The sequence below is a fragment of the Pseudonocardia oroxyli genome, from assembly GCF_900102195.1.
Taxonomy (GTDB): Bacteria; Actinomycetota; Actinomycetes; order Mycobacteriales; family Pseudonocardiaceae; genus Pseudonocardia; species Pseudonocardia oroxyli.
Map to the genome: position 1 here is coordinate 1 of NZ_FNBE01000018.1, position 115,343 is coordinate 115,343.

Annotated in this window: 100 protein-coding genes and 2 tRNA genes (1 of these 102 running past the window's edge); 53 read left to right on the forward strand and 49 right to left on the reverse strand. The window is 70.9% G+C overall.

Going from position 1 to position 115,343, the window contains the following annotated elements; genetic code table 11:
* Positions 1–287, reverse strand: a 287-nt coding sequence (locus BLS43_RS23675) for a transposase (protein ID WP_143030187.1), incomplete at its 3' end; no start/stop codon positions are given.
* A 53-nt stretch (positions 288–340) separates the two neighbouring features.
* Positions 341–676, reverse strand: a complete 336-nt coding sequence (locus tag BLS43_RS23680; protein ID WP_093088913.1) for an ArsR/SmtB family transcription factor — start codon at positions 674–676, stop codon at positions 341–343.
* A 127-nt stretch (positions 677–803) separates the two neighbouring features.
* Between BLS43_RS23680 and BLS43_RS23685 the strand changes: the two genes are divergently transcribed.
* On the forward strand, positions 804–1,769 hold the full coding sequence (locus BLS43_RS23685; RefSeq protein WP_093088914.1) for a zinc-binding dehydrogenase: 966 nt from the start codon (positions 804–806) through the stop codon (positions 1,767–1,769).
* Positions 1,770–1,834: 65 nt separating this feature from the next.
* Here BLS43_RS23685 and BLS43_RS23690 read toward each other — a convergent pair whose 3' ends face one another.
* Positions 1,835–3,421: a YfjI family protein gene (locus tag BLS43_RS23690; protein WP_218129981.1), complete on the reverse strand. Its 1,587-nt coding sequence runs from the start codon at positions 3,419–3,421 to the stop codon at positions 1,835–1,837.
* Positions 3,418–4,311: a bifunctional DNA primase/polymerase gene (locus tag BLS43_RS23695; protein ID WP_245707745.1), complete on the reverse strand. Its 894-nt coding sequence runs from the start codon at positions 4,309–4,311 to the stop codon at positions 3,418–3,420. The genes BLS43_RS23690 and BLS43_RS23695 overlap by 4 nt, the downstream gene beginning before the upstream one ends.
* Positions 4,312–4,369: 58 nt before the next feature.
* Here BLS43_RS23695 and BLS43_RS23700 point away from each other — a divergent pair, with 58 nt between their 5' ends.
* On the forward strand, positions 4,370–4,786 hold the full coding sequence (locus tag BLS43_RS23700) for a hypothetical protein (protein ID WP_093088916.1): 417 nt from the start codon (positions 4,370–4,372) through the stop codon (positions 4,784–4,786).
* Positions 4,787–4,791: 5 nt separating this feature from the next.
* On the opposite strand, the gene mobF is transcribed toward BLS43_RS23700, so the two are convergent.
* The 8 genes from mobF to BLS43_RS23740 form a co-directional block, all read right to left on the reverse strand.
* Positions 4,792–9,039, reverse strand: coding sequence for a MobF family relaxase (mobF, locus tag BLS43_RS23705; RefSeq protein ID WP_245707747.1), 4,248 nt, complete (start codon positions 9,037–9,039; stop codon positions 4,792–4,794).
* Positions 9,040–9,136: 97 nt separating this feature from the next.
* Complete coding sequence (locus tag BLS43_RS23710; protein ID WP_093088918.1) at positions 9,137–9,814, reverse strand: helix-turn-helix domain-containing protein; 678 nt, start codon at positions 9,812–9,814, stop codon at positions 9,137–9,139.
* The gene (locus BLS43_RS23715) at positions 9,811–10,428 is read right to left on the reverse strand and encodes a hypothetical protein (RefSeq protein WP_093088919.1); all 618 of its coding nucleotides are present in this window, start codon (positions 10,426–10,428) and stop codon (positions 9,811–9,813) included. The genes BLS43_RS23710 and BLS43_RS23715 overlap by 4 nt, the downstream gene beginning before the upstream one ends.
* Positions 10,425–12,233, reverse strand: a complete 1,809-nt coding sequence (locus BLS43_RS23720) for a type IV secretory system conjugative DNA transfer family protein (protein ID WP_093088920.1) — start codon at positions 12,231–12,233, stop codon at positions 10,425–10,427. The genes BLS43_RS23715 and BLS43_RS23720 overlap by 4 nt, the downstream gene beginning before the upstream one ends.
* Positions 12,233–12,754: a hypothetical protein gene (locus BLS43_RS23725; RefSeq protein ID WP_093088921.1), complete on the reverse strand. Its 522-nt coding sequence runs from the start codon at positions 12,752–12,754 to the stop codon at positions 12,233–12,235. Before BLS43_RS23725 ends, BLS43_RS23720 begins: the two co-directional genes overlap by 1 nt.
* On the reverse strand, positions 12,751–13,146 hold the full coding sequence (locus BLS43_RS32140) for a WhiB family transcriptional regulator (RefSeq protein ID WP_093088922.1): 396 nt from the start codon (positions 13,144–13,146) through the stop codon (positions 12,751–12,753). The genes BLS43_RS23725 and BLS43_RS32140 overlap by 4 nt, the downstream gene beginning before the upstream one ends.
* Entirely contained in the window at positions 13,143–13,370 is a 228-nt protein-coding gene (locus BLS43_RS23735; RefSeq protein WP_093088923.1) for a hypothetical protein, read from the reverse strand. The genes BLS43_RS32140 and BLS43_RS23735 overlap by 4 nt, the downstream gene beginning before the upstream one ends.
* On the reverse strand, positions 13,370–13,609 hold the full coding sequence (locus tag BLS43_RS23740) for a helix-turn-helix domain-containing protein (protein WP_093088924.1): 240 nt from the start codon (positions 13,607–13,609) through the stop codon (positions 13,370–13,372). The genes BLS43_RS23735 and BLS43_RS23740 overlap by 1 nt, the downstream gene beginning before the upstream one ends.
* Positions 13,610–13,941: 332 nt before the next feature.
* Here BLS43_RS23740 and BLS43_RS23745 point away from each other — a divergent pair, with 332 nt between their 5' ends.
* The gene (locus tag BLS43_RS23745; protein ID WP_093088925.1) at positions 13,942–14,928 is read left to right on the forward strand and encodes an NsdA family TPR-like regulatory protein; all 987 of its coding nucleotides are present in this window, start codon (positions 13,942–13,944) and stop codon (positions 14,926–14,928) included.
* Here the strand turns inward: BLS43_RS23745 and BLS43_RS23750 are convergent.
* Positions 14,914–15,330, reverse strand: a complete 417-nt coding sequence (locus BLS43_RS23750; protein WP_245707749.1) for an NUDIX hydrolase — start codon at positions 15,328–15,330, stop codon at positions 14,914–14,916. The two genes, BLS43_RS23745 and BLS43_RS23750, sit on opposite strands and share 15 nt — an antisense overlap.
* A gap of 280 nt (positions 15,331–15,610) precedes the next feature.
* On the opposite strand from BLS43_RS23750, the gene BLS43_RS29600 reads away from it, so the two are divergent.
* Positions 15,611–16,252, forward strand: coding sequence for a hypothetical protein (locus BLS43_RS29600; protein WP_143030188.1), 642 nt, complete (start codon positions 15,611–15,613; stop codon positions 16,250–16,252).
* A gap of 20 nt (positions 16,253–16,272) precedes the next feature.
* On the opposite strand, the gene BLS43_RS30180 is transcribed toward BLS43_RS29600, so the two are convergent.
* On the reverse strand, positions 16,273–16,410 hold the full coding sequence (locus tag BLS43_RS30180) for a hypothetical protein (protein ID WP_176921502.1): 138 nt from the start codon (positions 16,408–16,410) through the stop codon (positions 16,273–16,275).
* A 731-nt stretch (positions 16,411–17,141) separates the two neighbouring features.
* Between BLS43_RS30180 and BLS43_RS29605 the strand changes: the two genes are divergently transcribed.
* Positions 17,142–19,172: a hypothetical protein gene (locus BLS43_RS29605; RefSeq protein ID WP_143030189.1), complete on the forward strand. Its 2,031-nt coding sequence runs from the start codon at positions 17,142–17,144 to the stop codon at positions 19,170–19,172.
* Positions 19,173–19,194: 22 nt separating this feature from the next.
* Here BLS43_RS29605 and BLS43_RS23760 read toward each other — a convergent pair whose 3' ends face one another.
* A complete protein-coding gene (locus BLS43_RS23760; protein ID WP_093088928.1) occupies positions 19,195–20,478 on the reverse strand; it encodes a tyrosine-type recombinase/integrase in 1,284 nt (427 codons plus the stop codon).
* An 89-nt stretch (positions 20,479–20,567) separates the two neighbouring features.
* Positions 20,568–20,641, reverse strand: a tRNA-Gly gene (locus BLS43_RS23765).
* Positions 20,642–20,738: 97 nt separating this feature from the next.
* Between BLS43_RS23765 and BLS43_RS23770 the strand changes: the two genes are divergently transcribed.
* Positions 20,739–20,815 (forward strand) — tRNA-Pro (locus tag BLS43_RS23770).
* 1 nt (position 20,816) lies between these two features.
* On the opposite strand, the gene BLS43_RS23775 is transcribed toward BLS43_RS23770, so the two are convergent.
* Positions 20,817–23,291 (reverse strand): phosphoenolpyruvate synthase, encoded by a 2,475-nt coding sequence (locus tag BLS43_RS23775; protein ID WP_093088929.1) that lies wholly within the window; start codon positions 23,289–23,291, stop codon positions 20,817–20,819.
* A gap of 122 nt (positions 23,292–23,413) precedes the next feature.
* Here BLS43_RS23775 and BLS43_RS23780 point away from each other — a divergent pair, with 122 nt between their 5' ends.
* The 4 genes from BLS43_RS23780 to BLS43_RS23795 are packed head-to-tail and all read left to right on the forward strand — an operon-like array spanning position 23,414 to position 26,997.
* Positions 23,414–23,782, forward strand: coding sequence for a DUF7793 family protein (locus BLS43_RS23780; RefSeq protein WP_218129982.1), 369 nt, complete (start codon positions 23,414–23,416; stop codon positions 23,780–23,782).
* Positions 23,779–25,305, forward strand: coding sequence for a putative bifunctional diguanylate cyclase/phosphodiesterase (locus BLS43_RS23785; RefSeq protein ID WP_093088930.1), 1,527 nt, complete (start codon positions 23,779–23,781; stop codon positions 25,303–25,305). Before BLS43_RS23780 ends, BLS43_RS23785 begins: the two co-directional genes overlap by 4 nt.
* The gene (locus BLS43_RS23790) at positions 25,302–26,078 is read left to right on the forward strand and encodes a class I SAM-dependent methyltransferase (RefSeq protein ID WP_093088931.1); all 777 of its coding nucleotides are present in this window, start codon (positions 25,302–25,304) and stop codon (positions 26,076–26,078) included. Before BLS43_RS23785 ends, BLS43_RS23790 begins: the two co-directional genes overlap by 4 nt.
* A gap of 10 nt (positions 26,079–26,088) precedes the next feature.
* Complete coding sequence (locus BLS43_RS23795) at positions 26,089–26,997, forward strand: intradiol ring-cleavage dioxygenase (RefSeq protein ID WP_245707750.1); 909 nt, start codon at positions 26,089–26,091, stop codon at positions 26,995–26,997.
* Positions 26,998–27,000: 3 nt separating this feature from the next.
* Here the strand turns inward: BLS43_RS23795 and BLS43_RS30185 are convergent, their stop codons facing one another.
* Both BLS43_RS30185 and BLS43_RS23800 read right to left on the reverse strand, forming a co-directional pair.
* Positions 27,001–27,150 carry a hypothetical protein gene (locus BLS43_RS30185; RefSeq protein ID WP_176921503.1) on the reverse strand — a complete coding sequence of 50 codons (150 nt, stop codon included), beginning with the start codon at positions 27,148–27,150 and terminating at the stop codon, positions 27,001–27,003.
* A gap of 236 nt (positions 27,151–27,386) precedes the next feature.
* The gene (locus BLS43_RS23800) at positions 27,387–28,127 is read right to left on the reverse strand and encodes an HAD-IIA family hydrolase (RefSeq protein WP_218129991.1); all 741 of its coding nucleotides are present in this window, start codon (positions 28,125–28,127) and stop codon (positions 27,387–27,389) included.
* Between the two features lie 121 nt (positions 28,128–28,248).
* On the opposite strand from BLS43_RS23800, the gene BLS43_RS23805 reads away from it, so the two are divergent.
* Entirely contained in the window at positions 28,249–29,034 is a 786-nt protein-coding gene (locus BLS43_RS23805; RefSeq protein WP_218129983.1) for a hypothetical protein, read from the forward strand.
* A 134-nt stretch (positions 29,035–29,168) separates the two neighbouring features.
* Here the strand turns inward: BLS43_RS23805 and BLS43_RS23810 are convergent, their stop codons facing one another.
* Genes BLS43_RS23810 through BLS43_RS23820 form a run of 3 tightly spaced genes read right to left on the reverse strand, consistent with a single transcriptional unit; the run spans position 29,169 to position 31,251 of the window.
* The gene (locus BLS43_RS23810) at positions 29,169–29,957 is read right to left on the reverse strand and encodes an Fpg/Nei family DNA glycosylase (protein WP_093088933.1); all 789 of its coding nucleotides are present in this window, start codon (positions 29,955–29,957) and stop codon (positions 29,169–29,171) included.
* Positions 29,958–30,005: 48 nt separating this feature from the next.
* On the reverse strand, positions 30,006–30,812 hold the full coding sequence (locus BLS43_RS23815; RefSeq protein ID WP_093088934.1) for an Fpg/Nei family DNA glycosylase: 807 nt from the start codon (positions 30,810–30,812) through the stop codon (positions 30,006–30,008).
* Positions 30,805–31,251, reverse strand: a complete 447-nt coding sequence (locus BLS43_RS23820; RefSeq protein ID WP_093088935.1) for a ribose-5-phosphate isomerase — start codon at positions 31,249–31,251, stop codon at positions 30,805–30,807. Before BLS43_RS23820 ends, BLS43_RS23815 begins: the two co-directional genes overlap by 8 nt.
* Positions 31,252–31,268: 17 nt before the next feature.
* On the opposite strand from BLS43_RS23820, the gene BLS43_RS23825 reads away from it, so the two are divergent.
* The 6 genes from BLS43_RS23825 (at position 31,269) to BLS43_RS23850 (ending at position 39,608) form a co-directional block, all read left to right on the forward strand.
* On the forward strand, positions 31,269–31,934 hold the full coding sequence (locus tag BLS43_RS23825; protein ID WP_093088936.1) for a DUF429 domain-containing protein: 666 nt from the start codon (positions 31,269–31,271) through the stop codon (positions 31,932–31,934).
* A gap of 91 nt (positions 31,935–32,025) precedes the next feature.
* A complete protein-coding gene (gene mobA, locus BLS43_RS23830; RefSeq protein ID WP_218129984.1) occupies positions 32,026–32,661 on the forward strand; it encodes a molybdenum cofactor guanylyltransferase in 636 nt (211 codons plus the stop codon).
* A 5-nt stretch (positions 32,662–32,666) separates the two neighbouring features.
* Positions 32,667–33,290, forward strand: coding sequence for a TenA family protein (locus tag BLS43_RS23835; protein ID WP_093088938.1), 624 nt, complete (start codon positions 32,667–32,669; stop codon positions 33,288–33,290).
* Positions 33,291–33,374: 84 nt separating this feature from the next.
* On the forward strand, positions 33,375–35,930 hold the full coding sequence (locus BLS43_RS23840; protein WP_093088939.1) for a carboxylate--amine ligase/circularly permuted type 2 ATP-grasp protein: 2,556 nt from the start codon (positions 33,375–33,377) through the stop codon (positions 35,928–35,930).
* 60 nt (positions 35,931–35,990) lie between these two features.
* Complete coding sequence (locus BLS43_RS23845) at positions 35,991–37,757, forward strand: N-acetylglutaminylglutamine amidotransferase (RefSeq protein ID WP_093089040.1); 1,767 nt, start codon at positions 35,991–35,993, stop codon at positions 37,755–37,757.
* A complete protein-coding gene (locus BLS43_RS23850; protein ID WP_093088940.1) occupies positions 37,758–39,608 on the forward strand; it encodes a S9 family peptidase in 1,851 nt (616 codons plus the stop codon).
* A gap of 13 nt (positions 39,609–39,621) precedes the next feature.
* Here BLS43_RS23850 and BLS43_RS23855 read toward each other — a convergent pair whose 3' ends face one another.
* Both BLS43_RS23855 and BLS43_RS23860 read right to left on the reverse strand, forming a co-directional pair.
* Positions 39,622–41,118: a serine/threonine-protein kinase gene (locus BLS43_RS23855; protein WP_093088941.1), complete on the reverse strand. Its 1,497-nt coding sequence runs from the start codon at positions 41,116–41,118 to the stop codon at positions 39,622–39,624.
* Between the two features lie 112 nt (positions 41,119–41,230).
* Positions 41,231–43,189, reverse strand: coding sequence for an apiosidase-like domain-containing protein (locus BLS43_RS23860; RefSeq protein ID WP_093088942.1), 1,959 nt, complete (start codon positions 43,187–43,189; stop codon positions 41,231–41,233).
* A gap of 193 nt (positions 43,190–43,382) precedes the next feature.
* Here BLS43_RS23860 and BLS43_RS23865 point away from each other — a divergent pair, with 193 nt between their 5' ends.
* Complete coding sequence (locus tag BLS43_RS23865) at positions 43,383–43,817, forward strand: CBS domain-containing protein (RefSeq protein WP_093088943.1); 435 nt, start codon at positions 43,383–43,385, stop codon at positions 43,815–43,817.
* A gap of 52 nt (positions 43,818–43,869) precedes the next feature.
* Here the strand turns inward: BLS43_RS23865 and BLS43_RS23870 are convergent, their stop codons facing one another.
* Positions 43,870–44,487, reverse strand: coding sequence for a mycothiol-dependent nitroreductase Rv2466c family protein (locus BLS43_RS23870; protein WP_093088944.1), 618 nt, complete (start codon positions 44,485–44,487; stop codon positions 43,870–43,872).
* Between the two features lie 125 nt (positions 44,488–44,612).
* Here BLS43_RS23870 and pepN point away from each other — a divergent pair, with 125 nt between their 5' ends.
* From pepN to BLS43_RS23885, 3 genes are all read left to right on the forward strand, one after another.
* Positions 44,613–47,150 carry an aminopeptidase N gene (gene pepN, locus BLS43_RS23875; RefSeq protein WP_093088945.1) on the forward strand — a complete coding sequence of 846 codons (2,538 nt, stop codon included), beginning with the start codon at positions 44,613–44,615 and terminating at the stop codon, positions 47,148–47,150.
* A gap of 153 nt (positions 47,151–47,303) precedes the next feature.
* Positions 47,304–47,966, forward strand: a complete 663-nt coding sequence (locus BLS43_RS23880) for a phosphatase PAP2 family protein (protein ID WP_176921504.1) — start codon at positions 47,304–47,306, stop codon at positions 47,964–47,966.
* Between the two features lie 47 nt (positions 47,967–48,013).
* Positions 48,014–48,718 carry a phosphatase PAP2 family protein gene (locus BLS43_RS23885; protein ID WP_143030191.1) on the forward strand — a complete coding sequence of 235 codons (705 nt, stop codon included), beginning with the start codon at positions 48,014–48,016 and terminating at the stop codon, positions 48,716–48,718.
* 15 nt (positions 48,719–48,733) lie between these two features.
* On the opposite strand, the gene BLS43_RS23890 is transcribed toward BLS43_RS23885, so the two are convergent.
* The 6 genes from BLS43_RS23890 to BLS43_RS23915 all read right to left on the reverse strand — a co-directional run bounded on the left by BLS43_RS23890 (position 48,734) and on the right by BLS43_RS23915 (position 53,939).
* Positions 48,734–49,078 (reverse strand): hypothetical protein, encoded by a 345-nt coding sequence (locus tag BLS43_RS23890; protein WP_093088948.1) that lies wholly within the window; start codon positions 49,076–49,078, stop codon positions 48,734–48,736.
* Between the two features lie 126 nt (positions 49,079–49,204).
* On the reverse strand, positions 49,205–50,716 hold the full coding sequence (locus tag BLS43_RS23895; RefSeq protein WP_143030192.1) for a sensor histidine kinase: 1,512 nt from the start codon (positions 50,714–50,716) through the stop codon (positions 49,205–49,207).
* Positions 50,717–50,856: 140 nt separating this feature from the next.
* Positions 50,857–51,564, reverse strand: a complete 708-nt coding sequence (locus BLS43_RS23900) for a response regulator transcription factor (RefSeq protein ID WP_093088950.1) — start codon at positions 51,562–51,564, stop codon at positions 50,857–50,859.
* Positions 51,565–51,769: 205 nt separating this feature from the next.
* Complete coding sequence (locus BLS43_RS23905) at positions 51,770–52,255, reverse strand: DUF5130 family protein (RefSeq protein WP_093088951.1); 486 nt, start codon at positions 52,253–52,255, stop codon at positions 51,770–51,772.
* Positions 52,242–52,484 carry an aa3-type cytochrome oxidase subunit CtaJ gene (gene ctaJ / locus BLS43_RS23910; protein ID WP_093088952.1) on the reverse strand — a complete coding sequence of 81 codons (243 nt, stop codon included), beginning with the start codon at positions 52,482–52,484 and terminating at the stop codon, positions 52,242–52,244. Before ctaJ ends, BLS43_RS23905 begins: the two co-directional genes overlap by 14 nt.
* A gap of 45 nt (positions 52,485–52,529) precedes the next feature.
* Positions 52,530–53,939, reverse strand: coding sequence for a DUF2252 domain-containing protein (locus BLS43_RS23915; RefSeq protein ID WP_093088953.1), 1,410 nt, complete (start codon positions 53,937–53,939; stop codon positions 52,530–52,532).
* An 80-nt stretch (positions 53,940–54,019) separates the two neighbouring features.
* On the opposite strand from BLS43_RS23915, the gene BLS43_RS23920 reads away from it, so the two are divergent.
* Positions 54,020–55,990, forward strand: a complete 1,971-nt coding sequence (locus tag BLS43_RS23920; protein WP_093088954.1) for a hypothetical protein — start codon at positions 54,020–54,022, stop codon at positions 55,988–55,990.
* Here the strand turns inward: BLS43_RS23920 and BLS43_RS23925 are convergent.
* Positions 55,984–56,547, reverse strand: coding sequence for a dTDP-4-dehydrorhamnose 3,5-epimerase family protein (locus BLS43_RS23925; RefSeq protein ID WP_093088955.1), 564 nt, complete (start codon positions 56,545–56,547; stop codon positions 55,984–55,986). The genes BLS43_RS23920 and BLS43_RS23925 overlap by 7 nt on opposite strands.
* On the reverse strand, positions 56,544–57,524 hold the full coding sequence (gene rfbB, locus BLS43_RS23930; protein ID WP_093088956.1) for a dTDP-glucose 4,6-dehydratase: 981 nt from the start codon (positions 57,522–57,524) through the stop codon (positions 56,544–56,546). The genes BLS43_RS23925 and rfbB overlap by 4 nt, the downstream gene beginning before the upstream one ends.
* A gap of 33 nt (positions 57,525–57,557) precedes the next feature.
* On the opposite strand from rfbB, the gene BLS43_RS23935 reads away from it, so the two are divergent.
* Together BLS43_RS23935 and rfbA are read left to right on the forward strand one after the other, a co-directional pair.
* Complete coding sequence (locus tag BLS43_RS23935; RefSeq protein WP_218129985.1) at positions 57,558–58,367, forward strand: SDR family oxidoreductase; 810 nt, start codon at positions 57,558–57,560, stop codon at positions 58,365–58,367.
* Complete coding sequence (gene rfbA / locus BLS43_RS23940; RefSeq protein ID WP_093088958.1) at positions 58,364–59,281, forward strand: glucose-1-phosphate thymidylyltransferase RfbA; 918 nt, start codon at positions 58,364–58,366, stop codon at positions 59,279–59,281. Before BLS43_RS23935 ends, rfbA begins: the two co-directional genes overlap by 4 nt.
* Positions 59,282–59,288: 7 nt before the next feature.
* Here the strand turns inward: rfbA and BLS43_RS23945 are convergent, their stop codons facing one another.
* Positions 59,289–59,960: a hypothetical protein gene (locus tag BLS43_RS23945; protein WP_218129986.1), complete on the reverse strand. Its 672-nt coding sequence runs from the start codon at positions 59,958–59,960 to the stop codon at positions 59,289–59,291.
* 242 nt (positions 59,961–60,202) lie between these two features.
* Here BLS43_RS23945 and BLS43_RS23950 point away from each other — a divergent pair, with 242 nt between their 5' ends.
* Positions 60,203–61,591 carry a glycosyltransferase family 2 protein gene (locus BLS43_RS23950; protein ID WP_093088960.1) on the forward strand — a complete coding sequence of 463 codons (1,389 nt, stop codon included), beginning with the start codon at positions 60,203–60,205 and terminating at the stop codon, positions 61,589–61,591.
* 35 nt (positions 61,592–61,626) lie between these two features.
* A complete protein-coding gene (locus BLS43_RS23955) occupies positions 61,627–63,048 on the forward strand; it encodes a polysaccharide deacetylase family protein (RefSeq protein WP_093088961.1) in 1,422 nt (473 codons plus the stop codon).
* 67 nt (positions 63,049–63,115) lie between these two features.
* Here BLS43_RS23955 and BLS43_RS23960 read toward each other — a convergent pair whose 3' ends face one another.
* Positions 63,116–64,777 carry a polysaccharide deacetylase family protein gene (locus BLS43_RS23960; RefSeq protein ID WP_093088962.1) on the reverse strand — a complete coding sequence of 554 codons (1,662 nt, stop codon included), beginning with the start codon at positions 64,775–64,777 and terminating at the stop codon, positions 63,116–63,118.
* Positions 64,778–64,834: 57 nt separating this feature from the next.
* Positions 64,835–66,235, reverse strand: a complete 1,401-nt coding sequence (locus tag BLS43_RS23965) for a nucleotide sugar dehydrogenase (RefSeq protein WP_093088963.1) — start codon at positions 66,233–66,235, stop codon at positions 64,835–64,837.
* A gap of 591 nt (positions 66,236–66,826) precedes the next feature.
* Between BLS43_RS23965 and BLS43_RS23970 the strand changes: the two genes are divergently transcribed.
* Together BLS43_RS23970 and BLS43_RS23975 are read left to right on the forward strand one after the other, a co-directional pair.
* Positions 66,827–67,801: a GDP-mannose 4,6-dehydratase gene (locus BLS43_RS23970; protein WP_093088964.1), complete on the forward strand. Its 975-nt coding sequence runs from the start codon at positions 66,827–66,829 to the stop codon at positions 67,799–67,801.
* A 122-nt stretch (positions 67,802–67,923) separates the two neighbouring features.
* On the forward strand, positions 67,924–68,946 hold the full coding sequence (locus BLS43_RS23975; protein ID WP_176921505.1) for a glycosyl hydrolase family 18 protein: 1,023 nt from the start codon (positions 67,924–67,926) through the stop codon (positions 68,944–68,946).
* A 52-nt stretch (positions 68,947–68,998) separates the two neighbouring features.
* Here the strand turns inward: BLS43_RS23975 and BLS43_RS31885 are convergent, their stop codons facing one another.
* Positions 68,999–70,102: an NlpC/P60 family protein gene (locus BLS43_RS31885; RefSeq protein ID WP_342741197.1), complete on the reverse strand. Its 1,104-nt coding sequence runs from the start codon at positions 70,100–70,102 to the stop codon at positions 68,999–69,001.
* Positions 70,103–70,476: 374 nt separating this feature from the next.
* Here BLS43_RS31885 and BLS43_RS23985 point away from each other — a divergent pair, with 374 nt between their 5' ends.
* Entirely contained in the window at positions 70,477–71,913 is a 1,437-nt protein-coding gene (locus BLS43_RS23985) for a tannase/feruloyl esterase family alpha/beta hydrolase (RefSeq protein ID WP_176921506.1), read from the forward strand.
* Positions 71,914–71,917: 4 nt separating this feature from the next.
* Here the strand turns inward: BLS43_RS23985 and BLS43_RS23990 are convergent, their stop codons facing one another.
* Complete coding sequence (locus tag BLS43_RS23990; RefSeq protein WP_245707751.1) at positions 71,918–72,925, reverse strand: LCP family protein; 1,008 nt, start codon at positions 72,923–72,925, stop codon at positions 71,918–71,920.
* Positions 72,926–73,349: 424 nt separating this feature from the next.
* Here BLS43_RS23990 and BLS43_RS23995 point away from each other — a divergent pair, with 424 nt between their 5' ends.
* Together BLS43_RS23995 and BLS43_RS24000 are read left to right on the forward strand one after the other, a co-directional pair.
* Positions 73,350–74,861 carry a sugar transferase gene (locus BLS43_RS23995; RefSeq protein ID WP_245707753.1) on the forward strand — a complete coding sequence of 504 codons (1,512 nt, stop codon included), beginning with the start codon at positions 73,350–73,352 and terminating at the stop codon, positions 74,859–74,861.
* Between the two features lie 77 nt (positions 74,862–74,938).
* The gene (locus BLS43_RS24000; RefSeq protein WP_093088966.1) at positions 74,939–75,199 is read left to right on the forward strand and encodes a hypothetical protein; all 261 of its coding nucleotides are present in this window, start codon (positions 74,939–74,941) and stop codon (positions 75,197–75,199) included.
* Between the two features lie 38 nt (positions 75,200–75,237).
* On the opposite strand, the gene BLS43_RS24005 is transcribed toward BLS43_RS24000, so the two are convergent.
* Complete coding sequence (locus BLS43_RS24005; RefSeq protein ID WP_093088967.1) at positions 75,238–75,939, reverse strand: arsenate reductase/protein-tyrosine-phosphatase family protein; 702 nt, start codon at positions 75,937–75,939, stop codon at positions 75,238–75,240.
* Between the two features lie 219 nt (positions 75,940–76,158).
* Here BLS43_RS24005 and BLS43_RS24010 point away from each other — a divergent pair, with 219 nt between their 5' ends.
* A complete protein-coding gene (locus BLS43_RS24010; RefSeq protein WP_245707755.1) occupies positions 76,159–77,655 on the forward strand; it encodes a sugar transferase in 1,497 nt (498 codons plus the stop codon).
* A gap of 26 nt (positions 77,656–77,681) precedes the next feature.
* Here the strand turns inward: BLS43_RS24010 and BLS43_RS24015 are convergent, their stop codons facing one another.
* The 3 genes from BLS43_RS24015 to BLS43_RS24025 form a co-directional block, all read right to left on the reverse strand.
* Complete coding sequence (locus BLS43_RS24015; RefSeq protein WP_093088969.1) at positions 77,682–78,608, reverse strand: hypothetical protein; 927 nt, start codon at positions 78,606–78,608, stop codon at positions 77,682–77,684.
* A complete protein-coding gene (locus BLS43_RS29610; protein ID WP_143030194.1) occupies positions 78,608–79,300 on the reverse strand; it encodes a hypothetical protein in 693 nt (230 codons plus the stop codon). The genes BLS43_RS24015 and BLS43_RS29610 overlap by 1 nt, the downstream gene beginning before the upstream one ends.
* Positions 79,301–79,422: 122 nt before the next feature.
* Positions 79,423–80,760, reverse strand: coding sequence for an HNH endonuclease signature motif containing protein (locus tag BLS43_RS24025; RefSeq protein ID WP_176921507.1), 1,338 nt, complete (start codon positions 80,758–80,760; stop codon positions 79,423–79,425).
* A gap of 294 nt (positions 80,761–81,054) precedes the next feature.
* On the opposite strand from BLS43_RS24025, the gene BLS43_RS24030 reads away from it, so the two are divergent.
* Positions 81,055–82,377: a WcaI family glycosyltransferase gene (locus BLS43_RS24030; RefSeq protein ID WP_176921508.1), complete on the forward strand. Its 1,323-nt coding sequence runs from the start codon at positions 81,055–81,057 to the stop codon at positions 82,375–82,377.
* A gap of 17 nt (positions 82,378–82,394) precedes the next feature.
* Here BLS43_RS24030 and BLS43_RS24035 read toward each other — a convergent pair whose 3' ends face one another.
* A complete protein-coding gene (locus BLS43_RS24035; protein WP_093088973.1) occupies positions 82,395–83,777 on the reverse strand; it encodes a phosphomannomutase/phosphoglucomutase in 1,383 nt (460 codons plus the stop codon).
* A gap of 80 nt (positions 83,778–83,857) precedes the next feature.
* Positions 83,858–85,174: a UDP-glucose dehydrogenase family protein gene (locus BLS43_RS24040; protein ID WP_093088974.1), complete on the reverse strand. Its 1,317-nt coding sequence runs from the start codon at positions 85,172–85,174 to the stop codon at positions 83,858–83,860.
* 219 nt (positions 85,175–85,393) lie between these two features.
* Between BLS43_RS24040 and BLS43_RS24045 the strand changes: the two genes are divergently transcribed.
* The 9 genes from BLS43_RS24045 to BLS43_RS29620 all read left to right on the forward strand — a co-directional run bounded on the left by BLS43_RS24045 (position 85,394) and on the right by BLS43_RS29620 (position 96,226).
* A complete protein-coding gene (locus BLS43_RS24045) occupies positions 85,394–85,951 on the forward strand; it encodes an LbetaH domain-containing protein (RefSeq protein ID WP_093088975.1) in 558 nt (185 codons plus the stop codon).
* A 117-nt stretch (positions 85,952–86,068) separates the two neighbouring features.
* Entirely contained in the window at positions 86,069–87,019 is a 951-nt protein-coding gene (locus BLS43_RS24050) for a GDP-L-fucose synthase family protein (protein ID WP_093088976.1), read from the forward strand.
* 31 nt (positions 87,020–87,050) lie between these two features.
* Positions 87,051–88,037: a GDP-mannose 4,6-dehydratase gene (gene gmd / locus BLS43_RS24055; RefSeq protein ID WP_093088977.1), complete on the forward strand. Its 987-nt coding sequence runs from the start codon at positions 87,051–87,053 to the stop codon at positions 88,035–88,037.
* 84 nt (positions 88,038–88,121) lie between these two features.
* The gene (locus tag BLS43_RS24060) at positions 88,122–89,522 is read left to right on the forward strand and encodes a tyrosine-protein kinase domain-containing protein (protein WP_176921509.1); all 1,401 of its coding nucleotides are present in this window, start codon (positions 88,122–88,124) and stop codon (positions 89,520–89,522) included.
* Positions 89,523–89,588: 66 nt separating this feature from the next.
* Positions 89,589–90,416, forward strand: coding sequence for a glycosyltransferase family 2 protein (locus BLS43_RS24065; RefSeq protein ID WP_218129987.1), 828 nt, complete (start codon positions 89,589–89,591; stop codon positions 90,414–90,416).
* The gene (locus BLS43_RS24070; RefSeq protein ID WP_093088980.1) at positions 90,413–91,579 is read left to right on the forward strand and encodes a glycosyltransferase; all 1,167 of its coding nucleotides are present in this window, start codon (positions 90,413–90,415) and stop codon (positions 91,577–91,579) included. Before BLS43_RS24065 ends, BLS43_RS24070 begins: the two co-directional genes overlap by 4 nt.
* Before the next feature lie 443 nt (positions 91,580–92,022).
* Entirely contained in the window at positions 92,023–92,700 is a 678-nt protein-coding gene (locus BLS43_RS30190; RefSeq protein ID WP_176921510.1) for a glycosyltransferase family 4 protein, read from the forward strand.
* 722 nt (positions 92,701–93,422) lie between these two features.
* A complete protein-coding gene (locus tag BLS43_RS24080) occupies positions 93,423–94,715 on the forward strand; it encodes an oligosaccharide flippase family protein (protein ID WP_093088982.1) in 1,293 nt (430 codons plus the stop codon).
* Between the two features lie 455 nt (positions 94,716–95,170).
* Positions 95,171–96,226, forward strand: coding sequence for a hypothetical protein (locus tag BLS43_RS29620; RefSeq protein ID WP_143030196.1), 1,056 nt, complete (start codon positions 95,171–95,173; stop codon positions 96,224–96,226).
* A gap of 671 nt (positions 96,227–96,897) precedes the next feature.
* Here BLS43_RS29620 and BLS43_RS24090 read toward each other — a convergent pair.
* The 3 genes from BLS43_RS24090 to BLS43_RS24100 all read right to left on the reverse strand — a co-directional run bounded on the left by BLS43_RS24090 (position 96,898) and on the right by BLS43_RS24100 (position 98,751).
* The gene (locus BLS43_RS24090; protein WP_093088984.1) at positions 96,898–97,482 is read right to left on the reverse strand and encodes a DUF5753 domain-containing protein; all 585 of its coding nucleotides are present in this window, start codon (positions 97,480–97,482) and stop codon (positions 96,898–96,900) included.
* 119 nt (positions 97,483–97,601) lie between these two features.
* Complete coding sequence (locus BLS43_RS24095; RefSeq protein ID WP_093088985.1) at positions 97,602–97,811, reverse strand: DUF397 domain-containing protein; 210 nt, start codon at positions 97,809–97,811, stop codon at positions 97,602–97,604.
* A gap of 79 nt (positions 97,812–97,890) precedes the next feature.
* The gene (locus tag BLS43_RS24100; RefSeq protein WP_176921512.1) at positions 97,891–98,751 is read right to left on the reverse strand and encodes a helix-turn-helix domain-containing protein; all 861 of its coding nucleotides are present in this window, start codon (positions 98,749–98,751) and stop codon (positions 97,891–97,893) included.
* A gap of 248 nt (positions 98,752–98,999) precedes the next feature.
* Between BLS43_RS24100 and BLS43_RS24105 the strand changes: the two genes are divergently transcribed.
* The 4 genes from BLS43_RS24105 to BLS43_RS24115 all read left to right on the forward strand — a co-directional run bounded on the left by BLS43_RS24105 (position 99,000) and on the right by BLS43_RS24115 (position 100,999).
* Positions 99,000–99,293 carry a hypothetical protein gene (locus BLS43_RS24105; protein WP_143030197.1) on the forward strand — a complete coding sequence of 98 codons (294 nt, stop codon included), beginning with the start codon at positions 99,000–99,002 and terminating at the stop codon, positions 99,291–99,293.
* 30 nt (positions 99,294–99,323) lie between these two features.
* Positions 99,324–99,836, forward strand: a complete 513-nt coding sequence (locus tag BLS43_RS24110) for a hypothetical protein (RefSeq protein WP_143030198.1) — start codon at positions 99,324–99,326, stop codon at positions 99,834–99,836.
* Between the two features lie 244 nt (positions 99,837–100,080).
* On the forward strand, positions 100,081–100,203 hold the full coding sequence (locus BLS43_RS31770; protein ID WP_281245868.1) for a hypothetical protein: 123 nt from the start codon (positions 100,081–100,083) through the stop codon (positions 100,201–100,203).
* 139 nt (positions 100,204–100,342) lie between these two features.
* Positions 100,343–100,999, forward strand: coding sequence for a sugar transferase (locus BLS43_RS24115; protein ID WP_425438565.1), 657 nt, complete (start codon positions 100,343–100,345; stop codon positions 100,997–100,999).
* A gap of 4 nt (positions 101,000–101,003) precedes the next feature.
* On the opposite strand, the gene BLS43_RS31775 is transcribed toward BLS43_RS24115, so the two are convergent.
* Positions 101,004–101,636 carry a serine O-acetyltransferase gene (locus BLS43_RS31775; protein WP_093089044.1) on the reverse strand — a complete coding sequence of 211 codons (633 nt, stop codon included), beginning with the start codon at positions 101,634–101,636 and terminating at the stop codon, positions 101,004–101,006.
* 192 nt (positions 101,637–101,828) lie between these two features.
* Here BLS43_RS31775 and BLS43_RS24125 point away from each other — a divergent pair, with 192 nt between their 5' ends.
* The 6 genes from BLS43_RS24125 to BLS43_RS24150 all read left to right on the forward strand — a co-directional run bounded on the left by BLS43_RS24125 (position 101,829) and on the right by BLS43_RS24150 (position 113,910).
* On the forward strand, positions 101,829–102,593 hold the full coding sequence (locus BLS43_RS24125) for a hypothetical protein (RefSeq protein WP_093088990.1): 765 nt from the start codon (positions 101,829–101,831) through the stop codon (positions 102,591–102,593).
* Between the two features lie 163 nt (positions 102,594–102,756).
* Positions 102,757–105,711, forward strand: a complete 2,955-nt coding sequence (locus tag BLS43_RS24130; RefSeq protein ID WP_218129988.1) for an acetoacetate--CoA ligase — start codon at positions 102,757–102,759, stop codon at positions 105,709–105,711.
* A gap of 148 nt (positions 105,712–105,859) precedes the next feature.
* Positions 105,860–108,520 (forward strand): lipopolysaccharide biosynthesis protein, encoded by a 2,661-nt coding sequence (locus BLS43_RS24135; RefSeq protein ID WP_093088991.1) that lies wholly within the window; start codon positions 105,860–105,862, stop codon positions 108,518–108,520.
* Positions 108,517–111,756: a glycosyltransferase gene (locus BLS43_RS24140; protein ID WP_093088992.1), complete on the forward strand. Its 3,240-nt coding sequence runs from the start codon at positions 108,517–108,519 to the stop codon at positions 111,754–111,756. Before BLS43_RS24135 ends, BLS43_RS24140 begins: the two co-directional genes overlap by 4 nt.
* Positions 111,753–112,727: a hypothetical protein gene (locus BLS43_RS24145; protein ID WP_218129989.1), complete on the forward strand. Its 975-nt coding sequence runs from the start codon at positions 111,753–111,755 to the stop codon at positions 112,725–112,727. Before BLS43_RS24140 ends, BLS43_RS24145 begins: the two co-directional genes overlap by 4 nt.
* Before the next feature lie 22 nt (positions 112,728–112,749).
* The gene (locus BLS43_RS24150; protein WP_093088993.1) at positions 112,750–113,910 is read left to right on the forward strand and encodes a glycosyltransferase family 4 protein; all 1,161 of its coding nucleotides are present in this window, start codon (positions 112,750–112,752) and stop codon (positions 113,908–113,910) included.
* Here the strand turns inward: BLS43_RS24150 and BLS43_RS24155 are convergent.
* Positions 113,862–115,154, reverse strand: coding sequence for a glycosyltransferase family 4 protein (locus tag BLS43_RS24155; RefSeq protein ID WP_093088994.1), 1,293 nt, complete (start codon positions 115,152–115,154; stop codon positions 113,862–113,864). The genes BLS43_RS24150 and BLS43_RS24155 overlap by 49 nt on opposite strands.
* A 78-nt stretch (positions 115,155–115,232) precedes the next feature.
* On the opposite strand from BLS43_RS24155, the gene BLS43_RS24160 reads away from it, so the two are divergent.
* Positions 115,233–115,343: the 5' portion of a hypothetical protein gene (locus BLS43_RS24160; RefSeq protein ID WP_093088995.1), read on the forward strand. It continues 141 nt past the right edge of the window; 111 of the gene's 252 nt are visible here — the first part of the coding sequence; its start codon is at positions 115,233–115,235; its stop codon lies off the right edge, out of view.

The following is a 115,343-nucleotide window of genomic DNA, read 5'->3' on the forward strand; positions in this document are numbered from 1 at the left end:
AAGGTCCACTCCACGTTCCCGACGGAGTCGTCCTTGACCACGACGTGGTCGAGGATGCGTTGCCAGGTGCCGTCCGCGGTCCAGACCCGCAGCCGTTCGTGTGCGGTCTTCCATGGCCCGTAGCGCTCGGGCAAGTCCCGCCACGGCGCCCCGGTCCGCAGCTTCCACAGGATCGCGTTGATCACCTGGCGGTGGTCACGCCACCGCCGACCCGCGGTCTCCACCGGAGGGAGCAGTGGCTCGATCCGTGCCCACGCCTTCTCGGTCAGCTCACCACGCCCTACCACCCGGCCATGATCACCGAAGCCAGGTCAGAACCCCTACAGGACACGCCCTAGTGTCAGGACTCGTTCCGCGTGCGTGCTGCCAGTAGGCGAGCGAGTAGCCCCGGAGCGAAGTAGTCGAGCACCTCGCGCTGCAGCTCGTAGTGGAAAAAGCGACCCTCCCGCCGGACCTTGACCAGTCCGGCCCGAGTCAGGACCTTGACGTGGTACGAGATGGTCGACTTGCTGACCGGCAGCTGCTGCTCCAGGGCGGTGCAGGGGTACTCCCCCGTCTCTCCGATGAGCACGAGCATGTCCAGTCGTGTCGGGTCGGCGATGGCCTTGCCGAACGCGACGTAGGAGTCGTGCAGCGAGGGCGCGACCGGCGGGCCGGGCTGAGAGTCCGTGCTCATCGACAACCATGCTCGCACGCCGCTCGCGCGCTGCCACCCGAGCCGGGCGTGGGCACGGTCACCACTGCGTTGCGGGCCAGGCTCGACATCTCTACGTTTTTAACTTCATCGAACTCTGGAGGTGCCCATGTTCGCCGTCTACGCCAGCGAGCCGAACCCTGCCGATCCCCTTGCCGCCCTCGTCGTGGGTGAACGCCCGGACCCCGAGGTGCCCGCGGGATGGGTGGCAGTGCGCACCACGGCCGCAAGCCTCAACATGCACGATCTGTGGACCCTTCGCGGCGTCGGCCTCAAGCCCGACCAGTACCCGATGATCCTCGGTGGTGACGCGGCCGGGACGCTGTCCGACGGCACCGACGTCGTCGTCTACCCGGTCATCGGCGACCCCACATGGTCCGGCGACGAGACCCTCGACCCTCGGCGCACCCTGCTCACCGAGAGGTACCAGGGCACGTTCGCCGACACCGTGATCGTGCCCGAGCGCAACGTCATCCCGCTGCCGCCAGGCGTCTCCCCACAGGCGGCATCCGTCCTCGGGACCGCCTGGCTCACCGCCTACCGCATGCTGTTCACCAAGTCCGGCCTGCGCCCCGGACAGACGATGCTCGTCCAGGGTGCCGCCGGTGGCGTCTCCACAGCCCTCATCCAGCTGGGGGCCGCAGCCGGCCTGCAGGTCTGGGTCACGGGGCGGACCGCGGAGAAGCGCGCCCTGGCCGAGCGGCTCGGCGCGCACGCGACCTTCGAGGCGGGCGCCAGGCTGCCCGGCAAGGTCGACGCGGTCTTCGAATCGGTCGGCGAGGCCACCTGGGCCCACACAATGCGCTCGGTCCGCCCGGGCGGAGCAGTGATCTGCTGCGGCGCCACCAGTGGGGCCGCCCCCTCCGCCGACCTCCAGCGGTTGTTCTTCCTACAGATCCGGGTCGAGGGCTCCACCATGGGCACCCGCCAGGAGCTGGTCGACCTCCTCGCCTTTGTCGATCGAGCGGGCATCTCCCCCGAGATCGGCCTCGAGCTCCCCATGGACAAGGCCCCCGAAGGCTTCCGCGCGATGAACGAGGGAGATGTCGCGGGAAAGATCGTCTTCACCCGCTGACGGCCCGATCGTCCCGGCCGCGGAATCCGCGGGATCCGCACAACCCCCGGTCCGGGCGTCCAGAGTCAGGGTTCCGCGGATTGTGCGGATTCTGCGGACGCGGGATGGACCTCCCACCGTGGCGACGCCGGGCGTCCAGCGCGGGTGCCGGGTGGTGGCTCGAGCTGGCGGAGGAAGCCGTGCTCGGCGAGGGTTTGGAGCGCGGGGTCGAGGTCGGCGACCTTGCGGAACCGCAGCCGAGAAAGCGCCGAGAACGCCTCGCGGCGGCTGAACTCCGTGCGGCCTGTGCGCAGGATCCAGTCCAGGACGTGGCGGGCATCGTCGGTCTCGGGGTCCGCGGCCATCTCGTCAAAGACGGCGAGGGCGTGGCCGAGGAAGTAGTGACCCAGCCTCGCCGCGGCATCGAGGTGCCTGGGCGGGATCGGCTCGCCCCAGCCGGTGGGGAGCACGTCCGCGAGGAACAGCAGGCCGGCGAGGCGGGCGATGGCGCCGTTGAGCTTCGACGCCCAGTCGGTCATGTGGGCCAGGTCAGCGTGCGGGGCCAGGCGGGGTTCGAGGCGGCGTTCGAGGTCGAGGACTTCGCGGTCGGCCTCCTTGCTCAGTCGCAGGCGCTGGGGCTCGTCGTGGTCTGCGAGGAGCATCACGAGTCTGGTCAGGCGGCTGGTGTAGGTCTTGTCGATCGGGGCGGGGACGGCCGGGGCGCCGACTTGGCGGCGGCCGACGGTGTTCTCCGGAAGGGAGTACAGGATCCGGGCGAGGAGGCCGCGGCCGCGGAAGCCGGGCATGCGGGCGATGTCCTGCAGGACCTCCGGTTGTAGGGCCAGGCCGAGAGTCAGCGCGGGCGACTCGACGTGCTCGGCAGGACGGCCCTTGCGGTCCACCCGGAGCAGGTCGCCCGCGTGGCCCTTCAGGAACACCTCGAGGTTCGGGACACCGCTGGAGTAGCGGCCGGCGAGGGTGGAGAAGATCCCGCCCTCCGCCGAGAGCACCGCCAGACGACCTCGCTGCTCGGCCAGCAGCGACGCGGCGGCTTCAGTGGTGATGTCGTCGGCGATCAGGCGAGGCAGCGCTGGGACGGGCTTCTCGGCTTCGAGGGTGTACTCGGCCGCGGCGTTGAGGGCTTCGGCGCGGGCGGCGGGGTCGCGGACGTTCGTGGCCTCGATCGTCCGACGCTCGGCCTCCTTGGCAGCCATCTTCCGGGCGAGCTCCGCCTCCACCATCCGCGGGCGAGCCCTGTCAATGAGCTGACGCTCGGCATCCAGCAGCGGGGCAGTCATGGCCGCGAACACCGCGCTCTTGCGAGAGCCCGGGGGCATCGCGACCACGGTGTAGAGGTTCAGCGGCTCCCGCCAGCCGGGCCGGATCTCGATCTCGGCTCGTCCGCCCGCGGCGGTGGAGAGCGCGGCGAGGGCGAGGCAGCCGGGAAGGTCGAGCGGGGCCTGGGTGAACTCGGCGACCGCCATGACCATGTCGGCCACCCACGTCGGCAGCGCGTCGACCGGGAACGGCGGGGCCAGGCGGCGCGGGGTGAGCGGGGTCGGATCGGCGTCCCAGCCCTGGGCGGTGGGCTGGTCGTCGTTGTGCAGGATGGCCAGGCGGCGGTCGGCGTCGAGGCCGTTGAGGATGTCGGTCGCGGTGCGGCGCCTGGTCACGGCCGTCCCTCCGAAGATGCCCGGCGCGGGCAGCGGGCGCCGGCGGTCAGGCCGGAGCGGATCGTGCGGTGCGCTTCCGCCGCCGGGAGACCGATCGCCGCGGACGCCTCGGCGAGAGCTGCGGTGGCCAAGCCCTCGGGCAGTAGGCCTCCGCCGACGAGCTGACCGAGTGCGAACGCCGCAGCGTTGAGGGTGTGGTTGCGGTGCCCCGGCGCAGCGGCCAGGACGCGGTCGAGCTCGCCGCGTAGCGCGGCGGCGGTGTAGGCGGAGCGGCGGCCGACCGCGTCGAGCAGCGGCGCGAACCCTGCCCGATCGGGGTGCGCGTCGTCGTTCTCCTCGGCGAGGAGCCTGGTCAGCCAGACGGGCAGCGGCGCGACTCGAGCCTCGGACGCCTGGTAGGTGCGGCCGCGGACCACCGACCCGGCCGCCACGACATAGCCTCCGGCAGCGCGAACATCGATGAGCCACCCGATCCGGCCGGCGGAGTTCCTGATCGCGACGTCCTGGGGTGCGGCGTAGTAGAGGTGCTCGCCGCCGCTGCCGGTGCGTACCGAGTACGTCTCCATCGGCGGTTCGACGTCGTGGTGTTCGGCGAGCGCGGCTAAGACGTCGGCGCCGTCGGTGATCCCGGGCCGGTTCCATTCCGGCGGCCGGACAGCGCTGGGCTTCGGGCGGTCCAGGTCGAGCACCACAAGGCCCGACGGCCCGCAGGCGATCCCGATCCCGAACGGTCCGCGCTCCCACGCCTTCCGGATCCGGACGACGTCGGTGGTCGCACGAGCCTCCCAGTCCCGGATCGCAGGACGCTTGTCGTTGGGGCGCAACGGGAACACGCGCCAACCGCGGGCAGCGTGGGACAGGGCGGCGCGCATCAGCTCAGTGGAGGCCACGACCGCTCCCCCGCATCGGCCGATCCGCGAGGTCGGGGCGGCGTGCGATTCTGCAGGTATGCGCGTCACCGAGCGCGACGTCGACCGGATCCCACCGGGCAACCTGCACGTGCCCCGGCGGGACTTCGGCGTGCTCTGGGCCGCCGCTGAGATTCGCTCCCAGGAGCAAGGCGCGAACGGCATCACCGACTACGCCGCGGGCGCGATCGCGATCACCTGCCGCTGGCTGGCGACGGCGACCGTCGACGGTCCCGGTGGGCGTCGTCGTCCGGCGTCGGCGCCGATCACGAGTACCTCGCGGACCGCGCAGGAGGAGCTGATCGAGGCCGAGTACCTCGCGGCGGAGACCCTGGCCGCGCGGCCCGCGCCGCCGGACTGGCTGGCGCGTCAGCCGGGCTACCTGGCCGCGGTGTGCGCGACGCTTCGCTGGGCATGGCGCGGCGTCGGCGCTCCCCCAGTGCTTGCCGATCACTGACCTGGTCATTCGCGCTCCAAGGCGTAGTCGTCGGTCGTGTCGAGCTCCGCCGTGCGGTCGGGCGGTGGGAACTCCTCGGCCGGGTACTGGGCCTCGTAGATCTCGCGGGCCTCGATCTCGGCCAGGGCCTCCTGCGCACGGGTCACCGCGGCCGCGGTCTCGTCCGCGGTCGGGACGCGCACGGCGTCCTCGGCGTGGTCGAGGTCCCGGTTCTGTTCGCGGATGTCCGGTGTCGGCTCGTGCTGTTCGTGCGACGGGTGATCGAGCTCGTACTCCTCGGTGATCTCGCGGTGGCGCTCGTCCTCGACCTGCTCCGCCCGGTGGGCCGCGAGCCATTCCTCGGCGGTGACGGTTGGTTCCGGGGCGGTGTCGGCGTGGCGGAGGGCGAGCTCGGCTCGCGCACGGTCGCCGGCCGCGCGGGTGGCAGCGGTGTGCGCGAGCCAGCGCGACCGGGCGTCGTCCACCGCCCGGAGCTCGGCGGCTCGCTTGTCGAGGACGTCGGCGAGCGCACCGGCCTCTCGGCTCTCCTGCAGGAGACGCTCCGGGTCGGTGGATGTCTCGGCTTCGGCTGCGCGCAGGGCTGCGCTGCGGCGCTGGGCGTCGGCGGCTTGGTGGGTGCCAGCCAGCTCGTTCGCGACGTAGCGGGGCGCCCACACCGCTTCCCGCTCGGCGGCGCGGATGCGGACGCGCAGCTGCCCGTCGGACATCTCGATCTCTTCGCGGTCGATCTCGGGCCGCCCGAGGGAGCGCCACGCTGCGCGGTAGGCGGCGAACGCCTCCACCTGCCCGGGAGCGGGGGCCGGGCCGAGGGCGTCGGCGTCGCCGGTGTGCCCGCGCATCTCCCGGTACGCCGCGACGGATCCGACCTCGGTCGCCCACTCCCGGCGGGCTGTCATCTCCTCGGGTGGAGCGCCGAAGGCATCGAGGGCCCACTGGGGTGGTTCGTCGGCGGCGTCCAAGCCCAGCTGTCGGGCCCGCGCGTCGGCGGCCTCGGCCAGGTCGTCGAGGTAGGCCTGCCACTCGACGTCGTCGACGCGAGGTGTCCACTCGGCCCACGTGTGGCCGACGGGGTCGAAGCGGTGGCGTTCGGTGATCCGGCTGTAGAGGACATTCGTAGCGTTGCGCGCGCCGTCGAGGGAGCGGCCCGCAGCGGCGTCGTGGAGGACCTGGGGGGCGTCGAGACCGGCGAGCTCCGCACTGCGCAGGACGCGGGTCAACGAGGCGGCGCCGTCCTCGGCGGCGATCCGGGCGCGATCGCGCAGGCTGATCGCGCCGTCCAGGGCGAGTGCGTCGAGCCAGCCGGCGGTGCGCTCGGTCGCGGCCAGCTGTGCGGCGTCGGCCAGCAGCTCGGCGGGGGTGCGGACGTTGTCGGTCTCCGCTGCCGAGCGGGTCGCCGTCGCGAGCGCGGAGTGCGCGCCGGTGCGGTCGTCGGGCTCGAGGATCAGCGCCACCGCGGCGACCGGATCCCGGCGGATGCTGTGGTCCTGGTGTCCATCGGCAGGGTCGAGCGGTGCGGTCTCGGTGACGACGTGGGCATGGTTGCTCTCGCGTCCGCGGGACATCCCGACGTAGAGCGCCTGCGGGTTGGTGCGCGGGGTGACGACGACGTGGCTGGTGTCGACCGTGCGGCCCTGCGCGGAGTGAACGGTGGAGGCGTAGGCCAACGCCACGTTGTCGGCGACGTAGTCGGCCGGCAGGACCATGCGCTCGTCCCCGGCGGCGACCTCGAGCCCACCGTCCTCGCGCACGGCGGTGACGGCGTAGGTCTCCCGGTTGATCGGGCCCCGCCGGTTGCCCTCCACCCCGGCGAGGTGCCAGCCGTTCGCGCGGGCCTCGACCAGGTCGCCGACCCCGGCGAAGGTGCCCTGCAGCCCGAGCGGAGCGCCGCGCTCGGCGACACGGCCGAGCCGCACCAGCTCCGCGCGCAGCGAGGCGGAGAGGGTGGCTGCCTGCTCGTTCGTGTCGACGACCAGGAGGGACTGCTTTCCGGCGAGGGTGTCGGCGAGCCATGCCTGCGCGGCGGCGGTCTCGGCGTGGCCGAGGGTGCCGGAGTCGAGTAGCCGTCCGTTCCGGTGGTAGTCGCGGAGCACGGTCTCGTCGCCGTTGCGCAGTCGCAGGGAGGCGCCGCGTTCCCAATCGTGGGTGAAGCGGCGGGCGTCCGCGAGCTCATAGCGGGTGCCGCCGGCCGAGATGAGGTCCATCCCTCCGCCCGCACCGACCGCGGCGAGCTGCTTGTGGTCCCCGACGAGCAGCAGCTTGGCGCCGGCAGCATCGACGTGGCGGTGGATCGCGGCCAGGGCGAGGGTGTCGGTCATCGCGGACTCGTCGACCACGACGAGGTCATCTGCCCGCAGCCGCCAGGCCCGGTCGTCGTCGCGCACCTCAGCCGCGAGTCGCTCCTGTGTGGCGAGCCATCGGGCGACGTTGCGCGTGGTCAGCCCTTCGGCGGCCAGGACGTCGGTCGCGACCTGCGAGGTGGCCAGCCCGAACACACGGCGCTCGGCTGGGTCGTCGTGCAGCTCGGGATCGGCCCAGGCGCGAGCCAGCGCGCCGACGACGAACGACTTGCCCGTCCCGGCAGGCCCGACCAGCGTCTCGACGCGAGCGCCGGAGGTCAGCACTCCACGCACCGCGGCCGCCTGGTCGAGGCCGAGGGAGATTCCGGACTCGCGCAGGCCGTCGAGGAACCGCTGGGCCTGGCGTGGGTGCAGGGCCGCGGCGTCCCGCTCGGTGGTCGAGGCGACGAGGATCCGCTCGATCTTGAGCTGGTCGGGCGTGGAGTAGAGCCGGCCACCTGGCGCTTGGTAGGCGGAGTCGCCGTTGGCGAGGCGGAGCTCAGCGGGCAGCGCAGCCTGTCCGGGCCGGTCGCTGTCGAGGGCGACCGCGTGCTGCAGGGCCTCGTCGGCGAGTCGGTCGAGCAGTTGCGCGATGTCGGTCCCGGTGGGGGTTCCGAGGTGGTCCGGGAGCGCAGCGTTGATCGCTCGTGTGAGGTCCGACCGGGTCCAGGTCGCCCGCTTCGCCTGGACGTCCGCCAGCGCCGTCTCGATCACCGCCTGCGGCGACCAGGACTCCGCGGTCCGCGAGGCGGGGCGGGCCGCGAGCGCCGCCCGCGCGACCCCGGCGAGGCCGTCGGCGACCTCCGAGCGCAGCTGGGCGTCGACCCGGTCGAGGAGCTGCGCACGAGCCTCGCCGTCGTAGGTCTTGGCCTGCCGGGTCGCGAACGTGGCCTGCCGGGACAGCCGGTCACGCTCCAGACCGTTCGGGGTACGGCCAAAACGGGCCTCGAAGTCGGCGATGAGCTCCTCGGCCTTCGCGGTGACCGCGTGGCGGCGTGAGGAGACCAGCGCCATCGCCTTCGGTGCGACGCCGACGATCTCCCGTGCCTTCCCGTCCGGCCGCATCGCCAGCGAGAGCCCGAGGCCGTGGCTCAGGCGCTCCTCCGTGGTCCGCTCGGCGACCGCCGCCGCGCCTGCGCGCCACTTGTGCATCCCCCGCGAGTCCAGCGTGCGCCACGTGCCGTCCGGGGACTCGACGCGGTTGAGGACCGCGTTGTGGATGTGCAGCTGCGGGTCGTGGTCGCGGGAGTCGTGCTGGAAAAAGGAGGCGACGACCCAGTCGTGGGCGTCGACGTAGCGCCCGGCCGCGCCGCCGTGGTGCCCGACGCGGGAGTACCCGGACTTGTCCGACAGGTACGCGAGGCCTGCGTTGTTGCCCGCCCAGATCGCGTCCTCGACCGCCTGCCGGTAGCGGTCCCACGCCGCGGCCGACTCCGTGTCACCCGCCGCGGCGGCCTTGACCTGTTCAGCCTCGAACGCGGTGTGCAGCAGTGTCACGGACTTCTGGACGCTGAACGTGACGTCGAGGAAGGCCACATTCCGCCGCGCAAGCTTGCCCGCCTCGACGCGGAGTTCAGCGCGCCGTTCAGCGTCGGCATGCGGCTCGCGCGTCAGGGCTGCCGCGTACAGCGTCTCCTCCGAGCTGTACTTCCGGCCGCTGTGTCCCAGCGTCGGGACCTCGTCCCAACGGCACTCGTCGGAGAACGCCTCGTGCCGCGGGTCGAGGAACCGCTCGTAGACGGCCTTCATGTCCCGAGCGTCGACGAGACCCTGCAGCCCGAGCTGCTCGGCTCCGCGGCCCCACCAGCGCCCGGGAGGCTCGCCCTCGGCGACGGCGCCGGTGTAGTAGTTCTCGCGACCCGTCGCGACCGCCTTCAAGAGGTAGTCGGGGCTGTAGCCGACGGCGATGCTCAGCACGGCGCCCACCGGCCGAAGGCCGCCCGTCGGATCGTGATGCCTTGGTGTGCTCGCGTTGATCTTGGTGGTTTCGTCTGGTTCGGAGCGTCGGTCTGGATCATGAATGGGCGCCTTGGTCGTCATGTCGTGCGGGGACGAGGTGGAGTGCTGCGGGCTGGTCGCGAAGGGCTTTGAGGGCCTTGGCTGCGGTGCCTCGGGAGACTCCGGCGAGGTCCTGGAGCTCGGAGACGGTCGGGAGTCGGCCGTGCTCGGCCGCGTGCGCGCGGGCCCGGGTGCGGGCAAGGTCGCGCTGCGGTGACTCGACCGGCCGAGCCGGCTCTGTCGGCGGTTCGAGCTCGGCGGCAGGTGGCTGTACAGGCGCGGCGTGTACAACGGGCTGTTCAGCGGGCCGCTGTACAGCCGTGCCATCGGTCAGCAGGTACAGCAGGTGTGCCACGACCGCCGCCGCGACGGCGGGCCAGGCGCCGATGCCGAACCGGACGACCGGGCTCGCTTCGAGCCCCTGTTCAGCGGCGAGGTACACCGCCTGTGCCAACCCGGACAGTCCGGCCGCCACCACCACGACGGCCCACGCGTATCGGGCCGCCGATCCGGTCAGCCGCGCCGTGGCCGCGTAGGCGACCAGGGCAAGGCCGTCGGTGATCAACGGGTACAGCCACGCGATCCCGGCCGGGACGCGGGAGGCGACCGCCACCTCGTAGAGCCCGTGTGCGGTGGCCGCGGCCGCTCCGGCGGCGACGGCGAGGCCGGGCAGCCAGATCGCCCGCGCGGTCACGATCGGCCGTTCAGCGTCCGCCGAATCGCCGACGGCTCTTTCGACGGCGCCGGCTCGGGCGCCTCGCCGTCGCGGTCGGTTCCCCACCAGCGGGCGATGCCTGCGACGGCGTCGGCGTTCGGGACCTCGGGTGGAGCGCTGTCCACCTGTGTCCAGCCCGGCCGCGCCCGGTGGTTGTCCCCCGAGCACAGACCCGCGTACTTGTGGATCCGCCGGACCACACCCGGCCGCAGCCGCTCGTGCCAGTCCCCCGCCAGCGCCACCGACGCTCCGTCGCCCTGGTAGGCCGCCGACCAGGCGTGCATCAGCCAGAGCAGCTCCTCGACGACGTCGGGGTGCCAGCACCAGCAGTCCGGGAACCCCTGGGTCGAGTCGCCGTAGCGCAGATACACCGCGCCGAGCCAGACCACGAGATCGTCGAGCAGCGTGCCGACCTCGGTCTGGTCCGCGGGCGCCAGCAGCCACGACGGCGCCGGGCTCGACGAGCGGCGAGCGACGCTGTCCGACAGCCGCGCCACCAGCTGGGCCAGGTCCTCGACCCGCCCATGCAGCGGCTGGACGACCCGGCGAAGGCCGTCGACCTCGCGGGCGAGTCCAGCGATCGCGTCGGTCACGGCTCCTCCTTCACGAGCTCGGGGTGGCGGCGGATCTCGCGCAGCTCGCGGAACATGCGGTTGGCATCGGTGACGCGGCGGGCCGGGTCCTCGAAGCGATCCGGCCACCGCCGGGCGAGGCGGACGAGGACACGCTCGACGACGTCGTCGCGCCACTCGGTCGCGACGTCGAGCCGTTCCCGCCAGCGGGCCGCGCTGTCGAGGCGCGCGCGGGCGCGCTGGTGTGCGCGGACGTCTCGTCGACGCCACGCCATCTGGGCCCTGCCGATGACCGGCGGGATCCCACGGCGGATGACGAGCACGCGTCCTGCGGGGAGGTTGGCGATCTGGGCGGGGGCGAGGACCGGGACCTTCCGCACGCTGCGGCTGGCTCCGCGGCCGTAGAGGTCGGTGGTTGTGACCGGTTCGTCGCGCTCGCCGGTCAGCGTCGACCAGAACTGCAGGTCGTCGCGATCCCGCGTGCCGCCGAAGACCATGACGGCGCCGGTGTTGTTCAGGATGGTGGCGGCGTCGTACTCGCCCCAGCGGGCGAGCAGCTGGGCGCGGGACTGGAAGGCGGCCAGGATCGTGACGCCGCGGCCGCCCATGTCCGCGGTCCAGGACTGCAGCGGCACCGGCGAGATCAGCGCGGCCTCGTCCAACGCGAGGGTGAGCGGCGGGTCCAGTCGACCGCTCGGTTCGCGGGCCGCGAGGCGGCGTGCCTCACGCGCGATGTGCCCGGTCAGCGCGCAGATCAGCGGCGCGGCATGGGATTCCTCGGCACCCAGCAGGTAGATCGAGGCTCGCGTTTCGAGCAGCTCCCGGACGTCGAACCCTCCCGGTTCGGCCGCGGCAGACGCAGCCGGGGACGTCAGCCAGCTCAGTGCAGGCATGATCGTCGAGGTAATCGACGTCCGGGTGCGGTCGTTGGTGGTGACGAACTGGTTCAGGTCCTGCTCGAACGCCGGGTCCTCGCTCTGGCGCAGGAGGCCGGAGACCTCGCGCTGCGCGCGCTCGGGGTCCGCGACCCACTCCAGGACGTCCCGCATCCGCCGGTCGCCGAGGGCGGCGGCGTGGAGCAGCCCGGCAAGGATCCGCCGCGCCTGGGCGTCCCAGAACTCGCGGTCGCCGCCGCCTCTCGGGGTCGCACCGAGCATGTCCGTGGCGCGCTCGGCGGCGGTCACGGCGTCGGTGCAGCCGGTGAGAGGGTCGAAGGTGATGGTCGAGGGGTGGTCGCCCAGGCCGACGGCGTTGAACACGTGCACCGGGCCCGTGGCGGCTCGGATCGGCGCGGTCAGGGTGTAGAGGTCGGTGCGGGTGCTGGTGACGAGCACGGCGCCCGCGGCGTCGAGGACCCGGCCTGCGAGCCAGCCCGACTTGCCGCTGCGCGGTCCACCGAAGACCATCACGACGTCCTCGATCGAGGCCCAGACCCGCAACCATCCGGTTCGGCAGAGCTGGACTGCCACGTCGGCAGCGCGGGACCGGCCGGTCAGCGTCGGGCGGACGGTCGAGGCCTTGCGCCGCATCGCACGTCCGGAGGCGACGCGGGCGATGTCCAGCGTCGATGCCACGCCGACCTTCCTGCGTGAGCGGGCTCCCCAGCGCGAGACCACGGCAGCGGACCGGGTCCAGCGGTGCGCGACGAGTGCCAGGACGGCCGCTCCAAAGAGAGCGACGGCCGGCCAGGCGAGCGTCTGCAGGAGGCCGGCGCCGGGGAGAACGGCGAGCAGCCCCAGCGCTGAGGCCATTCCTCGGCTGCCACGGCGCCACGCCAGCAGCGCGCCGCCGAGCAGACCGCAGACAAGCAGGCTGACGGTGAGCATCAGAACTCCTCGATCCGTGATGCGGCGACCTCGGCCGCGTGGCGGCGACAGGTCGCGGCGTGCCCGGACTCGTTGTGGGCGGGGTGGCCGTCGAACGGCCCGTGATCGCGGACCTGCTGGTCGCAGGACTCGCACCGCCACCAGGCATCGAGTCGGTGGAACGACTCGCGGAACGGCAGCGGGCGGTTCTCCACCACCAGGCAGAACGCCAAGATCGCGGGCAACTCGTCATGGTCGTCCGCACGGATCCCCAGGGCCTCCGCGATCTCGTCCCAGCTCCGTCCACTGCCGCGAGCCTGCTCGGCGTAGCGGCGGATCTCCGCGGAGGCGGTGTTGCGAGCCGCGACGGCGGCCCGGATTCCGGCGAGGGCGTCGTCGATCGTGGTCCTGGTCAGCAGCGTGAATCCTGCGACCGGCGTCTCGACGAGGGACGCACCGTGATTGTCGCAGGCGGCGCGGCGAATCTGGTCCTGCATCGCGAGGGTGGCCCGCGCGCCGGGTGTGAGGTCGTAGCGGGTCATGCCGAGATCGCCGCCTTCCACCGCTCGACGGTCCGACCCGTCACCCCGCAGCGGGCCGCCACGTCGTTGTTCGACTCGCCCTGCTCGAGCAATGCGAGTCCGGCCGCACGGATGTCCTCGCGGGGCGACGGCTTCCGAATGCGACCTGGTCGCGGCGCGATCGTCTCCGCCCGTGCCGCACGGCGCTCCTCGGCTGTGAGCCCGCCGGCGATGCCCACGTGGATGTAGGTCGTCGACCACTCCAGGCAGACGTCACGCACCGGACAGCGTCCGCACACGGCCTTCGCCGCAGCGACCTGGTCCTCGCAGAGCGGCCCCTCCTCCACGACCGGGAAGAACAGCTCCGGGTCCTCGCCGACGCACGCGGCCCGCGCCCTCCAGTCCCCGTTCATCCCTGACCCGCCTGGGGCGCGCCGGTGAGAACCGGGGTGGCGGCGTCGTTCAGCGTCGACATGAACGCGGCGACCGCGCCCGGCAGGCCGGAGCCCGCGGGAGTGGCTACGAACAGGACGAGTGCCACGAGCGAGAACACGATGGCGGCACCGGGGAAGCGGGCCTTGGCGCAGAGGAACGCGCCGACGATCGAGAAGAAGATGAGCACTCCGACGGCTTCCATCACGCCCCCTCGGCGGTGAATGCGGCGGCGTCGACGACGCCCTGAGCGGTGACGGCGGCCTCGGCCATGGCGTCCACCGCGGCCGCCGGGATGATCAGCCGGCCGCGGATCTTCACGGCCGGGAACTCCTTGTCCGCGATGGCGCGGTAGACCGTGACCCGCGACATCCCGAAGATGCGCGCGACCTCCGCCACGCTGTAGAAGCGGGGACGAGCCCCACCTGAATTGATCCCAGACATGTCCACCTCATCTGTGCAAGCTGACCAACTCAGTAAGGAGCCGGCCGCGATTTCGGTCCAGTGGCCTTGCCTCGTGCTGTGGACAGAGCGTCTCCCTGTGGACAGGGGTTGCGACAGATGACTCGGGGTGACACGGGATGACACGACCTCCGAATCAGGGTTGATTTCCGCAGCTCAGAGCGTCATCGTGTAGCGAGAGGGGATCAGGGGGCGTGATGAGCAACAGGCTTTCGGCAGCGCGGCGGGAGCGCGGCTGGACCCAGGAGCGACTCATTCACGCCCTCCGCGAGGCCGCCCGAATTCACAATCGTGAATTGCCCTCGTCGCAGAGCATGAAGCGGCGAATCGCCGCGTGGGAGAATCAGGACAAGGGCATCAGCGAGCAGTACGTCGAGCTGCTCTGCGAGGTGTACGAGAAGACCCCGTTCGAGCTCGGCCTCGCCGTCGCGGCGGTCGAGCCAGTCGTCGAGCTCGAGGCGGTTCCCCCGTTCACCCGGCTCGACGCCGGCCTCGTCGCCCTGCTCCACGACCAGACCCACAACATTCGACTCATGGACCGGCGGCTCGGCGGAGACGCGATCTTCCGCCAGACCCGCGCGCACGTCGACCAGATCGAGTCGCTCGTCCGCTACGCCATGCCGGGCGCCCAACGGGAGGCTGCGGCCGACGCCCTGAGCCAGGCCGCTGCCCTCGCAGGCTGGCAGGCCCTCGACAACGGCGGGCTCGACGAGGCCTGGCAGCTCCACGAGACCGCGGTCTCCGCGGCTCGGGAGTCCGGCGCAGCCGCCGAGCTGGGCTACGCCCGCGCACAGCAGGCCTACGTGCTCATCGACGCCGGCGAGCACGCCGCAGCGCACCAGCTCATCGGCGCCGCGCGGGCCGAGGCCGCGTCGTCAGTGCCGGCGGCTCTGGCCGCCTGGCTGCTCGCGGCTGAGGGCGAGGCCCTGGCCCACCTCGGCGACCGCGACGGCGCACTCCGCGTCCTCGACTCGGCAGCGGACGTCATGCCAGACGCTCCCGACGACGAACTCCCCTACGTCATGCTCGACGCGGGCCACCTCGCCCGCTGGCGCGGCAACTGCCTCGCCCGCCTCGGCGAGACCAGCGCGATCGACGACCTCACCTCAGCCCTGCTCGCCATGGGCGAAGGCCAGTACGGACGCGCCGAGGTCAGCCTCCGCGTCGACCTCGCCCTCGCCTTCCGTGCCCGCGGCGACCTCACCGAGGCCCGCCTTCACGCCCGCCGCGCCAACGAGCTCGCGGGCCGGACCGGTTCCCAGCGGCAGCGCCGCAGGATCAAGGACCTACTCGTCGCGTGACTTCGCCCCGCCCAGCGCGAGCAGGTGGAGCAGCCCAACCAGAGACCCCGAGTTCACGATCTTCCCAGTTCTGATCAGCTCGGGGACGTCGCCGAGCGGCAGCCACTGGAACTTGCCCTCGTTCAGCTCCGTGGGGTCCGCGACGAGCTCGGCCCCGCGAGCGAGGAAGACGTGGTGAGCGTTGCGCACCATGCCGATCATGGGCTCGAAGGTCACGAGGTGCTCGATGTTCCGTACGCGGTACCCGGTCTCCTCCAGCACCTCCCGTGCCGCGGTGTCGATCGGCTCCTCGTCCTCGTCGAGCAGGCCGCCGGGGAGCTCCCAGTTCCAGACGTCGGGCACGAAACGATGACGCCATGACATGAGCACATTCGTGGCCGTGTCATCGACGACGACGGTCATCGCCGCAGGCGGGAGCGACAACGCGTGGTGCTCAAACCGCTCACCCGTCGGGAGCTCGACATCCTTGAGGCGCAGGCTCACCCATGCGGACTCGTACAACGATCTCTCATCGTGGACGACCCACCTGCCGCTGCGGGGCTCAGACACCGAACGAACGTATCGCGGGAGGGCTGACGCATGCTGCCGAGGCGGCCAGCCTGCCTCCGCGCCCCCAGCAACCCTCTGGAAGAATCACTGAGAGTTCTCGAGAGACACATCTGAGCGACCGAGGGGGTGGTGGGTGGCCGAGAGCGGGGCAGACACCACCAAGCCGGTGCTGAGTGAAGCGGACATCGAACGTCTCATGCGCCTGCCTGAGCAGAGTCGCGTCCGAGCCCGGGCCGTCGTAACTCTGCTCGCTGCTGTTACCGGATCCCTCCTGGCGGGGCTCTCCCTTCAAGCAACTGCCCCGTTGCCAGATTTGGCCCGTTGGGGCGTACTTGTCGCCGCAGCGTTGATTGCTTGCGCGACTGGAATCTGCCTGACCGCAACCATCCTCGACTCTGAAGAAGAAGACTTCGACCCACAGGATGCCGAGACAGTATCCGGCACCTTAATTGAGCGCATCAACGACCGCATTGTCTGCAGCCTGAAGATTTCAGGCCTTGCAACGGCGCTCCTTCTAATCTCGCTGGGATTCGGACTGTTTAATCCAGGACGGCCCGCTCAAGTAACACTAACCGACCCAGGCATGGTCAAAGCTGTCACTAGCTGCCCTTCCATTACTAATCCTATTGGTGTCGACAACATCGACTCTCTACGCGGCAACGATCCTTTTGTCACTATTACCTTGGCGAAGTCGGACTGCGCCAACGGTCGCTCGCTGGACTCGATAACAATCCCGCGCTCCGACATCGCTCTCATAGCTGAAGTCGAGAGATAGTTGTGCTCGACTCTCCGCTATCAGTATTCGTCGACTGGCAGGACGCAATCGAGATACTTTCGGAGTACGAGCAGGCATACCTCGATGCGCTCGACAGCCTCGCCGAGGACAACATATTTCCCCGGACGCCCCCAGTCGACTCGGGTGAGCTTCCTCATGTGCTCTTCTTTGGCTATCGCGCTGCAACACTAGCTGACTCGCGTGTCGCAATCGAGCTGGCGTCAGCGTGCAAACGACACGGCCCTCGACCAGCAAGACTGATCCCGGTCTGCTGCGGGGTTGCAAACTCACCCCGGCCCGCCTGGACAGATCAGAGCGGCTGCACCCAGCACACGCAACAAATCGAGGTGCATAATCCTGCCGCACTGTACGATAAAGTAAGGGCCGAAGTGACAATAACGGCTCGCCGCCTTCGCTCGATGGGCCTAGAGGCTACGTTTAGAATTCCAGAAGAAACGAGTCTAACGCCGGAACCGGCTCAACCCGTGCGACGGCGAAAGCGCTGGGAGATGCAATGAGCGGCGTTCAGTGGATGGTCGCGACGGTCGCGCCATGGGCGGTGGCACCTCACCAGAATTTCTCGACTCAGGACGTGGCGGGCGATCAAGTCCTGGCCTTGGTCGCTGACTACCGCCTAGACGAGTTGGACCGGTACGCACCACTCCTCTCAGAGGGTCCGGTCTGGATCCAGCAGCTCATCCGAGACGCAGCGGATGCTGTGGACGTGAGCCTTCAGGCTGAAGCGACCCCTCGACTGGATCGATACGCTAGCGATACGAGTATCCCGGCCGGTGCCTGCGCAGCCGCTGCGCTCTTCGCCAGTGCGTGCTACGCAGAGCTCGATCGGCTGCCAGCCGCTCTGAGCGTTCTGCAAACAGGAATCATTCGAGTGGAGATGGAGCCCGAATCAGGGAGTCTGGCTCTTGTGCGTGCGGCTCTGGATCTAAATCGAGCTGTCCGACTTCTGGAGTTCGGCCAGCAAGCCGAAGCATCGATTGCTGCCTCGCGTGTAATCGGTAGCCTCCAGGATCTGGGGGAATTTGAGAGATTTCCCACCTCGGACGGCATCTCCTGGGACTCGGATACAGTTCAGCACGATCTAGTGGAAGCATTCACACTGCGGTCCAAGCGACTGCTGAGTTCACTTGCGGCACTTCAGGACAACTCGTGGGTTGAGTTAGTCCGCAGTCGACCGGCCTGGCTGGACGTGCGCAGCGAGCGGCGGGCAATTCCTGGCCTGTCGGCGGTTCTGACCAAGCAGTATGAGGACAAGTACAATGCGCACAGCCGTTCGATTACCATTGGCGGAGTCGACAAGGTAGCGGCACCCATCGAGGCGAGCCTATTCAACTCCGAACTGTCCGGCGACTTCGGCGACTTGACGGGTCGCCGAAGCCAACTCGGAATGGCTCGACTTCTATCCGCTTCGCCTGAGGACAGCGATCTCATTCGAGATGGGATTCGCCTTCTTCGGCAGGGCCGCGCCAAGAAGCAGCTAGAGTCCGCACTTAGCCACCTACTGTTAGTCGGGCCGGTCCAGCCACTTTTGGATCAAGCCGCAACGGTGCTCGCCGTCGGCGCTAGTCGTACAATCAATTCGCTTGAGCTGCTGGTATTGCGCAAGACGGCGGAGTTGCTTACGCAAGCCCAGGCTGCGACTGCAGTCGAGGCTGCTCTCCGCTACCTCAATGAGACTGGCCATGAAGCGGGCTCCACCAGCTCGATTGGTCAGTGGCCCCGTATAGAGGAAGCATGGAAGGCTATCGCAGAGCTGACGCCATTCAGCGCCTCAGACGAAGCTATTGCTAAAGCTGGAGCCAGCATGCTCCTGACGACAGAAGAGACACCATATCTGCTGTCTCGTCTTATCTCGTCGCTATTTGACAAGCTCTCGTGGCGGGACATCACCCCTTCTACACAGAGAGACTGGCTAGATTGGGCAGCTCGTAACCAAGACGGTGAGTTCAGCGACGTCTCAAGCGAGATTATTGATCAACTCCTACCGAAGCATTCCCTTACTTCGACCTGGCAGCAGCGTCCCAGCGGGATCCAACTTGCGGAGCGGCTGCTCATCGAACACGGCCAAGGGTCTACTCCGGATGAGGCGGAACTCACTGCTGCGGTCGATAGCTTGGCTACTGAACTTGAGCGCATACGACGCGACGCGGCCAACCACACATACAGCCTTGGTGGTCGACCAGCGGCAAGAATCGCTTCGTTCATGGTGACGCAACTCAAGGTTGGTGACCTGGTTGCGCCTCTCGCCAATTTCTTGGCGGACACGTCCGTCTCTGCTTCTGATAAGCAGGGCGCTATCGATCACTTATCTTATCATTCAGTACCGATCCCCTCGATTCTCCGGACTCCGCTTATCGAGAAGTGGGACAGCGTCAAGGAAGCTCCCGACCAGAGAATGCTCGTCCACGACTCCGTTGAGTTTCTCGGCGCATGCTTGAGGCTCGGGGTCAAGATCGGGACCATTCAGCCATGGGAGTTTGCGGCCTCAGTCACGGAACTCGCTGCAGGTTCACCCACCGAGCGGCTAGTCGCGCTTCGTTGCCTCGCCAACACTCGCCTGCCTGAGCAACAGGACATATGGGCGGTCACGGTCGCCATCCAGCAGGCGATCTCCGACGATTCCGTAGTCCGAGCGAACGCCGCCTTCGTTCTTGCACGACTGCGTACATCGGAAACGCCGCTTCGAGCAGTTGCAGACGAACGGGTGCGCACACTACTTCAGTCAGATGGTGTCCGTACCCCACTGTTTTGTCTTCGCGGTCTGACTAGCAGAGTTGGCGATGGTGGTGCGATCAGCGGCGAATTGTTGGCAGATGTGGAGCGGCTCGCGGATGAACACCCCGCAACGACGGTCCGCGAGGCGGCCATCGAACTAGCCAGTGCGGTAAGCGGCAAGCCGTAAGCTCGCCGCAGCTCCGCGTCGTTTAGAGTTCCTCTCTGCGGTTAGGCCGAACGGGCATTCCTGCTCCCAGCACACTGGCAGCACGCTGGTCGGCTTCCGACACCCAGGCTGTATACGTCCTTAGAGTCGTTGCTCCACCACCGCCGTGTCCAAGGCGACCAGCGACAGTTCGGGGATCAACGCCGGCAGCGATGAGCTCGGTCGCAGAGTAGTGGCGGAGTTTGTGGAGGGTGGTGTCGATGCCGAGGCGGGTGACCATGCGGTCGTAGCGCTGGGTCACGCTGTCCGGGGTCGTGAAGGTGGAGCCGTCGGCGGCGCCGGAGAAGAGGTAGGCGTTCGGCCGCAGCTCCACGCCCAGCTGCTCGCAGCGGGCCTGCAAGCGGGCCACCTGTTCCTTGAGGACCGCAACGGTCTCGTCATCGAGCGCGATGCGGCGTTGTTGGTGGGTCTTCAGGTCGCCCTCGCCCCAGCCCCAGCCGGGCTCGCGGCGGATCGCTCGCTCGAGCCAGAGGGTCTCGCGGCCCGGGGTGAAGTCCACGGACTCCACCTTCACCGCGCAGAGCTCGCCGCGGCGGACGCCGGTCGTCATGGCCGTCCAGATCATCGCGCCCCAGTCGGAGTCCTTCCATGACTCGGTGACGATCTGGGCCGCCTGAGCGGCGTTGGGCGGCTTGGGGTTCGGCTTCGGGGCCGGTGGCGGCTCGGCCCACGACGTCGGGCTCTCCTTGATCCAGCCCCAGCGGATCGCCTTCTTGAACGCGCCGGACAGGATGAAATGGATGTGCCGGATCGTCGTGGCTGCCAGAGGCTTGCAGCGGTGTGGGCGGCAGCGCTCGTCGCACTCGTGCTCGCGGGCCGTGCGATGGTCGATCAGGCCGCGCTTGCGGGGGCAGTGCGCCCGGCAGCGACGGAGCTCGGCGTAGAAGGAGTCCAGGACCTCGGCGTCGAGACGGCCGATCTTGACCGGGCCGAGGAGCGGCGTGATGTGGTTCTTCACGTGCGTCTGGTAGAGCTGCAGCGTGTTCGGGGAGCCCTGGAACTGCGAGAGGTAGCGCTCCAGCAGCTGGTCGAGAGTCGCGTTGGTCTTCGGGTTCCGGCGCTCGTTGATCTGGTGGACGAAGCGGACGCGGGCCGCCTCGGCCTCCTTCTCGGCCTGCGGGCCCGCCGGGACGATCTCGATCAACTCGTGGCGGCGCTTCGTCAGCGGGTCGAGCCCGGCGTACACGCGGACGCGTAGGGCGCCGCTCGGGAGCTTCTCGATGCTGCCCGTCGCGCGCTTGGTGCGGGTACCCGGCTTGCCTGCCATGGAACGGGAGTAAACCTCGTTCGTTCCATTTCTCGTTCCATGCTGTCGCTAGTTGCGATCATGAACGCAGCGTTTCCGCTGGTGAGAGGTGGAGCGGGCGACGGGAATCGAACCCGCGTAGCTAGTTTGGAAGACTAGGGCTCTACCATTGAGCTACGCCCGCGTGCCCCTGGATCGCTCCGAGGACCTCGCCAGGATAGCGGATCATCCGGCGGGCTCCGGCAGGCTCCCCGCCGTCTCCCGTCTAGACTTCGGCGGCACGGGGTGTGGCGCAGGTTGGTAGCGCGCTCGGTTTGGGGCCGAGAGGCCGTGGGTTCGAATCCCGCCACCCCGACCAGTCAGTCGGCACGGTCGCTCGGGCCGTGGTCGAGGATCTCGATGTAGCCCGCGGAGCCGTGCACGCGGATGCGGGCGCCGTCCGGGATGCGGGTGGTGGCACCCTCCACCCCGACGACGGCGGGGAGGCCGTACTCGCGGGCCACGACCGCGCCGTGGGTCATCAGGCCGCCGACCTCGGTGACGAGCCCGGCGACGGTGACGAAGGCCGGGGACCAGCTGGGGTCGGTGTAGGCGGTGACGAGGACGTCGCCCGCCTCGAGGTCCGCCGTGGCCAGGTCGAGGACCACCCGGGCGCGGCCCTCCGCGGTGCCCGCGGAGACCGGGAGGCCGACCAGGGCGCCGGGTGGGACGTCCCGGCCGCGGTAGCTGCCGGAGAGCGTCTCGCCCTCGGAGGTGAGCACGCGGGGCGGGGTGAGGGCCTGGTGTGCGCGCAACGCGGCCCGCCGCTCCTCGAGCAGCGCGGCCGAGAGCCGACCCGTGCGCACCACCTCGGCGAACTCGTCCAGCCGGAGCAGGAAGAGGTCCTCGCGGTCGACGAGGACCCCCGCGGCCACCTGTCGGTCCGCCTCGGCCAGCAGCGCCTCCTTGTAGAGCAGGTACCGGCTGACCATGCCGAACTTCGGGTACTCGCGGTACCCGATGAACGTCCGGAGCCGGGCGATGGCCGCCGCGGTCTGTGCGGCCCTCGCCTCGCCGTCGGGCAGCGCGCGCGGGCGCGTGAGCAGGTCCTCCTCCATCGCGCGCGCCTGCGCCAGGCCCTCCTCGACGCGTCGGCCGCGCTCCCCCGGCGCCATCGTGTCGACGTTGCCGACGATCAGGGGCAGCAACGCCGTGGGCTGCTCGCGCCACCGCGGCCGGGCGATGTCGATCTCGCCGACGCAGCGGGCGCCGTAGGCGTCGAGGTAGTCCTCGATCGCCCGCCGGGCCGTCGCGCCGCCCTCCAGCGCGGGCAGCCGGTCGAGGAAGTCCTCCGGAGCGGCCCGCAGGAACTCGACGACCCGGGGGAAGGGGCGGACGGCGTCGGCGACGTCGAGCAGGGCGAGGCCCATCTCGGAGGTGACGTTGTGCGGCGCCGACCGGGTGAGGACGTCCGCCGCCCCGGTCTCCCCGAGCCACTCCCGCATGTGCTCGTCCAGCCAGGTCGCGGCGTCCATGCCGGAGAGGAAGGCGCGGGCACTGCGCGGGTCGTGGAGCACGCGGCGGAGCTCGGCGAAGTCGGCCTCGACGAACTCGACGAGCGCGGTGCCGGTCAGCCCCGCCAGGCCCTTCGCGGTCGCCGCGAGCGAGGCCCGGGTGCCCGCGATGAGCTCCTGCACCAGCTCGGGGTCCGCGGCGATGGGCGGCGGGCCGCCGCCGAGCACCGCGGGCACCGCGGCGCCGTCCTGCTCGTCCAGCGGGATGAACCCCCTGTCCAGGACGGTCTCCAGGGCGTCTCGCATCAGCGGGTCCGAGGTACCCATCACGCTCAGGAAGGCGCGCCGCAGGGCGGGTGAGCGCAGCCGCGGGGTGGCGTCCGCGAACAGCCTGCTGCCCGCCTCCGCCATGGGCATCGGCGTGGTCCGCTGCCAGACGGACAGCCCGAGCGGCGTCATCGCGTCGGTCATCATCTGCTGGTGCCCGACGGAGAGGTACACGTGCGGGCCGCCGTCGTTCGGCGGGACGGGGAACAGGGTCGTGATCGGACGGCTCTGCACCACGGAGAACGCGCCGTCCCCCGCCAGGCACCACTCGATGTCCTGCGGGCTGCCGAAGTGCGCCTCGATCCGCCTGCCCAGCTCCTCCAGCTCCCGCACCTGCGCCTCGCTCAGGGTCTCCCCCGAACCGGACACCGCACCGGCCCGCACCGCGTAGACGTCCGGATCGACGCGGCCGGACACCAGGGCCTCACCGAGCCCGTGGACGGCCTCGATCCGGGTGACGGTGCGGTTGGACGTCAGCGGGTCGGCGGTGAACAGCACGCCGGAGACCTCGGCGGCGACCATCTCCTGCACGACCACCGCCATGGCGACCCGGCCCTCGTCGAGGCCGCGCTCGGCGCGGTAGGCCACGGCACGGTCGGTGAACAGCGAGGCCCAGCAGGTGCGGACGCGCTCCACGACCTCCCCGGGCGGGACGTCGAGGAAGGTGTCCTGCTGGCCCGCGAACGAGGCGTCCGGCAGGTCCTCGGCGGTGGCGCTGGACCGGACGGCGTACCGGCCCGTCCCGAGCGCCCCGGTGATCTCGGCGGCGAGGTCCGCGGGGACGGGTGTCCCCTCGATGGCCGCACGCAGCGCGGCGGCGGACGCGGGGAGCCCCTCGACCAGGGCGGTGAAGCCCGGGACCGCGTCGACGAAGCGGCGGTAGTCCCGCACGGGCACGACCACGCCCGGCGGGACGCGCACCCCGGTGATCCCGGCCAGCTCCCCCAGGTTCGCGCCCTTGCCCCCGGCGACGGCACCCGCCGACCGGTCCACCTCGTCGAATCCCAGCACCATGCGATCCCCCGATCCGCGCAGCTCACCGCTCCGGCGGGAGATCTTGCGCCCCCACCGGGGGCTTGCCGCAAGTCCCCCGCGGCGCTATACGTTGACAGTGGCCGGGACGCTAGGGTGTCGCGGTGGACGAGCATGACGACGCGCCGGACTCCATGGCGTTCGTCGTCGAGGCGGACGGGCTGGTCCGGCTGAGCTGGCGCCAGGGCGTCGCGATCTCCGGCGAGCTGGCCGAGCGGGCGATGCGCCGGGTGGACGAGCTCAACGGCGACACCGAGCACCCGCTGCTCGTGGTGATGCGCGGGACCGGGTCGCTCAGCCGGGAGGCCCGCATGGTGTTCGCCCGCCGCTGCACGGCCAGCCGGATCGCACTGCTCGGCAGCTCGGCCGTCGACCGGGTGCTGGCGAACTTCGCCCTGGGCGTGCGCAGCCAGCCCGTCCCCACCCGCTTCTTCACCGACGAGGACCTCGCCCTGGGGTGGTTGCGGGGATGACCGACCCGGCCGACGCCCGGCTCGACCAGCTCGTGGACCTGGTCGTCGAGCTGGCGTCCGGGCGCCTCGACCGGCGGATGCCGGTGTCCGACGCCGGGGACCGGATCGACGCCGTCGTCATGGGGCTCAACATGATGGCCGAGGAGCTCGCCGCCCTCAACGAGGATCTCGAGGCGCGGGTCGCGGAGCGCACCCAGCAGCTCCACACCGCGCGGCAGGAGCTCGAACGGGTCGCGCTCTACGACCCGCTGACCGGGCTGGCGAACCGCTCCCTGCTGGGCGACCGGATCGAGCGGGCCATGGCGCATGCCGAGCTCGGCGCCGCGCCGCCCGCCGTGCTGGTCCTCGACCTGGACGGCTTCAAGGCGGTCAACGACACGTTCGGCCACGCCGTCGGCGACCTGCTGCTGGTCGAGGTCGCCGAGCTGCTGCGGCAGGTCGTGCACGAGACGGACACCGTCGCGCGGCTGGGGGGCGACGAGTTCGCCGTGGTCGTGCTCGACGGCGAGGTCGAGCCGGTGATGGAGGTGGCGGACCGCATCCTCGCGGCGCTGGCCCACCCGGTGCACGCGGGCGGGCACGCCTGCTGGGTCGGGGCGAGCATCGGGGTCTGCTTCGCCACCCGCGGACAGCGCGCCGACACCCTGCTGCGGGACGCCGACACCGCGATGTACGCGGCCAAGGCCGAGGCGCCGGGGACCGTGCAGATCTACGAGCCCGCAATGCACGCCGCGGCGCTCGCCCGGCTCCGGCTGGCCGAGGACCTGCGCGGCGCGCTCGCCGGGAACCGGCTGGAGGTGCACTACCAGCCGATCGTCGAGCTGGCCGGGCGCGGGCTGGCCGGTGTGGAGGCGCTCGCCCGCTGGAACCACCCGGTCCGCGGGCCGCTGCCGCCCGAGGACTTCGTGGCGGTGGCGGAGGCGACCGGCCTGGTCGTCACGCTGGACACCTGGGTGCTCGACGCCGCCGTGGCCCAGCTGGCGCGGTGGCGGGCGACCGTGCTCGGGGACCGGCCGTTCGGGCTGCACGTGAACATCTCACCCGTCGGGTTCCGGTCGCCGCGCTTCGCCGACACGGTCGCGGCCTGCCTGGCCCGCCACGGGATGCCTGCGCGGGACGTGCTGCTCGAGGTCACCGAGACGCAGATGATGGGCGAGGACGCGCAGACGCTGCAGACCATGGAGTCGCTGCGCGCCGCGGGTGTCGGGGTGGCCATCGACGACTTCGGCACGGGGTGCTCGTCCCTGACCTACGTGCGCAGGCTCTTCGTGGACCTCATCAAGATCGACCGCTCGTTGATCACCGGCCTGGACTCCGACGCGGGCTCGCACCGGGTGGCGGCGGCGCTGCTCGCCGTCGTCGACGCGTTCGGGCTGGCCGCGGTGGCCGAGGGGGTCGAGACCGAGGCCCAGGCCACCGCCCTGGAGAAGCTCGGCTGCCGGTACGGGCAGGGCTGGCTGTGGGTAAGACCGCTCCCCGCGGCCGAAACGGAGCAGCTGCTACGGACGACCGTCCACCGGTGAACGTCCGTCGGGCCCGGCTCCTCCTCCACGTCATCCGGCTCAGCCTGCGCGCCCCCCGGGACCGCTCGACCCGCTGGGAGCGCTACTGGGCCGAGACGGACGAGGTCCTGTGGGACGCGCAGGACCCCGCGGAGGCCGCGCACTACACCGCGCTGCTGGCCCGGCACGCCGATCCCGCGCTGCCGATCGTCGACCTCGGCTGCGGCAGCGGCCTGGTGACCCGGGCGCTGGGCGACCGCGTGGTGGGGGTGGACATCGCGCCCGCCGCGGTGGCGCGGGCCGGGGCCGGGGACTTCCGGGTCGGCGACATCACCGACCCGGCGCTGGGCCGGGCGCTGCACGCCGAGCTGGGCGACTGCACCGTGTTCCTGCGCGGCGTGCTGCACATCCTCGACCCGGCCGCCCGACGCCGGGTGGCCGAGACCGCGGCCGCGCTCGTCGGGCGCCGGGGGTCGGTCCTGATCGCCGAGACGGACTTCCCGGGCCCGTTGCTCGGCTACCTCGAGAGCCTGGGTGCGGGCCCCCACGGCATCCCCCGGCCGCTGGCCAGGGCCCTGGAGACGGGGATCCCGCGGCCGCGGCCCTTCGGCGACGCCGAGCTCGCCGACGCGTTCCCGCCCACCCGCTGGGAGCGGGTCGTCGTGGACCACTCGGCCACCATCGCGGCGGTGCCGATGCGGGCGGCGGGCGTGCGGGAGCAGATCCCCGGGCACCTCGCGGTGCTCCGGCCGGTCACAGGCGCCGCACAGCAGACCCACAGCCCGACTCCCTAGCGTTCGTCCCATGCCGAACGAGATGTCGCACTCCCCGGACTACCAGGGCCGCCGCCTCCCCCGACCCGACGAGGAGGTCGTCGACCAGGGGCTCGCGTTCGACATGGGCACGCTGCTCGGACGCAGGCGGATGCTGCGCGTGCTGGGCGTCGGGGCGGCCACCCTGGGTCTGGCGGCCTGCGGGGCGGGCACCACGACGTCGAGCGCCGCGACGGCCACCACCGGCGAGGGCGAGATCCCCGACGAGACCGCGGGCCCCTATCCCGGGGACGGCTCCAACGGGCCGAACGCGCTGACCGAGAGCGGGATCGTCCGCAGCGACATCCGCTCCGGCGTCGGCACCGGGTCGGCGACGGCCGAGGGCGTTCCGATGACCCTGGAGCTGACGGTCGCCGACCTGGCGAACGGCGGCTCGGCCTTCGCGGGCGTGGCGGTGTACGTGTGGCACTGCGACCGAGAGGGCCGCTACTCGCTCTACTCCGAGGGCGTCGAGAACGAGAACTACCTGCGCGGTGTGCAGATCGCGGACGCCGACGGCACCGTGCGCTTCACGAGCGTCTTCCCGGCCTGCTACCCGGGCCGGTGGCCGCACGTGCACCTCGAGGTCTACCCGGACGGGGCGAGCATCACCGACTCCGCGAACGCCATCGCGACCTCGCAGGTCGCGCTGCCGCAGGACGTCTGCGAGGCGGTCTACGCACAGTCCGGCTACGCGTCCTCGGTGCCCAACCTCGCGGAGCTGAGCCTCGACACCGACGGTGTCTTCGGAGACGACGGCGGCGCGTCCCAGCTGGCCACCGTCACCGGCGAGCCGACGGGCGGCTACGCCGTCTCGTTGCCGGTCCGGATCGACACCCGGACCACCCCGTCGGCCGGCGCGGCGCCCGGCGGTGGGGCTCCGGGCGGGCCACGTCGCTGAGGATCAGGCGGCGTTCGGCTCGTCCCAGACCCACTGGGAGACCATCGGGTTCGGGCAGTCCGGGCACTCGACGGCGAAACCCGCCGTCTCCTCACCGGACATCTCGGCATAGGAACCGCATTCCGGGCAGCTCCACCACACGGTGTCACTCATGACGTCCGAGGGTAATCACATGTGTGTGATTCGCAAGTCCGGACCACGATGAAATGGTCCGAACGCGCCGTAACACGGCGTGAGAGCCCGGCGAGTCTCCCCCAGAGGCGCCGAGTACCCGAACGGGTGACCGGGCGGACACGGGGCGCCCCTCCCGCGGCCGGGAGACACCCCTCCCTCACCGGCCGCCGGTCCACGCCGGCGTGCCCGCCGGCGTGGACCACCTGGGCCGACCGCTACACGTCGTCGACCAGCTCGGCGATGGACGAGACCACCCGGTTCGGCCGGTACGGGTACCGGTCCACCCGGTCGGCCCGCATGATCCCGCTGAGCACCAGCACCGTGCGCATGCCCGCCTCCAGGCCCGCGACGACGTCGGTGTCCATCCGGTCCCCGATCATCACCGTGGTCTCGGAGTGGGCGCCGAGGCGGTTGAGCGCGGCGCGCATCATCAGCGGGTTCGGCTTGCCCACGAAGTAGGGGTCCACCCCGGTGGCCCGGGTGATCAGCGCGGCGACCGAGCCGGTCGCGGGCAGCGACCCCTCGTTCGACGGCCCGGTGGCGTCCGGGTTGGTGGCGACGAACCGGGCGCCCGCCTCGACCAGCCGGATCGCCGTCGTCACCGCCTCGAAGCTGTAGGTGCGGGTCTCCCCCAGCACCACGTAGTCCGGCGCGGAGTCGGTGAGCACGTACCCGATCTCGTGCAGGGCCGTGGTCAGGCCCGCCTCGCCCACCACGTAGGCCGAGCCGCCGGGGCGCTGCTGGTCGAGGAAGGTCGCGGTGGCCAGCGCGGAGGTCCAGATCGACTCCACCGGGACGTCGATGCCGGTGTTGCGCAGCCGGAACTGCAGGTCGCGCGGGGTGTAGATCGAGTTGTTGGTGAGGACCAGGAAGGGGGTCTCGGTCTCGCGCAGACGCTTCACGAACTCGTCGGCACCGGGGATGATGTTCCCCTCGTGGACGAGCACGCCGTCCATGTCGGTCATCCAGGCCTCGACGGGCTTGCTCTCGGACACCCTGGCAGGGTAGCCCCGGGAACGGACGCGGGCTTTCGTCCGTTATCTCCGTAGACGATTCGGAGTACAGGGAGAGAGACCCGTGGACCTCGTGACCATTCTGATCCTGCTCGCCGTGGTGGGTGGTGTCATCTGGCTGGTCCGCAACCGTGGCGCGGGCCAGGCCGCACAGCTGGAGGACGCCAAGTCCGACGCGCGCCGCTGGCTCGAGCGCCTCGGCGGCCAGGTGCTGAACCTGATCGGCACGAACGAGGCCGCGAAGCAGGCACTCGCCGACGCGTCCGAGCGCTACAACGCCGCGGGCTCGCAGATGGAGCAGGCGAAGACCCCGGCGCAGGCCCGCGGCGTGACCGAGACCGCCTACGAGGGCCTCTACTACGTCCGGGCCGCGCGGCTGGCCATGGACATGGACCCCGGCCCCGAGCTGCCGCCGCTGCCCGGTCAGCAGCGCGCGGGCGCGGTCACCGAGGAGCGGAACGTCGATGTCGAGGGCCAGAGCTTCAGTGCCTCGCCGAACCCCTCGGACCGCAACTCGCACTACTACCCGGGCGGGAACGTCGCGGGGCGGCCGGTCCCGGCGGGCTGGTACTCCGAGCCGTGGTGGAAGCCGGCGCTGGTGGCGGGCGCCTGGGGTGTCGGATCGGCGCTGCTGTTCAGCGCGATGTTCTCCGGCATGGCAGGCAGCGCCTACGCGGGCGGCTACGAGCAGGGCCTGGCGGACGCGCAGGCCGAGGACATGGGCGGCGGCGACATGGGGGCCGACGGCGGCGACATGGGCGGCGACGGTGGCGGCGACTTCGGTGGTGGGGACTTCGGCGGAGGCGACTTCGGCGGGGGCGGAGATTTCGGCGGAGGGTTCGACTTCTGATCATCGGGGGTTTGCGAATCCGATGATCGGGTAATCCATGCTCGGAGCAGACCTCGGCCGGCACGACCGGCCATGCGACACAGACCGGCCCGGAGCGCTCAGTCCCGGGCCGGTCAGTGCTTTCCGGGGTCGTCCTACGCCTGGCACCGGGGGCACCAGAAGAGGTTGCGGCCCTGGTGGGTCGTGCGGGCGATCGGGGTGCCGCACACCAGACAGGGGCGCCCGGCGCGGCGGTAGGTGTAGACCGCGCCGGCGCAGGCGCTGTTCCCGTCGTCGCCCCCGGCCACGCGGGTCGTCTCGATCCGGCCCGCCCGCTCCCCCGCCCGCAGCATGTCGGTCAGGTCGGCCCACAGGGCGTCGAACCGCTCGCGGCCGAGGTCACGGCCCGCCCGCTGCGGGTCGAGGCCGCACCGGAACAGGGTCTCGGCACGGAAGACGTTCCCCAGCCCGGCGATCACGCTCTGGTCCATCAACAGCGACGCCAGCGGCGCGCGGGAGCGCGAGATCCGGCGCCAGGCCTCCTCCGGGTCCGCGTCGGCGCGCAGCGGATCGGGGCCGAGGCGGGCGCGGATGGCCTTCACCTCGACGTCGGTGAGCACCGCGCAGGCCGAGGGTCCACGCAGGTCGGCGTAGTGGGTCTCGCCGACCATCCGCATCCGGACCTGGCCCCGCGGCTCCGGCAGGGGGAGCCGCCGGTTGGGGAACCGACCCCACAGACCCAGGTGGACGTGCACGACGAGATCCGGGCCGTAGTGCTGGAACAGGTGCTTGCCGTGCGCCTCGACGGCGGCGAGCACCCGGCCGTCGACCAGCTCGGCGTCCGTGGCGAAGCGGCCCTGGGGGCTGCTCACCGCGACCGGCGCCCCCGCGAACCGGCGGCGCTGCAGGCGGGCCATGCGGTGCACGGTGTGGCCTTCGGGCATCCCCCGAGCCTGCCCGCACCCCGCCGATCCCGCGCGTCGACCGCGAGATCAGGACTGGCAGGTGGGGCACCAGAACAGGTTGCGGGCCTGGTGGGTCACGGTCAGCACGGTGGTGCCGCAGACGTGGCAGGGCAGCCCGGCGCGGCGGTAGACGTACACCTCGCCGCCGTGGCGGTCCTTCCGCGGGGCGAGCCCCTTGCGCCGGGGGTCGTCCTCCGGTCGCACCGTGTCGATCCGGCCCTTGCGCACGCCGTCCTTCATCAGGGCGACGAGGTCTGCGGCCATCGCGTCCCACGTGCCCCGGTCCAGCGCCCGGCCGCTGGTCTGCGGGTCCAGGTGGTGGCGGAACAGCAGCTCGGCGCGGTAGACGTTCCCGACGCCGCTGATCACCTTCTGGTCCATCAGCAGCGTGGCGAGCGGGCTCGAGCTCTTCGCGAGCCGGGCGTACACCCGGTCCGGGTCGAAGTCCCGGCGCAGCGGATCGGGGCCGAGACGGTCCCGGATGGCCTTCACCTCGGCGCGGGTGAGCAGCTCGCACGCCGTGGGGCCGCGCAGGTCGGCGAAGTGGGTCTCCCCGACCAGCCGCATCCGCAGCTGTCCGCGAGGCTCCGGCGCGGGCAGCTCGCCCTCGTCGAACGTGCCGTAGAGACCCAGGTGGACGTGCACCACGAGGTCCGCGGCGAAGGTGTGGAACAGGTGCTTGCCGTGGGCCTCGGCGCGGGTGAGCACCTGGCCGTCGAGCAGGGCGGCGGAGTCGGCGAAGCGGCCCTGCGGACTGGTGACCCGCACGGGCCTGCGCGCGAAGAGCTTCTGGTGCCTGCGGGCGAGCCGGTGGAGGGTGTGGCCCTCAGGCACGTTCGTACGCGGACACCTGGTCGATGCGCCGCTGGTGGCGCTCGCCGTGGCTGAACGGGGTGGCGAGGAAGGCCTCGACGATCGCGAAGGCCTCCGCCTCGGTGTGCTGGCGGGCGCCGATCCCGACGACCTGCGCGTCGTTGTGCTCGCGGCTCAGCTTCGCGATGTCGATGTTCCACGCCAGGGCGGCGCGGATCCCCTTCACCTTGTTCGCGGCGATCTGCTCGCCGTTGCCCGACCCGCCGATGACGACGCCGAGGCTGCCCGGGTCGTTCACCACCTTCCGCGCGGTGTCGATGCAGAAGGCGGGGTAGTCGTCCTCCGGGTCGTAGGTGAGGGCGCCGACGTCCACGACGTCGTATCCCTTGCCGCCCAGGTGCTTCACCAGGGCCGCCTTGAGCTCGAAACCGGCGTGGTCACTGCCGAGGTAGACGCGCACGACGAGAATCCTGCCTCATGAGGGTCGCCGGTGTGGACGGGGTGCCCGGAGGGTGGGTCGTGGTCCGGCTCGCACCCGTCCGGTGGGACGTCGTGGTCTCGGCCGCCGAGGTGGTCGCGCTGACGGCGGGCTGCGACGCGGTGGCGGTCGACATCCCGCTCGCGGTGCCGGTGTCCGGGTGGCGACCGTGCGACGGGCTGGCCGCGGCCCGGCTGGGCCGGGCCCGGTCGTCGATCTTCCCGGCGCCCCCGCTGCCGGTGCTGCAGGCCGCCTCGCACGCCGAGGCCGTCGCGGTGGCGCGGCGGCTCACCGGCAAGGGGATCAGCATCCAGACCTGGAACATCCGGCGGCAGATCCTGGACTGGCTGTCCGTCGACCTGCCGCCGACGGTCGTGGAGGCCTCGCCCGAGCTGGCGTTCCGCGGGCTGCTCCCCGGTGACTTCGCGTCGAAGAAGACGGCCCGCGGGGTCGGCAGGCGGCTCGCCGCGCTGGGCACCTGGGTGTCGCCGTCGGTGTTCGCCGAGCTCCCCGCAGGCGCCCGGCTCGACGACTGCCTCGACGCCCTGGCCTGCGCCTGGACCGCCGAGCGGGTCGCGGCGGGCGAGGTGGAGATGCTGGGCGGGGAGCTGGGCGCGGACGGGCGGGTGATGCGGATCGCGGCTCCGGTGGTGGGTGGCGGCTGACGCTTGGGCGGCCCAAGCGTCGCTGAGCGGCGCTTGGGCGTCCCGAGCGTCAGGGCCGGGCCGGGCAGGCGCCTGCGGCATGCTGGCAGCCGTGCGGCGGGGCGACGACAGGGGGAATCGGGTGCGGGCGGCGGGGATCGTGCTGGCGGGTGGACGCTCGTCCCGGATGGGCCGGTCGAAGGCGTGGTTGGACTGGCGTGGCACGCCCCTGCTGGCGCACGTCGTCGCGACCGTCGGCGGCGTCGTCGAGCCGGTGGTCGTGGTGGGGGCGCCGGGGCAGGACCTGCCGGTGACCGGCGCCGAGACCGTCGCCGACCCCGTCGCGGGGCGCGGGCCGCTGCAGGGCATCGCGACCGGGCTCGCCGCGGTGGCGGGCCGGGCGGACGCCGCGTTCGTCGCCTCGGTGGACCTCCCGCTGCTGCACCCGGCCTACGTCCGGCGGGTACTGGACCTGCTCGGCGACCACGACGTGCTGCTCCCGGTGGTGCACGGCCACCACCAGCCCCTCGCCGCGGCGTACCGGGTGGGGCTCGCCGCGACCGTCGCCGACCTGCTCACCGCGGGCCGCAGCCGACCGCCCGACCTGTTCGCGACCGTCGACGTCCGCCGGGTGGAGGCCGCGGAGCTGCTGGCGGATCCCGCGCTGGCCGCGGCCGATCCCGCGCTGCGGTCGCTGGTCAACGTCAACACCCCCGACGAGTACGCGACGGTCGTCGGCGAGACTTGATCCCCGTGTCGTTCTCCGAAGAGCTCCGCAGGACCCACGCCGAGACCTGGGCCGCCGCCGTCGGGCACCGGTTCGTCGACGAGCTGTGGGCGGGCACGGTGGACCGGACGGTCCTCGCCCGCTACCTCGTGCAGGACTTCCAGTTCTGCGACGCGTTCCTCGCTCTGATGGGCGCGGCCGTCGCGACCTGCGACGATCCCGCCGCGCGGGTGGTCCACGCCCGCCAGGTCGGGCTGGTCGCGGGCGACGAGCACGAGTTCTTCCTCTCCTCGTTCCGCACGCTCGGCGTCTCGGCCGAGGCCGATCTCGCTGCCCCGACCCGCGGGTTCGTCGAGCTGATGGACACCGCACGCGCGGACGCGAGCTACGCCGAGATCCTCGCCGTGCTGCTGGTGGCCGAGTGGCTCTACCTCGACTGGGCGGCGCGGGACGCGCCGACGCCCGCCGACCCGATCGCCGCGGAGTGGATCGACCTGCACCGGGGCCCCGCGTTCGCGGCGTGGGTGGACTTCCTGCGGGCCGAGTTCGACCGGGCCGCCGCGCACTCGTCGCACGTCGTCCGGGTGAGCAGGCGGTTCGGCGAGGCGGTGGATCTGGAGCTGGCGTTCTTCGAGGCGGCCTACGGCTGAGGGGGCGCCGGGGTGGGTACAAGCGGGTGTGGCGGCCGTCTGGGGGCTATGCGCCCGTAACAATTCGCACCTAGCGTCACTCGCATGAGTGCCGCCGGGAGACCCCTTCTCGGGGTCGAGGAGGAGTTCCACGTCGTGGATCTCACGACCCGGCGCGCCGCGCCGGAGGTCGACGTCCTGCTCCCCGAGCTCGACGGGGCGGAGTTCGCGCGGGAGCTGCAGCGTTCGCTGGTCGAGACCAACACCCCGGTCTGCGAGACCCTCGACGAGCTGGGCGGACACCTCCGCAGGCTCCGCGCCAGGCTGGAGTCGGTGGCGAGCGCGCGCGGGCTCGGGATCGTCGCGGCGGGCACCGTCCCGCTCGTCGACCTGACCGGGGACGACATCTCCGCGGGCGCCCGCTACGAGAAGATGCAGCACGAGTACCAGATGCTGGTGCGCGAGCAGCACATCTGCGGGGCGCAGGTGCACGTCGACGTGCCGGACCGGGACACCGCGGTGCAGGTCGTGCGGCGGGTGGCGCCGTATCTGAGCATCCTGCTCGCGATCTCCGCGAGCTCCCCGTACTGGCGCGGGCACGACACGGGCTACGCCAGCTACCGCAGCATGGTGTGGTCCCGTTGGCCCACGGCGGGGCCGCCGGCGATGGTCGAGACGGGCGCCGAGTACGACGCGATGGTGGCCCAGCTGATCGCCAGCGGCACCATCTCCGACCCGGGGATGCTCTACTTCGACATCCGGCCCAGCGCGCACGTGCCGACCGTCGAGCTGCGGGTGTGCGACGCGTGCACCGAGGTGGACGACGTCGTGCTCATCGCCGGGCTGTTCCGTGCCCTGGTCTGCCGGGCGCGCGAGGAGATCGACGCGGGGCAGCCGCTGCCCGCGGTCAGCCAGGAGCTGCTGCGGGCCGCGGCCTGGCGGGCCGCCCGGTCCGGGCTGGAGGGCGACCTCGTCGACCTGGCGGGGCCCACGCTCGTCAGCCCGCCGCTGCTCGTCGGGCAGCTGGTGCAGAGCCTGCGCCCGCAGCTGGAGGAGCTCGGCGACTGGGAACAGATCGTGGAGCTGTCCCAGGGGACGCTGCTGCGCGGGTCCGGGGCGGCGCGGCAGCGGCGGATGTACGGGCGGCGCGGCGAGCTGGTGGACGTCGTCGACGCCCTGATCGAGAACACCCAGGGCAGGCTGCTGGCGATCGACCCGCCGGTCGAGGCGCCGCTGGCCCAGGCCCTGCTGCAGGACTACCACCCCGCCACCTTCGACGAGGCCGTCTCCGACGGCGGCACCGTGCTGCCCGCCTACGGCTGGATGTTCCGGGCGCTCGACCGGCTCGGGCCGCGCGGCCTGGTCGCGGCCGAGGCCGCGCTGGCGACCGAGCAGCGCGCCCGCGGCGTCACCTTCGGGGACGACGGCCGGCTGTTCCCGCTGGACCTGGTCCCGCGGATCATCACGGCGGACGACTGGCAGACGCTGGAACCCGGGCTCGGCCAGCGCGTCCAGGCCCTGGAGCACTTCCTGCGGGACGCCTACGGCGACCGCCGGATCGTCCGGGACGGGATCGTGCCGGCCGCCGTGCTCGACAACGCACCCGGCAGGCACCGCAACGGCGAGATCGTGCCCGCGGACGTCGTCCGGATCGCGGTGGCCGGGATCGACCTGGTCCGAGACGCCCCGGACCACTGGCTGGTCCTGGAGGACAACCTGCGGGTGCCCTCGGGCATCGGGTACTCGATCATGTCCCGGCGGCTCGTGCGGTCGGTGATGAGCGATCTCGAGCCGCCCACCGGCGTCGTCGGGTTGGAGGACGTGCCCGGGCGGCTGCGGGCCGCGCTGCTCTCCGCCACCGAGACCGGCACCCCGGGGCACGACGAGGTGGCGCTGCTGTCGTCCGGCCCGTCGGACTCCGCGTTCTTCGAACACGAGCTGCTCGCCACGCAGATGGGGGTCCCGGTGGTCACCCCGCGGGACCTGCAGGTCACCGACGAGGGCGTCTACCTGGTGTCGGTCGGCAGCAAGCGGCGACTGTCCGCGCTCTACCGTCGGATGGACGAGAAGGACCTCATGTCCTCGCGCGGCGCGGACATGCGCCCCATCGGACGGGCCCTGGCCGCCGCCGTCGCCAAGGGGCGGGTCGCGCTGCTCAACGCCCTGGGCAACGGGCTCGCGGACGACAAGCTGGTCTACGCCTACGTCCCGGACATGATCCGCTTCTACCTCGGCGAGGAGCCGCTGCTCGACTCGGTGCCGACCTACCCGTGCGTCGACGACGCGCGGCGCGCCGAGGTGCTCGACCGGCTGGACGAGCTCGTCCTCAAGCCGGTCGACGGCTACGGCGGCAGCGGGATCGTGATCGGCCCGCACGCCGAGCGCTCCGAGCTCACCGAGGTGGAGAAGCAGATCCGCGCCGAGCCCGCGCGGTGGGTGGCGCAGGACATGGTGCAGCTCTCCACGCACCCGACCTTCTCGGGGCGCCGGTTGGAGCCGCGCGCGGTCGACCTGCGCGCGTTCGTCCTCCAGAGCCAGTACGGCGGCAACGCGCACCTCGACGTCGTGCCCGCCACCCTGTCCCGGGTCGCGCCGGCAGGCTCACTGATCGTCAACTCGTCGCGGGGCGGCGGGGCGAAGGACACCTGGATCTTGCGCTGAGGTCGTGCGCGGCGAGTGGTGCTCTGGCACCACTCGCCGCGCACGGGTAGGGAGTGGCACATGTGCGGTATCGCGGGCGAGATGCGGTTCGACGGGGAGGCGGCGGATCCGGCGGTGGTCGCGCGGATCACCAAGGCCCTCGAACGGCGGGGGCCGGACGGGACCGGGGTGCACGCCGCGGGGCCGGTCGCGCTGGGGCACCGCAGGCTGAAGATCATCGACCTGTCGGAGCGCGGGGCGCAGCCGATGGTCGACTCGGCGCTCGGCCTGGCCGTGGTGTTCAACGGCTGCATCTACAACTACCGCGAGCTGCGCACCGAGCTGGAGGCCGCGGGGCACACGTTCTTCTCGAACTCGGACACCGAGACCGTGCTCAAGGCCTACGCGCACTGGGGCGCGGCCTGCGTGGAGCACTTCAAGGGGATGTTCGCGTTCGCGGTGTCCGAGCGGGACACCGGGCGGCTCGTCCTGGGCCGCGACCGGCTGGGGATCAAGCCGCTGTACTACTCCCCCGGCCCGCGTCGGATCCGGTTCGCCTCCTCGCTGCCGGCGCTGCTGGCGGCGGGCGAGGTCGACACGTCCATCGACCCGGTCGCGCTGCACCACTACATGACCTTCCACTCGGTGGTGCCCGCGCCGCGGACGATCCTGAACGGCGTCCGGAAGCTGCCGCCCGCCACCGTGCGGACCTACGAGGCGAACGGCACGTTCTCCGACCACGTCTACTGGACCCCCGTCCACGAGCGGCGACTGTCCGTGCCGGACTGGACCGAGGCCGTGCTCGAGGGGCTGCGCGCCGCCGTCCGGCGCCGGATGGTCGCGGACGTGCCGGTCGGCGTGCTGCTCAGCGGCGGCCTCGACTCGTCCCTGATCGTCGCGCTGCTGGCGCAGGAGGGGCAGCGGGACCTCAAGACCTTCTCCGTGGGCTTCCACGCCGCGGGCGGGGAGAAGGGCGACGAGTTCGAGTACAGCGACATCGTCGCCAAGGAGTTCGGGACCGACCACCAGCAGATCCTGGTCGACCCCGCCCGGATGCTCCCCGCCGTGGACGACACGATCACGGCGATGTCCGAGCCCATGGTCAGCCACGACTGTGTGGCGTTCTACCTGCTCAGCGAGGAGGTCGCCAAGTCGGTGACGGTCGTGCAGAGCGGGCAGGGCGCCGACGAGGTGTTCGCCGGGTACGACTGGTACCCGCCGCTGGCCGCCACACCGCGGGACCAGGCCGTGGAGGCCTACCAGGCCGTGTTCACCGACCGGCCGCACAGCGACCTGGCCTCCATCCTCGAACCCGAGTGGCTGCTCGACCACGATCCCAGCCGCGCGTTCATCACCTCACATTTCGCGCAGCCGGGGGCGGAGCGCACACTGGATGCGGCACTGAGGCTGGACAGCACGATCATGCTCGTGGACGATCCGGTCAAGCGCGTCGACAACATGACCATGGCCTGGGGGCTCGAGGCACGGGTCCCGTTCCTGGACCACGAGCTCGTGGAGCTGGCGGCGGCGTGCCCACCAGAACTGAAACTCAGCGAAGGCGGCAAGGGGGTCCTGAAGAAGGCGGCCCGCGGCGTCGTCCCGGACGCGGTCATCGACCGGCCGAAGGGATACTTCCCGGTACCGGCCATCCGGCACCTGGAGGGGCCGTTCCTCGAACGGGTGCGTGCCGCCGTCACCGATCCGGTGGCCAAGGCCCGGGGGCTGGTCCGCAGCGACTGGCTGGAGCGGATGCTGGCGGATCCGAACACGCAGCGCACCAACCTGGGTTCGAACGCGTTGTGGCAGGTAGCACTGCTGGAGATGTGGTTGCAGGAGAGGGGGATATGAGTGGAGGGCTTCACCGAACGGCGGCGCGCCCAACTGGCCGGTGACCTCGGCGATCAGCTGATCGTCCCCTCCTACCGGTCCCCGCTGCCGTCCCCGGACGGCACGCTGCTGGCCTGGATCTCCGACCGGGACGGGCGGCCGCGGGCGTGGGTGGCGCCGTTCGGTGAGGAGCCCGCCGCGCCGTTGGACACCGAGGTGGACCCGACCGTGGCCTGCGACGTCGTGGCCCTCTCGTGGTCGCCGGACGGCGCGTGGCTGGCCGTGCAGATCGCCCCCGGCGGCGGGGAGCGGACGCGGGTCCTGCTGCTGTCGCCGAACGGGGTGGAGCGCCGCGAGATCGCCGCCGGGTCGCTCGCGGTCACCCTCGGTGCGTGGTCGCCGAGCGGACGCCAGGTCGGCGTCACGATCTACGGCCCGGACGGGGACGGCACGGCCTGCCTCGTCGACGTCCGGGACGGCTCCTCGACGGTCTTGGCCTCCGGGCCCGCCGCCGTGGTGTGCGCGGTGAGCCGGGACGGACGGATCGTCGTGGTGCGGACCGGGCGGCGCGGCCGCCGCGGCCTGGAGCTGATCGACCTGTGGACCGGGCGTCGGGTGGAGCTGTTGCCCGGCCACGACGCCACCGTCGCGGACGCGCGGTTCGGCGTCACCGGGTCCGTCCTCTACCTGCACACCGACGCCGGTCGGGACCGCCCCGCACTGCTCGCCTGCACCGTGTCCGACGACGACGTCTCCCTGGCCTGGGAGGTCGCCGCCCGCGGCGGAGACGATCTGGACGCCTACGCGCTCGACCCCGCGGGCGCCCGCGCCGTGCTGTCCTGGAACGTCGACGGACGCAGCGAGCTGGAGCTCGTCGACCTGCGGGACGGGCTCTCCTCCCCGGTCTCCGACCAGCCCGGGGACGTCGTGACCGGGCTGGCGTTCACCCGGGACGGGCACACGCTGCTCGTCGCGTCGGAGGGCCCCACGATGCCGCCGGGCATCACGCGGATCGCGCTCGACGTGCCCCTGGCCGAGCCGGTCGCGGTGCTCCCCGGCGAGATCGAGGTGGTCGAGGACTTCGTCGAGCCCACGCTGCACGAGTTCCGCGGCGAGGACGGGCTCGGGCTGACCGGCTGGCTGTTCCGGCCCCACACCGCCTACGGCGCGGCGCCCACGCTGATCTGGCTGCACGGCGGGCCGGAGGCGCAGGAACGGCCGGTGTTCCACCCGCTGTTCCAGGCGCTGGTCGCGGCCGGGGTGCAGGTCTTCGCGCCGAACGTCCGCGGCTCGGCCGGGTTCGGCCGCGCGTTCTCCCAGGCGGACGACCTGGACCAGCGGTTCACCGCCATCACCGACGTGCGGGCGGCCGTCACGTTCCTGCGCACGTCCGGGCTCGCGGACCCGGACCGGATCGGGGTGTCCGGGCGGTCCTACGGCGGGTACCTCACCCTCGTCGCGCTGGCCTGGTTCCCGTCGCTGTTCGCCGTGGGTGTGGACGTGTGCGGGATGAGCGACCTCGAGACCTTCTACGCCGAGACCGAGCCGTGGATCGCGTCGTCGGCGACCACGAAGTACGGGGACCCGGTGGCGGACCGCGAGCTGCTGCGCTCGCTGTCGCCGATCCACGCCGTCGACGAGATCCGGGCCCCGCTGATGGTGGTGCACGGGCGCTACGACACGAACGTCCCGCTGGGCGAGGCGCTGCGCATGGTCGCCGCCCTGGAGCAGCGCGGTGCCACCCCCCGGCTGCTGCTCTTCGACGACGAGGGCCACGAGACCCACGCCGTCGCCCACCGGGCGCAGTTCGTCCGCGAGGTGGTGGGGTGGGTCACCGCGCACCTGCAGGAACCGGCCTCCCAGACGGCGTGAGGCGGCGGTCCGCTCAGGCCCGGGAGAACGACTGGATCAGGTCGTCCTGCACGGTGAACGTGTAGGGCTCGCTACTGGTGGAGCCGTCCGCCCTGGTGAAGACGATGGTGGCCGAGACCTGGCCGTTCCCCGAGCTGCGGGCGTTCTGCACCTGCACGTCCCGGATGCCCGCGTAGAAGTTCCGGAAGCCGGAGATCCCGCCCGAGGCCGCCTGTGCCTGCGGGCTGAGCCGTGCGAACGCGGAGTCCGGGTCCTCGGGCAGCAGCCCGTAGTAGTCCTGCACGAAGGCCACCGCGCCGTCGCTCGCGGGGGTCGTCGTCGGGGTCGTGGTGGTGGGGCGGGGCGTCGTGGTCGTCGGCGCGGCCGTGGTGGTGCGCGGCGCGGCCGTGGTGGTCGGCCCCGCCGCGACCGGCGGCGGGTCCTCCTGCTGCCCGGTGTTCGCGCGCAGCGCACCGATCAGGACGCCGGCGCCCACCACCAGCACGGCCAGCACGCCGACGAGGATCGGAACCCACCGGCGGCGGGTCGGCGGCGTGCTCGGCGGGGGCCCGGCGGGCAGGTCGGTGAGGGTGCGCGGACCCTCCGGCGGCGGCGGGGCCGCCGCGGCGGCGACCTGCGTGACCGGCGCCGTCGCGGCCATCCCGGCCGCGGACCCGCCCGCCGCGATCGCGGACAGGGCGTCCCTGGCCTGCGACGCGGTGGGCCGGTCGCCGGGCTCGTTGGCCATCAGGCGCATGAGCAGGGCGGTCAGCGCGCCCGCGTGCTCCGGCGGGCGGATGCGGCCGGTCGCGACCTTGTGGAGCAGGGCGTAGGCGTTGTCGTCCAGACCGAACGGCGGCTCGCCCTCGACCGCGGCGTAGAGCGTGGCGCCGAGCGCGAACACGTCCGACGCGCTGGTCGGCTCCTGGCCGCGCGCCACCTCGGGGGCGAGGAAGGCCGGGGTGCCCGCGATCATGCCGGTGCGGGTGAGCTGCACGTCGTCCACGGCGCGGGAGACGCCGAAGTCGGTGATCTTGGCGCGGCCGTCCTCGGCGATCAGGACGTTCCCGGGCTTGATGTCGCGGTGCACCACCCCGGCCGCGTGCGCCGCGGCCAGCCCGTCCGCGATCTGCACGCCGACGGCCGCGGCGTCCTTCGGCGTCATCGGGCCCTTCTCCCCCAGGACCACCGCGAACGAGCGGCTGGGGAGGTACTCCATGACGAGCCAGGGCCGCTCGTCGTGCACCACGACGTCGAACATGCTGATGACGTGCGGGTGCTGCAGCCGCGCCCCGATCCGGCCCTCGCGCAGCAGCCGCTGGCGGGACTCCTCGGCGGCGTCGTTCCCGTGGCCCATGGGTGCGCCCGCGACGATCAGCTCCTTGATCGCGACGGTGCGGTTGAGCAGCTCGTCCGTCCCGCGCCACACCGCGCCCATCGCCCCGGCGCCGATGCGTTCCTCCAGGCGGTAGCGGTTCCCGATGCGCGCGCCCCCCTCGGACGACGGCGCGGGGGGCTCGGGCGGGGTCATGACCCCCAAGGGTAGGCGGGGCTCGGCGGGGCGCTGCTCCCAGGTGCGGGGGTCATCGCGGGACTCATCGCGGGGGTGCTCGCGGGAGTCTGTTCGGGGGTCGTCGCAGGGGTCATCGCGGGAGTCCGAGCTTGCGGGCGCAGGCGGGCCAGCTGCCGTAGCCGCCGCGCTGGGCGCGGACCTTCGTGGCGACCGCGATCTGCTGCTCCCTGGTCGCGGCGTCGGCGCGCGGGGCGTGCGCGGTGCCGCCGAAGTCCTCCCAGGTCGCCTGGCTGAACTGCAGGCCGCCGTAGTAGCCGTTCCCGGTCGCGATGTCCCAGTCGCCGGAGGACTCGCACGCGGCCAGACGGTCCCAGACGGGGTCGGCGGCGGGCGGTGGGGCTGCGGCGGGTGGGGTGGTGGGTTCCGGAGCGGGTGGGGTGGTGGGCTCCGGGGTCGGCTCCGTGGCGGGTGGGTCGGCGGATCGGGAGCCGGCGGTCTGGGCGTCGCCGGCCTGGCTGTCCCTGGCCTGGCTGTCGGTGGCCCGGGTGTCGGTGGCGGGGGTCGTGGGGGTGCCGGGGTCGTCGAGGATCTCGGAGCCGGGGGCGCCGTAGCCCGCGGCGGCGTCGTCGAGGACGAGGACCCAGTCCCGCTCGTCCCCGGTGCCCGCCGGGGCCTCGAACGCGGCCGTGCCGGTGGCCTGAACCGGCTCCGGGACCTCCAGGACCTCCCCCGTCCGTGGGTCCACCCACGAGGCCTGCACGGTCTCCGCCGCCAGCATGTCCAGGTCCACGGTCACGTCCATGCCCTCGGGTGTGTACGCGACCAGGAACGACCCGTCGGAGGCCACCGCCGCCGACACCCGTGCGTCGCCCTCCAGACCGGATCCGCCGAGGGCCTCGTCCGCCGGTTCGAGCAGGCGGTAGGGCCGCGATTCCATGACCCGCCGCAGCACGCCGAGCTCCGCGCCGTCTGCACCGTCCGAGCCGTCTGCACCGTCCGAGCCCTGCTCCCCGGTCGGTCCGGCGTAGGTGGCGCCGGTCGCCCCGCCGAGGGTGGCGCGCCAGGCCTCGGCCCGGACGTCGTGCGCGGTCGTGGTGCCCGCACCCCCGCAGTCCTCGCCCGCTCGGGGCGGTGTCGCATCGACCACCGGCTCGCCCGACTCCCGGTCCGACGCCCGCGCCCGCGCCCGGGTCGCCGAGTCCGCGCAGCTGCCCGTCGCGGTGCCGGTGACCTGGCCGGTCGCGCGGTTGTCGGGCTCGTCGGGGTCGCCGTCCGGCGCGCCGGTGCCGTTCCGGGGAGCTCCGGTCTCGGACGGCGCGGTCCTGGCCTCGCGGGGCGCCGGGTCGGTCGTGGGCTCGGTCGTGGGGTCGGATCCGCGGCCAGTGCTGTCCGCACCACCGGCACTGACATCCGATCCGCCGCCGGCACCGTCCGATCCGCCGGCACCATCCGATCCGCCGGCGTTGTCGGACTCCCTCGGCGCCCGGCTGGACCTGCTCTGCACAGGAGCGTCACCCCCACCCGAGCGCAGCCCGTCGACCAGCTCGGACCAGATCTCGGGGCGGCTGCCGTCGTCGTCGGTGAGCCAGACCACCGAGGCGTCTCCGTAGCGGGCCGCGAGGAAGGTGCCGTAGTCCCGCGCGTTCGACTCGGTGAGCAGGCTCCCGACCTGCGCGGACGCGATCGGGGCGAGCGCCAGCGTGAGCCCTCGGGACTCGGCCTCGTCGACGATCGTGTCCACGTGGTCCCAGTAGCCGCCCTCGCTCAGGTCGAGCGCGCCGAGGTGCCCGCGGAAGGCCCGGCCGTCACCCGCCTGCAGCAGCGCGGTCCGCACCACCGTGAAGCCCTGGTCGGCCCGCGTCGCCAGGTAGTCGTCCGCCCCCGGCGCGGACAGGAGGTCCCACGCCGTGTCGGCCAGCCAGTACAGCGGCGTCCCGTCGGCGTGCGCGAACCATCGACCGTCGACCCGCACCCCGCCCGGTTCCGGCCGCCCCGGGAGCACCAGCACCACTCCCACGAGCACGGCGACCACCGCCACGGCGGCCGCGCCGACCCGGACGACCTCTCGAACCCTCCCGAAGACACGCACGGGGCGGACCGTCGCACCATCGCGGCCCGCCCGCGGCGGAACGCGGGGGAACCGTTCACGACTGCGAACGCCGCCGCGACGCCGAGATCCCGCGTGCGAGCGGGTGATCTTCTACACCGTTTCGTGTCGAAATCATCATTCGAGGAGCACACTGTGAACGCACCGGAAAAGCGACTCAGCGGAGGGCAGAGCGATGAAGATTGCCGACATCCTCGACACCAAGGGACGGACCGTGCACACGATCCTCCCGTACGCCACCGTCACGGACGCGGTGCGCCGCCTGGAGGTCCTCGGGATCGGCGCGCTGGTGGTGTGCGACACCGAGCACCGGCTCGTCGGCATCCTCTCCGAGCGCGACCTGATCCGCGAGCTCGCGCAGCGCGGCCCGGAGCTGCTCACGCAGCCGATCTCCGAGGTCATGACCAGGAAGGTCGCCACGGCGCGCCCCGCGGACGAGCTCACCTCGGCGATGGCCCGGATGACCAGCGGCCGCTACCGCCACCTGCCGGTGCTCGACGGTGGACGGCTCGTCGGCATGGTCTCGATCGGCGACCTGGTCAAGGCCCGCCTGCGCGACATGGAACTGCAGACGGGCGTGCTCCGCGACGCCGTGATCGCCGCGCACTGAATCACCGAAACCACTCGAACCGCCCTTTCGCGAGAAAGGGCGGTTCGCCGGATCAGTAGTCGAAATCCGGATCCTCGGTACGGGTGCGCTTGAGCTCGAAGAAATGCGGCCAACCGGCCAGCAGGCGGGCGCCGTCGAAGACCTTCCCGGCCTCCTCGCCGTGCGGCACCTTGGAGATGACGGGCCCGAAGTAGGCCACGCCGTCGACGTGCAGCACCGGGGTGCCCACGTCCATGCCGACGGGGTCCATGCCCGCGTGGTGCTCGGTGTTCAGCTTCTCGTCCCACTCGGTGGAGGTGGCGGCCTCGGCCAGCTCGGCGGGCAGGTCCTGCTCGGCGAGCGCCTCCTTGATCACGACGTCGAAGTCCTTGTTGCCGCCGTTGTGGATCCGCTCCCCCATCGCCCCGTAGAGCGGGCGGACGACCTCGCGGCCGTGGCCCTCGGCGGCGGCGATCAGGACCCGCACCGGACCCCAGGCCTTCTTCATCATCTCCTGGTACTGCTCGGGCAGGTCCCGGCCCGCGTTGAGCACGGCGAGGCTCATCACGTGGAAGTCCAGGTCCAGGTCCCGAACCTGCTCGACCTCGAGGATCCACCGCGAGGTGAGCCAGGCCCAGGGACACAGCGGGTCGACCCAGATGTCGACCTTGGTCCGGTCGGTGCTGGTCACAGGCACTCCGTTCGTCGTCCTAGAACGCCCAACCGGCGCCGCCCCGGCCGTGTTCCCGCACGGCCGGGAAAGACCTCGCCGCCCGTGATTGGATGCGGGAAGCACCCTCGGACCGGAAGGACCACATGGCCCCGCCCAACCTGACCCAGGCCGACGCCGAGCGCCGGGCCGCCCTGCTGGCCGTCTCGTCCTACGTGGTCGACCTCGACCTGACCGACGGCGCGGGCGGACCGGGCGAGAAGACGTTCGCGACCACCGCCACGGTCCGGTTCACCTGCGCCGAGCCGGGTGCGGTCAGCTGGATCGACTTCGTGGGCGCGGGCGTCGAGTCCGCCGTGCTGAACGGCACCGCGCTCGACGTGTCCGGCTACCGCGAGGACGACGGCATCGCCCTGCGGGACCTGCGGGCCGAGAACGAGCTGACGGTCGTCGCCACCGGCACCTACATGAACACCGGCGAGGGCCTGCACCGCTTCGTCGACCCGGTCGACGGCGGCGTCTACCTCTACTCGCAGTTCGAGACCGCGGACTGCAAGCGCCTGTTCGCCTGCTTCGACCAGCCGGACCTCAAGGCGCGCTACACGCTCACGGTCACGGCGCCGTCGGACTGGAAGGTCGTCTCCAACGCGGTGGCCGAGGTGGCGGACGGTGTCCACCGCTTCGCCGAGACCGAGATCATGTCGACCTACCTGGTCGCCCTGATCGCAGGCCCGTACGCGAGCTGGCACGACGAGCACGACGGCATCCCGCTGGGGATCTTCTGCCGGGCGAGCCTCGCCCCGCACATGGACCACGAGCGGATCTTCACCGAGACCAAGCAGGGCTTCGACTTCTACCACCGCAACTTCGGGATCCGGTACCCCTTCGGCAAGTACGACCAGCTCTTCGTGCCGGAGTTCAACGCGGGCGCGATGGAGAACGCGGGCGCCGTCACCTTCCTCGAGGACTACGTCTTCCGCTCCCGGGTCACCCGGTTCCTCTACGAGCGCCGCGCCGAGACGATCCTGCACGAGATGGCGCACATGTGGTTCGGCGACCTCGTGACCATGCGCTGGTGGGACGACCTGTGGCTGAACGAGTCGTTCGCCACCTGGGCCTCCGTGCTCTGCCAGGCCGAGGCCACCGAGTACACCGAGGCCTGGACGACCTTCGCGAACGTCGAGAAGTCCTGGGCCTACCGCCAGGACCAGCTGCCCTCGACGCACCCGATCGCGGCGGACATCCCGGACCTGCAGGCCGTCGAGGTCAACTTCGACGGGATCACCTACGCCAAGGGCGCGTCGGTGCTCAAGCAGCTCGTGGCCTACGTGGGGCTCGAGCCCTTCATGGCGGGCCTGCGGGCGTACTTCGAGGCCCACAAGTGGGGCAACGCCACCTTCGACGACCTGTTGGGCGCCCTGGAGAAGTCCTCCGGACGCGACCTGAGCGACTGGGGCGCGCAGTGGCTGCGCACCACCGGGCTGAACCTGCTCCGCCCGCAGTTCGAGGTCTCGCCCGAGGGCACGTTCACCAGCTTCGAGATCGTCCAGGGCGGCGCGCGGCCCGGCGCCGGGGAGACGCGGACGCACCGCGTCGCCGTCGGGATCTACGACGAGGACTCCCACGGCCGGATCGTGCGCACCGAGCGCATCGAGGTGGACGTCACGGGCGAGCGGACCCGGGTCGACGCCCTCGTCGGCACTCCGCAGGGCAAGCTCGTGCTGGTCAACGACGACGACCTCACCTACTGCGCCCTGCGCCTGGACCCCGCGTCGCTCACCACGCTGATCGACCGGATCGGGGACATCGCCGAGCCGCTGCCGCGCACGCTGTGCTGGTCGGCGGCCTGGGAGATGACCCGCGAGGCCGAGCTCAAGGCCCGGGACTTCGCCACCCTCGTCTCCGGCGGGTTCGCCCGGGAGACCGAGATCGGGGTGCTGCAGCGGCTGCTGCTGCAGGTCCAGACCGCGGTCGTCTCCTACGCGGACGAGAGCTGGGCGGCGGAGAAGGGCTGGCCGCAGCTGGTCGAGGCCATGCTCGCGGGGCTCGACGGCGCGGAGGCGGGCTCGGACACCCAGCTCGCCCTGGTCAACTCCCTGTCCGGGTCGGTGCTGCCCGCGGCCGTGCTGGACCGCTTCGCGGCGTGGCTCGCCGGGCGGGACGTGCCCGCGGGCCTGACCGTCGACACCGACCTGCGCTGGCGGCTCCTGCACGCCCTGGTCGCGCACGGGCGGGCCGGGGAGCCGGAGATCGAGGCCGAGCACGCCCGGGACGCCACGGCGGCGGGCGAGCGGCAGGCCGAGCGGGCCCGCTCGCTCGTCCCGACCGCGGAGGCCAAGGCCAGGGCGTGGCAGCGCGCGGTCTACGACGACGAGATCCCGAACGCCGTCCAGGAGGCGATCATCGGCGGGTTCGCCCACCCGGCGCAGCGGGGGCTGCTCGGCGGGTACGTCGAGAAGTACTTCGACTCGGTCGCCGAGGTGTGGTCGCGCCGCACCTCGGAGCGGGCGCAGAGCGTCGTCCTCGGCCTGTTCCCGAGCTGGGCCGTCGAGAAGGGCACCGTGGACGCGGCGGACGCCTGGCTCGCGGACGACACGCACCCCCCGGCGCTGCGCCGGCTGGTCACCGAGGGTAGGGCGGGCATCGTGCGGGCCCTCGCGGCCCGCGAGTTCGACCGCTCCTGACGGGGTCGTCCGGGCCGCGGCGGGGTCTCCTGACGGGGTCGTCCGGGCCGCGGCGGGACCTCCCGTCGCGGCCCGGGCGCGTGTGCGGTGCGACACCGCACGTCACTCGGTTCAGTGGTGATTCGCGGCGCGCCGCTTGGGATGCTTGATCACGTGACGAGTGCCCGCCCGTTCACCCCTGAGATCCCACCCACCCTCCGAGTCCCCGCCCTGCTGCTCATCGCGCTCGCCGTCGCGGTGTTCGGCGTCGGTGCCGCGGCCTATGCGGGCAGCACCGGGAACGGCGCCCTGGACCTGCACACCGAGTCCCTGGTCGCGGGCGCGACCCGCCCGCACGAGCACCTGTTCCGGGTGCTCACGGCCTTCGGGTCCCCGCCGACGGTGGTCGCGGGCGCGTTCGGCCTCGCGGCCGTCTGCCTCGCGCTGCACCGACGGCGGCTGGCCGTGGTCGCCGTCGTCGGGCCGGGGCTGACCGGCGTGGCGACGACCCTGCTCAAACCGGCGATCGGCCGGACCACCGAGTTCGGTGGCTTCGCCTACCCCAGCGGCCACACCGGCGGCGCCACGGCGATCGCCGTGGCCGTGGCGTTGCTGCTGGTCAGCCTGGTGCGTCCGGGCCGCACGACCGGCACCGCGCTGATCGTGACCCTCGCGCTCGTCGCGGGCGGCGGCATCGGCGTCGCCCTGGTCGCGACGGACGCCCACTACCCCACCGACACCGTCGGCGGGTTCTGCGCCGCGGTCGCCCTGGTCCTGGGCACGGCGCTGGCGCTGGAGTGGGCCGCCGCCCGCCGCCGGGCACGCGCCACCGGCTGAGATCACGACCGGCGGGGCCCGGCGGCGACGTCGCTATCCTCGAACGGGTGACGACGACCCGGGGAACCGCAGGTGGCCGCCCCGCCACGGACGGTCGCCGCCAGGCGTTCGCGGCGCTCGCGCTCGCCGCGGCGGCCGTGGTCGTGGCGCTGGGCGTGCACGTGGCGGGCGGGTCCGCCGCGGGCCGGGTCGACGGCCGCGTCACGGCCGCGGTCGACACGCTCACGTCACCGCACGTGTGGACGGTGCGCGAGCTGACCACGTTCGGGTCTCCGCCCTTCGTCGTGGCCGCGGCACTCGTCCTCGCGGTGGTCGCCCTGGCGCTGCGGGAGCGTCTCCTCGCGCTGCTCGCGCTCGCCGGGCCGGGGCTCACCGGCCTCACGATCATGGCGATGAAACCGGTGGTCGGGCGGACGCTGGGCGCGGACGGCGGCCACGCCTACCCGAGCGGTCACACCGGAGGCGCCACGTCCGTCGCACTCGTGGTCGGCCTGCTGCTGCTCAGCAGGCTGCGGGTGTCCACCGGGGTCGCCGTCGCGGCCCTCCTCGCGTTCGCCCTGGTCGCCGGCGGTGTCGTCGGCGGCGGCATGGTCGCGATCGGGGCGCACTACCCGACGGACACGATCGGCGGGTTCGGCACGGCCGTCGCGGTGGTGCTGGGCCTCGCCGCCGTCGCGGACCTCGTGGCCGAACGGCTCCGGACACGGACCGAGGGCCCCGCTGGGGAAGCGGGGCCCTCGGCTCGTCCGTGACTCGGACGCGGTGGGTCAGCGGCGGAACAGCCGGGCCAGCAGGCCCTTCTTCGGCTCGTCGCCGGTCGCGTCCCGGTAGTGCTCGCACACCGCGACGCCGCAGGCGCCGCAGTCGTCACCGGCGCGGTAGTGCTCGTGGGCCTCCGCCGCGTGCCCGCACACACAGGTCCCCGGTAGGGCCTGGACCGGCGGCGGGGGCGCCACCGGCGGTGCGGTCGGGGCGCTCGCGAGGTTCTGCTCGGGAGCGCGCTGGGCGGGGACCGTGATGTCCTCGATCGAGGGCAGACCCGTGGGCGGGGTCAGCACCGACGAGACGGACCCCTGGGTCTTGCGCGGACGGGGGGTGTCCGTGTCACCCATTCGGGATCCCTCCTTTCTGCCGACCGGCCCCCCACAAGGGGCCGGAGTGCGCACAGTATGTCGTGATCGGACCCATTGCGTCATCACCGAGATCGGTGAGACGTTCGACGGCGCGTGAAGTTGCGCCTACGGTGCGATCGCGTCGGCAGCCGGTCGTTCGGCGTCGACGGCCGGGATCGACAGGCGGGCCGCACAGCCCCGCGGGTCCTCCACGGTGCGCAGGCTCAGGGACCCTCCCTGGCCTTCGGCGAGCTCCCGGCTGATGTGCAGCCCGAGCCCGGAGCCGCCTGCTCGCGGGTCGTGCACCCCGCGCACCAGGACGATTCCCTCACGGCCCGGAGGCAGCCCCGGTCCGTGGTCCCGCACCTCGATCACCACCGTGTCCTGCTCCGAGAACGCCCGGACCAGGACCGGAGTTCCGGCGGCGTGGCGTTCACAGTTGGTCAACAGGTTCGTGACGATCTGCGCGACAACCGCGGAGTCCCCCCGGGCGTGCAGCCCGTCGGGGACCTCCAGGCGCACGTCCCGCCCCTGGGCCCGCTGCAGCTCGACCAGCCCGGCGAGCATGGGTTCGACGAGGTAGTCCTCGGCGTCCGTCGCCCCCGCGAGGGCCGCCAGCCGCTCCGGGTCGGTGGTGGACTCCAGGATCGTGTGCAGCCTGCCCAGCTCGGCCAGCACGGCGCCGCGCAGGCGCTCCTGGTCCGGCCCGTCGACCTCCGCGGACAGCAGGTGCGTGATGCCGGCCAGCCCGGCGAGCCCGTTGCGCAGCTCGTGGTTGCGTTCGGCGGTGTGCGCGGCCGCGCGCTCCATGTGCAGCGCCGCGACCGCGAGCTCCTCCTGCTGCACGAAGTTCTCCTCCTGCAGGCGGCGGACGCCCCGCCCCACGATCTGCAGCAGCCCCACCAGCACCACGACGAGCCCGACCAGCCGCAGCGCGGGGAAGACAAGGTCGGTCGCCGGGACGCGCGCGCCGTTCGCGGTCCGGTAGAGCTGAGCGCCCGCGAGGACGACGAGCCCCAGCCCCGCCCGCAGCCGCGGCCCGCTCTGCCTGCGCGCGGCGTCGACCACGCCGAGCACGGCCGCGGCGGCCCACCCGATCACCAGGACCGTGGTGTAGACCGGCCCGGTCAGGACCTCGGTGAACGGGCCCAGGTCCGGCACCACGAACAGAGCGAGCAGCGACGCGCCGCCGCCCACGAGCATGATCAGCCAGCCGCCCCAGGCCCCCATGCGGCGCGGCGCGCGCAGCGCGAACACGAGCAGCACGAGCGCCGTGGCGTAGGCGAGCATCCGGGACACCCGCGCGGCGGTCGACTCCGCCGTCCCGAGCGCGGTCCACGGCAGCACCACCACGCAGTAGAGGACGAGCGCGGCGGCGAGCCACGCCAGCCGGGCCTCGCCGAGCACCCGCGACCCGATCAGGGCGAGGATGGCGGTGGCCGCGCCGACGCCCGCCGCGACCAGCGTCAGGAGGTCGACCACGAACTCCTCGTGCACCCAGTCCAGGATCCGCTGGCTCGACGCCAACACCACGACGCCTGTGCACAGCACGACCAGCGCACCCACGTCGATGCCCATCCGCGAGGTGAAGCGCGCGCGGCGCAGCCTGCCCACCGCGCTGGTGACCCCCGTGGCCATGTGGTCGGAGACCCCCCTCCGCGACCCACCACCCGGCCGGCCGTTCATCCATCTTAGGGATGTGCCACGACCGTCGACAGCGGACGATGGACCTCAACCGAACGGCTGCGGGGCGTTCACCCGACACCGCCGTGCGCGGATCAGCCGCCGGTGGCCTGCCGGTAGAGGGCCACGGCCTCGAGCTGCGAGCCCACCTCGAGCTTGGTCAGCACGGCCCTGATCTGGGTGCGCACGGTCGCCAGCGACACCACGAAGTGGTCCGCCACGGCCTGGGCGCGCCTGCCCCTGGCCAGCTCGGCCAGCACCTCGCGCTCCCGCTGGGTCAACCGGCCGAGCTTCTCGGCCAGGTCCCGGCGCTCGGCGGTGCGTCTTCGGGACACGTCGATGAACTTGCGCCTGCGGTCCTCCGACATCACCGGGCGGCCCGCGACGGCCGCCCGCACCGCGGCGAGCAGGGTGGGGAACGGGGCGTTCTTCGGCACCCAGGCCAGGGCGCCCGCGTCGAGCGCGGAGCCGATCCGGGCGGGGTCGGCGCTGCCGGAGAGGACGAGGATCTGCCACCCGGCCTGCCGCAGCGGCCCGACGAGCTCGACGCCGTCGATCCGGTTGCCCTCCGCGTCCCGCCCGAGGTCGAGGTCCAGGAGCGCGAGACCGGCGGGTACCCGCCCCGCCTCCGCGAGGATCCCCCGCTCGGCCGCGGGCCGGATCCGGCCGGCCTCGATGCCCTCCTTCTCGAGGCTCATCACCAGCGAGGTCGCCACGAGCTCGTGATCGTCCACCACGATCACGGGCACCGGAGGGCGCCGGAGCGTCCGCTCCGGCTCACGCGGCGAGATCGGTTCACTCATGGGCGATGCGAGGGCTTCCGCTGCGGGGCCGACGACCGGTCACGTACCTGCAACGACCCGCCGCGGCGAACGACGCGTACTGCTCACCGTGACGGAACCACTGCACCTTGCCCACATGCTTACACCATATGGCTGACCGCACCCAACCATCACGCATGTTTGCCGGATGGAGCGGGCGAACTCGCCCGAAAGGGGCAACCCCGCTCTAGCGGCGGTGGCCCGCCTGGTCGGCCAGCATCCGCAGCCCGCTGAGCAGTCCGCCGAACAGGTCGCTCTCCTTGAACGAGGCCACCATGCTCATGACGGCGAGCTTCGCGCCCCGGTCCGGCAGCCGCAGCTTCGCCTCGGGACCGGTCACGACCTCGACCAGGCGCTGCCCCGGGCTCACGGCCACGAGCACCGCGGTGTCCGACGGGTCCAGCGAGGCCTGGTACTCCGCCGCGGCGGCCTCGGGGTCGCCGCCCAGGTCGCCCAGGTAGATGGCGAAGAACAGCCCGGTGTCGCGGCTCGCCAGGGTCAGCGCCTCGTCCAGCCGGGACAGCTGCTCGGTGCTGAACGGCGGCTTCCCCGTGGTGTCCGGCTCGGTGAAGACCTCGGCGGCGGAGACCCGCCCGGACCCGGTGACGACCGCGCCCTCGGGCAGGTCCTCGGGGTCGACGGTGGCGACGGCTCCGTGATTACCAGTGGCCACGGGCTCCCCCGGTCTGTGCGTTCGTCGGCTCGACGGTGTCGGAGCGCTCGGCGGGCAGGTGGGCACCGGCTGGGTTCGCGGTCCACAGGACGGGCTCGTAGTCCCATGCCTCGCCGGACCGGTACCGCGGCTTGCGGCTCGCCTTCCGGCCCACGGTCAGGCCGAAGACGACGAGATAGACCACCGCCGGTATCAGGAGGAAGACCAGCACCGTCTGCACCACGCTCACGGCGCAGAACCTACCACTGTGCTCCGACACGCCGTAGAAGGTCGCTCACACCCCCGGCTCGCACGGGAAGACGCCGGCCCGCACCGCCGCCGTCAGGTCCGCGTGATCGCGCTCGGTCTGGTCGGCGTAGGCCCGGGCGAAGCGGCGGATCGCGGTGCGCACCCGCCCGCCCCCGCCGAGGTAGGCCGCGATCATGGAGGCGCCGCTGGTCCGCGCGTGGCCCTTCGCCAGCAGCAACCCGCAGACGGCGGCGTAGTCCACCAGGCCCGCGGGCTCCATGTGGTCCAGGTCGAACGAGCCCTTCATGTCGCGGAACTGGCGCACGTAGTACTGCCGGTTCCCGGCGGTCGTCCAGCCCAGCAGCGGGTCGGACACCGTCTGCAGCGCCTGCTGGTACTCGACGACACGTTGGCCCTGGTGGTCGTGCAGCGCCGTGTCGCCGTGCACGAACGGGGCGATCACCGACCGGCGGGCCTGCTTGAGCTGCAGGAACAGGACGTCGTCCGGCCCGGAGCCCTCGCACAGCGCCAGGTAGGCGCGCAGCCCGACCGATCCCACGCCGACCACCTTGTGCGCCACGTCCACCACCCGGTACCCGCCGACCACGCGCGCCCAGTGCGGCGGCAGCGTCGTGAGGTAGTCGTCGAGGGCGAGGACGAGGCGGTCGTACTGCTCGGGATCCGGCCGGGTGATGAGCGGCGGGTCGGCGACGATCCGGCGCGAGTCGCCGTCGGTGAAGCGGGGCAGGGCGCGGTCGCTGGTGCGCCGCCGGGCCTTGCGGGCCGCGTCCGCGACGGCCTTGCGGCTGCCCTTGCGGTCCGCGCGTTCCTCCAGGTCGTCCGCCTCGATGCGCTCGTACGAGCGGGTGAGCAGCGGCTGGGAGGCGAGCCGCGCGAGGTGCCGCCGGTAGGCGTCGACACAGCGGGCCACGGCCTCGCCGCACTGCTCCTCGGTGGCGCCGCACTGCCGTCCGGCCACGTGGATGCTCGTCGCGAGCCGGCGCAGATCCCACTCCCAGGCCCCGGGGTGGGCCTCGTCGAAGTCGTTGAGGTCGAAGACGAGGTCCCGCTCGGGCGAGGCGTAGAAGCCGAAGTTGCCGAGGTGGGCGTCCCCGCAGATGACGGGTTGGACGCCGGTGGCGGGCAGCGTCGCGAAGTCCGCGGCGTGCAGGTGGGCGGCGCCGCGCAGGAAGGCGAACGGGCTCGCGGACATGCGCCCGATCCGGACGGGGATGAGCCGCTCCACCCGGCCGGCGTTGGTCAGCCGCACCGACTCGACGGCCCCGATCCGCCGGTTCGCCGGGGTCCACGCCGCCAGCGCCTCCCGCGGCACCCGGTCCCGCAGCTCCCGCCCGAGCGCCTGCCGGGCCTCCCGGGGCAGCGCGGGCGCCGACAGCAGCGCGAACCCGTCCCGGGCGGCGGGGTCGAGGGAGGCGAGGACGGTGTGCGGCCGCATGGGTGCATTCTCCACCCGGCGTGACCCGGCGATCACCAGGCGAGTTGTTCCGCGGGGTGACACGGGGAAGCATGGGGGGCATGGACTTCCGCCGGGCGGCCCTCGGTCTCGTGCTCCTGGCGACCCTCGCCGGGTGTGGGTCGAGCGGGCCGACCGCGCAGTGCGATCTGGCCTCGACGGCGCTGAACCAGGGCCAGCTCGCCACCGCCGCCGAGCTCTACGCCCGCGCCCAGCGCAGCGGCGAGGGTTCGTGTGCGGACACCGGGCTCGACTCGGTCGCGAACCGGTACGCCTCGGCCTTCCGCGAAGCCGCCCGCGGCACGGCGTTGGAGGTGGCGGCGGACAACGCGGGCGCCCAGGCCGCCTACCAGTCCGCGCTCGCCCTGGACCAGGGCAACCAACCGGCGATCAACGGGCTCACCCGGCTCGGGGTGCCGCAGGAGCAGCGGATCACCTCGCTCCCGCTGCCCGCCACGCCGCCGTACCCGCAGGCCACGGCCTGGACGGGCTGGCCGATCGTGCTCCCCACCTTCCTGATCGCCCTCGCCGCCCTGGCCTTCGCCCTGCTGCGTCGTCCCGCACCGGGCGGCTACGGCTCCGACGGCTCTGCCCGCGGTTCCGCATCGGGGCGACCCGCCGGGCGCAGGTCGTGGTGGGGCCGCGCGAACGACTGGGTCGCGGGTGGGCGGCAGGCCGCGGCGGAGGGGCCGCCGGAGGACGAGGGGTACGCCGCGGACCGGGGCGAGGCGGCGGGGCCCGCGGAACCGCGCCTCGGCAGTCCCGTCGCGGCACCGCGCCCCTCCCCCGAGCCGCCGACACGACCAGTCCGCCCCGTGACCGGCGAGGACGCCCGCACCGACCCGATCACGGTCGTCACGCCGCAGGGCCTGGACCTGGGCCGCCGCTCCGACCAGCCCCGGTCCCGGACGGTTCGGCCCCACGACCCGCCCGCGGAGGAGGACGACCCCGACCCCGGGGCATCTGTGCCCGGCGACGCTGCTCCGCCGCCCCTCGATGCGTCCGCCGGCCCACCCCGATCGGACGGTGACGCGGCAGCCCAGGCCGCACCCCCAGGAGACCCGACCCCCACGACGCCCGGGGCGCTCGGAGTCGGTGCGGCGGGGGCCTCGGTGATCGGCCTGGCCGCTGCGCGGGCCGAGTCCGAGCCGGCCGACCCGCCCGCTCCCTCGTCCGCCGAGCCTCCGACCACCGAGGCGGAGCAGCCCGAGCCCGCCGAGCCGGAGCGACCCGAGCCCACCGCCGAGCAGCCGGCCCCGCAGCCGTCACCCGCCACGCCGGAGCAGCCCGAGCCCACCGCCGAGCAGCCGTCGCCCTCGGTGCCCCCCACCCCGCACCCGTCGCCCACCCCACGACCCGACCCCGCGCTCGTCGCGCAGGGGGCGGAGATCGGGCAGCTCCAACGGCTCCTGGACCGCTCCTTCCGGGCGGACGACCGGCCGCTCCCCCGCCGCTACTTCGCCGCGGCGGAACCCGTGCCGGGCCCCGTCGTGGGCGTGACCCTGGCCGTCTGCGTGGTCGGGCTGTCCGGCTCGGAGCGTCTGCTGTGCGTGCAACGGCTGGTCGACGCGTCCCCGCCGGACGCCGACTGGGTCCCCGACCCGGACCGGCACCCGGCGGTGGCGGCGGCGGTCGCACGGCGCGCGGTCGGGTCGATCCGCGACCATGACGAACGCATCTGGGCCACCGACCCCGTCGCCGACGAGCGCGCCCTGCTGCGCCTCGTCGACGCCGCCCGCCCGGTGTGGACCGACCTGCTGCGGGGCGCCGAACCCCCGGACGGCGGGCCGCTGAACCCCTCGACGTCGCCGGGCTCGGCGATCCTGCAGGGGGCCGTCACGGGGCGCGGGCCGGTGGCCGACGAGGGGCCGAGTCCCACAGACGTCCGGGTGGTCGCCCTCGTCGGGGCGCTGCTCGTCGAGGGCGCGGTCACGAACGCCCGGGTCGAGGCGCAGCACCGCGAGATGCCGGCCGTGGCCGCGGCGGAGTCGATCGAGTCCGCGCTCGCCGCGGAGCTCGCCGACCTTCAGTAGCGGGGCAGCAGGCCCTGGTCGCGGGCCTCGGCCAGGGTCGGGGCGTCCCGGTCCTTGTCGGAGAGGATCAGCTCCAGGTCCGCGGGCCACGGCAGTCCCAGCGCGGGGTCCAGCGGCGAGATCCCGTGCTCGGCCTTGGGGTTGTACGGCGTGGAGCACAGGTAGGCCATCACCGTCGGCTCCGCCAGGGCGACGAACGCGTGCCCCAGCCCCTCGGTGAGATAGACCGCGTTCATCCGCTCCGAGTCGAGCTCCACGGCCTCCCACCGCCCGAAGGTCGGCGATCCCACCCGGACGTCGACGATGACGTCGAGCAGCCGACCCGACGGGCAGTACACGTACTTCGCCTGCCCGGGCGGCACGTCCGCGAAGTGCACCCCCCGCACCACACCGCGCGCGCTGCGCGAGTGGTTGGTCTGCTGCGTGGTCAGCTCGAAGCCGAGCGCCTCCCGGAACACCGGGCCCTGGTAGGGCGCCACGAACACGCCCCGGCTGTCCGGGAAGACCGTCGGCTCGAACGCCCACGCCCCGGAGATCGACAGCTCGCGGTACTTCACGCCGAGACCCCCGACTTGATCGGCTCCCACCACGGACGGTTGTCCCGGTACCAGGCCACCGTCTCCGCCAACCCCTCGTCGAACGAGTGCCGCGGCGCGTACCCCAGCTCCGCGTTGATCTTCGACCAGTCCACCGAGTACCGCCGGTCGTGCCCCTTGCGGTCCGCCACCCGCTCGATCATGTCCTCGCCCGCACCCACCGCCGCCAACAACCGGTGGGTCAGGTCGTGGTTCGTCAGCTCGGTGCCGCCGCCGATGTTGTAGATCTCCCCCGCCCGGCCACCCCCGGCGACCAGCGCGATCCCCCGACAGTGGTCGTCGACGTGCAGCCAGTCCCGCACGTTGAGCCCGTCGCCGTAGAGCGGGACCCGCCGCCCGTCGAGCAGGTTGGTCACGAACAACGGAATGACCTTCTCCGGGAACTGGTACGGCCCGTAGTTGTTCGAACACCGCGTGATCGACACGTCCAGCCCGTGCGTGCGGAAGTAGCTGCGCGCCAACAGGTCCGACCCCGCCTTCGACGCCGAGTACGGCGAGTTCGGCAACAACGGGTCCGTCTCCGGCCACGACCCCTCCGAGATCGAGCCGTACACCTCGTCCGTCGAGACGTGCACGAACTTGCCCACCCCCGCGTCCAGCGCGGCCTGCAACATCACCTGCGTGCCCACCACGTTGGTCGACACGAAGTCCGCCGCCCCCGTGATCGAGCGGTCCACGTGCGACTCCGCCGCGAAATGCACCACCACATCCACCCCGGCCACCGCCCCCGCGACGGCCTCGGGGTCCCGGATGTCCCCCACCACGAGATCCACGCCTGAGTCAGACAGGTACCCGGCCAGGTTCTCCCGCCGCCCCGCATAGGTGAGCAGGTCCAGCACCCGCACGTCCCCGCTCAAGGCCGGATACGCCCCGTCGACCAGGGACCGCACGAAATGCGAGCCGATGAAACCCGCCCCACCCGTCACCAGTACGTGCACGCCGCGAGGGTAACGACTGCAAGGATGAGGCCCGTGCCCGCGCTCATCCTCGGTGCCGGCGGCCAGCTCGGCCGCGCCCTGTCCGCCGCCCTCCCCGCCGCGACCGCGCTGACCCGCGCCGAGTTCGACCTGGCCGATCCCCGCGACCTCGACTGGTCCGCCTACGACACGGTCGTCAACGCGGCCGCCTACACGGCGGTCGACCGGGCCGAGCGGGACCGCGCCGCGGCCTGGGCGGTGAACGCCGTCGGCCCGGCCACGCTGGCCCGGCTCGCCGAGCGGCACGGCTTCCGGCTCGTCCACGTCTCCTCCGAGTACGTGTTCGACGGCACCCACGACGGTCCGATCCCGGAGAGCGCGCCGTTCTCACCGCTGTCCGCCTACGGCGCGTCGAAGGCGGCGGGCGACGTGGCCGTCGGCCCGGGCCACTGGATCGTCCGGCCCACCTGGGTGATCGGCGACGGCGCCAACTTCGCCCGCACCATGCGCAGCCTCGCCGAGCGCGGGATCTCCCCCACCGTCGTGGCGGACCAGATCGGGCGGCCCACCCTGGCGTCGGACCTCGCGGCGGGCATCCTCGCCCTGCTCGACGCCGAGCCGGGCACCTACCAGCTCACCAACTCGGGCGACCCGGTGAGCTGGGCGGAGGTGGCACGTGTGGTGTTCTCCCTCTCGTCTCGGGCGCCCGAGGACGTCACCGACACGACCACCGCGGAGTACTTCGCCGACAAGCCCGAGGCGGCCCCGCGGCCGTTGAACTCGGTGCTGGACCTGACCAAGGCCGAGAAGGTGGGCGTCACGCTGCCGGACTGGCGCGACTCCCTCGAGAGGTATCTCGCATGAAAGGCATCGTCCTCGCGGGCGGCACCGGCACCCGACTGCACCCCATCACCCGGGGCGTCTCCAAGCAGCTGCTCCCGGTCTACGACAAGCCGATGATCTACTACCCGCTCTCGACCCTGATGCTGGCAGGGATCCGGGACATCCTGGTGATCACCACCCCCGAGGACGCGCCGATGTTCCACCGCCTCCTGGGCGACGGCGGCGAGTTCGGCCTGAACCTGTCCTACGCCACCCAGGCCGCGCCGAACGGCATCGCCGAGGCCTTCCTCATCGGCGAGCAGCACATCGACGGCGACTCGACGGCGCTGGTCCTGGGCGACAACATCTTCCACGGCCCCGGCTTCTCCGGGATGCTCCGGGACGCCCGCGCCGGCCTCGGCGGTGCGCACGGCCACGGCCACGGACACGGCCACGAGGGCGACGGCTGCGTCCTCTTCGGCTACCCGGTGAAGGACCCCGAGCGCTACGGCGTCGGCGAGGCGGACGCCACCGGCCGCCTGATCTCCATCGAGGAGAAGCCCGCCAAGCCCCGCTCCGACCGCGCCATCACCGGCCTCTACCTCTACGACGGCACCGCGGTCGAACGCGCCAAGGCCCTCACCCCGTCCACCCGGGGCGAGCTGGAGATCACCGACCTCAACCGCGCCTACATGGACGAGGGCCGCGCCCGCCTCGTCGACCTCGGCCGCGGCTTCGCCTGGCTGGACACCGGCACCCACGAGTCCCTGCAGGAGGCGGGCCAGTACGTGCAGATCCTGGAGAACCGCCAGGGCATCCGCATCGCGTGCCTCGAGGAGGTGGCGCTGCGGATGGGCTTCATCGACGCCGAGGCCTGCTACTCCCTCGGGGAGAAGCAGGGGAAGAACGGGTACGGGGAGTACGTGATGGCGGTGGCCCAGGCCTTCACCGGGTGATCGCAAGTCATTGCTGCACCGGGCTCGTGGTCACGACCGTCTTCCACGGTCCGTCCGGCACGCCCACATCATCGACGAACCGCCAGCTCACCCGGTCGTCCTGGCCGTTGAGGTCCGCGAATCCGAGACACCCGTTGAGCGCGGGGGAGACGTCCATGCCTGCGCCGTTGTAGCGGGCGTTCTGGGGCCGCGCGTCGTCGGCTCCGAAGACGTAGACGTGATCGGCGTACTGCCCGGGACCCGCGTCCTGAACCTGCCCGAAGCAGGTCACCCCGTCCTTGGTGAGCTGTACCCACCGGTTCTTCATGTAGCTGAACCGACGGTCGTCGGCCCGGCCCGCGTAGCCGGGGTCCCCGGCCCACGGGACGACGTCGGCGCGCATGGCGAAGGCGTCGGGGTCGTTCAGGTCGTCGAAGGGTAGGTCGAGGTAGAACGGGTTCTCCCGCGGCGTCATCACCGTCGGGAAGAAACCGTTCGCCACGGTGCGCCTCTCGGTCTCGCACCGTCCGTCGACAACGACCCCGTCACATCCGCCGTAGGACTTGAGCCAGTGGCTGTCGTATGCCGACAGTTCCTGGCTGCCGTCTGCGGCTTGCGGGTCGAAGATCTCCCCGACCCAGAACGTCGTGGCGACGACGTCGGTGTGCACCGGGTAGACCCGACCCGGGGGCAGAGGCACGCCGTCGGGCACCGGCGCGGGCGCGCATGCGAGAAGGACCAGGCAAAGGACAGGCAACCGGCGGTAGAGCGACCTCGACGGCGACCACGACATGTCCCGGAAGCCTGCCGGCGCGCTCGGGGCGGGACAAGAACCGCCGGCCACGGCCCGCAGGCGGGGTAACGGCACCCCCGGTGGGACCGACAGCAGGAAGGGCGCCGTGGCTCGTGGGGCGGCCCTGACCGTACGACGAAGGATGGTCGATGCCGTCAATGCCGACCTGGCTCCTGGTGCTGCTCATCATGGGCGTGAACCTCACTCTGTGGGGCGGGCTCGGGATCGTGCGGCTGCTCGACGAGGCTCACGTGCGCGTCCGGCTCGGCAGGCGTGCGAGCACCGGCTGGGGTGACTCGGAGGAACCCCGCAAACTGCTGCCCCGTCGTGGTGGGGGCATCGGTGCCGCCGACATCGCCGTCCTCGTGCCCGCCCACAACGAGTCAGCGGTGATCGGTGCGGCGCTCGAGTCGTTGCGTGCGCATTTCCCGGCCACCAACATCCACGTGGTGTCGGACAACTCCTCCGACGACACCGAGGAGATCGCCCGGTCCTACGGCGCCCGGGTCGTCGCGACCCCCTCCGGACGTGGCAAGGCGGGCGCCCTCGCGTTCGGCGTGGAGCACTTCGGGCTGCTCGACGCGTTCGAAGCCGTGATGATCATCGACGCGGACACCCGGTTGACCGAGGGCTATCTCCACGCCGCGCTCCCCCTCCTCGACGATCCGGACGTGGCAGTCGTCGCGGGATGCGCCGAGACCGACTGGGAGACCACGAAGACCTTCAGCCCCGGCCGCATCGTGATCGCGCACCGGTCCAGGCTCTATGCAGTGGTTCAACGGTTCGTGAAGTACGGCCAGGCCGGTCGACTTGTGAACGCGGTCCAGATCGTGCCCGGATTCGCCTCGATCTACCGGACCCGGGCACTGCGGCACATCCGGGTCGACCCCCCCGGGGTCGCCATCGAGGACTTCCACATGACGTTCGAGATCTACCGGCAGCGGCTCGGCCGGGTGGGGTTCTCCACCCGGGCCGTCGCCCGCACCCAGGACCCCGACTCGTTGCGCGACTACATCAAGCAGACCCGGCGATGGAGCCTGGGCTTCTGGCAGACGGTCCGACGCTACCGGGGCAGGCCGGACGTGTTCGCCTGGGGCGTCGCCGTCCTGATCGTGGAGCTGGTGATCTCCAGCGTCATCATGCTCGCCACCGGGCTCGGTGCCTTGTTCCTCCTGCTCGCCGAGGCGGCGCCGAGCCTGGACCTCATCGCGCCGTTCTTCGACCTGCACAGCTGGGTGGTGGCGCACTTCTCCCTCACGGTGTTCGCGATGGGCATCCTCCTGCCCGACCTGATCCTGACCGTGGTGGTGGCCGCAGTCGAGCGGCGGGCGCTCTACCTGCTCTACGCGCTGTTCTTCCTGCCCATGCGCATGATCGACTCGGCCGTCATCCTGTGGGCCCTGGGCGCGTCCTGGCTCACCCGCTCCAGCGGGGTGTGGACCAGCCCGACCCGGCGCGCCACGCCGCCGGGCTCCGTCGTTGCGACTGCCGTCCCCGCGCCGCGGGCACCGACCGAGATTCAGGTCGGCAAGGCGTGAAGCACGATCGTCGGCATCGGGAACACACTCCTCGGATGCTCGCCATGGCCGCCGCCACGGCCGTCGGTTCCGCTGCACTCGGCATCGCGTCCCCGGCGTCGGCACACGCGGCACCCGGGAGTTCGGGGCCGGTCGTGTCGATCACCTTCGACGACTCCACCGCCGACCAACTCGCGGCCGCCGACGTCCTCGAACGGCTCGGGTTGCGGGCCACCTTCTTCGTGATCTCGGGACACATCGACGAGCCGGGCTACTTCACCCGCGACGATCTCGACCGGGTGGCTCGACAGGGACACGAGATCGGTGGGCACACGGTGTTGCACCCACGCCTTGCGGAGGTGTCGGCCGACGAGGCACGCCGCGAGATCTGTCTCGACCGCACGAACCTCACCGAGTGGGGCCACGAGCCCCGAGTGTTGGCATACCCGTTCTCCTCGACCGCGCCGTCGGTCGAGGACTCCGCGCGCTCCTGCGGGTACGACGCCGCCCGGCTGGTCGGCGGCCTGGCCGCTCGCGACAGTTGCGTGGCATGCGACAAGACGGAGGCGATGCCGCTCCAGGACCCCTTCTCCGCCCGCTCGCCAGGGCAGTTCGATCCCACGTGGACGCTCCCGGAGATGCAGACCCTCGTGCTGGACGCCGAGCGCACCGGCGGCGGCTGGCTGCCGCTGGTGTTCCACCACATCTGTGACGCATGCGAGGACAACGCCGTCGGGTTGACGCAGTTCAGCGCGTTCGCCGACTGGCTCGCCGCCCGGCAGGCGGCCGGCACGCTCACCGTGCGCACAGCAAGCGAGGCACTCGGGCTGGCTGCGCTCCCGTTGCGGGAGACCCCGGACGTCCCGTTCGGTGCCCCGCCGAGCAGCCCCGTGAACCCGACGCTGGAGGACCGGGGCCCCGACGGGCGCCCGGTGTGCTGGACGTTCGCCCCGAGTGGGGTGAACACAGCGACGGTCGCCGCCGCTCCGGGGCGTGGGGGTGGCTCCGGCGCCGAGCGCATCACCGTGACCGAGTACCGGAGCGGAGATGCGAAGCTCCTACCGACGATGGACCTGGGCGACTGCGCTCCCGCTGCCTCGGAAGGACACCGCTACCGACTCGCCACCGGCTTCCAGAGCGACGCCCCGGTCCAGTACGCGCTGTTCGTGCGGGACTTCCACGGAAGCTGGTCCTACTGGACCTCGAGCCCCTTCTTTGCGGCGAGCGAGCGCTGGGACGAGGCGCGGTGGGTCACCCCGGAGACACCCCCCGGCACCACCGCCCTGTCCTTCGGGCTGGCGCTGACCGGCGTCGGCTCGCTGACCGTCGACTCGACGACCATGACTCCGACGGTGGATCCCTTCCCGCCGTTGTCCGGACCACGGGCACTGGCGATAGCCGCGATCAGCGGGGCGGCCGCCCTGGTCCTGGCGACGATCGGGCTGTGGGTTCGCCGGGCCCGCCGCACCGCCCACTGAGGTGCGGCGCCGACACTCGACGGCGGCCTGCCGGACGAGGTCCCGCAGGCCGCCGTCGTGCGGCCGGTCAGCCGCTGAGCGACCCCTCGTCCAGAAGGATCGGCGTCCCCGGCTTGACCTGTGTCGGCCCTGGGATCTGGGTGAGAACCGGACCGGTCGGCCCCCGCCTGTCGGCCCGAGCACGGTGGGCCGACGGGCCGGTCGGGATCGCCTTGCGCACCTCGCGACGCGGTTGGACCGCGATGGACGCCCCCGGCGGAGCCGGCACCGTCGGCGACGCGGCCACGGCGGGTCCGGCCGACCGGGCGGTTGCGGAGGGCGCAGCGACGACCGCCGACTGCTGGCCCGCGACGGCGGGCGCACCCACCGAGTCGTAGACCGCGTAGCTGTCGGTGACCAGCTGACCGTTGGAGAAGAGGTTCAGCCCGAAGCTGATCCCCGTCGCCCCCGCGGGCACCGCGGGTGTCGTCCAGACCGCCTGGGTGAAGGTGGTGCCGGCCGCGAACCACGGGCTCGACGTCCAGTACACCCAGGTGCCGATGCCCGTGCGGTAGTACACCGCGAACTGGGTCACCGCGGTGGAGGTGTACCAGGCCCGCAACGAGTAGGTCTTCCCCTCGGTGACGCTCGGTGAACACCCGCCGAGGTCGAGCGCCGGCAGCAGCTTCGCGTCACCGTCCTGGTAGCCCGCCATCACGAGCCGCTCGGACTTGGTCCCCTGTTGCGCCCCACCGGTGAGGGTGGTGAAGGTCGGCGAGTTCGTGCCGTAGCCGCCGGCCATCCAGCATTGCGGCAGCCCGTTGGTCCCCGCGGTCTCGAGAGACGCGTTCTTGACACCGTTGGCCCCCGCTGTGGGTGGCGGCACCGCAGGCCCGTTCACCAGCGGCTTGACCGCGCCGCCGACGGTCTGGCCCACCGTCTGTACGACGGTGTTCTGCGCCGCCGCGCGCGGCTTGAGCCAGGCGACGAACTGGTCGAACACGGCCTGGCTGATCGAGAGCGGGTCGCTGCCGCCGATGTGATGGAAGGTCAGCTGCACCCACCCGCCGTTGTTGGCCTCGGCGTTCGTGACGGCGGTCTGCAGGTCGGCCAGCGTCCAGGTGTTGTCGACCTGGTCGAGAGCCTTCGTGTAGTAGCGCGAGGCCGTGGGGACAGGCACGGTCTCGGCGAACGGGCAGCCCGTGCACCCGAACCTGCTCTGGATGTCGCCGAGGCCGCGGGCGCTCTGGTAGCCGCAGTTCTTCACGATGTTCTCGGTCGCCGTCGTCGCCGCCGCGAACGGGTAGGCGAAGCTGCGGGTCTGGATGCCCCAGTTGGCGAGGTTGACCCGGTCGTTGCAGACCTGCCGCTGGGCCTCGGCGGCGGGCAGGCTGGTGAGGTCGGGGTGGGTCACCGAATGCCCGCCGATCTCGTGCCCGTCCGCGACCAGTGACTGCAGGTTGGCGACGGTGAAGTAGCCGGGCTGGTTCACGAAGCCGGAGTTCACGTAGAACGTCCCGGCCATGCCGTTGGCCTTCAGCGTCTGGGCTGCGGGCAGCTGGTCCGCGTTGCTGTCGTCGAAGGTGAACGACACGATCGTCTTGGGTGCCGCCGAGGCGGCGGGAGCCGCGACGACGGCCAGGCTCGTGGTCGCCGCGATCGCCGCGAGCAGGGCCAGGATCGCCCGAACCGGCTGCCGGGCACTTCGGCCCGCGCGGCTCGGCGGGCGATGAGGTCGAGAGGGGAACACGCTGACTCCAAGAGGGGGATGCTCCGACCGTCGCCGGACGGAGGTTCGAGGGGATCGTCAGAGAACGACGCGGGGTCCTGCGCTGACCCGATAGGTGGTGTCGAGGATCGCGGGCGCCGACGCCAGCCATTCCGGTTCGGTCCGGCCGTGCAGGGTGTGCACGATCACGAGGTCGGGTGCGAAGGCGAGGGGGTCGGCCTCGCTCTGCAGCTCACCCACGCCCTCGACCCGCAGCGTCGGGATCATCTCGTCCTGGTACGCGATCTTCGCGCCCCGCGCGGCGAGCAGGGCGAGGATCTCCAGGGCCGGAGACTCCCGAACGTCCTCGACGTCAGGCTTGTACGCCGTGCCGAGGACCAGGACTCGGGCCCCCGCGATGCTCTGCCCACGCGCCGCCAGCACCTCCACGCAGCGGTCGACCACCCGACCCGGCCGCGCCGCGATCCCGTTCATCGCCTGCTCGATGACGGGGCTGGTGATCCGCCTGCGGCGCAGCTGCCACAGCAGGTAGTGCGGATCGCACGGTATGCAGTGTCCGCCGACCCCGGGCCCCGGGTAGAAGGGCATGAAGCCGTACGGCTTGGTCGCGGCGGCGGCGATGACCTCCATGACATCGAGGTTCAATGCGCCACTGATCTCGGCCATCTCGTTGGCGAGGGCGATGTTCACCGCGCGGAACGTGTTCTCCAACAACTTCGTCAGCTCGGCCGCCCCCGTGGACGACACCGGGTGCACCTGCTCCGCGTAGCCGCCCAGCACCTCGACGGCGAGCTCCGTGCACTGCGGCGTGGCTCCTCCGACGACCCGTGGAACCGCCTCGTGGGCGTGGCCCGCGTTACCCGGGTCGATGCGCTCCGGGCTGAACGCGACCGCGATGTCCTCGCCCGGACGGAGCCCGCGCGCGGCCAGAGGGTGCACGAGCAGGTCGTCGGTGGTCCCGACGTACGTGGTCGAGGTGAGGATGAGCACCTGACCGGGGACCGCGTTCGCGACCACCGCTGCGCACGCGCTGCGCAGGATCGACAGGTCGGGAACCAGGTGCGCGTCGACCGGGGTCGGAACGCAGACCACGACCGCCCGTGCGTCAGCGAGCAACCGTGCGTCATCGGTGAGCGCGAACTCGTCCGCCGAGGCGATGATGCTCGCCTGGAGACGTTCGCGGTCCGAGGCCAGCAGATCGACCCGGCCCGCAAGGATCGCCTGCAGGCGGTCCAGCGACACGTCGAGGCCGAGCACCCGTTGGCCGGCCGCATGCATGGCGAGGGCCGTCGGCAGCCCGACGTACCCGAGCCCGACGATGGCGATGTCGTACGGGAACTCGCGACTGGCGGGGTGCGGCGTAGCCACAGCGGCGTCCGCACTGGAGAGAGCAGGCCGTCGACCACCGGCCACGGCTCGAGTCTGCTGTTGCGGGATGTACTCGACCAGGGCGGAGCTGGTGACAGGAGTACTGGTCATAGGGAATGTCCCCCCGGGGATGTGCGGTCACGCCGCATCGTCGTCGATCTGGCCCACTCGCAGGTGCAGCCCCGACGCGACTCCCCGACAGACGTCGCGTCACCGGTCTCACAGAATGCCCCGACCCATTAGCCGACGCAATACTCGCAAGACCCGACCCCGCGCTTCTTCTTCCGAGCACACGACCCAACTACTGCATTCGGCCGAAGATCTACGAGCGCGAGGAAGTGCTACCCCATGTGTTCTCGCCGGAGGACGACTCAGCGATACAACTTCTCCGAAACACTACTCTGAGTAGCTACTTGGTTCCCCGATGGGACGGGCCATTCCATCGTCGCAGACCATCGCGTCCGATACAGCGGCTTGATCAACACGGGTGGTAGCGACTATGATCCGTATCACGCACATGATCTTCATTCTCGTGGATGAAGATCGAATCGCTGTTGATCGGGACGTAACACGACTCAAGGTCCTGCCGAGTGTACCGAGGAGGACCACGAGAGAGCCGTCGATCCCGTTGTTTCGACATGCAATCCCGTAGTCGCGACCGGAAACTTTCCTCTATTCCAGTAGACCGGAGAAGGTGGAGTCTTGCGCACTGTCATCACAGGTGGAGCCGGTTTCATCGGCAGCCATCTGACCGAGCATCTGCTGAGCTCCGGCGACGAGGTCACCGTCCTTGACGACCTGTCGACCGGGTCGGTGGACAACCTCGCCGCGGTTGCGGATCACCCACGGCTGACGTTCGTGGAAGGGTCCATTCTGGACACCGAACTGCTCGGCGAGACCATGGCCGGGCATGACCGCGTCTTCCACCTCGCAGCGGCGGTGGGCGTCCGGCTGATCGTGGACGACCCGCTGCACGGCCTCCGGGTGAACATCCACGGCACGGAGAACGTCATGGAGGCGGCACGAGAGCACCGACTGGCCGTACTGCTCGCCTCGACCAGCGAGGTGTACGGCAAGAACACGGCGGACCGGTTGGCCGAGGACTCCGACCGGATCCTGGGATCCGCCCTGCTGTCCCGCTGGACCTACGCCGGCGCCAAGGGCATCGACGAGGCGTTCGCCCACGCCTACGCGACGCGTTATGACGTCCCGCTCGTGATCGTGCGGCTGTTCAACACGGTGGGCCCGCGCCAGACCGGCCGGTACGGGATGGTCGTTCCCAACCTCGTCGGGCAGGCCCTCCGTGGGGAGCCTCTCACCGTCTTCGGCGACGGACAGCAGACACGGTGTTTCTCGTTCGTCGCGGACGTGGTCCCGGCGCTCGTCGCGCTCGCCGAGTGCCCGGCCGCCGACAAGCTCGCGGTCAACCTCGGAGGGCTGACCGAGATCTCCATCATGAGCCTGGCCGCGCGGATTGCGAGCAGGCTGGACAGCCCCAGCCCGATCACGCTGGTGCCGTACGCCGAGGCCTACGGTCCCGGCTACGAGGACATGAGGCGGCGCGTCCCGGACAACACGCTGGCGGGCAGGCTCGTCGGCTTCGCCCCGCGCGCGACGATCGAGGAGATCATCGACCGTGTCGCGGAAGCGATCGCCGTACCGGCCCCGGCACGCTGAGGGTGCGACCCGTCGGGTCCACCGGGTCCACCGGGTCCGGCGGTCCGAGGGCGGGATGGGAGAGCGGACGCCACCGGACTCCACCGGAGGACCGGGCCGGGCGGCGCTCGTCCTGGCCCCTCGTGATCGGTCTCGCCCTCGTGCTGGTGACGCCGGCGGCGATCTGGGTGCCTCGGATCCTGGCCGGTTCGTCGGAGGTGGTCGCCGCGGTCCCGTACTGGGATCTCGACGACGGGCTGAGCAGCCTCGCGAGGAACCGGACGGCGATCGACCTGGTCACGCCCTGGTGGTACGGCCTCGCGCCCGACGGGACGGTCGTGTCCGACCTCCCCGGCGGGGCCGCCGAGGAGGAGCGAGCGCTCCAGGTCGCGCGCGAGGGCGGCACCCGGCTCCTCCCGACGGTGGCGAGCACTCACGGTGGCAGCTGGGCACCTCAGGTCGTGCGGGACGTTCTACACGACGACGCGCGGCTTCGGGCTCACGTCGAGGCGCTCGTCGCCCTCGCTGCCTCGCGCGACTTCGCCGGTCTACAGCTCGACTACGAGGACCTGGACGCCGGGGACCGCGGCGTCTTCACGGAGTTCGTCGCGCAGCTGGCCGGAGCGCTGCACGCGCAGAATCGTCAGCTCTACGTGACCGTGCACCCCAAGACGGACGACGCCGGCTACGACGGCCGCAACCTCGCCCAGGACTACGCCGCGATCGGCCGCAGCGCCGACCGCATCGTGCTGATGGCCTACGACTGGCACTGGCAGGACAGCACGCCCGGCCCGATCGCCCCGGACGACTGGGTGGAGCCGGTGATCCGGTACGCCGTGACCCAGGTACCGCCGGACAAGCTCATGCTGGGCGTCGGCCTCTACGGGTACGACTGGCCCGCGACGGGCCGGGGCGCACCGGTGGTCTGGCGGGAGGCGATGGCGCTCGCCGCTGCCGCGGGCACCACACCTCAGCGGGACGCGGGTGGCGCGATGCATTTCGCCTACACCGCGGCGGACGGTGTGACGCACGAGGTCTGGTTCGAAGACGCCGAGAGCGTCGAGCCGAAGTTCGCGCTCGCCCGGCAGTACGGGCTCGCCGGGGTCGAGCTGTGGCGCCTCGGCGGTGAGGATCCCGCGGTCTGGCCGCTGCTGGGTGCCGGGTAGACGGGCCTCGGTTCGACCCGTGCCGGTTCAGGGTCCGGCTCGGGAGCGTCGCTCACAGACCGGCGATCACCACGGCCCGAGTGCCGTCCACCCTGGCGGCCGTCAGCACCAGTGATCCGGCCACCGGGAGTGCGTCGCCCGAGCGCACCTCGCGAACCGTGAACATCCGCCGGGCACCGTCGGGGAACCGCGCGCTGATCCGCACCCCGACGACCAACTCGTCCAGCGGCGAGGCCGACGGCAGTGTCGCGACCGCCCCACTCCCCACCTGCCGCCACCCCGCGGTCGGGACCGTGACGGACCCGAAGGGCAGGACGAGGACAAGCGGGCCGACGGGGCTCGTGGCCGAGGCGGACGCCGCCGGGTTCGTCGTCGATGGCGGGACGGTCGTGGTGGACAGGACCGTGGTCGTCGGCGGTGGAACGGTGGTGGTCGGCGGGACCGTCGCGGTCGGCGGGACCGTCGCGGTCGCCGACGCCGGTGACGCGACCGCTCGTGGGGCTCCGTCCGCGCGGGCGAGCGCCGACGTCGCTTCGGCTGGTGGCTCCGCCGCCGGCACCTCGAGTGGGGGCGCAGCCGGCGCACCCCCAGGATCCAGAGCCTCACCGGCGTCAGGCGCGGGTGCGGGGTCCGGCAAGGCCGCGGCGGTCTCGCCCGGCTCGGGCGGCGCCGGTGGCGTCTCCCACCTCTCCGGTGTGGACCCGGGGAGTGCGGTCTCGGCGGGGACCGGCGCAGAGGCCTCGACGGCCCCTGACCGAGAGGCGCCCGCCGTCGGCCGGGTCGCGCCCAGGTAGTCGTCGCCCGGCCAGCGGACGTACGCGAGTTGGACGGGTTCGCCGAAAGTCGGGGCATTCACCATCCGCCCCTTCCCGATGTACATGCCCACGTGGTGAACCTGCGCCCGGACCCCGTAGAACACGAGGTCACCGAGCTCGAGCCGGCTGTCCGCGGCCAGGTGCGGCCCGGCGAGGTACTGGGTGTGCGCAGTGCGCGGCAGGTCGAGCCCCGCGACGCCGTAGGCGTAGTGGGTCAGCCCCGAGCAGTCGAAACCCGCATCGCCCGCTCGGGGTCCGTCCCCGCCCCACACGTAGGGCAGCCCGATCTGGTCGAGCGCGGCGCGGACGGCGATCCGGGCACGCTGGTCCGGCGCCGCCATGGTGACTACCGTCTCCGCCTCGGTCGGCCGGACGCCAACAGCGCCCCCGTCCACCGTGGCGAGCGGCAGGTCCACAATCGTTGCCGCAGGCGATTCCGACAGGTCGACCGGCGGCGCAGAGCCGCCGACCGCCGCCCGACCCGGGGGCGGCGGAGGCGCCCCGAGCACCACGGCGTCAGCGGTCAGGACGCAGAGTGCGCAGAGCACCACGACCGTTGCGGACCGTCTGCCCGTCGGCGGCGCCGACCGGCGGTGACGTCCCGTGTGCTGGGTCACACCGGGCTGGTCGTCGGCTGGCAACCCCGCGTTAACGCCGCCGCCGGAGTGATCAGCATCCCACCCCGCACGCCGGCGCCGCCGGCACGATGTCCCCCGTGCTCAGGCTGCTTCCCGCGCTGGTCCTGATCGTCACCACCGCCTGCACGACCCCCGCGCCGGGGGCCGGCTCCTTCGGGTCGGCCTGTGCCGCCGCGGGCACGGACCTGTCCTACGCCGAGGGGATCACGGCCACCGTGGCGACCGCCGAGATCGTTCCCGCCGCGGGCGAGGTCCCCGAGCACTGCCGGGTCACGGGCACGATCGACCCGTCCGTCCGGTTCACCCTCAAGCTGCCGCTCGCCGCGGCGTGGAACCAGCGGTTCGCCGTGATCGGCTGCGCCTCGACCTGCGGCTACGAACAGGGGGAGGAGTGCGACCCGGGCGTGCTGTCCGGGGTGGCCACCGCGACGTCGGACGCCGGGCACCGGGCCACCGACGACCTGTTCCGCTGGGCGGTGGAACAGCCCGGCACCTTCGACGACTGGGCGTTCCGCAGTACGCACGTCACCGCCGTCGTCGCGAAGGCGCTGACCGAACAGGTCTATGCGCGTCCGATCGGCCACTCCTACTTCACCGGCTGCTCCAACGGCGGCCGGCAGGGACTGATCCAGGCCCAGCGCTACCCCGCCGACTTCGACGGCATCCAGGTGGACTCCCCCGCGCTCGACGCCCTCGGGCACGCCGCCGCGAGCTGGCCGTGGACCGTGGGCGCCGCGTTCACCCCGGACGGCGCGGCGCGGCTGACCCGGGAGACGGTGGACGCCGTGTCCCGCACGGTCATGGCCCAGTGCGACGGGCGGGACGGAATCGCCGACGGCCTGGTGGCGGACCCGTTGTCCTGCACGCCGGACCTCGGCGCCGCGGGCCTCACCCCCGACCAGCGCGACATCGCCGAACGCCTCTACGCCGCGCCGACCAACAGCGCGGGCCCGATCCTGCCCCGCGGTCTGCTCCCGGGCTCGGAGTCGGTGGAGTGGGCCGAACAGTTCGCCACAGACCGGTCGTTCGTCGCCGAGAGCGCCCGCAGCGCGATCCGCTACGCGCTCTACGGCCCGCCGCTGGGAGCGGAGGCGCAGGTGGCGGACTGGAGCCCGGAGGACGTCCCGGCGCGGGTCGCCGGGTACCGCGCAGCCGCGGACGCCACCGCGAACCTGGACGCCTTCCGCGCCCGCGGAGGAAAGCTGCTGGTCACGGTGCCGCTCGGGGACACGGTGGTGAGCCCGATCGCCACGCTGAGCTGGATGGACCGGGTACAGGCCCACCATCCGGACGCCGACGACTTCGTCCGTTTGTTCGCGCTGCCGGGCATCGGCCACTGCTGGGGCGGCCACTACGGTGCCACCCCACAGACGATCCAACAGCTCGTGTCCTGGGTGGAGCAGGGCACCGCGCCGGACACCGTCGACCTGTGGTTCGGGGACCGCCGAGTCCCGACGTTCCCCTACCCGCGGACCACGGTCTACCGCGAGGGCTCGTACGTCCCGAGCGCGTGAGCCGTCAGTTCGGAGTGGCGGCGAGGCCCTCGCCTGGGTGTGCGGCGACGTAGGCCGCCAGGGTCCCGTCGCGCACGGCCTGCCAGAAGGCGACGCCCGCCGCCTCGTCCAGGTAGACGACGGACTGCGGGCCCTCGCTGCCGAGCCCGGCGACCGGTGCGCTGGTGAAGGTCACCCCGGCGGGCCGCAGGTTCCGCCACTGCAGGGCGAGGTCTCGCAGGCCGCCGTTGGACAGCGTGTCGTCCACGCTCACCGTGCGGCTGGTGGTGTCCACGAGCTTGTAGAGCCCGACCGGGTCGGACAGGCTGTCGCCCGCCTTGGTGAGCAGCGCCTTCAGCGCGTTCTGCTGGCGTCTCGCCCGGTCGAGGTCGCCACCGGGCAGGTCGTAGCGCTGTCGGACGTAGGCCAGGGCCTCGGCGCCGTCGAGGTGGTTGAGCCCCTCGTGGAAGGCCACTCCGGCATTCGACGTGGCCGCGGCCACCCGGACGTCGATCCCGCCGACGGAGTCGACCATCTCCTGGAAGCCTGCGAAGTCGATCACTCCGAAGTGGTCGACCCGGACCCCGCTGACCGCCTCGACGGTCTGGATCAGCAACGGCGCCCCACCGAAAGCGTACGCCGCATTGATCTTGTTCGGTCCGCGCCCGGGGATGTCCACCCAGCTGTCCCTGGGGATCGAGGTGACCGAGGCCGTGGTGCCGTCCGGCGCGACCCGGGCCAGCATGATCACGTCCGACCGCTGGGAGCCGCCGCTCGCCACCGCGTCCGTGCCGGTGGTCGGCCCGTCCGCCCGGCTGTCCGTGCCGACGAGCAGGAAGGTGGTGGCCTCGGTGGCCGCCGGCCGGGTCTCCTCGGGGATCCCGGTGAAGCTGTCCGGCAGCCGGGTGACCCGGGAGCCGAGCGACTCGGTCAGGGCGTAGATCGCTCCGGCGGCGACCAGGATGAGGGCCAGGACGGCCACGAGCAGCCCGATGAGGACCCGCCTGGTCCGGCTGCGATGTCGCGTGCCCACCGAATCCGCCGACACATTCCCCGACACCACGACTCCCATTCCGCCGAACCCGCCCAGGATGTCTGCGGGCAACGCTGGATCGTTACCGATTCGGGCGTCCCGACGTCGGGCGCCGACGACTCTGACGACACGCCCCGGATTCAGAGCCCTGACCGTGTCGGGCGATCGACCGACACGCCCGGCTCGGCACGGATGGAGGCTCCGACCTGGCGATGTGACGTCGCTCTCCGAGAGGCAGGGACACCGACGGGCCCGGTGGTCGATCAGGCCGGATGAACGGCTCACCGGTCACTCATTACACACATAGCTCTACTCCGAGCAGGGCAGATATACCCCATTCGGTCCACTCGGCCGCTTGTAACGCGGCTCGACAGGAAGCCGACAGTCCACGCGGTTGAATTCTCGACGACGTGGGGGGCGCGGCGTGAGCGGTCATTCCGAGATCAGGACTGGAGCGCCCGTATGGCAGGGCGACCCCGCCCCGACGCTGCCCGTCCAGCGATCCCGGTCCGCCGCGGCTTTCCCCCACACCGTCGACACCCGCTGGCAGAGCCGGGTCCGGCGACTCGCGATCGCCGCCGACCTCGCCGTGATCACCGCGTGCACCGCGCTGTTCGTCGTCATCGGACTCACCGGCATGGAGGCGGCGGACCGGGCCCGCCTGGTCTGCGGTCTCATCGGCGCCGCCCTGCTGGTCGCCGCACTGCCGCTGGCCCGGGCCTGGGACGGCCGCGTGCTCGGTGCCGGTTCCACCGAGTTCCTCCGCCTGTTCCGCGCGGTGTTCGGCGCGACCGTGGTCCTCGGTCTGGGCGGGCTGAGCCTCATGGTCTCGTCCGTGCGGATCTGGGTGTTCCTGTTCGTGCCGCTGATCGGCGGGGCGCTCGCGGTGAGCCGCTTCGTGCTGCGCAAGGTGCTGCACCACCAGCGTGGCCGGGGCCGGGCGATGCTCTCGGTGCTCGCCGTGGGGTCACCCGAGTCGGTGGCGGACATGGTCCGTCGCACCCGGCGGGACGTGCACTTCGGCTGGCGCATCGACGGGGCCTGCACCCCGACCGGACGCGGCACCGAGGGCGGCCCGTCGGTGCTGGGTGTGCCGGTGATCGGTGACCTCGACTCGATCGGACCGCTGCTGGCGGGGAAGGCGTTCCAGGTCGTCTCGGTGGGGCAGGCGCCCGGCTGGGGCGCGGGCAGGCTCCAGCGGCTCGCCTGGGAGCTCGAGGGCTCGACCACCGAGCTCGCGGTCGACCCCGGCCTGATGGAGATCGCCGGACCGCGGATGCACATCACCCCGGTAGACGGCCTCCCCCTGCTCCGGCTCTCCCAGCCGCGCTTCACCGGGGTCCCCCGGGCGCTGAAGCTGACCTTCGACCGGATCCTCGCCACCGCCCTGCTCCTGCTCGCCGCCCCGATGTTCCTGGTGGTCGCGATCGCGGTGAAGGTCGACGGCGGGCCGGTCTTCTTCCGCCAGGAGCGCGTCGGCATCGACGGCCGCACCTTCCGAATGGTCAAGTTCCGGTCGATGGTCGTCGACGCCGAGGCCCGCCGTGCCGCCCTCGCCGCGACCAACGAGGCCGCGGGGCCGCTGTTCAAGATGGCCAGTGACCCGCGGGTCACCCGCGTCGGCGCGCTCCTGCGCCGCTACTCGCTCGACGAGCTCCCCCAGCTGCTGAACGTCGTGGGCGGCAGCATGTCCCTGGTCGGTCCCCGCCCCCCGCTGCCCGCCGAGGTGGAGGCCTACGAGGACGTCGCCCGCCGCCGGCTCCTCGTCCGCCCGGGCATGACGGGCCTGTGGCAGGTCTCCGGACGCAGCGACCTGTCGTGGGAGGAGTCCGTCCGCCTCGACCTGCGCTACGTGGAGAACTGGTCGATGGCGATGGACCTGACCATCCTGTGGAAGACCGCGGGCGCGGTTCTGGGCAGCCGCGGGGCGTACTGAGCCCGGCGGCGCGGCAGGATGTGAACTGGCCCCCAACTCCACAGGGCGGTCACAGGTCCGCCACGCATACTGGCCGGGTGATCCCGGCCCTCGTCCTCCTCGCCCTGGTCGTCCTCGCGGCGGTCAGCAGCCGGACCGGACTCGGCGGATCCATCGCACTCGGCCTCGCCGGCCTCGCCTGGCTGCTGGTGAACAGCAGTGTCGAGGGGATCGTGCTGCTCAGGTTCACCCCGCAGAACGGTCTCACCGGCGCCGACCTCGCCGGGCTCGCCGCCATCGCGATCGCAGGCGTCCGCACCGTCCGCATCCTGCGCACCCGGAGGCGGACCGAGGCCTGAGCGGAACCCGTCTCCGGGCGGTCCGGCCTGTCGTCGGATCAGCCGCGCGGCGGCACGATCCGCTGCACGATCCGGTAGACGGCGTCTGTGATCAGCTCGACGGCGTGGCGGTGCGCCGCGGGGGGACGCCCCATCGGGTCGGGCAGCCGCAGGTCCTCCGGGTCCATGCGGACGAGCCCGCGCAGCATCCGGGCCTGCTCGACGAGCTCGGTGGCCCGCTTGACCGGGTCCTCGGCCGGGAGCAGGGTCTCGTCCACCGCGTCGGCCAGTGCGGCGAACTCGCGGAGCGCGAAGGTGGTGCGCAGGCCTGCGGGCTCGCGCTCGACGATCGCGCTCCGGTGTCGGACGTTCGCGCCCAACACCAGATCGGCCCGGCGCACCATGGGCGCGCGCAGCTGACGGGCTCGGAACTCGCCCGCGACCAGCCCGTCGAGACCCCACGGCGACAGCTCGTCCCGGGTGTCCGGGTGCATCATCTCGCCGACCACCGCCCCGACTCCGGCGCTGGCGACGACGAAACGCGCGGCCTCGTGGCCGCCCAGCCCGCCCTTGAGGATGTGCTTGGTCATGATCTCCGCGACCGGCGAGCGGCAGATGTTGCCGGTGCACACGAACAGCAGCCGGAACGTCTCCGTGTCCGGCGGTGTGGCGGCGTGCAACGACATCTGGTCCCCCGACCCGTCGTGGATGGCGTCTCTCCCCGGTGACATCGCGGTGACGGGGCGGAACGTGAGCCCCACGCCGCCAGCGTCACACGAACCGACCAGCCGTCCTCGCAATTGATGATTCGACTAACTCTTCGTAACGGGTTCGCTCTGTCGAGCGACGGACGGAGCGATCGACGCCAAGGGGATCGCTCCCCGGGCCTGACGGGCCTCCCTCGCACCGTAGCGATCGAGTTCCGTCGTGCCCAGGGCGTCGAGCAGTTGTTCTGGTGGTCATGGGGGGTCGTGGATTTCGTGAGCAAGCAGCCGGGTGTCGCCGAGCCGACGAGCGAGGGAACCGCCGTCGAGGTGCCCGTCCAGCGTCCCGCGCCGGATATACAGCCGCCGCGGGCTGACGGCTGGCGGCCGAAGCTGCGCCGCGTGGTGATCCTGACGGACTCGTCGATCGTCCTCGCCGGCACCGGGCTGGCCGTGCTGCTCGGGTGGACCGGTGCCGAGGCTGCGGATCGGGCACACCTGGTCAGCGGCCTGCTCGCCGCCGCGCTGCTGCTCATCGCCCTCCCGGTGGCCCGAGCCTGGGACCCGCGGATGCTCGGGGTGGGCACCGCGGAGTTCAAGCGCCTCGGCCACGCGGTCGTCGCGACTTCGGTGATCCTGGCCCTCGGCGGACTCACGTTGCTGGTGGCGTCGGTCCGGATCTGGGTGTTCCTCCTCGTCCCGGTGATCGGTCTCGCCGTCGGCTTCGGCCGCTTCGCCGTCCGTAAGTGGTTGCACAGGCTGCGCGGCTCCGGCCGCGCGATGGCGTCGGTGCTGGTCGTGGGCGACGAGGCCGCCGTGGCCGACATGGTCCGCCGGACCCGCCGGGACGTGCACTTCGGGTGGCGCATCGATGCGGCGTGCACCCCGAGCGGGCGGGGTCCGGCCGGTGGGTCGCACATCGAGGGCGTCCCGGTGGTGGGCGACCTGGACTCGGTGGCCCCGATCGTCCACGCGAAGCGGTTCGCGGTGGTCTCCGTCGGGCGGGCGGCGGGCTGGGGCCCCGGTCGCCTGCACCGCCTCGCCTGGGAGCTCGAGGGCACGGACACCGAGCTCGCCGTGGACCCCGGCCTGATGGAGGTCGCCGGCCCGCGGATGCACATCTCCCCGGTCGACGGTCTGCCGCTCCTGCGGCTGTCGAAGCCGCGGTTCACCGGGGCGGCCCGCGTGCTCAAGACCGTCCTCGACCGCTCCGCCGCGGCCCTGCTCCTGCTGCTCGCCGCGCCGGTGTTCCTCGCCGTGGCGATCGCGGTGAAGTCGGATGGCGGCCCGGTCTTCTTCCGCCAGGAACGGGTCGGCGCCCAGGGCCGCATGTTCCACATGGTCAAGTTCCGCTCGATGGTCGTCGACGCCGAGGCTCGCCGCGCCGCGCTGCAGGCCGCCAACGAGGGCGCGGGTCCGCTGTTCAAGTTGGCTCGCGACCCCCGCGTCACTCGGATCGGCGCCCTGCTGCGCCGCTACTCGATCGACGAGCTCCCCCAGCTGCTCAACGTCCTCAACGGCACCATGTCCCTCGTCGGCCCCCGCCCTCCCCTCCCTGCCGAGGTGGAGACCTATGAGGACATGGCCAGGCGCAAGCTCCTGGTCCGCCCCGGGATGACCGGCCTCTGGCAGGTCTCCGGCCGTAGCAACCTGTCCTGGGAGGAGTCGGTCCGCCTGGACCTCCGGTACGTGGAGAACTGGTCCATGGCCATGGACCTCACCATCATGTGGAAGACCCTGGGCGCCGTGCTCGCGAGCCGCGGCGCGTACTGAGGAGACCGAGTACGACCACTGACCATCTAGCAGCCGGTGGGCCGCCAGTCCGACCGCCAGCCGAACTCGAGCCGGACCCCACCCTGCCGGGGTAGCAGGATGGCGGCACCCCGTTCGACGCTCCACCCGACGGGCAGCAGCAGGTACTGGCTGCCGGACTGCAGGACGAGCCGCAGCCCGCTGTAGCGGTACCCGTAGGCACGCTCGGGTGCCGGGCAGCGCTGCACGGAGACGCCGGGCTGCCCGTCCAGGTTCAGGTCCTTCTCGCTGAACACGGTCACGTCCGGCATGGAGCCGAGCAGGTCGGCGATCTGCCGGGCCCGCCCCGTCCCCACCCCCACGGCGTAGGTGCCGGCGGCCCAGAACAGTCCCACGCTGACCAGCGCGAACGCCGCCGTCCACTCGGCGAGCGCCGTCCCTCCCGAGGAGCGACCCGTTCCCGCCGTGCGGGCGAGCCGAACCGCGTAGACGAGCAGCGGCGCCCCGATCGCCAGACACAGCCCCCGCAGCTCGCCGACTGGGTCGAACAGCTCGCCGGGGGTGAACGCGTCGACGAGAGCCAGCGTCACCAGCCCGCAGCCCAGCACGGCAGCCACCGGGATCACCACGCGGAGGGCCCGTTGCCGAGCGGGCGGCGGTAGCGCGCGAGTGAGGACCCAGTGCGCCCACAGCGCGAGCAGCACTGCGCAGGCGGTGAGCGCGGCAGGGAGGATCAACCCGTCCGCACTGCGGACGACGAAGTCCTGGGTGGTCAGGTCGAGCACCGAGTACTGCAGCCCGAAGTAGTCCGCCAGCCCCTGGGCGTGCAGCCTGCCGAAGTAGAGCAGCAGGGCGGTGAGCACGGTCGCCGGCGCGACCACCGACCCGACGAGACGGAGCACCCTGGTCGCGAGCGCGGGCTGCTCCGGCTCGGGCTCGCGGGGACGAATGTGCCGGGTCCGGCGACGCGGCACTACGGCTGACCGCCCTCTCCCGACTCGGTCTGCCCCGTCTCGCCCGTACGCTGTTCCGTGTCCCTTTCGGTGCCGTCGGCGGTGTTCCCGTCGCCCCCACCTGTTGTCCGCCCGTCGAGCAGCGCGACACAGGCGTCGCTGTCCGCGGTCATGGTGATCGTGATCGTCGAGCCGAACGGTGCGATCGTCCCGGGGGCTGGGCTCGCCTTACAGGCATGAGTCCCCGCGCCCACCGTCACGATCGTCCAGCAGTCCCGCAGCGACGCCCGTGGACACCTCTTGGCCTGCTCGGCCTCCCAGGTCTCCAGCGTGTCGCCCAGCGCGTCCGCGATCGCGGCGCCCGTCGGCTGCCCACCCGGCCGGGAACCGGTGTTCGGCTCGGGCCCGGCGCCTCTCGGTTCCGCGGCGTGCTCCTGCGGCGGAGGCTGCGGGGCTGCGGGCGGCACCTGAACCGGTGGCGCCTGCCCTTGTTTCGGCGACGGCGGTGGACCCGCGTCGGCCGGTGTGTGTGGCCCGGGAGCCGGGTTTTCGAGCGAGGGCGATTCGGTCTGGGTCTGCGCGGTCGACGCCTCGGAGTGCGGCGTGACGCTCGCAGCCTGGGCCGCGACGGGCCCACTGGGTGCCCCACCCGCCCGCGCTTGGTCGCCGCACCCGGCGATCACCAGCAGCGCACCGAGCACCAGTGCGGACACTGGCCCCCGCCATCTCGGCCCCTGCATCCCCGCGCCTCCGGTCGCTCCGCGTGAGCAACCTCGCACGCGCGGTCGCAACCTCGCCATACGTAGTTCTCCCACCCCAGGGCCGCAGGTGGGAATCAGACCCCGACAAGCTCTTCGACAGGCAACCGCCGGACCTCAGGGCGGGGTGCAGGTATCGCCCCGATCAGATCGGGCCGGTGCAGAAGGTTCCGTGACGGTGGGATCCCCGTCCACCACGGCGGGTGGAAGACCGGCAACCCGGCTTCCATCGTGATCCGCCATTCCCCTTTGTGCTGCAGGCGATGATGCCGCCCGCAGAGGAGCACCAGGTTGTCGACGGCGGTGACCCCGCCGTCCGCCCAGTGTTCGACGTGGTGGGCCTCGGTCCACCTCGCCGGCAGCCCGCAGCCGGGGTGGGCGCATCCTCCGTCGCGGGCGTCGAGGGCCCGGCGCATCCCGACGGTGACCACTCGGCTGCGCCGCCCGACGTCGAGCGGCTCGCCCCGCGACCCGAGCACCACGGGCACGACGGCCCCATCGCACGCCAGCCGCCGGACCTCCTCGGCGCAGAGCACCGACCGCCCGATCCCGTCTCCGAACTCCAGCAACCCGGCTCCTCCGGCAGCCTGGAGCGAGGCCAGCGGGATCGTGACGGTGAGGTGCGGCCGCTCCCCACCTTCGGTGGGCAGCGCACCCGAGTCCAGCATTCGACGGCACAGTTCGACGAGTGCGTCCCCGTCCCGCTCCGCCATCGACCGCCCGTCGGGTACCCGCTCCCCCGCCCCGTGCTCGCAGTTCGGCTCGGCGCACTCCCCGGGGCCGTGCTCGCCGACCGGCACGGCCAGCGGCGACAGGGCGGTCCGGACGACGGCGGCGGACTCCGAATCCAGCCAGCCCTTCGCCTCGTACCCGTCTCCCCGCTCGACGAACCGCAGCCGATTGCGGCTCGGCGCCCCGTCCCGCGGACGGGGACCGTCCGGGTCGAGGAGCGACAACGCCAGCTGGGCCGCCTTCCGCAGCGAGTCCGGATCCACCGTGCGCGCGATCGACGCGAGGTCCCGCTCCAACGACTCGGCCTTCGCGGCCTGCAGGTGGGTGGGCAGCGCCCCCATCGCCTTGCGGATCACCGTGACGTGCTCGAGTGACACCGCCGCCGCACCCACGGCCTCCGCGGTGGCGGGTAGTGCGGCGGGCAGCTCCTCCCCGATCAGCGACCACTGCGGGACGACGGCGCGCGCCCCAGCCACCCGAGCCCGCGCCATGCCCGGCGACACCAACTGCAACGAGGCCAACAAATCGGCGGTGTCCCTGTAACCGTTCTCGGAGGCGAGCCCACGCTCCTCCACCTCGGCCACGATCCCCAGCATTCGCGCATCCAGTGCGTTGCGCGCGGACTGCACATCGGAGAGCAGCACGAGAAGATCCTCGCCCGCCATCTCCGACCAGTCCGACATACCCACATCATACTCGAACATGTGTTCGAGGAGCGCCCGTCCCGCGCCATCGCGCCCAGCGGTCGAGTCCGAGCGACGGCAGGGCTCACATCGTCCGGAGCCGGATGACAGCAGAGCCCCACCGGACAGTCGGATCATCATTTTCGCTGACGTGTGGCATCCGACACAGCACTCTCCGTAACAGCCGTGCTTGGGCCTCCGACGGACACGGTGAGCGGGACGTGATCTCGCCGGCCCCGTGCCGGCCCGGTGCCTCCCCTTCCGGCGCACATCCACGAAATTCGAGGAGTCCCCGTGTCGATCGACCCCGTCCGCGTCCAACAGACCACTGTGGACGCGCCTGAGGTCGGTCCGGCACAGGTGGAGAAAGCCCACCTGCAGGCGGCAGGCCGGGACGGCGGACCGCTGCGCGTGCTCGCCGTCGGGATCAACTTCGGACCCGAACACACCGGCATCGCCCCGTACACCACGCAGCTCTGCGACCACCTCGCCGAGCACGGCGCCGAGGTCACGGTGTTCACCGGCGTCCCGCACTACCCGAGCTGGGCCGTCGACCGCACACACCGCTTCCGGCTGCGCCGCACCGAGCGCCGCGGCAACCTCGAGATCCGCAGGCTCCGCCACTTCGTGCCGCGCAGCCAGTCCGCCCTCAAGCGCGGGCTCTACGAGCTGACCTTCGCCCTCAACGTGGCCCTGCAGCGCCCGCGCGAGCGACCGGACGTCGTCGTGGCCGTGGTCCCTTCGCTGTTCAGCGCCGTCATCGCCCAGCGCCTGGCGAAGCGCGCGGGTGTCCGGCTGGTCGTGTGGGTGCAGGACGTGATGGGTCGCGCCGCCGCCCAGAGTGGCATGAGCGGCGGCGGCAAGGTCGCGTCGGCGGTCTCGGCGGTGGAGAGCTGGGTGCTCAACCGGGCCAGCGAGGTCCTGGTCCTGAACTCGCACTTCGCCGAGTACGTCGCCGAGAGCGGCGTCGCCCGGGAGCGGATCACGCTGCGTTCCAACTGGAGCCACGTGCCCAGCCCATCCGGCCGGGATCGCGCCGAGCTGCGCGAGCGCTTCGGCTGGCGGCCGGAGGAGACGATCGTCCTGCACTCCGGGAACATGGGACTCAAGCAGGCCCTGGAACACGTGGTGGCGGCCGGTCGGGTCGTCGACGAGACCGCGCCGGGATCGCTGCGGTTCGTCCTGATGGGCGACGGCAGCCAGCGCGCGGCGCTCGAGCAGGAGGCCGCGGACGTCGCATCGGTGCAGTTCCTCCCGCCCGCCGACTCCGCGGAGTTCGCGGACGTCCTCGCCGCCGCGGACGTGCTGCTGGTCAACGAGCGGGCCTCGTCGATCGACATGAGCCTACCCAGCAAGCTCACGTCCTATCTGAAGGCGGGCCGCCCCGTCGTCGCCGCCTCGCCCGCCGCCGGCGGCACCGCGGCGGAGGTGCTGCGCTCCGGCGGGGGGATCGTCGTCACCCCGGAGTCCCCCGAGGACCTGGTGCGCGAGGTCGCGAAGCTGAGCGCGGACGGGGTGTCGATGGAGTCGCTGGCGACTGCCGGCCGCGAGTACGCGGAGACCGAGCTCGTCGCCCACGCCGCGCTGCGCCACCTCACCGCGAGGCTGCTCGCCTGAGACCCGCGGCCCGGACTTCAACCTCGGATGATCCCCAGCACCTCGTCCCGCAGCGCCTCCATGTCCCCGGTATCGGGCGCCTCGACGTTCAGCCGCAGCAGCGGCTCCGTGTTCGAGGCACGGACGTTGAACCAGCGACCCGCGCCCAGGTCGATGGTCACACCGTCCAGCTCGTCCACCACCCCGCCCCGCGACCGCGCCCACATCCGCAGCCGCACGAGAACCGCCTGCACGTCCGCCACGGTCGAGTTGATCTCGCCGGACGCGGCATAGGGCGCGTAGCTCGCCACCAGCTCGGACAGCGACCCCTCCTGTTCCCCCAGTGCCGCGAGAACGTGCAGGGCGGCGAGCATGCCCGTGTCCGCCTTGTAGAAGTCCGCGAAGTAGTAGTGCGCCGAGTGCTCGCCGCCGAACACCGCGCCGGTCCGGGCCATCTCCGCCTTGATGAAGGAGTGTCCGACGCGGGTCCGCACCGCGACCCCGCCCGCCCGCGTGACCAGTTCCGGTACCGCGCGGGAGGAGATCAGGTTGTAGAGGATCGTGCCGCCCGGCTGCCTGGCCAGCGACCGCAGGGCGACGAGCGCCGTGATCGCGGAGGGGGACACCGCGGCTCCCCCCTCGTCGACGACGAAGCAGCGGTCGGCGTCGCCGTCGAAGGCCAGCCCGACGTCCGCCCCCACCTCGACGACGCGCCGCTGCAGGTCGACCAGGTTGGCGGGCTCGAGCGGGTTGGCCTCGTGGTTCGGGAACGTCCCGTCCAGCTCGAAGTACAGCGGGTCGACCCGGACGAGCCCGTCGAGCACGGCGGGGACGGTCAGCCCGCCCATGCCGTTGCCGGCGTCGACGACCACGTGCAGCGGCCGGATGCCCCGCAGGTCGACCAGGTCGTGCATCCGACGCGCGTAGGTCGGCAGCAGCTCGACCGGGCTGACCACCCCTCCCCCGCGCGGTGCGGGCACGTCGCCGTCGAGGAGTCCCTGCGCCTCGTCCCTGATCTCCGCGAGCCCGGTGGACAGGCTGATCGGGCCCGCGCCCGGGTGGCACAGCTTGATCCCGTTGTAGGCCGCCGGGTTGTGCGATGCGGTGAAGACCGCGCCCGGCAGGTGCATCGAACCGGACGCGAAGTAGAGCATGTCCGTCGAGGCGAGCCCGGCGGACCGTACGTCCAGCCCGGCTTCCACGACGCCGCGGGAGAACGCCGCAGACAGCTCCGGACCGGAGTCCCGCATGTCGTGCGCGACCACGACCGCCCGCGCGCCACACTCCGCGGCCATCCGCCGCGCGAAGGCCCATCCGAGCGCGTGCGCCACCGCGGGGGTGAGCTGGCTGCCGACGAGTCCGCGCACGTCGTAGGCCTTGACGATGTCGGCGAGACGAGGGGTGAGCTGCGTGGAGGTCACGTCCTCGACTCCGTTGGCCGGGGCGGATCGTTAGCCGGTGAGACGGTCCACGTGAGATAGGCCGCACCCGAGCAACGCCATCACCCCGCGTGCCGACGCCCCAGCGCCCGGTAGCTCCAGCCGGCGGCTTCCCAGGCGTCCCGGTCGAGCGCGTTGCGCCCGTCGAGCACCCGCTTCTGCTTCACGACCTTGCCGAACTCGGCCGGATCCAGCGAACGGAACTGCTTCCATTCGGTGAGCAGCAGGACCGCGTCGGCTCCTCGCGCGGCCTCCTCGGCCGAGTCCGCATAGTCCAGCTGGGGCCACTGGGCCTTGCAGTTCTCGACGGCGGCCGGGTCGGTGACCACGACGGTGGCGCCCTGGAGCTGCAGCTGGGCGGCGACGTTCAGGGCGGGCGAGTCGCGGATGTCGTCGGACTCCGGCTTGAACGCCGCGCCGAGGACGGCGATGCGCTTGCCGAGGAGGGAGCCGTCGAGGACCTCGCGGGCCAGCTCGACCATGCGGATCCGGCGGCGCATGTTGATGTTGTCGACCTCACGCAGGAAGGTCAGCGCCTGATCGGCCCCCAGCTCGCCCGCGCGGGCCATGAACGCCCGGATGTCCTTGGGGAGACATCCGCCGCCGAACCCGAGGCCGGCGTTGAGGAACTTGCGGCCGATGCGGTCGTCATGGCCGATGGCGTCGGCCAACTGCTTCACGTCCGCGCCGGTGGCCTCGCACAGCTCGGCCATCGCGTTGATGAACGAGATCTTGGTGGCGAGGAACGAGTTCGCCGCGGTCTTGACCATCTCGGCGGTGGCGTAGTCGGTGACCACCTTGGGCGTGGCCGCGGCCACGATCGTCGCGTAGACCTCGTCGAGAAGAGCCTCAGCGCGGGTGTCGCCCGCGGGCACCCCGTAGACCAGGCGGTCCGGGTGGAGGGTGTCCTGCACCGCGTAGCCCTCGCGCAGGAACTCCGGGTTCCACGCCAGCAGCGCGCCGGGCACCTTCTCCATGACGACCTCGGCGAGGCGGGCCGCGGTGCCCACCGGCACCGTCGACTTCCCGACGACCAGCTCACCGGGCTGTAGCACCTCGACCAGGGAGGCGACAGCACCTTCCACGAACCGCAGGTCCGCCGCATACTCCCCGCGCTTCTGCGGCGTGCCGACGCACACGAAGTGCACCTGGGCACCTGCTGCCGCGGACATCTGCGAGGAGAACGTCAACCGGCCGCTGGCAAGGGACCTTGCGAGCAGCTCATCGAACCCGGGTTCGTAGAAGGGTGTCTTGCCCGCGGCGAGCAACTCGGCCTTCCGCTCGTCCACCTCCACCCCGACGACCTCGTGCCCGAGCTCCGCCATCGACGCCGCGTGCACCGCCCCCAGGTAGCCGCAACCGATGACCGAGATCCTCATCTTCGCCCCAACTCCTCGCACCGCATGTCATCTCGACTGTCCGTACGCACGCGCAACGCGTTACCGGCGTTCCTCCTCTGTGACGGGCCCGGCCGCGGCAATCATCAACTTTCATGACGCCCCGCGCCCGACCGGTAACGGGCTGCCGAACACCTACGACGAACGGAGCAGGTGGCCTCGTGTCACCTCTGCTGCCCCGACCTTGGAGTCCTCCCGGCCATGACCACTCCCGCACTCGATCTCGGCTCCCACACCGGGCGCCGCTACGACAAGGGGCGGCCCGTCCACTGGCAGGTCCTCTGGCACCTGGCCAGCCACCTCGTCTTCCAGAAGTGGTGGTTCCCGGCCCGCTTCCGCCCGGCCCTGCTGCGCGCGTTCGGGGCCCGAGTGTCGGACGACGTCGTCATCCGCCAGGAGGTCCGCATCCACTGGCCATGGAAGCTCCGGATCGACGGACCCGCGTGGATCGGGCACGGCGCGTGGATCCTGAATCTCGACGACGTGGTCATCGAGCGGGACGTCTGCCTCAGCCAGGAGGCATTTCTCTGCACGGGCTCGCACGACCGCTTCGACCCCGCCTTCGAACACACCAACGCCCCCATTCGGCTGGAACGGGGATCGTGGGTCTGCGCGCGGGCGGTCGTTCTGCCGGGGACGGTCGTCGGGGCACACGCGGTCGTGGGCGCCGGTGCGGTGGTCCACGGCGCTCTCGACCCCTCGTCGCGCACGTTCGCCACTTCGGCGGGTGTGCGCGAATCCGCGGCCACCGTCGGCTAACGATCGTCACTCCCTCGTCGACGGACACCACGACGGTGCTGTCGAAGGGCCGGCCTTCGCCTTCTCGGGCGAGCGGGCCCCACTCCTTCCGATTCAATCGAGGCAGGCACAGCTCCCATGTCGGCAACACCGCTCTCGCGTGAGGCCACCGTCTATGTGGCCGGACACCACGGTCTCGTGGGTTCCGCCATCGTGCGCCACCTTCGCGCGCAGGGATTCACGAACGTCGTGGGTGCGCGCTCGGCGGAGGTCGACCTGCGCGACCCGGCGGCCGTGCAGGCCTGGTTCGAGAAGGTGCGCCCGACCGTCGTGGTCGACGCCGCAGCCAGAGTCGGTGGCATTCTCGCCAACTCGCAGTCCCCGGTGGAGTTCTTGAGCGACAACCTGCGAATGCAGTTGAACCTCATCGACACCGCCCACCGATTCGACGTGGAACGGCTGCTGTTCCTCGGGTCCAGCTGCATCTACCCGAAGTTCGCGGAGCAGCCGATCCGCGAGGACAGCCTCCTCACCGGCAAGCTCGAGGAGACGAACGACGCCTACGCGGTCGCCAAGATCGCTGGCATCACCCAGGTCGACGCCTACCGCCGTGAGTACGGTCGCCGCTGGATCTCGGCGATGCCGACCAACCTCTACGGCCCCGGTGACAACTTCGACCTGCAGAAGTCCCACGTGCTGCCCGCTCTGATGAGCAAGTTCCACACCGCGGCGGTGGAGAAGCACTCCCAGGTCGTTGTCTGGGGCACCGGGACACCGCGCCGCGAGTTCCTGCACACGGATGACCTCGCCGCCGCCTGCCTGTTCCTGCTCGAGCACTACGACGAGCCCGGGCCCATCAACGTCGGCGTCGGCGAGGACTTGGAGATCCGGGAGATTGCGCAGATCGTCGCGGACGTCACGGGTTTCACCGGCGAGCTCGTCTTCGACACCAGCAAGCCGGACGGGACGCCACGCAAGCTGCTCGACATCAGCCGGCTCACCGGCCTCGGTTGGAAGCCGACCATCACGATCTCCGACGGCATCCGCAGTACCTACGACTGGTACCTGGCGAACGTCGCTCAGGCCTAGCTACACCACATCCACCGGGGGGATTCACACGATGACCGAGCCCAAGAGGGCCCTCATCACCGGCATCACCGGACAGGACGGCTCCTACCTCGCCGAACTGCTCCTCTCGAAGGGCTACGAGGTCCACGGCATCATCCGCCGCGCCTCCACCTTCAACACGCACCGGATCGACCACCTCTACCAGGACCCGCACGACCCGGACGCCAAGCTCTTCCTGCACTACGGCGACCTCACCGACGCCTCCCGCCTGGTCACGCTGATGGAGAAGGTCGCCCCCCACGAGGTCTACCACCTCGCCGCCCAGTCCCACGTCCGCGTCTCCTTCGACGAGCCGGAGTACACGGGCAACACCACGGGCGTGGGCACTACCCGCCTGTTGGAGGCCATCCGGATGGCGAACATCGAGACCCGCTTCTACCAGGCTTCGAGCTCCGAGATGTTCGGTGCCACTCCCCCGCCGCAGAACGAGGACACCCCGTTCTACCCGCGCTCCCCCTATGGCGCTGCCAAGGTCTACGGCTACTGGATCGCCCGCAACTACCGCGAGGCCCACGGCATGTTCGCGGTTAACGGCATCCTCTTCAACCACGAGTCACCCCGCCGAGGTGAAACATTCGTTACTCGCAAGATCGCTCGCGCCGCAGCTCGGATCAAGCTCGGCATCGACAAGGAGCTCTACCTCGGCAACCTCGACGCCGTCCGAGACTGGGGCTACGCACCCGAATACGTCGAAGGCATGTGGCGGATGCTTCAGGCCGACGAACCGACCGATTACGTCCTCGCAACTGGGACCGCATATTCCGTACGAGACTTTGTTGAATTCTGCTTCCACCATGTCAACCTCGACTGGAAGGACTACGTCAAATTTGACGCCTCGTATCTGCGACCGACTGAAGTCGACTCCCTAATCGGAAACGCTGATCGCGCAAACACAATGCTGGGCTGGAAGGCGCAAATCCTACCACCTGAGCTTGCTGCAATCATGACCCAGGCAGAGATCGAATCAACAACAATCTGATAGCACGCCACGAGAAGGCCGAGAAATCAATCCGCTAGTGACACTAAGACGCGAGACACGATGAACGTCCACCTTACGCGGCAAATGACCGTCACTCAGTATATCAAAGCACTACTTGAACGATGGCGCACAATGCTCACATGCATGGTCGTCGCCCTCGCTTCGGGTTTCACGATAAGCGTACTCCAGACTCCACAATTTACGGCACGGACCACGTTGTATGTCTCCGCTCAGACAGCTGATACAACTACAACCGCATTTCAAGGCGCACAGTTATCCCAGGAGAGGGTCACGTCCTACGTTCAATTGGCTAGGAGCACCCGCGTCGCCGGCGAGGTCGTATCCGACCTACGTCTCCAATACACAGATGTCGAACTTGCGACTCGAATATCTGCGTCAAGTCAGCCCGATTCTGTCCTGATCGACCTCTCAGTAACGGATGCTGCTCCAGATCGAGCGGCTCAGATCGCCGATTCGGCAGCCGCCTCCCTTGTCGCACTTGTAGACCAACTTGAGAGGCCTATAGCTGCGGACGCAGTACCAGCAGTCGCGCTCCGAATTGTCCAGCCAGCCGAAGTACCATCCAATCCCTCGTCACCTTCACTCCTCGACATACTCACCTTAGCAGCGTTGACTGGGCTAATCGGAGGAATAGTTGCCGCGCTAATTAGAAACTCTCTGGATCAATCAATTAAATCCGTCGATGATCTGCGGGCAGTTACTGACCTGCCTTGTCTCGGGGTAACCCCATACAACGCCGGAAACTCTCAGCGCCCCCTGATCGTGCACGACGATCCTCAGGCGCCCGCCGCCGAAGCAATCAAACAACTTAGAACAAATCTTCAATTCGTCAACGTCGATCACAGAATTCAAATTGTAGCAATAACAAGTGCACTGCCCGGCGAGGGTAAGTCGACCACGGCGGTAAACCTCGCGATCGCCCTCGCTGCAACCGGGCGGCGCGTTGCACTAATCGAGGCAGATCTACGCAGGCCGACAATGGCGAAGCTCCTAGGCCTCCCGAGCACCGTTGGCTTAACAACAGTCCTTGCTGCGCGGACCTCTCTCGGCAGCGCCATTCAGACCGGCATTGGGGGCGTCGACGTGTTGGCAAGCGGTCAGCTACCTCCGAATCCGAGCGAGCTTCTCGCGTCGCAGCAGTTCGAGAACATACTCGCAGACCTGCGGCAGCGATACGACCACATTATTCTTGATTGCGCCCCACTACTACCAGTCAGTGATGCAGCCGCCGCAAGTACTCACGCGGATGGAGTCCTAATGATATGTCGGTTCAAGAGCACGAGCCGACAGCAGGTGGCGAGCGCGTGCGAATCCGTTCGCGCAGTCAACGCACATATTATCGGAACAGTACTCTCAATGGCCGTCATCAAGCGAGGTTCAGGCAGCTACGGCAGCTACAGGTACACATACCGACCGCTCGAATCTCGCCAGCATGAGGCGACGCAAACAGCTCAGGATCGATAAAGTCGTCCCTGAACTCTAAAACCTCAATACGCCTGAGGACACAACTTGCAAATGCTCCCAATCTCAGTGATCATACTCACCAAGAACGAGGAGGCCGCTATTCGCGATTGCATCGCGGCCGTTCCTTGGGCCGCGGAGGTTTTCGTAGTCGACTCCTCAAGTACTGACAAGACAGCCCAGATCGCCAGGCAAATGGGCGCCACGATGGTGTCATTCAGCTGGAATGGAGAATATCCCAAGAAGAAGCAATGGGCTCTGGATAACGTGCCCGCGAAGCACGACTGGGTGCTGCTCCTCGACGCGGACGAAGTAGCGCAGCCTGAGCTGCCGAGACACCTAGCCGAGGTAATAGACGAAACGTCAGGTGGCGGGCCCTACGGGGCAGCTGATATTGAGTTCGACTATGAGTGGCAAGGCCGCCTCCTGAAGCACGGTCACCGGGTGGTCAAACGCAGCCTTGTTCAGCGGACGCGATGCCGATTCCCCGTAGTCGACGACCTGAGCGTTGCATCGATGTGGGAAGTAGAGGGACACTATCAGCCACAAACCCACCTGCCAGTGCGCCGCATCCCAGCTGGCATTATCCATCGGGACCCCGATCCAGCTAGTCAATGGTTCAGCCGCCACAATCGATACAGCGATTGGGAAGCCCACGTTGTCACCTCTGGGCAGCGGGCTGAGATCGCTGGAGCCCGATCACGAGGAGGCAGGCTTTTCGCACGAGTTCCTTTTAAGGCGGTGGCCTTCTTTTTGTATTCGTTCGTAGTCCAGCGGGGGTTTCTGGACGGAAGAGCCGGATTTGACTATGCACTCGCGCAGTCCTTCTACTACTGGCAGATCGAATTGAAGATTCGTGAGATTCAGCGAACTGCAGAGGGCATAGAGCGCCAATGAGCACTACAAAGGGGAGAATCCTTCACGTCTCACCATCTTTTGCAAGAAGAGACGGCGGCCCCTCAGAGGTACTAAGAAATCTACCGAGCGTTCTCACTAACCGGGGTTACACCATTAGTCTAGCTACTACAGATAAAGGAGCAGAACGAGGAGAAGCTGCCGATTTTCCCAACGCCCACATCGCTAGGGCACGCTGGCCAAACTCATGGACGTTTTCGCCATCACTCGTTCGGCCGCTCTCAAACCTAATCGCTCAAGCAGACCTGGTACATATTCATAGCGTCAATACCTTTCCGACTGCCGCCGCCATTCATCTAGCCCTTCACCTCAAGAAGCCATTCATCATCGAGCCGCATGGCGCCATGGACGACTACCACTGGAATCAGTCTCGCGCCCAAAAAGAGCTGTACACATTACTGATTGAACGGCGAGCCTTCCAGCGTTCGGCTGGATTCATCGTTAGCTCGGAGATCGAGGAGACAGGAGTTCGGAAACGGTTTGCAGGTGCGCTCAATCCTCCCCAAGTACTGCGACTCCCTCTAGGCGTTGACGACAGCCTGTTCAGCCTTGAATCTAAGTCGCGACTCACTGAGTTGCCCAGCACAATTTTGTTCCTGTCTCGGATAAGCCACAAGAAGAATCTCGACAAGCTGCTCATAGCAGTTTCACTCAGTCCTCTCCGAGATTTGGATGTCCGAATTCGCGTCGCTGGACCTATCGATCCCAGCCTCCGATACGACCCGCGTCAGCTCGCAACGCAACTGGGAGTAGCGGATCGGGTGACATTCCTTGGTAGCGTCGCGGGATCGTCACGCTCTCGCGAACTCCAAAAGGCCGACCTCTTTGTTCTCGCTAGTGAGGACGAGTCTTTCGGAGTTGCCCCGGCGGAAGCTATGGCCGCCGGATGCCCAGTCGCGGTAACTGAAAGAGTGGGACTTGCTGCGAGTGCAAGTCGCGAATCTGCCGTTGCTTTGATCTCTAGCGATCCGACGAGACTTAGCTCTGAACTATCACAATTGCTCCAGGACAAGGCATCACTTCAACAACTCGCCAAAGATGGTCGCGTATATGCCCATCGCAACTTTCGCTGGTCAGTCGTGGCTGACAAGCTTTGCTCCATATATGCTGAAGTATTACACCCGACCCGCGGGAAAGCGGAATGACCAGCGTCAAAATGCACGGCCTCCGACTTGCCCTGGTGGCTGATGGCAATCCAAGCGAGAAGTCGACCAATTCGGGAGTCGCCAAAGGGCTGCTCGACGCACTCCGACTACACAATGACGTAGCCAGCGTTCAAACAGTTGACGGTACTCTCCGAGGAGCCGCGAGGTTCGTCGCACTGGCCTCAAGCTTTCGACCAAGACGGAATCGATGGCGAGCCGAATACACTAAGGGTCGTCGGTCGACTCTACTCAGGACCCGCCAAGTCCGAAGAGATTTGCAAGCGCTGAACACTGGGTTCGACTATGTGATCTTGCTTCGGAATGTATACGGGCCAAGAGTGGGGTTTCCATACGTCTCATTTCTGGATAATACTGCACATATTGTCCAGGGATCATGGCCAGGTTGGGCGCTTCCGATGAGCGCTTACAGGACTAGAATCCGGATGGATTGCGCACAGTTCGATAATGCAGCGACAATATTCACCGCAGGACAGCACGTTGCTGATGATCTAATCGAGTACTATGGCGTCGCACCGAATCGGGCCATTGCTGTCGGGGGTGGAGTGAACTTCTCGCTATCAGCAACCAAGCCCGATATATGGACCGGACCGCCGAGAATACTCTTCGTCGGGAAGGACTTTGAACGAAAAGGCGGAAACGTACTACTAGAAGCATTTAGGACTGTGCGTCAACAGATTCCGGATTGTGAGCTAGTCATTGTCGGAGAGCAGGTTGCATCAGACGAGCCAAACGTCCGCTCTTTGGGCACAATTGTCGACCGGAAGGAGCTCAGTCACCTATATCGTGAGAGTTCCGTATTCTGTCTTCCAGCGCTCTTCGAGCCCTACGGCTTGGTCCTTCAAGAGGCGATAGCTCACGGGGTTCCCTGCGTGGCGACCAGAATCTGCTCGATCCCAGAGATACTCGACAGCGGTCGCGCTGGCGCACTGGTGGATCCATATGATGCGAACGCCCTCGCCAAGGCATTATGCAAGGTTCTAGCTGACAGAGAGTACGCCGAGAGCCTGTCAGAGCATGCATGGAGCCATATCCACTCAACCGGACTTACCTGGAATCATGTTGCAGATCGAATTATTGCTCGGCTCGTTTTGAAGAATTAGCTAGCAAGACTCTCTATTCCACTCCCGATGGAGGACACTCAGTGAAGATCCGGGACGTATTCCGTTTATGCATTGGCTTGTTGCCAGCATCGGCATTTAAGAATATGCTCCTTCGCAGGTCCGGGTACGCTGTTGCGTCCACCGCGCGGATCGGGCCGTGCCTCATACTTCGTGTCGCGGCGCTTCAGATCGGAGAGCGGGCGCGAATCGGCCCGTTCAACGTGATTCGGGATCTTGAAACTATCAGCCTTAGCGACGATAGTGTGATAGGGCAGTTTAATTGGATCTCCGCCTCTCCGATCCTCGTTGAAAGTGGCGGACGCGGTGCATTTATCATGGGTAAGCATGCTGCCTTTACATCCAGGCACTACGTCGATGCGAGCGATCTAGTCGAGATCGGCGAATACACGACGGTGGCTGGAGTTCGGTCTACATTCGTCACTCATGGGATCGATTGGCGAGAGAATATTCAAACACTAAAGCCAATACGCATCGGGGCGTATTGCTTGATCGGCTCCAACGCTTCAGTCGTTCCCGGAACAACGCTTGCCCCAGCTTCCGTTACCGGGATGGGGACCACGCTCGGTGGCGACAACTCCCCGAACGCCTTGATTCTAGGTTCCAGGGGAACGGTTGTACGAGAGAGCCTGAGCGGAAGATTCTTCGTCCGAAGCACCGGATTTACTCATCCAAGATTGACCACTCATCCAAGCGAGGGATAGATGCGGTTCGGTCGAGGAAATGCGCCGACAACCGGGTCAAATATTGCGCAGACTGTTCTGGGCAATGGAGCCGCTCCAGTTGCCGCCATTGTGTCTGCTCCGATCCTCGCTGCGGCTCTCGGGGCCGACGGTAGAGGAGAGGTTGCTGCTAGCACTGCACCCGTTCTGCTAGTTCTTGGAATCGCAGCCGTCGGGCTCCCTGAGGCCGCGACATACTTTATCGCAACCAGGTTGGGCACATCGGGCAAGGTACTGAGGTTTGGTTCGGCACTCGCGGTAGCCAGTTCAACACTCGTAGCCCTTTTAATGGTGGGATTGACTCCCCTGATGGCAGCGGGAGACGATGACCTAAAGCTTCTCATCGTTATATGTCTTCCTGCGGCGATTCCAGGCTTGGTGCTTGGGATCGTGAGGGGCGCCGCAGCGGGGTTGTCTATGTGGCGGGTCATCAATCTAGAAAAGCTTTTGAACGCAACCGTTCGAGTTGCGGGCCTCCTGATTCTGCTGAGCGTTGGGGCGCTCACTCCGATGAGCGCCTCGCTCCTGATCGCCTATGGGCCAGCTGTCGCAGGAATCGTCTATATCCGAACATGGAGGTCTCCAGATGCGTCACAGGGTGACGCATTTCAGGTTTCCACATTCATGCAGTTCGGGCTTCGAGTATGGCTTGGATCCGTTGCTGGAGTGCTCCTGGCTCGTCTCGATCAAGTTCTCCTGATTCCGCTATCGAATTCGATGCAGTTGGGCTTTTACGCCGTCGCGGTGAATATCTCAGACGTACCTATTCTAATTAGCTCGGCAGCCCGAGACGTGATGTTGTCGTCGGACGCTAGCGCTAGGTCTGACGAACGACTAGCAATGGCGTGTCGGGTTACCACCCTAGCTACTCTTGCCGTTGCAGGGCCACTGGGCATTTCCTGCCCGTACTGGATCCCTTGGCTTTTGGGTAGGGAATTCACTCCTGCGATCCTTCCTACTATTGTTCTATTGCTTGGAGCTGTTCTTGGCGGTCCCGGATCCGTCGTAGGTGCGAGCCTAACTGCACGTGGAACGCCTGAGCTTCGAAGCTACTCTTTGGCGCTGGCTCTTACTGTGAATATTGGAATTCTCCTCATCTTCGTACCCAGCTACGGTGCAACCGCTGCGGCAGCAGCGACTGCTGCCGGGCTCTTTGTCTTTACGATCCTTAACGTAGTCTTCCTGCGTAAGCGCTATGCCGTTCCTGTGTCGCTGTTGTGCAATTTTCAACGCAAAGACCTTCGAGTCATCACACAACTCATCAGACGTAGGTAATTATGGGAGACCAACTGCATCGGGTTGAGGCGATGAATCTTAGACTGTCTGAGCGCGAATGGGCAATCCTCGCGATCACATGGGTCGTCCTCTGTGGTGCAATTCCTTTCTGGTTCCTGCGCTCTGGTCTCCTCGATATCGTCGGGAGGCCATCGGGCATCCTCATACTCATATGCACGTTAGTGATTTTACTTTACGCCGGTAGTCGCCTCGCGTGGATCATAGGTCGGGGAGAGCCTCACCTTCTTCAGGCAGTTTGGTGGATGTTCTGTTACGTTGCTGGCAGCCTTGCGCCACTCGCCCAGCTTTCGACAGACCACTCTACTCTGCTTATTCGCGAGGCGTACCGACTACCAGCAACTGTTCTCGTTCTAGTCGCTGTAGTAGCGTTCGATCTAGGTCGAAGTCTCTGGGATCAGATGGGTGGAGGGCCGCCCCGAAACCGCGTGCGATATGTGTCCGAACGCCGCATGGTTGCTCTTAGCTGGGCGGCATCCATCGTTTTCCTCTATGCGATTACCGCAGGTGGGTCGATAAACCAGTACTTCTCTACGCGGCAGGCAAATCTTATTGCAGCAGCAGACGCCGGTGTTGGCCCGGGGGCATCTCAAGCTATGGCTGGTGTTATTTCGGGCGCAATCGCGGCGCTCCCCCTTGTAGCGTTGCTAGCGTGGACTCCCTTGTTTATGCGCCGTGGACCGAGGCCAGCAAGGGTGACTATATGGTGGTTCGCCCTCCTCGCCATGAATGTTGTAGTCAACAACCCAATCTCTCGGTCACGCTACTGGTTTCTCACCGTCACGATTGGGCTGTTGTTCACACTTCCAGGAATGACTAAGAGTCGCTTCCGCGCAATCATCCTCGTTGGCGTAGCGGCTGCAGCCATCATATTTCCATATAGTGACGTCTTCAGAGTAGAGTCGCAGTACGAGCGTCCAATCTCTTCCGGCTCGCTACAGGAGACCCTGGCCATCAAGGATTACGACCAGTTGACTATGACGGGTAACGGAATCTGGTGGGTGGACGAGACCGGTCTGCATTTCGGCCGACAGCTGGCCTCTGCTGCTCTATTCTTCGTGCCTCGGAGCATCTGGCCCGACAAGGCGTACGACACCGGAGTCGAGATCGGGATCGCGCTCAAATCGGTCAATGTCAACCTTTCCTCTCCAATCTGGCTTGAACTGTGGGTCGACTTCTGGTGGCCGGGGGTCGTAGCTGGCCTGATTATTGCCGGAGGTCTTGCTCGCCGATTCGATCTACGGTATACGGAGGTTCTCCTTCGTCCTGACACGTCTCTTGCCGTGCTTCGGATCGGATTACCGCTGATTGCCGGGTACGAGTTCATCCTCATCCGCGGGCCACTACTGCAGGCGATGGGCCGGGTCGCATTTCTCGTTTTGGCACTTTGGTTCATCACAGAGCGCTCGACTAGCCGGGCGGACCCCAGCTCGGACATCACGGCGACCTCACAGGAGCTGGTGAGTCACGGTCCTCGTAAGGAACCGTTCTAGGAGTGCTGCCGGGGAACGTTGGTCCAGCTGGGGCTCGTGTGACGACACGAGGTGGTTGAACTTGCTGGGCGAGGACCTCGGGGAGTGGTGCGGAGCTGTCTGACGGCATCCGCCCCGTTTCCGGGAGGTCCTCGTGCTCCACGCTAACGCGGCACCCACGTCGTCGCGCCGCTGATCAAGGCTCTGGGCAACGATCGGTACGGGATCCTGGTGGGGCACCTCGCGGTGTCGGTCATGGTCGTCGCGGTGCTCGGCGCCGGCCTGTGGCGGTAGACCGTGCGAGGCGCCCACCGAGTGGACTGCCGCAGGCACTCGGTCTGGTCGCCCGCTACCTCCTCGGTGACCTGATCACCCCGCAGGCCGGCACGGCGATCCTCCAGACCACGGTACGCACCGGGCTCGGCGGCGGCCCCTCGCGCTGGCGTTCGCGCAGGTCACGGCCGTGCTGAAGTGTCGGTGGACGGCTCCGTCATCGAGCTGCCGCGGATTGTTAGCGCCGGAGGTACTCGGCGCCTCGATCCACCCCGTTACGGGAACCGGGACGGTCAGCGCCGAGACCGTGGACCTGAGTCGCAAGGCGATCGGCACCCGCGGCGCGCCCGCCGGGTCGACGCCTGGTACGCCTGCAGCCGCTCCGCGCAACCCTGGGGGCCGACCTCGCGCCGGCCGCGCTAGGTCGAGGCGGCCAGGATCTCGCTGAGCAGCGATTGCGAGTCCTCCCGAGTCAGGACGACTGCGGACAGCTCGGTGTGGAGGTTCCGGTAGTCGTCGACCGCCTGGTCGGTGTGAAGGAACTCTGGGGCGCCGCGCGTCTCCAGGTAGACCACACCGTTCTCGGCAGGGTCGGCGAGGTCCATGACGACGTAGGGGCCGCCGAAGACGGACGGGTGAGCAACGCGCAGCGGCGCGACCCGAAGGGACACGGTGGGGTGCTCCGCCGTGATGTCCAGCAGACTCTGGATCTGCTCCCGCACGACCTCCGAGGACCCGACCTGGCGCCTCAGGGTGAGCTCACCGATGATCAAGTCCAGGCGCGGTGGAGTGCTCGTGCGGTCCAGGACCTGTCGCCTGGCGAGTCTCAGGTCGACGAACCGGGACCGCTCGGCCTGCGAGTGACGCGGGAAGAGCGCGGACACGACCACTTCGGCATAGCGCCTGGTCTGCAGGATCCCAGGCACCCTCTCCGGCTCGTAGGACCGCACAAGCGTGGCTGCGTTCTCGTACGCGATGTAGCGCCGCGCCTCACCCGCGGTCATCGACCCGTCGAGGACGTCGCGGAACTCACTGAACCACGCCGGTTCCCCAGGTGGTGTTACCGGGTCCTCGTGCGCCTCGATGTCGACCTCCTGGGCCGTGGGGTGCCGCGATCCAGCGTTCAGCCCAGCGGTCGGTCGAACTCGCCTGCCTTCACACCAGCGATGAACGCGTCCCACTCGGCACCGTTGAATAGTAACGGCGGATCGTCCGTCCGGCGGCTGTGACGGACAGCCACGAGATCGTCGCCGCCACCAAGGCTCACCTCGACACAGTTGCCGTTCGCGGAGTAGGAGCTGATCCTGAAGGGAGATCTGCTGGTGTCAGTCATGTGACTCTCCTTTCCTGCCGGTGAGGCGACTGGGCGCGGGTGGGGAGCCGGCCTGGCCTGCTAGGTCGCTCGGTGGTCATCAGTGCAGATCCTTGAGAATCCTCGTGATCAGGGCGCGTGACTTCTGTGCTGTCAGGACGGCAGCCGAAAGCTCCGTGTACAGCCCGCGGAAGCGGTCGACCGTGTCGTCCGAGTCCAAGAACAACGGGTCTCCCCTTGTCTCCAAGTAGACGACACCGTTCTCCTCCGGGTCCGCCATGTCCATCACGACGAACGGACCTCCCACCAAAGCGTGGTGCCCGAGCTCGATGGGGGCGATGCGAATCGTGATGTCGGGCCGCTTCGCCGAGGAGTCACGGAGCAGCCGCTCGAGCTGCTCTCGCAGGACTTCGACGTCCGCCACTCGGCGTCGCAGAGCGAGCTCGCCCAAGATCGTGTCGAACCGCAGTGTGCCCGGGGGCCGGCTGAGGATCTCCTCCTGCCGGGCGATCCGTAGGTCGACGACGCGTGCGCGCTGGTCGGCCGGGACGTCGCCACCGCTGAAGGCTGCATCCGTCACCGCCTCGGCATAGCCCCTCGTCTGGAGCAGCCCCGGTACCAGCTCCGGCTCGAAGGAGCGGATGACGGAGGCGTCGTTCTCATACTCGGCGTAGCGTGCCGCGTTCTCGGTCGTCATCGGGCCGCCGTACTGGCGGAACCACTCGCGTTCAGTACTCCGCTCGGTGAGTTGGAGGATGTGCTCCTGCTCAGCGGCGCTGAACGCGTCCTTCCGCGTGCTGCGGTAGTGATCGAGCAGAGCGGTGACCTCGAGGATCCGCACCTTTTGCTGGCGGCCCCGTTCGAGGCGGCTCAACGTCGCCGCGGAGCGCTGGATCGCCGTCGCCGCCTCTTCCAGGGACAGGTCGGTACGCAGCCGGACCTCCTTGAGGAGGGCACCCACCCGTCGTCGGGCTGCGGATGGGGTACTGACCCCGTCAGCCTCGATGTCGACCACCCACTCGCGCCGGTTCGTCCCCTGGCAACGCCGAATCATGCCGGCTCCCCGCTCTCCTCGGCGCCCGACCCCGTCTCGTGTCGCTCCATTCCGTTCCGCGATGCGAGAATGAAATTGCGAAACGCGATAGCAGCGAGGTAGGCTGGGCTGGCACGACGCTCGGGACTTCCCCTCCAGCCGACCAGGTGGGCGCCATGTCGTACGTCAGCAGCATCGCCGTGGGCGGCGGTGTCCTCCTCGGGATCCTGGCCGTCCTCATCGGACTGGCCGACGGTTTCTCCCAACGGTCCGCATGGAACCGGATCGCGGCGGAGCGCAAGGCCCTGGACGAGCGGGAGCAGGCCCTGGACGAGCGCAGCGAGTCGCTCGCCGACGAGGCCCGCGAGCTCTGGTCGTGGGAGGGGCAGCTCATCGCGGCGGCGGAGCACGGCGGGTGCGCGGCGTGTGAGCTTCGTCGACGGCGCGGCGAGCGCCCGACGGACGACTGAGCAGGCCGTGCCACCGCGATGGAGCCGAACATGAGCCCGCCGCCGGAGCGCGACCTCGGTCGATCCGGCTATCGCACACGGCCGAGAAGGAACCCCGGGACGGTCGCGGCGCGGTGGTCGCGGGAGCTCGGCGCGCTCGGCAGCCTGGGGTTCCTCTACAGCCAGTACGGCTGGGCGGGACCGGCAGCCGTGGCCGCGGCCGCAGCTCTCGGATGCGTGTCACCCGCCTATCGCCGGCACCTCGGCGGCGAGCTGCTCGGGCTCGTCGTCCTGCACCGGGTGCGAGTCGGGTTCTCGCGGGCCGGGGTGGTGAGCGGGTCGGGGAACCTCCCGTTGGTCGTCGATGCGCGAGCCCACGGGGAGGTCGTGGTCGTCACCGTGTTCCGCCGCCATGGCGTGTCCATGCACCAGATCGAGGCCGCCGCGCCGGCGATCGCGGAGGCGTGCGCGGCGGTCGGCGTGCGGGTCGAGTACGACTCCCCGCGGCCGGACCGAGTGCTGTTCGTGGTGGTGCGACCGAGGTGGGGCTGGCCGGGTCGGTGATCGCCGGTCGGCAGGACCGTCGACGACGAGACCGAACTCGAAGCGGCGATTGCCCGGCTGGAGAAAGCGGTTCCTCCGCAAAGGCCCGCGAGGATCTTCGCCTGGGAGAGCTGCGGACGGATGTGACGACCTCGGCGCGCTGCCTCGTCGTGATCGCCCGGACGACGCTGGACCGAGGGTCGGGTTGAAGCCCATGGGCTCCCCCGGACGCAGACGTACCGCGCAGCCCCCTCGGGGTCTACCAGTGGACCTGCTGACCCGGCCCGCAGGCTGGCGGGACCAGGCCGAGAAGTGCCTCCGGCTGGCTTTCGTCGATCTCGGCCTCCTCGCGTGGGCGCACGAGGATCCGATGCTCGCGGCCGACTGACCGCGCCCTGGCGGCACGTGTCATCAACATCGACGAAGCGCGGTGGGCTGGGCTAACAGGGCTAGCCAGGGCCCCGATGGACGGACCAGACGCCGGTCGGAGGGGGCCGGGGTCGCTACCGTTCGAGGAGCCGTTCGACATGACCGCCGCGTTCACCGCCGCCGGGCCGTTCGCCCGTTCCGCCGCGCCTCGTCGGCGCGCCGCCGGGCCATTGTGGTCGGTGGTCAACTCCGCGGCGGCACTGCTCATGCTGCTGCTCGCGCTTCCGGTGGTCCTCGGGGTCGCTCTGGCAGTGAAGCTCGACGGTGGGCCGATGCTGTTCCGGCAGGAGAGGGTCGGGAAGGACGGGCGGGACTTCCCGATGCTGAAGTTCCGCTCGATGGTCGTGGACGCCGAGGCGCGCCTTGCGGCGCTCGGCGAGCACAACGAGGGTTCCGGGCCGCTGTTCAAGCTGCGCCACGACCCGCGGGTCACCCGGGTCGGCGCGGTGCTGCGCAAGTACTCCCTCGACGAGCTCCCCCAGCTGTTGAACGTCGTCGCCGGGCAGATGGCGCTCGTCGGGCCTCGACCGGCCCTGCGTCGCGAGGTCGAGCAGTACTGCGCCATCGCCCGGCGTCGCCTCGCCGTGAAGCCCGGGCTCACCGGGCTCTGGCAGGTCTCCGGCCGCAGCGACCTGAACTGGGAGGAGTCGATCGCGCTCGACGCCGAGTACGTCGCCACCTGGTCGCCGATGCTCGACGCGAAGATCCTGGCCCGCACCGCGGCCGCGGTGGTCCGCGGCGGCGGGGCGTACTGAGCACTCACAGGTTGCGGGCGTGGACCCCCGCCGACCGGTTGCGGGCGGGAATGCCCACCGCGACCTCGCCGGGCGGGACGTCGGCGACCACCACGGCGTTGGCGCCGACGGTCGCGCCGTCGCCGACCTTGATCGGGCCGAGGACGATCGCGCCCGCCGCGACCGTGACGTCGTCGCCGATCACCGGCGGGTCGAGGAGCTCACCGGTCCCGGAGGCCTTGAAGCCGACGGTGACCTGCTGGTTGATCCAGCAGTTCGCGCCCACGGACTTGGCCGCCACGATGGTGGCGAAGCCGTGCTGAATGAACAGGCCGGGGCCGATCTCCGGGGTGCTCAGGTGCAGGGTCGCCTCCTGCCTGTAGACGAGGCGCAGCAGCTGCCCGGCCACCATGCCCGCGAGGTTGCCGTGCCGCAGTCGGTGGTAGAAGAGGTTGCGGAACTCGTGGGACGACTCACCCAGGCACCGGAGCAACGCGGTCGTCCCGCGCTCCGAGCGCCGGTAGACCTCCTGCCACCGCTCGACGTCCGCGTCGATCAGGTCCCGGCGGTCGGTGAGCCGGTAGGCCAGGACCAGCGGTACGAGCCGGGCCGCCAGAACCCTGCGTGCCGTGTCGATCGCGCTGTGCTCGTGCCTCATCACCACGGAGTGCGTCCCCTCGCCATACGGTCTGTGACGTCCACTGTCGACCCGGAGTTCGCATTCGGATCCGGAGTGTTACCTCACGCAGGCTGTAACACGGGTCCGTTGCGGGACGAACTGACCGCCGGCTCCCCACACGCGTCCTCACGTCGCACGTCACGCGCGCAGAAAGCCGAGAAAGTGCAGGTCATGAAGGTCGACAGCCGAGCTGCGAAGCCCACCACGGACGACCCCACCCCCGAGGACCGCGTCTCCGCGGTGTTCACCGACTACGTCGAGGCGGGCGAAGGCCCGCGCTGGTTCCTCCGCAGACCCCGGCTGGCCGCCGGGCTCATCCACGACCTCGCCCGGCTTCCCCGGCACACCGTGCGCCCCGGCGGCGGCCCGAGCGGGCGGTCCCTGCGGGCCGCGCTGCCCGCCGACCGGCCGCTCAGCCGGGCACTGGGGCACCGGGCGGTGCTGGACCTGCCCGCCACCGTGGCGGAGTACGTCGACGGACACTCCAAGCAGACCCTGCGCCGCAAGGTGCGCAAGGCGCGGGCCCAGGGCATCACCTGGAAGCCGGTGACCCGGCCGGAGGAACGGCGCAAACTCCTCGCCGAGGCCGAGGACTGGGAGCGGAGCCTCCCGGCGGCCCACCGGGAGGCGGACAACTCCGACCTCGAACGACACGACCTCTGGCTGGTCGCGCTGGCCCAGGACGGCCGCCCCCTGCTCCTCGCCGTGATCCCGTACGACGACGGGTGGGCCGTGCTCCGGTACTTCCGCAGCATCGGGGCCGGGCCGGAGCAGAGCAACGCGCGCTACCTGATGATGCAGGTGGTCGCCGAGGAGCTGATCGACCGCGGCGTGCGCCACCTGGTCGACGCCGTCGCGCCGCACCGGCTGCCGAACGGCCTGCGCCACTTCCAGCGCATGCTGGGCTTCCGGATCGTCCGGGTCCGTGTGGCCTGAGGGCGGGGTGTAACGAACTCCGGGCGGATTCGGACTCACCCGCGAGGATCGTCATCGCCGCCGACCCCGGGGCCGCCTCTCCTTCCGTTCCCGCGGTGGTTGCGTCCGGCCCGCCCCGTCCCCGAGCCGGCCGCTCCCGCCCGTGTCGACCCGAAGGAGATCCGTGTCGCCGACCTCCCTGCCCGCCCCCCCGACCGCCGCCAGCCAGATCGCGGACTTCCAGCGGCTCTGCGAGGCGCGGACCGGGCGCGTCTTCGCCGACGCCATGGAGTTCCACCGCTGGAGTGTCGATCAGTCGTCGGACTTCTGGCGGGCGCTCTGGGAGACGGTCGACCTGCCGTGGTCGGGCTCCCTGGACCGGGTGCGGGTCGGCGACGAGATCGAGACGGCCGAGTTCTTCCCCGACGTCCGGCTGAACTACGCCGAGGCACTGCTCCGCCCGATCGACGGCCTGGAGGACGCACCCGCGCTGCGCTCGGTCCACGGGGGCGGGGCGGTCGAGGTGCTCACCCGCCGCGAGCTGCGCGAGGCCGTCGAACGGACCTCGGCGGCGCTCGCCGCACTGGGCCTGCGCGCCGGCGAGCGCGTGGTCCTGATCGCGCCCAGCCACCGGGAGATGACGGTCGCCGTGCTCGCTGCGGCCGCACTCGGCGCCACCGTGTCCACCGGCACGCCGGACGTCGGCGTGGCAGCGCTGCTCGGCCGCTTCGAGCAGGTCGACCCCGTGCTCCTGTTCCTCGACCGAGGCCCCGCGAAGGAACCGGAAACCCTGGTCGAGGGCCTGCTCGCGGGCCTGCCGACAGTGCGGCACGTGCTCACGCTGGACGCGCTGCCGCTGCCCGAGCAGCCGACGGTGCCGGTCGACCGGCTCGCCGACCTGGTCGCCACGGCCGGGGACCGGCCGGAGTGGCCGCGGCTGCCGTTCGCGCACCCGCTGTTCGTGATGTTCTCCTCCGGCACCACCGGCCCGCCCAAGGCCATGGTCCACGGAGTGGGGGGCACCCTGATCGAGCAGGTGAAGGAGCAGCGGCTGCACTGCGACCTGCGGCCGGGGGACGCCCTGTACTTCCACGCCACCCCCACCTGGATGGTGTGGAACTGGCAGCTCGCCGCGCTGGCGCTGGGCGTGCAGGTGGTGCTCTTCGACGGGCCGCTCGCCGGTCCGGCCACGCTCTGGGAGCTGGTCGAGCGGCACGGCGTCACACAGTTCGGCACGAGCCCCGCCTACCTGCAGCTGTGCGAGGACGCGGACTACCGGCCCGCCGCCCACCACGACCTGTCCGTGCTACGGGCGATCATGACGTCGGGCTCGGTGCTGCACGAGTGGCAGTACGACTGGGTGGCGGAGACCGTCGGCCCCGTCCCCCTGCAGTCGGTCTCCGGCGGGACCGACATCCTGGGCTGCTTCGTCCTCGGCCACCCGGACCTGCCGGTGCGGCGCGGCCGGTCCCAGTCGCTCGGCCTCGGGTTCGACCTCGCCGCCGTCGACGAGGCGGGCGAGCCGCTCGTCGGCGCGGAGGGCGACCTGGTCTGCCGCGCCCCGTTCCCGTCCCGCCCCGTCGGTTTCCTCCGCGACCCCGACGGGCGCCGCTTCCACGCGGCCTACTTCGTGGACCACCCCGGCTTCTGGACCCACGGCGACCGCATCGAGATCGCCGCAGACGGCACCTCCCGGGTCCTCGGCCGGTCCGACGGCGTGCTGAACGTCAACGGCATCCGGATCGGCCCGAGCGAGATCTACCAGACCCTCCGCTCGGTCCCCGCCGTCTCGGAGTGCATGGCGGTGGAGCAGCGCGACCCGGTGCGCGCCGGCTCGACCCGGATGGTGCTGCTCGTCGTCCTCGCCGCCGACGCGGTGCTCGACGCCGCGCTGGACCGGGAGATCCGCCGGGTCCTGCGGCGGGAGAACTCGGCCGCGCACGTCCCGGAGCTGGTCCTGGCGGTGCCGGCGCTGCCGCACACCCACAACGGCAAGCGCTCCGAGCGCGCGGCGCGGGACGCGGTCAACGGCGACCCGGTCGCCAACGAGACCTCCCTGCGCAACGCGGAGTGCCTCGACGCCATCCGCGCGGCCGTGCGCGGCTCCGCCCGGTTGCCCGAGCCGAGACCCGCGACCGAGATCGCGGCCCCCGTCACCCTCGATCCCGGGCCCGCCCCGGCCCCGGCGGACGGAGACCTGCTCGCGGTCCGGGAGCTGTGGCAGGACGTGCTCGGGGTGCGCCCCGAACCGGACGACGACTTCCTCGACATGGGCGGGTCGTCGCGCGGCGTCGTCGAGCTGCTGCGGCGGATCAAGCTGCAGCAGGGGCTGGACGTGACGATCGAGGCGTTCTTCGCCGACCCCACGCCCGCCGGGCTCGCCCGGGCGGTCGCGGCGGCCCGGAGCACCACGCTCGAGCGGTCCCGGCTGCTGCGGGCGGGCGCGGGACGCCCGATCCACCTGTTCTGCGACGCCTGGGGCCAGCTGAACTCCTTCCACACCCTCGTCGCCCGCCTGCGGACCACCCGTCCGGTGTGGGGGATCGCCCCGCCCGTGGACGAGGCGGACGGCACCCGCATCCCGGTCGCGCAGGTCGTGGACGAGGCCGTGGCGCAGGTCCGCACGGTGCAGCCCGTGGGCCCCTACAGCCTGCTCGGGTACTCCTTCGGCGGGCTCGTGGGCTACGAGGTGGCCGCCCGGCTGCGGACCGAGGGTCACGACGTCGACTACCTCGGGCTGCTCGACGTACTGCCCCCCACCGCGGCGCTGACCCCGGCCGAACGGCGGGCGCACAGCTGGGAGGGCCGGTTCGCCACGTTGACCTCGAGCAAGCTCCGCGAGGCGCTCACCCGCAGGCTGGGTGGGATCACCGGGCGGACCGTCGAGCCGGACCGTGAGCGCGCCGAGTACGAGAAGACCTCGGGGACCTTCGACGCGCACGTGCCCCGGCCGTACCCGGGGATGGTCACCTACTACCAGGCCGCGGACCGCAGACCGGTCATCGGCAACCAGCTCGCGGCCTGGCTGCGGCTCGCGCCGCACCTGGTGGTGACCACCGTGCCCGGCCACCACGAGACGATGCTGGGCAACCCGTTCGTGGACGAGGTGGCCGAGCGGATCTCCGTCACCCTCCGTTAACACCGGGCGCCGTTTTGCGGCCCGGTTGCCCCGTTCGCACCATCAGGTCACCGGATTGTGACGAAGTCACCCTCCGTTCGGCGCAACGATCACTGTCGGTGCCGCGATCACTCCGGTGAACTCCTCACCACGATCCGAGAGGACCGCCATGGCCGAGGACCGATCGCGGTCCGCGGGTACCCCCGTCGCAGACTCCGATGTGGACGCCGGCGCCGCCGCCGCCCGCACCGGCGGTCAGGCGGTGTGGAACTACGTCGTGTTCGCCCTCAGCAAGGGCTCGACGTTGATCATGACGGTCGTGCTGGCGCGGCTGCTCACCCCCGCGGACTTCGGCGTGTTCGCCCTGGCCCTGCTCGTGATCAACCTGTTCGACTACGTGAAGGACCTCGGCGTCGGGGCGTCGCTGGTCCAGAGCTCGCGGCGCTGGTCCGCGCTCGCCCCGAGCGGCGCCAGCCTCACGATCGTCACGAGCGTGGTCGTCGGCACCGTCGTGGCCCTGACCGCGAGCCGGGCCGCGGAGTTCCTCGGCAACGCCGCGCTCGCCCCGATGATCCAGGTCCTCGCGATCGCCCTGGTCATCTCCGCCCTGGCCACGGTCCCGCAGTCCCGGCTGCGTCGCCAGATCGACTTCCGCAAGCGGCTGCTCCCCGAGTTCGCGGGCGCGGTGGCCAAGACCGCGCTCTCCATCGGGCTCGCGGTGGGCGGGGTCGGGGTGTGGAGCCTGGTGTTCGGCCAGCTCGCCGCCGCGACCGTCACCACCGTCATGTATTGGTGGGTGGCCCGCGAACCACTGCGGCTGGGGTTCGACCGGGAGACCGCCAAGGAGCTCGTGCGGTTCGGTGTCCCGCTCACCGCGGTCACGCTGCTGGCCTACGGCATCTACAACGTCGACTACCTGTCCATCGGGCAGCGCCTGGGCGACGAGCAGCTCGGGCTCTACACCCTGGCCTACCGGCTCCCCGAACTGCTGGTCCTGAACCTCTGTGTCGTCGTGAGCGACGTCCTGTTCAGCTCGCTGTCCCGGATGCAGTCGGACCGGGAGGGGCTGGGCAGGCACTACCTCGCCGCGGTCGGCGTCGTCGTCGCGCTGACGGCCCCGCTCGGCGCGCTGATGGCGGCGGCCGCCCCCTCGGTGATCCACGTCCTCTACGGGGACGGGTACTCGGGCGCGGCGGACGACCTCGCCGTCCTCGCCCTGTTCACGGTGGTGTACTCGGCCTCGTTCCACTCCGGGGACGTCTACAAGGCCATGGGCAGGCCCGGTGTCCTCACCGCGATCAACGCCGGGAAGCTCGTGGTGATGGCCTACCCCATCTGGTGGGCCGCCGGGCACAGCACCCTGGCCGTCGCGCTGACGCTGCTCGCGGTCGAGGGCGTGCACTTCGTGGTGCGGATGGTGGTGGTCACCCGGATCATCGACCTACGCCTGCCCGGCTTGCTGCTCGCCATCGCCAGGCCCGTCCTGGCCGCGGGAATCGCAGGCGCCGCCATGGCCGGCGTGGCGGCGGTCCTGCCGCTGAGCCCCGGCTTCCCCGCCCTGCTCGTGATCGGGCTCGTCGGCCTGGTCGTCTATCTGCCCGCCGTCCGTCTGACCGCCCCCGCGCTCGCCCGTCGGGCGACCGCGCTCGTCCGCTCCCGACTGCCCCGTCGCGCGGGGCCTCCCGCGGCGAGCACCCGCACTTCTGAGAGGACCACCGTGAGCACCAAGTCGTCCGCCTCCCGCCGCACGGCCCGGATCGCGCTGCTCGGCGCGCTGGGTCTCGTGCTGGGCCTCGCGGGGGCGTACTTCTACACCTCGGGTCCGCAGACCTACCGGGCGCACGCCGTCCTGGCGATGCTCCCGGGCCCGTCGGTCTCCACCACCGAACAGGCGGGGGTGTGGGAGGTCCTCTCCCGCGGACAGGCCACCCGCACGGGCGCGATCGTGCTCAACCAGCCCCAGTGGCTGGACCGTGCCGCCGACCGGGTGGGGGTCGCTCCCCGGTCCCTCACGCTGGCCGCCGGCGCGGTGCCGGACACCACCCTCATCGACGTCACCCTCGACGCCGCCACACCGGACGTCGCCGAACGCGCCCTGACCGCCGTCCTCCTCGAGGCCTCCGGCCCCGCCGCCGAGGTCAGCGGTCCGTTCGCGCTCGACGTCATCCAGCCGGCCGCGGGCACGGCCGAGCCGCTGGCGGCCTCGCCGACGCCGACCTTCCTCGGCCTGGGGCTCGGTGGCGCGCTCGTCGGTGTGGGTCTCGGGTTCCTGCTCGAGCGCGTGCTGCGCCGACGGGCCGCACGCAAGGCGACCGAACCGGTCGAGGAACCCTCGCTGGAGTCCAGCGTGGGTGTCCACGACCACGCCCCGCTCCCGGCACCTGCCGCTGCGGCGCCCGCTCCCGTCGCCCCGCCCGTGCTGGGCCGGGTCCCGGTCCCGAGCATCTGGCCGCCCGACGAGGCTGCGGCCCCACATGGGGCCGGGCTGTTCCAGGCGGTCGACGTCCACTCCCCCACCGTGCCCGTCGCGGCGATCCGCAGGCCGCGACCCGCGACGGCAGAGGAGGCACGCGGTCGGGACGCGGACATCGCCCAGAAGATCGGCGGTGTCGAGCCGCCCGCGGCCGACGGCGCCGCTGAGGTACGCGACCCGGCCGAGGACCCGACCGAGGCGACTCCCGACTCCGCCACCTCGGCGAGCGACGACTCCTCGACCGACAGGAGCGGCGACTCCCCAGCCGACGAGTCCGATGAGAGCGAGCAGGCCGACGTCGACTCCGACACGGTCATCGTGCGCGTGAACGGGCGGACCCCGGAACGCACCGGATGACCACCACGGCCCCCGGACGCCCGACGTCCCCCTTCGACCTGCCCGCGCTCCGCCGGCGCCTGCCGGCCTGGGCGGGCCCGGCGGCGCTGATCGCGCTCGGCGTGGTCGTCGTCGTGGGGGCCGTCGGCGGGGCCGGGGCCGTGGTCCCGCTGGTCGCGGCTCCGGTCGCCGTGTCCGCGGCCGTGGTGGCGGTCCGCAGACCCACCGCGGCGATGGTCTTGATGACCGTCGCGGAGATGGCGAACGTCAGCGGCGCGATCGCGCTGCCGGTCAGTGCCTTCCAACTGACGCTGCTCATCGGACTGCTGTCGATCGCCAACGCGCTGCGCCGCCCCGAGAACCGGGCCCGCCTCGCCCGGCCTGCCCTCGTGATCGCGCTGCTCTTCGCCGCCTACATCGGCACCCAGCTCCTCACCTCGATCGGCTCCCAGATCCCCGCGGCGTCCTCCGAGGCGGACACCCGGATGGTGATCGACTGCCTGTTCGCGGTGGTGGTGGCCGTGCTCGCCGTGCTCAGCAGGCGACCCTGGACGCTGGCCGCCGCGATCGTGCTGCCCTTCGCGGTGCTGTGCGTGCTCGCCGTGGTGAACCAGGTGGTGTTCGCGGGCACGGCGACCTTCCACGGCTTCGCGACAGTCACCGCCGCCAGTGGCGAAGGCGTCACCACGCTGCGCCAGTCCGGGCCGCTGAACGACTCCAACTTCTGGGGCCGCCACCTCGTCGTCGCGCTGCCGATGGCCGCGGCCCTGCTGGTCCGGTCCCGCCGCGCCCGCGACGCCCGCTGGTCCGCCGTCTGGATCGCCTCGCTGGTCTGCCTGCTCGCCGGGATCTACCTCACCCAGTCCCGGGGCACGTTCATCTCGGCGATCGTGGCGATCGGCGTCTGGGTGCTGCTCAGCGGGCGCCGGGCCCGGCTCCGCGCCGCGGCCGCGCTCCCACTGGCCGTCCCGCTGGTCTTCCTGCCCGGCATCGGCGACCGGATCGTGGACCTCGTCGCGGACGTGCAGGGCGGGGACGCGGCCTACGGAGCCGATCCCTCGGTGCTGGGCAGGCGCGCCGCGCAGGAGATCGCGTGGGCGATCTTCCGGGACCGGCCGCTGCTCGGGACCGGGCCGGGCACGTACCCGTACCTGGTCGACTCCTACGCGGGCAAGGTCGGCACCGCGGTGCTCGCCCCCACGAACGCGCCCCACAACCTCTATGCCGAGCTCGCGTCCGACGGCGGGATCGTCGCCCTGATCGGCTGGGCGCTGTTCCTCGGCGGGGTCCTGGTGCTCTGTGCGGCAGCCGTGCGGCGCATCGCCCGGTCCACTCCACTCGGCGCGGCCGCCCCGGACGAGCGCTACCTCGCGGCCGCCGCCCTCGCCGGGCTGCTCGCCTGGTCGTTCGCGAGCGTGTTCCTGCACCTGTCGTACCTGCGGGCGTTCGGGGTGTTCGTGGCACTGGCCCTCTGCGTCGCGTTCACCGTCCCGAGCAACCTGCCCGTGCGGCGCCCGAGCCCGGAGCCCGTCGTGTTCGTGACCGCCCTCGTGGCCCTGGTCGTCGGCGGCGCGGCGGGTGCGGCGGTCTACTCCCAGCAGGTGCAGACGACCACGATCGCGAGCCAGGTGATCACGCTGCTGCCGGGCGGACCGATGACGCCCTACTACAACTACACGCTGGACGTCCGGTCCCGGACGCCGGTCCTCCCCACCTACGGCGGGATGATCGGCGCCGGCGGGGACGAGAGCGTCTGGACGGTCTCCGACCCGGTCCGCGGGGTGATCACGGTCTACGCCGCCGAGGGGGACGAGCCTCGGGCCCGCGCCGTTCTCTCCGGTGCGCTCAATGCGGCGGGCGGCACGCTGCGCGAGCTGACCGCGGACCGTGCGTACGTGATCAGGCCGGTCGGCGACGCGCAGATCCAGGTTCGCCGCGACGTCTCGATCGGTGGCTACGCGCTCAGCGGCCTCGCGCTGCTCGCCGGCTGCCTGCTCGCGTGGCTCGCGCTCGGCCCGGTGCGTCGCAAACACGGAGCGGGAGGCACCAGGGTGGACGACCGGATCGTGCTCGTCGAATTCTCTCCGTCCGGCGGGCTGTTCCAGTTCGCGCTGCAGCTCGGCGAGGCTCTGGCCGCCGAGGGGCACCGGGTCGAGCTGGTGACGGGTCCGGACCCGGAGCGCGGATCACGCCACCCGGGCCTGGTCGTCTCCCCGGTGCTGCCGACCTGGCACCCGGCCGAGACGGGCGGGCTGTGGGGCCCGCTGCGCAAGCTCCGCAGGCTGCAGCGGGCGGCGCAGCTGGTCGCCGCGTGGGTCGTGCTCGCAGACCGGCTTCGCCGGAACCCGCCGCGCGCCGTGGTGTGGTCACACTGGCGGTTCACGTTCGAGCCGATGTTCGTGCACGTGATCGCGCGGATGCTCGGCGGACGCAGCCTGCTCGGGATCGTCGCGCACGAGCCCCTGCCGCGGTCGGACGCCAAGGACACCGCGACGCCGAAGGACGGCAAGCTGCTCGAGCGCGCATTCCGACGGGCCTGGCAGGACATGGACGTGGCCTTCGTGCTCGGTGAACACACCCGGGCGATCGTCCAGGAGCACTGGGCGCCGCGGTGCGAGGTCGTGGTGATCCCGCACGGCGACGAGGCGTTGCTGCGCGGAGAGGCACCCGTCCAGGCGGTCGCGCGGACGGGCCCGGAGGTCCTGTTCTTCGGCACCTGGTCCCGCTACAAGGGCATCGACGTGCTGCTCGAGGCCTTCGCCCTCGTGCGGGCGGACGTCCCCACCGCCCGCTTGGTGCTCGCGGGCGGCGTCGGCGCGGACGTGGACCTCGACCAGCTGTTGGAGCGGGCCCGCGAGATCGGCGGCGTGGACGCCCGACCGGGCTATGTGGACATCGCAGACGTGCCCGATCTGGTCGGTTCCTCCCGTTTTGTCGTGGTACCGTACGTCCGGGCCAGCCAGAGTGGGGTGGCACACCTCGCCTTCACCTTCGGCCGTCCGGTCGTGGCCTCGGCGGTCGGTGACATCCCCGCGGCGGTACACCATGAGGTGAACGGTCTGCTCGTGCCGCCGTCCGATGCGGTCGCGCTCGCGGCGGCGATGCGGCGGCTGTTGGTGGACGAGGAGCTGGCGGCCCGGTGGGGCGCGGCGGGCAGACGCGCGGTCGAGGCCGAGTGGCAGGTCGCGGCCACCCGGATGGTCCGCGCGTTGGACGCCGCCGAGGAGACCGCCCTGCGCGAGGATGTGCATCGATGACGTCGACGAGGAGGCTGCTCCCGTCCGGAAGGCGCCTGCTCCTGGTCGGAGCGGGTGCGGGAGTGGTGGTCGTGCTTCTCGTCCTGACGCTGCTGATGACGGTGCTCGCTCCCGGGCACGCCACCTTCGAGCAGCCCTTCGCCTCGGACAGCACCTGGAACACCCCGATCGCGGCGGACGCGGGGGTCGACCCGAACTCGGACCGGTTGATCACAGGCGTCACCTACGAACGGATGCTGCATGCGGGCATGGCGGAGTTCGGGCTGCCCCTCTACCGTGCCGACGCGGACACCCCCCGGCACACCGTCACCTGCACCATCGACGAGGAGTGGGGCGGCTGCCCGTTCGACGGGGTCGAGGTGCCCATCCCGGACGACGCCCGGCCGCAGTACGGGTCGGACGGCGCCATGGTCGTCGTCGACGAGGCCACCGGCAAGAACTACGAGTTCTGGCAGGCACGACGCACGGCGACCGGCTGGGTGACCAGCTTCGGCGCGATCACCGACCTGGACGGCTCCGGCTGGCAGGGCCAGGCCACCGGTTCCGGCGCCTCGCGGCTCGCCGGGGTGATCCGGTTGAGCGAGATCGAAGCGGGCGAGATACCCCATGCCCTCGCCCTCCAGAGCTACAACGTCTGCAAGGACGTCTTCCGCGCCCCCGCGCTCAAGACGGACGGCCGGTCGGGGCGGCCGGACTGCCTGCCCGAGGGCGCCCGGCTGCAGCTCGACCCGACGCTCGACGTGGCCGCCCTCCCCGGCCTGACGCCCGCCGCGCGGGCCGTCGCCGAGGCGATGCAGCGCTACGGCGGCTACGTGATGGACGTCAGCGCCGCCCCGCTGAGCGTCGGTTTCGAGCGGGCGCCGGACGCGGGCCCGTCCGAGCCGGGCGCCGTGTACCGGGCGGCCGGGATGCGCTGGGACTACGACGGCATGGAACAGATCCCGTGGGACCGTCTCCGGGTCCTGGCCTGACCCTCACACAGAGAGGACGACGATGCGCGTACTGACCTTGGTGGACGCCTTTCGGATGGGCGGCGCCGAGACGCTGCTCGCCCCCCTCGCGACCGCCGCCCGGAGGGAGGGCATCGAGCTCGAGGTCGTCAGCCTGATGGACGAGTCGGTGGCGTCGACGAAGACGCTCGAGGTGCTCGACCAGGCGGGGGTCCGGCCGCGGATGCTGCGGGTCAAGCGCCTGCTGGACCCCACCGCGATCCCGCAGATCGTGGCCGAGATCCGGCGCAGCCGCTGCGACGTCGTCCACTCGCACCTGGAGATGGCGAACACCCTCGCCGTCCCCGCCGCGCGCCTCGCGCGGACGCCGGTGGTCTGTACCTTCCACCACGTCGCGGTGCCGACGATCCAGGGGCAGGCGCGGCGGGAGCGGCTCGCGGTGAACGTCGCGACCCGCGCCGACCGCACCATCTTCGTGTCCACCGCGCAGCTGGACTCCTGGCACGCCATGTACCGGCGGGGACCGGTGCCGGACAACTGGACCGTGGTGCACAACGGTGTCGACCTGGACCTCTACGCCCCCGACGTACCGCAGCCGGACATCCGCACCGAGCTCACCGGCGGGCGGGCGACCGACGGGCCGGTCGTCGTCCTGCCTGCGGCGTTCCGGGACTTCAAGGGGATTCCGGTGGCGATCGAGGCGTGGCCACTGGTGCAGGAGCGCTGCCCCGACGCCGTCTTGAGCCTCGTCGGCGGCGGCGAAATGGAGGAGGAGATCCGGGACCGGATCGCCCGGCTCGGCCTGGAGAAGTCCGTCGTCCTGGCGGGGGTGCGCTCGGACATGCCCGCCGTCTACCGATCCGCCGACCTCGTCCTGCTCCCCTCGATCCACGGCGAGAACCTGCCGACGGTGCTGATCGAGGCGGCCGCCTCGGGCCGCGCCGTCGCCGCCTCCCGGGTCGGCGGGATCCCCGACATCGTCGACCACCGCGAAACGGGTCTGCTCTTCGAGCGGGACGACCCGGCGGCGCTCGCCGCCGCGGTGATCGAGCTGCTCGAAGACGCAGACCTGCGCGAGCGCCTGGGCACGGCCGGCGTCGCGCAGGCCCGCACCAAGTTCTCGGCCGACGCGTGGGTGCGGAACCTGCGGCGGGTCTACGAGGCCGCGCTGGCGAGCCCGTCCAGGCCGAAGATACGGTCGTAGCGGCTGGTCACGGCGGCGCGGCCGTAGACCCGCTGGTAGAACTCGCCCGCGGCCTTGGAGAGCTGGGCGTTCCGCTCCGGCTCGACGGCCGCGACCAGCAGCTCACCCCACCGGCCCAGGTCGTCCTCGACGAGGCAGCCGTCGGACCCGTCGGGGGCCAGCGGGATCCCGTCGACGGCGGGACCGGTCGCCAGCACCGGGACCCCGCGGGCGAACGTCTCCAGCATCTTGATCTTGATTCCGCTGCCGAAGCGCAGCGGGGCCAGCGTCGCCGTGGCACGGGCGAAGACCGGCGCCAGGTCCGGGACGAAGCCCTCGATCCGCACCCGGTCGCCGAAGGGTTCGGCCAGGGCGGTCAGGTCCGCGGTGGCGCCGCCGCCGATGACGCGCAGGACCGCGCCCGGGATCCGACGCTGCAACTCGGGCATGACCTCGCGGAGGAAGGCGCAGACGGCGTCGTCGTTGTGCGGGAGGTTGAGCCTGCCGAGGAACACGAACTCGGGCGGGTCGACGGGGGCCCGCTCCGCCGCGGGGATCTCCGGGAGCAGGCCGTCGATGCGCTCCACCGCCGTCGAGCCGGTGCGCTCGCGCAGCAGGTCGACCTCGTGCTGGTTGATCAGCAGGCAGCGGTCGAAGTCCCGAACGGTGGCGATCTCGCGCTGCCGGATGCGGTCGCGCTCCATCCGGAGCACCGGGCGGTAGACCGCGGGCCGACGGACCAGGGCACGCAACGGCGCGGGCACGTTCGCAGCGAACTCGCCGAGCGGGTCGAAGCCGACCTCATGGGTGTCGGCGAAGCGAAGCATGCGGTCGTAGCGCTCGGAGAACAGGTCGTCGAGGTAGAGGACCCGAGTTCGGGCCCGCGGCGAAGCGGGGGCGTGCTGCCCCATCCGCACGGTGTCGTACACCTCGATCGTGGGCTGCAACCAGGACACCAACGCGTGGATCTGGTCGCGGAGCTCGCGCGAGCCGAACATCGACTCCTGCGCCGTGTAGGTGCGGTCGGTCAGCAGCCGACCGCCGAGCGTGGCAAGCTGGGTCACCGCGCCGGGGCGGTCCAACCGGTGCGTCACCGCGGGGATGTCCGGCGCCTGGACACCGCGGGGAGCCAGCAGGGCGTAGTGCACACGGTCGGGGCCGAGCCGTTCGGAGAGGTGGCGAACGATGCCGTTGAGGACCATGCGCTTGCCGGAATCCGCCGGGACCGGCGACACTGCACTGACGACGAGAGCGGTCTCGGACACGGGTACTTCCTTAGATTCGGCGATGCCGGGAGGCGGCGGAGGGCTCAACCTGGACGGAGCGGCACCTCGGGGGGTCGAGTGAACTGGGTCTTGTGGCTGGTGGTCGGCTGGGTGGCGGCGGCCGCCGTGGTCGGTGTCATCGTGGGCCTCGCCCTGCGCCGGACCGGGCGGGAACCACTCGAGCACGAG

Bases quoted from the DNA above. Each gene is read 5' to 3' on its own strand.
- BLS43_RS23840 (WP_093088939.1), top strand. From the start codon at position 33,375: ATGAGTGCCGCCGGGAGACCCCTTCTCGGGGTCGAGGAGGAGTTCCAC.
- BLS43_RS23725 (WP_093088921.1), bottom strand. From the start codon at position 12,754: ATGACCCGCTACGACCTCACACCCGGCGCGCGGGCCACCCTCGCGATG.
- BLS43_RS24135 (WP_093088991.1), top strand. From the start codon at position 105,860: ATGGCCGAGGACCGATCGCGGTCCGCGGGTACCCCCGTCGCAGACTCC.
- BLS43_RS31885 (WP_342741197.1), bottom strand. From the start codon at position 70,102: ATGGCGGCGCCGGACCAGCGTGCCCGGATCGCCGTCCGCGCCGCGCTC.
- BLS43_RS24040 (WP_093088974.1), bottom strand. From the start codon at position 85,174: ATGAGGATCTCGGTCATCGGTTGCGGCTACCTGGGGGCGGTGCACGCG.
- BLS43_RS24140 (WP_093088992.1), top strand. From the start codon at position 108,517: ATGACCACCACGGCCCCCGGACGCCCGACGTCCCCCTTCGACCTGCCC.
- BLS43_RS23890 (WP_093088948.1), bottom strand. From the start codon at position 49,078: ATGGGTGACACGGACACCCCCCGTCCGCGCAAGACCCAGGGGTCCGTC.
- BLS43_RS24095 (WP_093088985.1), bottom strand. From the start codon at position 97,811: ATGACTGACACCAGCAGATCTCCCTTCAGGATCAGCTCCTACTCCGCG.
- BLS43_RS24045 (WP_093088975.1), top strand. From the start codon at position 85,394: ATGACCACTCCCGCACTCGATCTCGGCTCCCACACCGGGCGCCGCTAC.
- BLS43_RS23685 (WP_093088914.1), top strand. From the start codon at position 804: ATGTTCGCCGTCTACGCCAGCGAGCCGAACCCTGCCGATCCCCTTGCC.
- BLS43_RS23745 (WP_093088925.1), top strand. From the start codon at position 13,942: ATGAAGCGGCGAATCGCCGCGTGGGAGAATCAGGACAAGGGCATCAGC.
- BLS43_RS24115 (WP_425438565.1), top strand. From the start codon at position 100,343: ATGACCGCCGCGTTCACCGCCGCCGGGCCGTTCGCCCGTTCCGCCGCG.
- BLS43_RS30190 (WP_176921510.1), top strand. From the start codon at position 92,023: ATGGATTGCGCACAGTTCGATAATGCAGCGACAATATTCACCGCAGGA.
- BLS43_RS30180 (WP_176921502.1), bottom strand. From the start codon at position 16,410: ATGAGGAAGCTCACCCGAGTCGACTGGGGGCGTCCGGGGAAATATGTT.
- BLS43_RS24105 (WP_143030197.1), top strand. From the start codon at position 99,000: ATGTCGTACGTCAGCAGCATCGCCGTGGGCGGCGGTGTCCTCCTCGGG.
- BLS43_RS23720 (WP_093088920.1), bottom strand. From the start codon at position 12,233: ATGCTCACCGTCAGCCTGCTTGTCTGCGGTCTGCTCGGCGGCGCGCTG.
- BLS43_RS32140 (WP_093088922.1), bottom strand. From the start codon at position 13,146: ATGAACGGGGACTGGAGGGCGCGGGCCGCGTGCGTCGGCGAGGACCCG.
- BLS43_RS23800 (WP_218129991.1), bottom strand. From the start codon at position 28,127: ATGGACGGCGTGCTCGTCCACGAGGGGAACATCATCCCCGGTGCCGAC.
- BLS43_RS30185 (WP_176921503.1), bottom strand. From the start codon at position 27,150: ATGAGTGACACCGTGTGGTGGAGCTGCCCGGAATGCGGTTCCTATGCC.
- BLS43_RS24025 (WP_176921507.1), bottom strand. From the start codon at position 80,760: ATGTCGGACTGGTCGGAGATGGCGGGCGAGGATCTTCTCGTGCTGCTC.
- BLS43_RS23785 (WP_093088930.1), top strand. From the start codon at position 23,779: ATGACCGACCCGGCCGACGCCCGGCTCGACCAGCTCGTGGACCTGGTC.
- BLS43_RS23750 (WP_245707749.1), bottom strand. From the start codon at position 15,330: ATGACCGTCGTCGTCGATGACACGGCCACGAATGTGCTCATGTCATGG.
- BLS43_RS23825 (WP_093088936.1), top strand. From the start codon at position 31,269: ATGAGGGTCGCCGGTGTGGACGGGGTGCCCGGAGGGTGGGTCGTGGTC.
- BLS43_RS24090 (WP_093088984.1), bottom strand. From the start codon at position 97,482: ATGACCGCGGGTGAGGCGCGGCGCTACATCGCGTACGAGAACGCAGCC.
- BLS43_RS24060 (WP_176921509.1), top strand. From the start codon at position 88,122: ATGACCGTCACTCAGTATATCAAAGCACTACTTGAACGATGGCGCACA.
- gmd (WP_093088977.1), top strand. From the start codon at position 87,051: ATGACCGAGCCCAAGAGGGCCCTCATCACCGGCATCACCGGACAGGAC.
- BLS43_RS24125 (WP_093088990.1), top strand. From the start codon at position 101,829: ATGAAGGTCGACAGCCGAGCTGCGAAGCCCACCACGGACGACCCCACC.
- BLS43_RS23920 (WP_093088954.1), top strand. From the start codon at position 54,020: ATGGACTTCCGCCGGGCGGCCCTCGGTCTCGTGCTCCTGGCGACCCTC.
- rfbA (WP_093088958.1), top strand. From the start codon at position 58,364: ATGAAAGGCATCGTCCTCGCGGGCGGCACCGGCACCCGACTGCACCCC.
- BLS43_RS23955 (WP_093088961.1), top strand. From the start codon at position 61,627: ATGCTCGCCATGGCCGCCGCCACGGCCGTCGGTTCCGCTGCACTCGGC.
- BLS43_RS23845 (WP_093089040.1), top strand. From the start codon at position 35,991: ATGTGCGGTATCGCGGGCGAGATGCGGTTCGACGGGGAGGCGGCGGAT.
- BLS43_RS23740 (WP_093088924.1), bottom strand. From the start codon at position 13,609: ATGTCTGGGATCAATTCAGGTGGGGCTCGTCCCCGCTTCTACAGCGTG.
- BLS43_RS23700 (WP_093088916.1), top strand. From the start codon at position 4,370: ATGCGCGTCACCGAGCGCGACGTCGACCGGATCCCACCGGGCAACCTG.
- BLS43_RS24110 (WP_143030198.1), top strand. From the start codon at position 99,324: ATGAGCCCGCCGCCGGAGCGCGACCTCGGTCGATCCGGCTATCGCACA.
- BLS43_RS24150 (WP_093088993.1), top strand. From the start codon at position 112,750: ATGCGCGTACTGACCTTGGTGGACGCCTTTCGGATGGGCGGCGCCGAG.
- BLS43_RS23900 (WP_093088950.1), bottom strand. From the start codon at position 51,564: ATGAGTGAACCGATCTCGCCGCGTGAGCCGGAGCGGACGCTCCGGCGC.
- BLS43_RS23865 (WP_093088943.1), top strand. From the start codon at position 43,383: ATGAAGATTGCCGACATCCTCGACACCAAGGGACGGACCGTGCACACG.
- BLS43_RS23735 (WP_093088923.1), bottom strand. From the start codon at position 13,370: ATGGAAGCCGTCGGAGTGCTCATCTTCTTCTCGATCGTCGGCGCGTTC.
- BLS43_RS23810 (WP_093088933.1), bottom strand. From the start codon at position 29,957: ATGCCCGAAGGCCACACCGTGCACCGCATGGCCCGCCTGCAGCGCCGC.
- BLS43_RS23915 (WP_093088953.1), bottom strand. From the start codon at position 53,939: ATGCGGCCGCACACCGTCCTCGCCTCCCTCGACCCCGCCGCCCGGGAC.
- BLS43_RS23965 (WP_093088963.1), bottom strand. From the start codon at position 66,235: ATGACCAGTACTCCTGTCACCAGCTCCGCCCTGGTCGAGTACATCCCG.
- BLS43_RS23680 (WP_093088913.1), bottom strand. From the start codon at position 676: ATGAGCACGGACTCTCAGCCCGGCCCGCCGGTCGCGCCCTCGCTGCAC.
- BLS43_RS31775 (WP_093089044.1), bottom strand. From the start codon at position 101,636: ATGAGGCACGAGCACAGCGCGATCGACACGGCACGCAGGGTTCTGGCG.
- BLS43_RS24050 (WP_093088976.1), top strand. From the start codon at position 86,069: ATGTCGGCAACACCGCTCTCGCGTGAGGCCACCGTCTATGTGGCCGGA.
- pepN (WP_093088945.1), top strand. From the start codon at position 44,613: ATGGCCCCGCCCAACCTGACCCAGGCCGACGCCGAGCGCCGGGCCGCC.
- BLS43_RS23895 (WP_143030192.1), bottom strand. From the start codon at position 50,716: ATGGCCACGGGGGTCACCAGCGCGGTGGGCAGGCTGCGCCGCGCGCGC.
- BLS43_RS24080 (WP_093088982.1), top strand. From the start codon at position 93,423: ATGCGGTTCGGTCGAGGAAATGCGCCGACAACCGGGTCAAATATTGCG.
- BLS43_RS23760 (WP_093088928.1), bottom strand. From the start codon at position 20,478: ATGGCAGGCAAGCCGGGTACCCGCACCAAGCGCGCGACGGGCAGCATC.
- BLS43_RS23795 (WP_245707750.1), top strand. From the start codon at position 26,089: ATGCCGAACGAGATGTCGCACTCCCCGGACTACCAGGGCCGCCGCCTC.
- BLS43_RS24145 (WP_218129989.1), top strand. From the start codon at position 111,753: ATGACGTCGACGAGGAGGCTGCTCCCGTCCGGAAGGCGCCTGCTCCTG.
- BLS43_RS24070 (WP_093088980.1), top strand. From the start codon at position 90,413: ATGAGCACTACAAAGGGGAGAATCCTTCACGTCTCACCATCTTTTGCA.
- BLS43_RS23855 (WP_093088941.1), bottom strand. From the start codon at position 41,118: ATGACCCCGCCCGAGCCCCCCGCGCCGTCGTCCGAGGGGGGCGCGCGC.
- BLS43_RS23775 (WP_093088929.1), bottom strand. From the start codon at position 23,291: ATGGTGCTGGGATTCGACGAGGTGGACCGGTCGGCGGGTGCCGTCGCC.
- BLS43_RS23950 (WP_093088960.1), top strand. From the start codon at position 60,203: ATGCCGTCAATGCCGACCTGGCTCCTGGTGCTGCTCATCATGGGCGTG.